The sequence below is a fragment of the Micromonospora sp. CPM1 genome (assembly GCF_023896895.1).
Classification (GTDB): Bacteria; Actinomycetota; Actinomycetes; order Mycobacteriales; family Micromonosporaceae; genus Micromonospora; species Micromonospora tulbaghiae.
The window spans coordinates 1-113,021 of record NZ_JAMHIU010000020.1 but is presented as its reverse complement, the minus strand read 5'-3'; the positions used below and the strand labels follow the sequence as shown (position 1 = coordinate 113,021).

At 73.0% G+C, this 113,021-nt stretch carries 108 protein-coding genes, 2 tRNA genes and 1 pseudogene; 60 read left to right on the top strand and 51 right to left on the bottom strand.

The genetic code is table 11. The features are described 5' to 3' along the window. Window positions 1–531: 531 nt before the first annotated feature. Both M8C11_RS23220 and M8C11_RS23215 read right to left on the bottom strand, forming a co-directional pair. The gene (locus M8C11_RS23220) at window positions 532–852 is read right to left on the bottom strand and encodes a hypothetical protein (RefSeq protein WP_252453066.1); all 321 of its coding nucleotides are present in this window, start codon (window positions 850–852) and stop codon (window positions 532–534) included. 224 nt (window positions 853–1,076) lie between these two features. Then, window positions 1,077–1,460 carry a hypothetical protein gene (locus tag M8C11_RS23215; protein WP_252453064.1) on the bottom strand — a complete coding sequence of 128 codons (384 nt, stop codon included), beginning with the start codon at window positions 1,458–1,460 and terminating at the stop codon, window positions 1,077–1,079. A 144-nt stretch (window positions 1,461–1,604) separates the two neighbouring features. Between M8C11_RS23215 and M8C11_RS23210 the strand changes: the two genes are divergently transcribed. Continuing rightward, on the top strand, window positions 1,605–2,168 hold the full coding sequence (locus tag M8C11_RS23210) for a dihydrofolate reductase family protein (protein ID WP_252453062.1): 564 nt from the start codon (window positions 1,605–1,607) through the stop codon (window positions 2,166–2,168). A gap of 25 nt (window positions 2,169–2,193) precedes the next feature. Here the strand turns inward: M8C11_RS23210 and M8C11_RS23205 are convergent, their stop codons facing one another. The 4 genes from M8C11_RS23205 to M8C11_RS23190 form a co-directional block, all read right to left on the bottom strand. Further along, window positions 2,194–2,913: a DinB family protein gene (locus M8C11_RS23205; RefSeq protein WP_252453060.1), complete on the bottom strand. Its 720-nt coding sequence runs from the start codon at window positions 2,911–2,913 to the stop codon at window positions 2,194–2,196. A gap of 156 nt (window positions 2,914–3,069) precedes the next feature. Next, the gene (locus M8C11_RS23200) at window positions 3,070–3,765 is read right to left on the bottom strand and encodes an ABC transporter permease (protein WP_121685307.1); all 696 of its coding nucleotides are present in this window, start codon (window positions 3,763–3,765) and stop codon (window positions 3,070–3,072) included. Further along, window positions 3,762–4,640: an ATP-binding cassette domain-containing protein gene (locus M8C11_RS23195; protein WP_252453058.1), complete on the bottom strand. Its 879-nt coding sequence runs from the start codon at window positions 4,638–4,640 to the stop codon at window positions 3,762–3,764. The genes M8C11_RS23200 and M8C11_RS23195 overlap by 4 nt, the downstream gene beginning before the upstream one ends. After that, the gene (locus tag M8C11_RS23190; RefSeq protein ID WP_252453055.1) at window positions 4,637–4,996 is read right to left on the bottom strand and encodes a GntR family transcriptional regulator; all 360 of its coding nucleotides are present in this window, start codon (window positions 4,994–4,996) and stop codon (window positions 4,637–4,639) included. The genes M8C11_RS23195 and M8C11_RS23190 overlap by 4 nt, the downstream gene beginning before the upstream one ends. 111 nt (window positions 4,997–5,107) lie before the next feature. On the opposite strand from M8C11_RS23190, the gene M8C11_RS23185 reads away from it, so the two are divergent. Continuing rightward, window positions 5,108–5,539, top strand: coding sequence for a hypothetical protein (locus M8C11_RS23185; RefSeq protein ID WP_120573210.1), 432 nt, complete (start codon window positions 5,108–5,110; stop codon window positions 5,537–5,539). A 20-nt stretch (window positions 5,540–5,559) separates the two neighbouring features. Here the strand turns inward: M8C11_RS23185 and M8C11_RS23180 are convergent, their stop codons facing one another. The 5 genes from M8C11_RS23180 to M8C11_RS23160 all read right to left on the bottom strand — a co-directional run bounded on the left by M8C11_RS23180 (window position 5,560) and on the right by M8C11_RS23160 (window position 8,516). Next, the gene (locus M8C11_RS23180; protein WP_252453052.1) at window positions 5,560–6,051 is read right to left on the bottom strand and encodes a GNAT family N-acetyltransferase; all 492 of its coding nucleotides are present in this window, start codon (window positions 6,049–6,051) and stop codon (window positions 5,560–5,562) included. 87 nt (window positions 6,052–6,138) lie between these two features. Further along, on the bottom strand, window positions 6,139–6,870 hold the full coding sequence (locus tag M8C11_RS23175) for a class I SAM-dependent methyltransferase (RefSeq protein WP_252453049.1): 732 nt from the start codon (window positions 6,868–6,870) through the stop codon (window positions 6,139–6,141). A 206-nt stretch (window positions 6,871–7,076) separates the two neighbouring features. Further along, window positions 7,077–7,790 carry a vancomycin high temperature exclusion protein gene (locus M8C11_RS23170; RefSeq protein WP_252453046.1) on the bottom strand — a complete coding sequence of 238 codons (714 nt, stop codon included), beginning with the start codon at window positions 7,788–7,790 and terminating at the stop codon, window positions 7,077–7,079. Between the two features lie 22 nt (window positions 7,791–7,812). After that, entirely contained in the window at window positions 7,813–8,175 is a 363-nt protein-coding gene (locus M8C11_RS23165; RefSeq protein ID WP_013288454.1) for a PH domain-containing protein, read from the bottom strand. A 32-nt stretch (window positions 8,176–8,207) separates the two neighbouring features. After that, window positions 8,208–8,516, bottom strand: coding sequence for a 4a-hydroxytetrahydrobiopterin dehydratase (locus tag M8C11_RS23160; RefSeq protein WP_120573214.1), 309 nt, complete (start codon window positions 8,514–8,516; stop codon window positions 8,208–8,210). 238 nt (window positions 8,517–8,754) lie between these two features. Here M8C11_RS23160 and M8C11_RS23155 point away from each other — a divergent pair, with 238 nt between their 5' ends. Beyond that, a complete protein-coding gene (locus tag M8C11_RS23155) occupies window positions 8,755–9,141 on the top strand; it encodes a (deoxy)nucleoside triphosphate pyrophosphohydrolase (protein ID WP_091428231.1) in 387 nt (128 codons plus the stop codon). A gap of 107 nt (window positions 9,142–9,248) precedes the next feature. On the opposite strand, the gene M8C11_RS23150 is transcribed toward M8C11_RS23155, so the two are convergent. From M8C11_RS23150 to M8C11_RS30740, 6 genes are all read right to left on the bottom strand, one after another. Next, window positions 9,249–10,355, bottom strand: coding sequence for a succinate dehydrogenase/fumarate reductase iron-sulfur subunit (locus M8C11_RS23150; protein ID WP_091428234.1), 1,107 nt, complete (start codon window positions 10,353–10,355; stop codon window positions 9,249–9,251). Further along, window positions 10,355–12,268, bottom strand: a complete 1,914-nt coding sequence (locus M8C11_RS23145) for a fumarate reductase/succinate dehydrogenase flavoprotein subunit (protein WP_252453043.1) — start codon at window positions 12,266–12,268, stop codon at window positions 10,355–10,357. The genes M8C11_RS23150 and M8C11_RS23145 overlap by 1 nt, the downstream gene beginning before the upstream one ends. A gap of 10 nt (window positions 12,269–12,278) precedes the next feature. Beyond that, on the bottom strand, window positions 12,279–13,100 hold the full coding sequence (locus tag M8C11_RS23140; protein WP_121685313.1) for a hypothetical protein: 822 nt from the start codon (window positions 13,098–13,100) through the stop codon (window positions 12,279–12,281). A gap of 227 nt (window positions 13,101–13,327) precedes the next feature. Then, a complete protein-coding gene (locus M8C11_RS23135; protein WP_252453040.1) occupies window positions 13,328–14,734 on the bottom strand; it encodes a TldD/PmbA family protein in 1,407 nt (468 codons plus the stop codon). A 14-nt stretch (window positions 14,735–14,748) separates the two neighbouring features. Next, entirely contained in the window at window positions 14,749–16,185 is a 1,437-nt protein-coding gene (locus M8C11_RS23130) for a TldD/PmbA family protein (RefSeq protein ID WP_252453037.1), read from the bottom strand. 113 nt (window positions 16,186–16,298) lie between these two features. Beyond that, window positions 16,299–16,442, bottom strand: coding sequence for a hypothetical protein (locus M8C11_RS30740; RefSeq protein WP_252453034.1), 144 nt, complete (start codon window positions 16,440–16,442; stop codon window positions 16,299–16,301). A 389-nt stretch (window positions 16,443–16,831) separates the two neighbouring features. Here M8C11_RS30740 and M8C11_RS23120 point away from each other — a divergent pair, with 389 nt between their 5' ends. The 5 genes from M8C11_RS23120 (at window position 16,832) to M8C11_RS23100 (ending at window position 22,808) form a co-directional block, all read left to right on the top strand. Next, window positions 16,832–17,935 carry an ABC transporter ATP-binding protein gene (locus tag M8C11_RS23120; RefSeq protein ID WP_252453031.1) on the top strand — a complete coding sequence of 368 codons (1,104 nt, stop codon included), beginning with the start codon at window positions 16,832–16,834 and terminating at the stop codon, window positions 17,933–17,935. Further along, entirely contained in the window at window positions 17,932–18,954 is a 1,023-nt protein-coding gene (locus M8C11_RS23115) for an ABC transporter ATP-binding protein (RefSeq protein WP_252453028.1), read from the top strand. The genes M8C11_RS23120 and M8C11_RS23115 overlap by 4 nt, the downstream gene beginning before the upstream one ends. Continuing rightward, window positions 18,951–19,955, top strand: coding sequence for an ABC transporter permease (locus M8C11_RS23110; protein ID WP_073828805.1), 1,005 nt, complete (start codon window positions 18,951–18,953; stop codon window positions 19,953–19,955). The genes M8C11_RS23115 and M8C11_RS23110 overlap by 4 nt, the downstream gene beginning before the upstream one ends. A gap of 13 nt (window positions 19,956–19,968) precedes the next feature. Then, window positions 19,969–20,955 carry an ABC transporter permease gene (locus M8C11_RS23105; protein WP_091422104.1) on the top strand — a complete coding sequence of 329 codons (987 nt, stop codon included), beginning with the start codon at window positions 19,969–19,971 and terminating at the stop codon, window positions 20,953–20,955. Between the two features lie 107 nt (window positions 20,956–21,062). Next, a complete protein-coding gene (locus M8C11_RS23100) occupies window positions 21,063–22,808 on the top strand; it encodes an ABC transporter substrate-binding protein (RefSeq protein WP_252453026.1) in 1,746 nt (581 codons plus the stop codon). Window positions 22,809–22,854: 46 nt separating this feature from the next. Here the strand turns inward: M8C11_RS23100 and M8C11_RS23095 are convergent, their stop codons facing one another. Further along, window positions 22,855–24,999 (bottom strand): prolyl oligopeptidase family serine peptidase, encoded by a 2,145-nt coding sequence (locus M8C11_RS23095; RefSeq protein WP_252453024.1) that lies wholly within the window; start codon window positions 24,997–24,999, stop codon window positions 22,855–22,857. 85 nt (window positions 25,000–25,084) lie between these two features. Here M8C11_RS23095 and mshB point away from each other — a divergent pair, with 85 nt between their 5' ends. The 3 genes from mshB (at window position 25,085) to M8C11_RS23080 (ending at window position 27,050) form a co-directional block, all read left to right on the top strand. After that, window positions 25,085–26,008, top strand: coding sequence for an N-acetyl-1-D-myo-inositol-2-amino-2-deoxy-alpha-D-glucopyranoside deacetylase (gene mshB / locus M8C11_RS23090; RefSeq protein WP_199733075.1), 924 nt, complete (start codon window positions 25,085–25,087; stop codon window positions 26,006–26,008). Then, window positions 26,005–26,499, top strand: coding sequence for a hypothetical protein (locus M8C11_RS23085; RefSeq protein WP_121683498.1), 495 nt, complete (start codon window positions 26,005–26,007; stop codon window positions 26,497–26,499). Before mshB ends, M8C11_RS23085 begins: the two co-directional genes overlap by 4 nt. Window positions 26,500–26,585: 86 nt before the next feature. After that, window positions 26,586–27,050: a hypothetical protein gene (locus M8C11_RS23080; protein ID WP_252453022.1), complete on the top strand. Its 465-nt coding sequence runs from the start codon at window positions 26,586–26,588 to the stop codon at window positions 27,048–27,050. A 12-nt stretch (window positions 27,051–27,062) separates the two neighbouring features. On the opposite strand, the gene M8C11_RS23075 is transcribed toward M8C11_RS23080, so the two are convergent. Continuing rightward, entirely contained in the window at window positions 27,063–28,049 is a 987-nt protein-coding gene (locus tag M8C11_RS23075; protein ID WP_252453020.1) for a GNAT family N-acetyltransferase, read from the bottom strand. A gap of 79 nt (window positions 28,050–28,128) precedes the next feature. On the opposite strand from M8C11_RS23075, the gene fdxA reads away from it, so the two are divergent. Genes fdxA through M8C11_RS23050 form a run of 5 tightly spaced genes read left to right on the top strand, consistent with a single transcriptional unit; the run spans window position 28,129 to window position 31,870 of the window. Then, entirely contained in the window at window positions 28,129–28,455 is a 327-nt protein-coding gene (gene fdxA / locus M8C11_RS23070; RefSeq protein ID WP_007464872.1) for a ferredoxin, read from the top strand. Then, complete coding sequence (gene dapC / locus M8C11_RS23065; protein WP_305884559.1) at window positions 28,452–29,561, top strand: succinyldiaminopimelate transaminase; 1,110 nt, start codon at window positions 28,452–28,454, stop codon at window positions 29,559–29,561. Before fdxA ends, dapC begins: the two co-directional genes overlap by 4 nt. A 1-nt stretch (window position 29,562) precedes the next feature. Next, window positions 29,563–30,579, top strand: a complete 1,017-nt coding sequence (locus tag M8C11_RS23060; protein ID WP_252453018.1) for a prephenate dehydrogenase — start codon at window positions 29,563–29,565, stop codon at window positions 30,577–30,579. A gap of 5 nt (window positions 30,580–30,584) precedes the next feature. Further along, entirely contained in the window at window positions 30,585–31,223 is a 639-nt protein-coding gene (locus M8C11_RS23055) for an SIMPL domain-containing protein (RefSeq protein WP_252453016.1), read from the top strand. Continuing rightward, complete coding sequence (locus M8C11_RS23050) at window positions 31,223–31,870, top strand: nucleoside/nucleotide kinase family protein (RefSeq protein WP_252453014.1); 648 nt, start codon at window positions 31,223–31,225, stop codon at window positions 31,868–31,870. Before M8C11_RS23055 ends, M8C11_RS23050 begins: the two co-directional genes overlap by 1 nt. Before the next feature lie 13 nt (window positions 31,871–31,883). On the opposite strand, the gene M8C11_RS23045 is transcribed toward M8C11_RS23050, so the two are convergent. Together M8C11_RS23045 and M8C11_RS23040 are read right to left on the bottom strand one after the other, a co-directional pair. Continuing rightward, a complete protein-coding gene (locus tag M8C11_RS23045; protein ID WP_252453012.1) occupies window positions 31,884–34,469 on the bottom strand; it encodes a hypothetical protein in 2,586 nt (861 codons plus the stop codon). 83 nt (window positions 34,470–34,552) lie between these two features. Continuing rightward, window positions 34,553–35,119, bottom strand: a complete 567-nt coding sequence (locus M8C11_RS23040) for a sugar O-acetyltransferase (protein WP_121683492.1) — start codon at window positions 35,117–35,119, stop codon at window positions 34,553–34,555. A 140-nt stretch (window positions 35,120–35,259) separates the two neighbouring features. On the opposite strand from M8C11_RS23040, the gene M8C11_RS23035 reads away from it, so the two are divergent. After that, window positions 35,260–38,610 carry a S8 family serine peptidase gene (locus tag M8C11_RS23035; RefSeq protein ID WP_252453011.1) on the top strand — a complete coding sequence of 1,117 codons (3,351 nt, stop codon included), beginning with the start codon at window positions 35,260–35,262 and terminating at the stop codon, window positions 38,608–38,610. Between the two features lie 51 nt (window positions 38,611–38,661). Here the strand turns inward: M8C11_RS23035 and dapD are convergent, their stop codons facing one another. After that, window positions 38,662–39,621: a 2,3,4,5-tetrahydropyridine-2,6-dicarboxylate N-succinyltransferase gene (dapD, locus tag M8C11_RS23030; RefSeq protein WP_120573234.1), complete on the bottom strand. Its 960-nt coding sequence runs from the start codon at window positions 39,619–39,621 to the stop codon at window positions 38,662–38,664. A gap of 103 nt (window positions 39,622–39,724) precedes the next feature. On the opposite strand from dapD, the gene dapE reads away from it, so the two are divergent. Continuing rightward, on the top strand, window positions 39,725–40,798 hold the full coding sequence (gene dapE, locus M8C11_RS23025) for a succinyl-diaminopimelate desuccinylase (RefSeq protein ID WP_252453008.1): 1,074 nt from the start codon (window positions 39,725–39,727) through the stop codon (window positions 40,796–40,798). Window positions 40,799–40,846: 48 nt separating this feature from the next. Here the strand turns inward: dapE and M8C11_RS23020 are convergent, their stop codons facing one another. Next, window positions 40,847–41,008 carry a hypothetical protein gene (locus M8C11_RS23020; RefSeq protein ID WP_162959305.1) on the bottom strand — a complete coding sequence of 54 codons (162 nt, stop codon included), beginning with the start codon at window positions 41,006–41,008 and terminating at the stop codon, window positions 40,847–40,849. A 173-nt stretch (window positions 41,009–41,181) separates the two neighbouring features. Between M8C11_RS23020 and M8C11_RS23015 the strand changes: the two genes are divergently transcribed. From M8C11_RS23015 to M8C11_RS22985, 7 genes are all read left to right on the top strand, one after another. Next, window positions 41,182–42,045: a TIGR00730 family Rossman fold protein gene (locus M8C11_RS23015; RefSeq protein ID WP_374668970.1), complete on the top strand. Its 864-nt coding sequence runs from the start codon at window positions 41,182–41,184 to the stop codon at window positions 42,043–42,045. Window positions 42,046–42,048: 3 nt separating this feature from the next. Further along, a complete protein-coding gene (locus M8C11_RS23010) occupies window positions 42,049–42,594 on the top strand; it encodes a TIGR00730 family Rossman fold protein (protein WP_252453002.1) in 546 nt (181 codons plus the stop codon). Window positions 42,595–42,797: 203 nt separating this feature from the next. After that, window positions 42,798–46,634, top strand: a complete 3,837-nt coding sequence (locus M8C11_RS23005) for an ATP-dependent helicase (protein ID WP_374668952.1) — start codon at window positions 42,798–42,800, stop codon at window positions 46,632–46,634. A 55-nt stretch (window positions 46,635–46,689) separates the two neighbouring features. Then, complete coding sequence (locus tag M8C11_RS23000; protein WP_252452999.1) at window positions 46,690–50,094, top strand: ATP-dependent DNA helicase; 3,405 nt, start codon at window positions 46,690–46,692, stop codon at window positions 50,092–50,094. Between the two features lie 204 nt (window positions 50,095–50,298). Next, window positions 50,299–50,502 (top strand): cold-shock protein, encoded by a 204-nt coding sequence (locus tag M8C11_RS22995; RefSeq protein WP_013288421.1) that lies wholly within the window; start codon window positions 50,299–50,301, stop codon window positions 50,500–50,502. Window positions 50,503–50,679: 177 nt separating this feature from the next. Next, window positions 50,680–51,933 carry a DEAD/DEAH box helicase gene (locus tag M8C11_RS22990; protein ID WP_252452997.1) on the top strand — a complete coding sequence of 418 codons (1,254 nt, stop codon included), beginning with the start codon at window positions 50,680–50,682 and terminating at the stop codon, window positions 51,931–51,933. A gap of 141 nt (window positions 51,934–52,074) precedes the next feature. Beyond that, window positions 52,075–52,260 carry a hypothetical protein gene (locus M8C11_RS22985; protein WP_252452995.1) on the top strand — a complete coding sequence of 62 codons (186 nt, stop codon included), beginning with the start codon at window positions 52,075–52,077 and terminating at the stop codon, window positions 52,258–52,260. A gap of 51 nt (window positions 52,261–52,311) precedes the next feature. On the opposite strand, the gene M8C11_RS22980 is transcribed toward M8C11_RS22985, so the two are convergent. The 4 genes from M8C11_RS22980 to M8C11_RS22965 are packed head-to-tail and all read right to left on the bottom strand — an operon-like array spanning window position 52,312 to window position 55,471. Then, window positions 52,312–52,755 carry an Rrf2 family transcriptional regulator gene (locus tag M8C11_RS22980; protein ID WP_252452993.1) on the bottom strand — a complete coding sequence of 148 codons (444 nt, stop codon included), beginning with the start codon at window positions 52,753–52,755 and terminating at the stop codon, window positions 52,312–52,314. A gap of 4 nt (window positions 52,756–52,759) precedes the next feature. Next, window positions 52,760–53,644 carry an ABC transporter permease gene (locus M8C11_RS22975; protein ID WP_120573242.1) on the bottom strand — a complete coding sequence of 295 codons (885 nt, stop codon included), beginning with the start codon at window positions 53,642–53,644 and terminating at the stop codon, window positions 52,760–52,762. After that, a complete protein-coding gene (locus M8C11_RS22970; protein WP_252452990.1) occupies window positions 53,634–54,413 on the bottom strand; it encodes an ABC transporter ATP-binding protein in 780 nt (259 codons plus the stop codon). Before M8C11_RS22970 ends, M8C11_RS22975 begins: the two co-directional genes overlap by 11 nt. After that, the gene (locus tag M8C11_RS22965; RefSeq protein WP_252452988.1) at window positions 54,410–55,471 is read right to left on the bottom strand and encodes an ABC transporter substrate-binding protein; all 1,062 of its coding nucleotides are present in this window, start codon (window positions 55,469–55,471) and stop codon (window positions 54,410–54,412) included. Before M8C11_RS22965 ends, M8C11_RS22970 begins: the two co-directional genes overlap by 4 nt. Before the next feature lie 229 nt (window positions 55,472–55,700). On the opposite strand from M8C11_RS22965, the gene M8C11_RS22960 reads away from it, so the two are divergent. Genes M8C11_RS22960 through nudC form a run of 3 tightly spaced genes read left to right on the top strand, consistent with a single transcriptional unit; the run spans window position 55,701 to window position 59,339 of the window. After that, window positions 55,701–57,011, top strand: a complete 1,311-nt coding sequence (locus tag M8C11_RS22960) for a pitrilysin family protein (protein WP_252452985.1) — start codon at window positions 55,701–55,703, stop codon at window positions 57,009–57,011. A gap of 55 nt (window positions 57,012–57,066) precedes the next feature. After that, window positions 57,067–58,395 (top strand): pitrilysin family protein, encoded by a 1,329-nt coding sequence (locus M8C11_RS22955; protein ID WP_252452983.1) that lies wholly within the window; start codon window positions 57,067–57,069, stop codon window positions 58,393–58,395. Continuing rightward, window positions 58,392–59,339: an NAD(+) diphosphatase gene (nudC, locus tag M8C11_RS22950; protein WP_121686384.1), complete on the top strand. Its 948-nt coding sequence runs from the start codon at window positions 58,392–58,394 to the stop codon at window positions 59,337–59,339. Before M8C11_RS22955 ends, nudC begins: the two co-directional genes overlap by 4 nt. Before the next feature lie 272 nt (window positions 59,340–59,611). Here nudC and M8C11_RS22945 read toward each other — a convergent pair whose 3' ends face one another. The 3 genes from M8C11_RS22945 to M8C11_RS22935 form a co-directional block, all read right to left on the bottom strand. Next, the gene (locus M8C11_RS22945; RefSeq protein ID WP_252452981.1) at window positions 59,612–59,881 is read right to left on the bottom strand and encodes a hypothetical protein; all 270 of its coding nucleotides are present in this window, start codon (window positions 59,879–59,881) and stop codon (window positions 59,612–59,614) included. Between the two features lie 196 nt (window positions 59,882–60,077). Beyond that, window positions 60,078–60,317: a DUF397 domain-containing protein gene (locus tag M8C11_RS22940; RefSeq protein WP_252452979.1), complete on the bottom strand. Its 240-nt coding sequence runs from the start codon at window positions 60,315–60,317 to the stop codon at window positions 60,078–60,080. 71 nt (window positions 60,318–60,388) lie between these two features. Further along, the gene (locus M8C11_RS22935; protein WP_252452978.1) at window positions 60,389–61,369 is read right to left on the bottom strand and encodes a helix-turn-helix transcriptional regulator; all 981 of its coding nucleotides are present in this window, start codon (window positions 61,367–61,369) and stop codon (window positions 60,389–60,391) included. Window positions 61,370–61,573: 204 nt separating this feature from the next. Between M8C11_RS22935 and M8C11_RS22930 the strand changes: the two genes are divergently transcribed. Next, window positions 61,574–62,827, top strand: a complete 1,254-nt coding sequence (locus tag M8C11_RS22930) for an MFS transporter (RefSeq protein WP_252452976.1) — start codon at window positions 61,574–61,576, stop codon at window positions 62,825–62,827. Window positions 62,828–62,885: 58 nt separating this feature from the next. On the opposite strand, the gene M8C11_RS22925 is transcribed toward M8C11_RS22930, so the two are convergent. After that, window positions 62,886–63,128 (bottom strand): mycoredoxin, encoded by a 243-nt coding sequence (locus M8C11_RS22925; RefSeq protein WP_018784736.1) that lies wholly within the window; start codon window positions 63,126–63,128, stop codon window positions 62,886–62,888. A gap of 91 nt (window positions 63,129–63,219) precedes the next feature. Between M8C11_RS22925 and M8C11_RS22920 the strand changes: the two genes are divergently transcribed. The 3 genes from M8C11_RS22920 to M8C11_RS22910 all read left to right on the top strand — a co-directional run bounded on the left by M8C11_RS22920 (window position 63,220) and on the right by M8C11_RS22910 (window position 66,225). Then, on the top strand, window positions 63,220–65,343 hold the full coding sequence (locus M8C11_RS22920; protein WP_252452974.1) for an ATP-dependent DNA helicase UvrD2: 2,124 nt from the start codon (window positions 63,220–63,222) through the stop codon (window positions 65,341–65,343). A gap of 129 nt (window positions 65,344–65,472) precedes the next feature. Then, window positions 65,473–65,727, top strand: coding sequence for a hypothetical protein (locus M8C11_RS22915; protein ID WP_120573254.1), 255 nt, complete (start codon window positions 65,473–65,475; stop codon window positions 65,725–65,727). A gap of 132 nt (window positions 65,728–65,859) precedes the next feature. Then, the gene (locus M8C11_RS22910; RefSeq protein ID WP_013288404.1) at window positions 65,860–66,225 is read left to right on the top strand and encodes a WhiB family transcriptional regulator; all 366 of its coding nucleotides are present in this window, start codon (window positions 65,860–65,862) and stop codon (window positions 66,223–66,225) included. Between the two features lie 352 nt (window positions 66,226–66,577). On the opposite strand, the gene M8C11_RS22905 is transcribed toward M8C11_RS22910, so the two are convergent. From M8C11_RS22905 to M8C11_RS22895, 3 genes are all read right to left on the bottom strand, one after another. Further along, entirely contained in the window at window positions 66,578–67,924 is a 1,347-nt protein-coding gene (locus M8C11_RS22905; protein WP_252452972.1) for an AarF/ABC1/UbiB kinase family protein, read from the bottom strand. 10 nt (window positions 67,925–67,934) lie between these two features. Then, a complete protein-coding gene (locus M8C11_RS22900) occupies window positions 67,935–69,047 on the bottom strand; it encodes a hypothetical protein (RefSeq protein ID WP_252452970.1) in 1,113 nt (370 codons plus the stop codon). A 178-nt stretch (window positions 69,048–69,225) separates the two neighbouring features. Beyond that, the gene (locus tag M8C11_RS22895) at window positions 69,226–69,393 is read right to left on the bottom strand and encodes a DUF5679 domain-containing protein (RefSeq protein WP_007464795.1); all 168 of its coding nucleotides are present in this window, start codon (window positions 69,391–69,393) and stop codon (window positions 69,226–69,228) included. Between the two features lie 474 nt (window positions 69,394–69,867). Here M8C11_RS22895 and M8C11_RS22890 point away from each other — a divergent pair, with 474 nt between their 5' ends. Both M8C11_RS22890 and M8C11_RS22885 read left to right on the top strand, forming a co-directional pair. Next, window positions 69,868–70,389, top strand: a complete 522-nt coding sequence (locus M8C11_RS22890) for a M48 family metallopeptidase (RefSeq protein ID WP_120573257.1) — start codon at window positions 69,868–69,870, stop codon at window positions 70,387–70,389. A gap of 112 nt (window positions 70,390–70,501) precedes the next feature. Next, the gene (locus M8C11_RS22885) at window positions 70,502–71,173 is read left to right on the top strand and encodes a hypothetical protein (RefSeq protein ID WP_252452967.1); all 672 of its coding nucleotides are present in this window, start codon (window positions 70,502–70,504) and stop codon (window positions 71,171–71,173) included. A gap of 217 nt (window positions 71,174–71,390) precedes the next feature. Here M8C11_RS22885 and M8C11_RS22880 read toward each other — a convergent pair whose 3' ends face one another. Continuing rightward, window positions 71,391–72,662, bottom strand: coding sequence for a zinc-dependent metalloprotease (locus M8C11_RS22880; RefSeq protein WP_252452964.1), 1,272 nt, complete (start codon window positions 72,660–72,662; stop codon window positions 71,391–71,393). 115 nt (window positions 72,663–72,777) lie between these two features. Between M8C11_RS22880 and M8C11_RS22875 the strand changes: the two genes are divergently transcribed. From M8C11_RS22875 to M8C11_RS22850, 6 genes are all read left to right on the top strand, one after another. Next, a complete protein-coding gene (locus tag M8C11_RS22875) occupies window positions 72,778–73,791 on the top strand; it encodes a PDZ domain-containing protein (protein WP_252452962.1) in 1,014 nt (337 codons plus the stop codon). Window positions 73,792–73,918: 127 nt separating this feature from the next. Continuing rightward, the gene (locus M8C11_RS22870; RefSeq protein WP_252452959.1) at window positions 73,919–76,918 is read left to right on the top strand and encodes a UPF0182 family protein; all 3,000 of its coding nucleotides are present in this window, start codon (window positions 73,919–73,921) and stop codon (window positions 76,916–76,918) included. Window positions 76,919–77,066: 148 nt separating this feature from the next. Beyond that, a complete protein-coding gene (locus M8C11_RS22865; RefSeq protein WP_252452956.1) occupies window positions 77,067–77,576 on the top strand; it encodes an RNA polymerase sigma factor in 510 nt (169 codons plus the stop codon). After that, window positions 77,566–78,492, top strand: coding sequence for a hypothetical protein (locus M8C11_RS22860; RefSeq protein WP_252452953.1), 927 nt, complete (start codon window positions 77,566–77,568; stop codon window positions 78,490–78,492). The genes M8C11_RS22865 and M8C11_RS22860 overlap by 11 nt, the downstream gene beginning before the upstream one ends. Before the next feature lie 50 nt (window positions 78,493–78,542). Beyond that, a tRNA-Met gene (locus M8C11_RS22855) sits at window positions 78,543–78,616 on the top strand. Window positions 78,617–78,752: 136 nt separating this feature from the next. Next, a tRNA-Met gene (locus M8C11_RS22850) sits at window positions 78,753–78,826 on the top strand. Window positions 78,827–78,867: 41 nt separating this feature from the next. Here the strand turns inward: M8C11_RS22850 and M8C11_RS22845 are convergent. Both M8C11_RS22845 and M8C11_RS22840 read right to left on the bottom strand, forming a co-directional pair. Then, window positions 78,868–79,443, bottom strand: coding sequence for a TetR/AcrR family transcriptional regulator (locus M8C11_RS22845; protein WP_252452950.1), 576 nt, complete (start codon window positions 79,441–79,443; stop codon window positions 78,868–78,870). Then, complete coding sequence (locus M8C11_RS22840) at window positions 79,430–80,962, bottom strand: MFS transporter (RefSeq protein ID WP_252452947.1); 1,533 nt, start codon at window positions 80,960–80,962, stop codon at window positions 79,430–79,432. The genes M8C11_RS22845 and M8C11_RS22840 overlap by 14 nt, the downstream gene beginning before the upstream one ends. A 138-nt stretch (window positions 80,963–81,100) precedes the next feature. Here M8C11_RS22840 and M8C11_RS22835 point away from each other — a divergent pair, with 138 nt between their 5' ends. Continuing rightward, the gene (locus M8C11_RS22835) at window positions 81,101–81,349 is read left to right on the top strand and encodes a hypothetical protein (RefSeq protein WP_091422247.1); all 249 of its coding nucleotides are present in this window, start codon (window positions 81,101–81,103) and stop codon (window positions 81,347–81,349) included. A gap of 41 nt (window positions 81,350–81,390) precedes the next feature. On the opposite strand, the gene M8C11_RS22830 is transcribed toward M8C11_RS22835, so the two are convergent. Further along, window positions 81,391–82,716 (bottom strand): extracellular solute-binding protein, encoded by a 1,326-nt coding sequence (locus M8C11_RS22830; RefSeq protein ID WP_252452944.1) that lies wholly within the window; start codon window positions 82,714–82,716, stop codon window positions 81,391–81,393. Window positions 82,717–82,839: 123 nt separating this feature from the next. On the opposite strand from M8C11_RS22830, the gene M8C11_RS22825 reads away from it, so the two are divergent. From M8C11_RS22825 to M8C11_RS22805, 5 genes are all read left to right on the top strand, one after another. Next, window positions 82,840–83,673, top strand: coding sequence for a phosphoribosylaminoimidazolesuccinocarboxamide synthase (locus tag M8C11_RS22825; RefSeq protein ID WP_252452941.1), 834 nt, complete (start codon window positions 82,840–82,842; stop codon window positions 83,671–83,673). A gap of 461 nt (window positions 83,674–84,134) precedes the next feature. Continuing rightward, a complete protein-coding gene (locus tag M8C11_RS22820; RefSeq protein WP_252452938.1) occupies window positions 84,135–84,533 on the top strand; it encodes a hypothetical protein in 399 nt (132 codons plus the stop codon). A 459-nt stretch (window positions 84,534–84,992) separates the two neighbouring features. After that, complete coding sequence (locus tag M8C11_RS22815) at window positions 84,993–85,574, top strand: MauE/DoxX family redox-associated membrane protein (protein WP_252452935.1); 582 nt, start codon at window positions 84,993–84,995, stop codon at window positions 85,572–85,574. 14 nt (window positions 85,575–85,588) lie between these two features. Continuing rightward, a complete protein-coding gene (locus M8C11_RS22810; RefSeq protein WP_252452933.1) occupies window positions 85,589–86,131 on the top strand; it encodes a hypothetical protein in 543 nt (180 codons plus the stop codon). Between the two features lie 98 nt (window positions 86,132–86,229). Then, window positions 86,230–86,889 carry a hypothetical protein gene (locus M8C11_RS22805; RefSeq protein WP_252452931.1) on the top strand — a complete coding sequence of 220 codons (660 nt, stop codon included), beginning with the start codon at window positions 86,230–86,232 and terminating at the stop codon, window positions 86,887–86,889. A gap of 105 nt (window positions 86,890–86,994) precedes the next feature. Here the strand turns inward: M8C11_RS22805 and glpK are convergent, their stop codons facing one another. Beyond that, the gene (gene glpK, locus M8C11_RS22800) at window positions 86,995–88,479 is read right to left on the bottom strand and encodes a glycerol kinase GlpK (RefSeq protein ID WP_252452929.1); all 1,485 of its coding nucleotides are present in this window, start codon (window positions 88,477–88,479) and stop codon (window positions 86,995–86,997) included. Window positions 88,480–88,543: 64 nt separating this feature from the next. On the opposite strand from glpK, the gene M8C11_RS22795 reads away from it, so the two are divergent. Continuing rightward, window positions 88,544–89,482 carry a ribose-phosphate pyrophosphokinase gene (locus M8C11_RS22795; RefSeq protein ID WP_121684795.1) on the top strand — a complete coding sequence of 313 codons (939 nt, stop codon included), beginning with the start codon at window positions 88,544–88,546 and terminating at the stop codon, window positions 89,480–89,482. Window positions 89,483–89,491: 9 nt separating this feature from the next. On the opposite strand, the gene M8C11_RS22790 is transcribed toward M8C11_RS22795, so the two are convergent. Beyond that, on the bottom strand, window positions 89,492–89,959 hold the full coding sequence (locus M8C11_RS22790) for an ATP-binding protein (protein WP_252452927.1): 468 nt from the start codon (window positions 89,957–89,959) through the stop codon (window positions 89,492–89,494). A gap of 115 nt (window positions 89,960–90,074) precedes the next feature. On the opposite strand from M8C11_RS22790, the gene macS reads away from it, so the two are divergent. Both macS and M8C11_RS22780 read left to right on the top strand, forming a co-directional pair. After that, entirely contained in the window at window positions 90,075–91,196 is a 1,122-nt protein-coding gene (gene macS / locus M8C11_RS22785) for a MacS family sensor histidine kinase (protein WP_252452925.1), read from the top strand. Window positions 91,197–91,207: 11 nt separating this feature from the next. Continuing rightward, entirely contained in the window at window positions 91,208–91,840 is a 633-nt protein-coding gene (locus tag M8C11_RS22780; protein WP_181726793.1) for a response regulator transcription factor, read from the top strand. A gap of 4 nt (window positions 91,841–91,844) precedes the next feature. Here the strand turns inward: M8C11_RS22780 and M8C11_RS22775 are convergent, their stop codons facing one another. The 3 genes from M8C11_RS22775 to M8C11_RS22765 all read right to left on the bottom strand — a co-directional run bounded on the left by M8C11_RS22775 (window position 91,845) and on the right by M8C11_RS22765 (window position 94,224). Further along, complete coding sequence (locus M8C11_RS22775) at window positions 91,845–92,417, bottom strand: DUF5709 domain-containing protein (protein WP_120573271.1); 573 nt, start codon at window positions 92,415–92,417, stop codon at window positions 91,845–91,847. A gap of 80 nt (window positions 92,418–92,497) precedes the next feature. Beyond that, on the bottom strand, window positions 92,498–93,169 hold the full coding sequence (locus tag M8C11_RS22770; RefSeq protein WP_252452923.1) for an ATP-binding protein: 672 nt from the start codon (window positions 93,167–93,169) through the stop codon (window positions 92,498–92,500). Between the two features lie 56 nt (window positions 93,170–93,225). Then, a complete protein-coding gene (locus tag M8C11_RS22765; RefSeq protein WP_252452921.1) occupies window positions 93,226–94,224 on the bottom strand; it encodes an SDR family oxidoreductase in 999 nt (332 codons plus the stop codon). Window positions 94,225–94,412: 188 nt separating this feature from the next. Between M8C11_RS22765 and M8C11_RS22760 the strand changes: the two genes are divergently transcribed. Continuing rightward, complete coding sequence (locus M8C11_RS22760) at window positions 94,413–95,681, top strand: glycosyltransferase (protein ID WP_252452919.1); 1,269 nt, start codon at window positions 94,413–94,415, stop codon at window positions 95,679–95,681. Here M8C11_RS22760 and M8C11_RS22755 read toward each other — a convergent pair. The 4 genes from M8C11_RS22755 to aroA are packed head-to-tail and all read right to left on the bottom strand — an operon-like array spanning window position 95,564 to window position 99,867. Further along, a complete protein-coding gene (locus M8C11_RS22755; RefSeq protein WP_199733186.1) occupies window positions 95,564–96,529 on the bottom strand; it encodes a hypothetical protein in 966 nt (321 codons plus the stop codon). The two genes, M8C11_RS22760 and M8C11_RS22755, sit on opposite strands and share 118 nt — an antisense overlap. A 60-nt stretch (window positions 96,530–96,589) precedes the next feature. Next, entirely contained in the window at window positions 96,590–97,408 is an 819-nt protein-coding gene (gene hisN, locus M8C11_RS22750; protein WP_252452916.1) for a histidinol-phosphatase, read from the bottom strand. 60 nt (window positions 97,409–97,468) lie between these two features. Further along, window positions 97,469–98,596, bottom strand: a complete 1,128-nt coding sequence (gene rsgA, locus M8C11_RS22745) for a ribosome small subunit-dependent GTPase A (protein ID WP_252452913.1) — start codon at window positions 98,594–98,596, stop codon at window positions 97,469–97,471. After that, the gene (gene aroA / locus M8C11_RS22740; protein WP_252452910.1) at window positions 98,566–99,867 is read right to left on the bottom strand and encodes a 3-phosphoshikimate 1-carboxyvinyltransferase; all 1,302 of its coding nucleotides are present in this window, start codon (window positions 99,865–99,867) and stop codon (window positions 98,566–98,568) included. Before aroA ends, rsgA begins: the two co-directional genes overlap by 31 nt. 102 nt (window positions 99,868–99,969) lie before the next feature. Here aroA and M8C11_RS22735 point away from each other — a divergent pair, with 102 nt between their 5' ends. From M8C11_RS22735 to rsrA, 5 genes are all read left to right on the top strand, one after another. Beyond that, complete coding sequence (locus tag M8C11_RS22735; protein ID WP_252452907.1) at window positions 99,970–100,677, top strand: SOS response-associated peptidase; 708 nt, start codon at window positions 99,970–99,972, stop codon at window positions 100,675–100,677. Window positions 100,678–100,890: 213 nt separating this feature from the next. Further along, on the top strand, window positions 100,891–101,283 hold the full coding sequence (locus M8C11_RS22730) for a WhiB family transcriptional regulator (protein ID WP_013288375.1): 393 nt from the start codon (window positions 100,891–100,893) through the stop codon (window positions 101,281–101,283). Window positions 101,284–101,381: 98 nt separating this feature from the next. Next, entirely contained in the window at window positions 101,382–101,993 is a 612-nt protein-coding gene (locus M8C11_RS22725; protein ID WP_252452904.1) for an alpha/beta family hydrolase, read from the top strand. A gap of 228 nt (window positions 101,994–102,221) precedes the next feature. Then, window positions 102,222–103,031 carry a sigma-70 family RNA polymerase sigma factor gene (locus M8C11_RS22720; protein WP_308212778.1) on the top strand — a complete coding sequence of 270 codons (810 nt, stop codon included), beginning with the start codon at window positions 102,222–102,224 and terminating at the stop codon, window positions 103,029–103,031. A gap of 2 nt (window positions 103,032–103,033) precedes the next feature. After that, a complete protein-coding gene (gene rsrA, locus M8C11_RS22715; RefSeq protein WP_252452901.1) occupies window positions 103,034–103,321 on the top strand; it encodes a mycothiol system anti-sigma-R factor in 288 nt (95 codons plus the stop codon). Window positions 103,322–103,401: 80 nt separating this feature from the next. Here rsrA and M8C11_RS30735 read toward each other — a convergent pair whose 3' ends face one another. Beyond that, a complete protein-coding gene (locus tag M8C11_RS30735; protein ID WP_369752275.1) occupies window positions 103,402–103,476 on the bottom strand; it encodes a 50S ribosomal protein bL37 in 75 nt (24 codons plus the stop codon). Window positions 103,477–103,713: 237 nt separating this feature from the next. Between M8C11_RS30735 and M8C11_RS22710 the strand changes: the two genes are divergently transcribed. Continuing rightward, window positions 103,714–103,929, top strand: a complete 216-nt coding sequence (locus M8C11_RS22710; RefSeq protein WP_013288370.1) for a biotin/lipoyl-binding carrier protein — start codon at window positions 103,714–103,716, stop codon at window positions 103,927–103,929. Next, window positions 103,926–104,438, top strand: a complete 513-nt coding sequence (locus M8C11_RS22705; RefSeq protein WP_252452898.1) for a GNAT family N-acetyltransferase — start codon at window positions 103,926–103,928, stop codon at window positions 104,436–104,438. The genes M8C11_RS22710 and M8C11_RS22705 overlap by 4 nt, the downstream gene beginning before the upstream one ends. A 14-nt stretch (window positions 104,439–104,452) precedes the next feature. Here the strand turns inward: M8C11_RS22705 and M8C11_RS22700 are convergent, their stop codons facing one another. Further along, window positions 104,453–105,028, bottom strand: a complete 576-nt coding sequence (locus M8C11_RS22700) for a TetR/AcrR family transcriptional regulator (protein WP_252452895.1) — start codon at window positions 105,026–105,028, stop codon at window positions 104,453–104,455. Between the two features lie 119 nt (window positions 105,029–105,147). Between M8C11_RS22700 and M8C11_RS22695 the strand changes: the two genes are divergently transcribed. After that, complete coding sequence (locus M8C11_RS22695) at window positions 105,148–106,740, top strand: MDR family MFS transporter (protein ID WP_252452892.1); 1,593 nt, start codon at window positions 105,148–105,150, stop codon at window positions 106,738–106,740. 613 nt (window positions 106,741–107,353) lie between these two features. Here the strand turns inward: M8C11_RS22695 and M8C11_RS22690 are convergent. Next, the gene (locus M8C11_RS22690) at window positions 107,354–108,955 is read right to left on the bottom strand and encodes a tetratricopeptide repeat protein (RefSeq protein WP_252452889.1); all 1,602 of its coding nucleotides are present in this window, start codon (window positions 108,953–108,955) and stop codon (window positions 107,354–107,356) included. Between the two features lie 183 nt (window positions 108,956–109,138). On the opposite strand from M8C11_RS22690, the gene M8C11_RS22685 reads away from it, so the two are divergent. Next, entirely contained in the window at window positions 109,139–110,167 is a 1,029-nt protein-coding gene (locus M8C11_RS22685) for an SIS domain-containing protein (RefSeq protein ID WP_252453079.1), read from the top strand. Between the two features lie 25 nt (window positions 110,168–110,192). After that, complete coding sequence (locus M8C11_RS22680; protein WP_252452886.1) at window positions 110,193–111,785, top strand: PAS domain-containing sensor histidine kinase; 1,593 nt, start codon at window positions 110,193–110,195, stop codon at window positions 111,783–111,785. Here M8C11_RS22680 and M8C11_RS22675 read toward each other — a convergent pair. Next, window positions 111,760–113,021: pseudogene (locus tag M8C11_RS22675) on the bottom strand (hypothetical protein); the annotation flags it as partial. The gene M8C11_RS22680 and the pseudogene M8C11_RS22675 sit on opposite strands and share 26 nt — an antisense overlap.

Genomic DNA, 113,021 nt, shown 5'->3' with positions numbered 1-113,021 from the left:
CGATCAAGGCGATTCCCAAGCTGAGGGTAAGCGCTGCCTACGATGATGTCCGTGCCTCACTGGTCTGAGACTGCGCGTGTCGCCGAGGAGCGGGGCGACTGGAACCGAGCAATCAAGGTGGTCAGTGCTGTTGCGGAGTGCTACAGCACCGACCATCAGCGGCATAACGCACACCTGTGGCATATGGATCTGCTTGCTCGCGCTGGCCGTCATGTCGAGCTGGCCGCTCTCGCTCAACATGATGCGCATGCCCGTAGACGATTGAACCGGCTGCTCTACGACGAAGGCCGGTTGGAGGATCTGCGGCAGCGGACGCGATCCGGAGATGGCGGAGCGCAGTACCTCCTTGGACGTCTAGCCGGAGATCGGGATGGTTCGGGTGCCGAGTAGGTGGGTGACTAGCTGAGTGACGACGGGCACGAGCAGCGGCGGACGTCGACGGACTCTGGCGGATGGTTGTCGCACCTAGACGCCCTCGGGGATGCAGGTCAGCGAGCCGTGTTGGTTGCCTGGGGGTCAAGGAGTCGAGGACTACTGCGATGCGCCGAGCGCAGTCGTGCGAAAGGCCGTTGCCAGCTGGCTGGGCCGCCATCCCTCAGTCAGCGCCTTGCGGATGACTGCCGCGACCTGCGATGGAAGAACAGGGATCGACGGACCTCCGAACCAGTTGCTCGGGTGGTCTTGGGGCATGCTGACTAGCAGTACGCTGCCCTTGCAATCGGCTTGCTCAACAGCGAGGGTGAGCGGTCGCTGACCGAGCGCCTGGGCATAGGTGGGTCGTCCGCGCACTCGCCATCTGTAGACCACGCCGTCGACCGTGATGAGCCGAGAGCCCTTCTTGGTCAACGCCATGTCGGTCCCCTCGCCATCGGATGCAGGTGCCGGCAGCTAACCACGCCGAGCCAATGGTCGGGGCACACAGGGGGCACAAGACGCCGTCAAGCGTCGTCAACCAGCAACCAACGATGGCAGCCGGAGACGGCGTGTGACCAAGGGTCGACCAGCCTTCCTGCTGGTGGCGAGACAGCGGCTCTGAGTTCCGCTTCAACGTCTGACGGCGGAAGCGCGGCCCTGACTCACCGGGGCCGCTTGTCCTCGACGTGCACGACGTCAAGCTCATGGCCGTCCTGGTGTCGCTTGCGGCGTCCGTACAGACCAACGGCCAGGTCGCTGCTGTCGGAGATCTCGTCCGGTCCCACGTAGGTCAGCACGTCGTTGTGGTGGCCGTAGACCACCCATCCGGGACCGGGATCGAGGGTGATGGTGCCGAAGTCGCCGGCAGGTGAACCGGCGTGGACGGGCCCGTACTCGCGCAGGATGTCGACGGCCTGAGCGGCGAGGTCGACGCCGGGTCCGGGATCTGGCAGCACGACGCACGTGCCGTGGGCGAACACGACCCAGGACTTGCTGTCCCCTCGGATGATGCGACGCCAGGTTCCGGCCAGATCCTCCTCCGACATGGGGTGATCATCCCCGAGTCGGTGGACCGGCGCTACCCGCGAAGCGAGCCCGAGGCAGTGAGCGGCCCTCGGTGTGGCCTGACCGATGGTTTCCCGCTGCCGTGTTGGTCTTACGTCGGGTACCGACTCACGGGAGGCTGACGCATGAGCAAACTGACCTTCGCGATGAACCTGAGCCTGGACGGCTACGTCGCCGCGCCCGGTGACGACCTCGGCTGGAGCACGCCGAGCGACGAGTGGTTCCAGTGGTGGTCCGACCGGGTGGGGACGACAGGCACGGCGCTGTACGGCCGGCGACTGTGGGAGGCGATGAGCTCCCACTGGCCGACCGCCGATCAGCAACCGGGCGTCACACCGGCGCACGCCGAGTTCGCCCGCCGCTGGCGGGACATGCCGAAGGTGGTGTTCTCCTCGACGACCAGGCCGGTCGACTGGAACACCCGACTGGTCACCGGCGACGCGGTCACCGAGATCGCCAGGCTCAAGGCCGAGCACGGCGGCCCGATGGACATCAGCGGCGCCACCCTCGCCGCGGCGGCCATGCGGGCCGGGTTGATCGACGAGTACGTGCTCGTCACCCATCCGGTCCTGGTCGGTCGCGGTATGCCGTTCTTCACGGCCCTGGACAACTGGGTGAACCTGGCCCTGCGGGAGACCCGGACGTTCCCGGGTGGCGTGCTCCTCACCAGGTACGAGTCCAGGCGCTGACTGCCCCCTCCACGGAGACGCGGCGTCACTCCTGCGCGTCGAGGTCGCGCACTGCGAAGCGGAGGTGCTCCCACTCCTCGTCGAAGATGACGTGGAGGCAGTGCAGGACCGGCTTCTCGTGTTCGGGTGACCACGCTGACGGCCGAGGCTCGGCGAGCAGCTCTGGAGTGACACCCGTGAGGAAGTCCCGCACCATGGCCTGCCGCTCGGCCCGCAGGTCGAGCACCTGGGCGAGAGTCGGTCGCGCCGCGGGGAAGATCGACATGTCGAGTCCGTCCGTCTCGTACTCGGCGTGTGGCTGCCCCAGTGGATGGAAGGGCTGCGGCAGGCGCAGGATCGCCTTGCCGAGCCACGCGTCGGTGGCGAACGCGAGATGGCGCAGGGTCTGCGCGAACGACCACTCGCCGTCGACCGAGACGTCGGCGGCTCCGTCGGGCATGGACCGGACCCGGTCGACCGCGGCCGTCCAGGCCCGTTCGAGCGCCACCCACGCCGCGCGCAGGCCATCGGGATCCTCGGCATGCCTCAGCTCGCGCCCGGGGAACCGCCGGTTGAGTTCGGCCTCGACGAGCGGCACGACGTCGACACCGTTGACCAGCAGCGCGCCGTCGGTGAGCCACGGCGCATCGACGTCGAGCCCGCGCACGTCGACGCCGCGCATCACCGCGCCGGCCAGCGTCGACCTGGTGAAGCGCGCGCCTTGCAGGTCCCTGTCCACGAACGTCGTGAGGTCGCTCTGGTCCACGGCGCACCCCTCCCGTCGGCGATCGCGGCAATGCTAGCGAGCGGGTCCGACAACGACCGCCGACGCGACCGGACGAAGTCGTCGGCCGCTGGAACGCGCCTGTGGCGGCCGACGACCCGCACCGCGCGGATCGTCGGCCGCCACCCGTGGCTGCCGTCAGGCGTTCGCCCGGCGGATGGCCGCCATTCCCCCGAGCGCGGCCACCGCGGCGATCAGGGCGGGCCACCCCACCAGCAGGCTGACCTGGTGCTGGCTGCTCAACCACTGCCAGATGTCGCCGAACCATCCCTGCCAGGTGATCAACGCGACGAGCAGGCCGGTCACCAGGATCAGGGCCGCGCCGGCCCCGAGCAGGCCGTTCATGCCGAACCGGACGTACCAGACGGCGGCGAAGACGGCGAGGAAGTTCAGGAACAGGAACGGCACCGCGTAGACGGCGATCTGCAGCAGCCCGTTGTCGACGTCGATGTACGGGATCCGGAAGAACCGTAGCTGGATCCCGAAGCCGCCGGTGGCGCCCTCGATCAGGTTGAGCAGGTAGAGCAGGATGCCGTAGACGACCGCCTGCACCACGTTGACCAGCACCGTGGCGAGGTAGAAGGTGCGCCGGGTGACGCCCATGCCGAGCGCGAACGGGAACACCTGGCTGATCGAGGCGGCGGCGACGATCGAGCAGACGATGTAGAGGCTGGCCAGACCGCCTGTGGTGTTCTTGCCCGGCGCGGCCTCGTCGATCGAGGCGAAGATCAGCAGGTTGACGCCGAGCGAGATGGCCATGATGCCCCATGGCCAGGCCAACTGGCCGATCCAGGCGATGGTGTGCATCCGGGCGACGTCGAGGATACGAGTCATCGCGTGTTCGTCCTTTCCGTCGTCAGGCGCACCACGGCCTGCTGGAGCGACACCGGCGCCAGGTCGATGCCGAGCTTCTTGGCGCGCGTCCGTTCGGCGTCGTCGAACGACCCGCGCAGCGTCGCGCGGGCCGCGCCGCCGAGCTGCTCGCGATGCAGCACCCGGTACCCGGCACCGAACTCGTCCACCGCGGCGGCCGGGCCGGACGCCTCCATCACCTCGCCGCGCAGCTCGTCGCTGGGCGCGTCGAGCAGCAGCTTTCCGCGGTCGAGCAGGAGTACGTGCTCGATCAGGTCGGCCACCTCGTCGATGAGGTGTGTGGAGAGCACGACGGTGCGCGGGTTCTCGGCGTAGTCGGCGAGCAGCCGGTCGTAGAAGAGCTGCCGGGCGACCGCGTCGAGACCGAGGTACGGCTCGTCGAAGAAGGTCAGCGGCGCGCGTGCGGCCAGGCCGATCGTCACGCCCAGCGCGGACAGCATGCCGCGGGACAGCTTGCGCACGTTGCGCTTGCGCGGCAGGTCGAAGTCGTCCAGGAGGGACTGCGCGAAGTCCTCGTCCCAGTTCGGGAACAGGCGCCTCGCCAGACTCATGACGTGCCGGACCTGATAGGCCGTCGGGTACGTCTGGCTCTCCTTGATGAAGACCACCCGCGACAGTGCCCGCTCGTTCTCGTACGGGCGCTCGCCGAAGAGCGTGAGGTCCCCGCTGATGCCGCTGTTCTGGCCGGTGACCAGCTGCATCAGCGTCGTCTTGCCGGCGCCGTTGCGGCCGAGCAGGCCGTAGATCTTGTCACCTGTCAACGTGAAGGTGACGTCGTCGAGAGCGGTCACCTCACCGAACCGTTTCGTGAGGCCGGCTGCCGCCACGACGCTCATCGCTCTTCCTCCCCTGTCTCGATGAGCTTCTTCAGCTCCTCGGTGCCGATGCCCAACTTGCGTGCCTCCTCGATGAGGGGCCGCACGTACTGGTCGGAGAACTCGCGCCGGCGGCGTTCCCGGAGTGTTTCGACGGCCCCCGTTGCCACGAACATTCCGATCCCCCTGCGTTTGTAGAGAATCCCGTCATCGACCAGGCGGTTGATCCCCTTGGCTGCGGTCGCCGGGTTGATCCGGTGGAATGTCGCCAGCTCGTTCGTCGACGGCACCTGGGTCTCCTCCGCGTACGTCCCGTCGATGATCGAGTTTTCGATCAGCTCCGCGATCTGGACGAAGATCGGCCGCCCGTCATCCATCCCGGTTCTTCGGTTCATTACTCATGTAACTAACCATGGCACCTCGCGGGCCGGGACGTCAAGCGTTCTTCGGGTACGCGCGGCCGCTCGCGGCTCGCTAAGGTTCGCGCCGTGACACTCAGGATCGACGAGAGCACCCGACAGGTACGCGAGTTCGTCTGCGGCTGCTGCGACACCGCCGCGGAGCGGACCTGGGCCGACATCCGCACCGATGGCGCGACGGCGGCCGTCTACTTCGCGAGCTGCTACCACCACGACGGCGTGCACGAGGTCTGGATCGACGCGATTCTGGGCAGCTGGGGCGGCGACAACACCGACGACCACGTCACCTTCGGCTGCCGGGTCGGGCCGGTGGCCGGCTCGCCGGGGCCGGCCGCGACGCTCGTCAACGGTGGTGAGGTCGCGGGGGACAGCCCGATCTTCGGCCGCAAGCTCAGCCGCGAGGAAGGCCTGAGCCATCCCCGGCTCGCCGAGTTCTGGCAGATGGTCGACCTGATCCTGGAGCGGGATGCCCTGGTACGCCGTCACCTGATCGGCGCCTGACCGACCCGGTGATCAAGGGGTCAGATCTCGGGGCTGCGGCGTTCGATCAGGGTCACGTCTCGCCAGGTGCCGTGATGGCGGCCCACCCGCTCGCGGGTGCCGACGACGCGGAAGCCGCACGCCGCGTGCAGCGCCAGGCTCGCGGTGTTCTCCGGGAACACACCGGACTGGATGGTCCAGATCCCGGCCGCCTCGGTGGAGGCGATCAGCGCGTCCAGCAGGGCCCGGCCGACCCCGCGCCCGCGCCCCCGCGGGTGCACGTAGACGGAGTGCTCCACCACGCCGGCGTAGACGCAGCGGTCGGAGACCGCCGAGCAGGCCACCCAGCCGAGCACGTCGCCGGCCTCGTCGAGCGCCACCCAGCGGTGGCCGGGCAGGCGGGTGGCGGTGAAGCGCGTCCAGTCCGGCGGCTCGGTCTCGAACGTGGCGTTGCCCTCGGCGATGCCGAGGCGGTAGATCTCCAGCACGGCGTCGGCGTGCGAGTCGTCCATGGCGGCGACTGTGACTGTCATCGGCTCTCCTGTCCGGACCCGGCGGTCGTCAGCGTAGTCGCGCGACCGAGGGGCCGGGACGGGATGCCCGGCCCCTCGGTCTGAGCGCTACCGCCGCCGGTAGACGGAGATGTGCGAGCGGCTGTCCGCGTCGAACGGCGACCGGTCCCAGTCGGCGTACCGCTCGGTGAGCCGCAACCCGGCCCGCTCCGCCAGCTCGTCGATCTGCTCCGGCCAGGCGTACCGCATGGCGAACGGCTTGAGGTGCACACCGTCGGCGTCGAACGTGACGGTCTGCCGCACGAACGTCTGCGCCGCCCGGTCGTACCGGTGCATGCGGATGGTGGCCGAGTCCTCGGTCACCTCCCGCACCTGGACCTGCTCGTCCCGGTCGAAGTCCGCCGGGTCGGGCACGAAGGTCTCGATGACGAACGCCCCGCCGGGCGCGAGCACCCGGGCGACGTTGCGGAAGCACGCCGCCTGGCGCTCCTCCGAGACCAGGTTGAACAGCGTGTTGAACACCAGGAAGACCAGACGGTACGGCCCGGCGACCGGGACGTCCGCCATGTCGCCGACGGTGACGGGCATGTCCGCGCCGCCCGGCTTGGCGCGCAGGTGCGCGACCATCTCCGGGGACGCCTCGACACCCTCCACGGCGATGCCGCGGGCGGCCAGCGGCAGGGCCACCCGGCCGGTGCCCACGGCCAGTTCGAGCACCGGGCCGCCCTCGGCCAGCGGCGCGAGGAAGTCGACGGCCGGGGCCGGGTCGGGATTGCCGGGGCCGTCGTAGGTGGCGGCCCAGAGCCGGCCGAAGAGGCCGGGATCGTCGAAGACGGACATCACGCGCCCTCCCGCCGGGCGGAAGGGACAGGACGCGGCGCGAGGTCAGTGACCTCCGCCGAAATGGGGTACGACAAGACGAAGCCTCGTTTCGGATGGGATGACGACGGGTCGGCTGGGCTTCGCAGCGTGTGGCATGGCGGTGCTCCCTCCGGTCGGCTTCGAGGCGTTCAGCAGACCAGCGGTCGCCCGGGGGGACAACCGGATTACGCCCGCAGCGCGTCGTCCACGCCGGTCTCCCGGCGGCCGAGGTGCACCGGGTCACGCCCGGTGAGGACGTCCACGGCGGCCTTCACGCACGCCCCGTACTCCCGGGTGGAGCTGATCCGCCACTGGTCGGCGTACCGGCGGGCGGTGTCGTCGCCGACGCCGACGGCCTCGATGCCGGCGTCCCGGCAGAGCGCCACCGCGCGCGGCAGGTGGAACGACTGGGTGACCACTGTGGCCCGCCGGACCCCGAAGACGCGGTGCGCGCGGACGCACGAGTCGTACGTGTCGAACCCGGCGTGGTCCAGCACCGTCTTCTCGGCCGGTACGCCCCGCTCGACGAGCCAGCGCCGCATCGCGTCAGGCTCGTCGTAGTCCCAGTCCATGTGGTCGCCGGAGAGCAGGAGCACCTCGACCTTGCCGGCGACGTACAACTGGCGGGCGATCTCCAGCCGGCCGGCGAGGAACGGCGCCGGCGTGCCGGCCGGCTCCACCTTGGTGCCCAGCACCAGGGCCACCGGCGTCTCGGGAACGTCCGCGGCGGCGAACACGCGGCCCTCGGCGGCGTCGCGGACCCAGGTCACGCTGGCGATCGTGGCGGCGCCCAGCAGCACCACGGCGGCCGTGGCGAGCACCAGGAGACGGCGGAGCAGGCGTACGGCCCGCCGATGGTCGCCCCGCCAGGCCCGCCACCGCGCCGTCAGCCCTCGCATGGCGGCGATTGTGCCAGGCGGGTCAGGAGATGTGGTGCAGGATCACGTTGTGCACGTGGTGGCTCTTCTGCGCGCCCCGAAACTCGACCTCGTAGGTGTGCGTGCCGACGTGCACGGCGATCGACCCGGTGGAGAAGAACGAGCCACCCCAGGACTTGTTGCTCACCACGCTCACGCTGGTGATCTTCGAGTACGGGATGCTGGTGATCGCGTACCGCTTGCCGACGAAGGAGCGGTCCTGGATGATCACCCGCCGGTCGGTCAGGCCGATGAAGCCGGTGCCGGTGCCCACCGCGTCGTAGACGGCGATGATCTGCTCACCGGGCAGCAACCCGCTCTGGATCTGCTGGAACTGTTCCTTGCGGTCGTACGTGGGGCCAGACATGCACCCGAGGGTAGGCGGGACGTGCCAGTGGATCAGGGTTCGGTGACCGCGCGGACCGCGTCCTCGATGCGAGCCGCGAGCAGCACCTCACCCTCGGTGAGTGGCTCGCCGTCGCCGTGCCCCAGCCTGATGTGGGTACGGTCGGCCCGGCGGCTGATCTCGGGGCGCAGCCGCAGCGCGTCGGCAACCACCGCCACCCGCTCGGTGAGCGCGGCGTGCTGGGTGTCGTCGAGGACGATGGTGCGGCGGATCTGTTCGCCCTCGCGCGTCCATCCGGACAGCAGGGCCAGTGCGTCGCTGAGGTAGTCGTGCTTCGCCCGGCCGCTGAACAGCACGCGCATCACCGCACCTCCCAGGCGTCGTTGCCGGCTTGTGGCCAAATCGTCGCCATCCCGTGTCCCAGTCGACGCCCTCTAGTCTCTCGCCACTCAGATGGTGTGTCCACGCCCACACTTCCGTGTTCTGCTGACCTGACGGCCGACGCAGCTACCCAAACCGCCGATTGATCTGGCACGCTGGTGGCCCGTGCGGACCGAACGGGTTAGCGGAAACGGGCAGGCCGACCGGCGGGAGCCGAGGGTGGTCGTCGGGGCGGCGATCATCGAGGGTGGCCGGGTGCTGGCATGCGAGCGCTCCGCGCCTCCCGAGGTGGCGGGGCGCTGGGAGTTCCCGGGCGGAAAGGTCGAGCCGGGCGAGGCCGAGACCGACGCGCTGGCCCGGGAGTGCGTCGAGGAACTGGGCGTACGGGTGGCGGTCGGCGCGCGCGTCGGCCGGGACGTACGGATGGCGCACGGCCGGTCCGTGCTGCGCGTCTACGCCGCCCGCCTGCTGCACGGCGACGAGCCCAAGGCGCTGGAGCACGCCGAGCTGCGCTGGCTGTCCGCCGCCGAGCTGGACAGCGTCGACTGGCTGCCGGCCGACGTGCCGATCGTGGCCGCGCTTCGCCCCCTGCTCGACACCCCCTGAACGACCGCGGCGCGAGCCGTGCCGTCCGGTGAACCGGACAGCACGGCAGAAAAGAGACGAGGGCCCGCGGCTCGTGCCGCCGGCCCCCGTCATCGTCGCGCTGCTGTTCAGTGCTTCGGCTCGTCCTGCTGCGGGTGAGCGAAGTTGAGGTGCTCCGGCGGCAGCGGGAACGTCACGTCGTCGCCGAACGGCGACGGCGCGGCGGCCTTGTTGAACGTCAGCTCGGTCAGCGGCAGCTTGCCGTTGGCGTCCACCGCCGGGGCGGTCGGGTGCGGCACCTCGCGGTGCCAGTTGACGCCCTGCTGGGCCTGACGCTCGGCGGCGCTGTCGTGCGAGCCGCCCGCGTGCGAGTGCACCCCGCCGGCGTGCGAGCCGCCGCCGTGCGCGTGCGCCCCGCCGTGCGCCCCTCCGGACGTGACGGCACCACTCGAATGCCCGCTGGTCGCGCTGGTCTGAGGCACCTGACCCCTCCGGAAGATCTTGTTACCGAGCCACACAAGGGGATCGTACCTGCGGTCGACGACCCGCTCCTTCATGGGGATGATCCCGTTGTCGGTGATCTTGATGTGCTCAGGGCAGACCTCGGTGCAGCACTTGGTGATGTTGCAGAATCCGAGTCCCATGTCCGACTGCGCGTACTCCCGGCGGTCGGTGCGCGCGTCGAGCGGGTGCATGTCCAGCTCGGCCGCCCGGATGAAGTACCGGGGACCGGAGAACGCCGGCTTGTTCTCGTCGTGGTCACGGATCACGTGGCAGACGTTCTGGCACAGGAAGCACTCGATGCACTTGCGGAACTCCTGCGAGCGCTCGACGTCGACCTGCTGCATCCGGTAGTCGCCGGGCGCCACGTCGGCCGGCGGCGCGAACGCCGGGGTCTCCCGGGCCTTCTCGTAGTTGAACGAGACGTCGGTGACCAGGTCCCGGATCACCGGGAAGGTGCGCAGCGGGGTGACAGTGACGGTCTCGGACTCCTCGAACGTCGACATCCGCGTCATGCAGCCCAGCCGCGGCTTGCCGTTGATCTCCATGGAGCAGGAGCCACACTTGCCGGCCTTGCAGTTCCACCGGCACGCCAGGTCCGGGGCCTCGGTGGCCTGGAGGCGGTGGATCACGTCGAGGACCACCTCGCCCTCGTTCACCTCGACCGTGTAGTCCTTCAGGTCGCCGCCGGTCTCGTCGCCCCGCCAGATGCGGAACTGGCGCTTACTTCCCATCAGTTGTTCGCCTCCTCGGTGAGGGCGTCGAACTCGGCGAGTTCCTCGTCGGTCAGGTACTTGGCCAGCTCGGCCCGGTCGAACAGCCCGATCAGCTCCGGCCGCATCTTCGGCAGCGGCTTGTGGGTCAGCCGGACCGTGTCCCCGTCCAGCGAGCAGACCAGGTTGACCCGCCGCCACTTCGGGTCCATCGCCGGGTAGTCCTCCCGGGTGTGCCCGCCGCGCGACTCCTGCCGCTCCAGCGCCGCCATCGCGGTGCACTCCGACACCACGAGCATGTTGCGCAGGTCCAGCGCCAGGTGCCAGCCCGGGTTGTAGCGCCGGCCGCCGGCCGCGCTCACCTTCGCCACCCGCTCCCGCAGCTCGGCCAGTCTGCGCATGGCGTCCGCGAGCTCACCCTCGCGCCGGATGATCCCGACCAGGTCGCCCATGACCGCCTGGAGGTCCTGCTGGAGCTGGTACGGGCTCTCCCCGGTGTCCCGCTGCAACGGCGCCAGCGCCGTCTCCACGGCGGCCTCCACCGCCGCCACCGACACCGCCGGGCGGGTGGTGAGCTGATCGGTGTACGTGGCGGCGTGCCCGCCCGCGCGCTTGCCGAAGACCAGCAGGTCGGACAGGGAGTTGCCGCCGAGCCGGTTGGAGCCGTGCATGCCGCCGGACACCTCACCGGCGGCGTAGAGCCCGCGCACCGTGCCGTACGCCGCGCCGGAGTCCGGGTCGACCTCGACGCCGCCCATCACGTAGTGACAGGTCGGGCCGACCTCCATCGGCTCCTTGGTGATGTCGACGTCGGCCAGTTCCTTGAACTGGTGGTACATCGACGGGAGGCGGCGGCGGATCTCGTCGGCCGACTTACGGGAGGCGATGTCCAGGTAGACGCCGCCGGCCGGCGTACCCCGGCCTTCCTTGACCTCGCTGTTGATGGCGCGGGCGACCTCGTCGCGGGGCAGCAGCTCCGGCGGGCGCCGGTTGTTGTCCGGGTCGGTGTACCAGCGGTCCGCCTCCTCCTCGGTCTCCGCGTACTGCTTGCGGAACACGTCCGGGACGTAGTCGAACATGAACCGCTTGCCCTCGGAGTTCTTCAGCACGCCGCCGTCGCCGCGTACCGACTCGGTGACCAGGATGCCCTTCACCGAGGGCGGCCAGACCATGCCGGTCGGGTGGAACTGGAGGAACTCCATGTTGATCAGCGTGGCCCCGGCGCGCAGCGCCAGCGCGTGGCCGTCGCCGGTGTACTCCCACGAGTTCGAGGTGACCTTGTAGGACCGTCCGACGCCGCCGGTGGCCAGCACCACCGCGGGCGCCTCGAACAGGACGAACTCGCCGGACTCGCGGTAGTAGCCGAACGCGCCGGCGACGCGGTCGCCGTCGAGCAGCAGCTCGGTGATCGTGGTCTCGGAGAAGACCCGGATCCGCGCGTCGTAGCTGCCGAACTCCTGCTTGTCCTCCTGCTGGAGCGAGACGATCTTCTGCTGGAGCGTGCGGATCAGTTCCAGGCCGGTCCGGTCGCCCACGTGCGCCAGGCGCGGGTACTCGTGGCCACCGAAGTTGCGCTGCGAGATCTTCCCGTCCTTGGTGCGGTCGAACAGCGCGCCGTACGTCTCCAGCTCCCAGATCCGCTGCGGCGCCTCCTTGGCGTGCAGCTCGGCCATCCGGAAGTTGTTGAGGAACTTGCCGCCGCGCATGGTGTCCCGGAAGTGCACCTGCCAGTTGTCGCGCGAGTTCACGTTGCCCATCGCGGCGGCGGCGCCGCCCTCGGCCATCACCGTGTGCGCCTTGCCGAACAGCGACTTCGAGATGATCGCGGTCTTCTTGCCGGCCAGCCGGGCCTCGATCGCCGCGCGCAGGCCGGCCCCACCGGCCCCGATCACGACGACGTCGTAGTGGTGTCGTTCGATTCGCGTCTCAGTCATGTCCAGGCTCTCAGTTGATGAACCGCAGGTCGTTGATCCAGCCGGCGGCGACCGCCATCACGTAGAAGTCGGTGAGCGCCAGGGTGCCCAGGGTGATCCAGGCGAGCTGCATGTGCCGGACGTTCAACCAGGACACCCCGGTCCACGCCTTGTAGCGCATCGGGTGCTTGGAGAAGTGCTTGAGCCGCCCGCCGATGATGTGCCGGCAGGAGTGGCAGGAGATCGTGTACGCCCACAGCATCACCACGTTGCCGATCAGGATGATGTTGCCCAGGCCGAAGCCGAAGCCCTCGGGGGAGTGGAAGGCCAGGACCGCGTCCCAGGTGTTGATCAGCGAGATGATCGCGGCGGCGTAGAAGAAGTAGCGGTGCAGGTTCTGCCCGAGCAGCGGGAACCGCGTCTCGCCGCTGTACGACTGGTGCCCGTCCGGCACCGCGCAGGCCGGCGGCGACAGCCAGAACGACCGGTAGTACGCCTTGCGGTAGTAGTAGCAGGTCAGGCGGAACAGAAGCAGGAACGGCAGGGTGAGCGCCGCGTCCGGGATGATCCACCAGCCGGGCAGGAACTGGCCGAAGTGCGAGGAGCCCTCGACACAGCGGTCGGTGACGCAGGGGGAGTAGAACGGCGTCAGGTAGTGGTACTGCTCCACCCAGTACCACTTGTGCATGAAGACCCGGACCGTCGCGTAGATGACCCACGCGCTGAGCCCCACCACTGTGATCAGCGGGGCGATCCACCATCTGTCGGTCCGCAACGTCTTCGCCGCGATTGCGGCGCGTGCCCGCCCTCCCCGCGGCTGCGGTCTCGGCGTCCTGGCCGACGTAGTTGTCATTCGAGTCATCTCCCTGACGTCACTGTCACGTCCTGCGCACGCGCGAGGCCACACCGGCGAACCGGTGCGGCTAAGTGACACACGTTACGCCGATCTTCACGGCCCGGCCGCGCAACGCAGTGTCCCGTGTGTCCCGCAGCTTGGAAAGAGTCAGTTCATGATCAATGTGGCGGGTCGGTCGAACGGTGCGCCGACCGGTGGCGTGGCGCGCCCGGCGGCGCACCGGGTCACCCGGAGGCGCCGCCGGTGAAGTGCCAGGAGGACAGCCGGAGCGCCGGACCCTCGCACCAGGACCCGTCGACGCGGCCCGGCTGGCGGACCGCCGTCCGGCCCAGGCCGAGCACCCGGCCCGGCCCCAGCGCCCGGGGGTACGACTCGGTGAACCGGAAGTCGCGTACCGCCCGGGTCGGCACGCCGTCCTCGACCAGCCACACCCCGTTGCGGGTCAGCCCGGTGATCACCAGTTGCTTCGGGTCCAGCACCCGCGTGTACCAGAAGTCGCTCACCAGCAGCCCGCGCCGCATCCCCGCCACCAGCGCGGCGGTGTCCGGGTCGCCCACCGCCCCGGTCTCGCCCGCGCTCACCGCTCCCGCGGCGACGCCGGCCACGCCCGCGTCGGTCGTGCCCGTCAGCAGGCGGATGTTGTGCGGGATCGGCCCGAACGTCGCGCTGTCCGGCATGCCGTGCCCGGTGGACCCGGCGCCCGCCTCGGCACCGGCACGCCTGTCGTACGCCACCGCGCCGGTGGTGCCGCGCTCGACCAGCGGCAACGCCCGCCTTGGCGTGCCCTCCAGGTCGAACGGCAGCGTGCTCGCGTGCAGCGGGTCGTCCACCAGCGTCACCGAAGGGTCGAACTGTGCCCTGCCCGGCTCGGCGAAGGACTGCCGTTCGGCGTACCGCTTGCCGTTGAAGCCGTACCAGGCCAGGTTGTGCAGCAGGTCGGCCACGGCAGCCGGTTCGAGCACCACCTCGTAGTGCCCGGGCGGCAGCTCGACCGGGTCGGCCGCGGCGCGCGCCTTCGCCGCCGCGCGGGCGCCGAGCGCCGCGCCGTCGAGATCGGCCAGCCGGTCCGCGCAGAGCCGCGCCACCCCGTCGGCGCCGCCGGCACGCGCGATGCCGTCCATCGCCGCCTCGGCCGCCCGGCCCACAGCCGTGTGCCCGGCGGAGTTGGCGAACGCCCCCGACCGGTACGCGGTGCGGCAGTAGCCGGCCGCCTCCAGCCCCTCCACCGCCTCGACGAACGCGCGTACCCGCTCGGCCCGCTCGTCCGGCGAGGCGAACGCGGTGGCCTCGTCCACGGCCGGGCCGGACGGCACGGGCACCGGCGCGGTGAGTCCCGGCCAGGCCGGGTCGGGCGGCGCGAGCCGGGCCGCGGCCCGGGTCCGCTCGACGAGCGCGGCCAGGCCGTCGGCGTCCACCCGGCTGCCGCTGCCGGTCACGGTCCGCCCGTCCACGTGCAACCGCAGGTGTACGGCGACGCCGGTCTCGGACACGTTCTGGTGGACGAACGAGTTGGCGAACCGGGTCAGCGCCAGGTCGGAGCGGGTCACCAGCACCTCGGCCTCGGCGGCCGGACCGGCCGTGCGCCGGACCAGGTCCACCACCCCGGCGGCGATCTCCAGTTCGGCACTCATGCCGGCACTCCGCTTCATGCCCGCACCCCCACCCGGACGCCGCGGAACCGGGCCGGTGCGGCCGGGTGACCGGTGTGCCCGACCTGCCCGGGCTGCCCCTTCCCGCAGTTGGGCGTGCCCCAGGCGACAGTCTCCGAGGAGAGCATGTCCATCGAGCGCCAGAAGACCGGGCCGATGCCGGTGTAGGTCGGGTTGCGCAGCATCCGCCCCCGGCGGCCCTTCTTCACCTCCCAGCCGACCTCGCAGCCGAACTGGAAGTTGAGCCGCTTGTCGTCGATCGACCAGGACCGGTTGATGTCCATCAGCACCCCGTCGTCGGTGGCCGCGATGATCTCGTCGAGCGTGTGCGGGCCGGGTTCCAGGCCCACGTTCGTCATCCGCACCATCGGCAGCCGCGCCCAGCCGTCCGCCCGTACGCTGCCGCCGTGGTCCAGGCCGGCGACGGCGGCCGAGTCACGGCCGGCGAGCACCCCGACCCACCGCCCCTCGCGGACCGCGTCCCGGGCGACCGCCGGGGAGCCCTCGTCGTCGAAGCCGAAGCTGCCCAGCGCACCCGGGATGGTCGGGTCGATCGTCACGTTCATCAGCTCGGAGCCGTAGCGCAGCGAGCCGAGCCGGGCCAGGTCGAGCCAGGACGTGCCGGCGAACGCCGCCTCCCAGCCGAGGATGCGGTCCAGCTCGATGGCGTGCCCGACCGACTCGTGGATCTGCAACGCGAGCTGCTCGCCGCCGAGGATCAGGTCGGTCTCGCCAGCCGGGCAGAGCGGCGCGGTGAGCAGCTCCCGGGACTCCTCGGCGATGCGGGCGGCGTGCGCGGCCAGGTCGAGCGAGGTGACCAGCTCCCACCCGGTGGTGCCGTACTGCCCCCGGTAGCTCGGGTAGGACCGCCGCTGCGTCTCGCCGTCACCGATGGAGGTGGCCGAGATGCCGCCACCGCACTCCCGGATGCGCTGGTCGATCCGGTGGCCCTCGCTGGAGACGAACCACTTCGAGGTGTCCCAGATCTGGTAGAGCCCCTCGGCCAGGTCGGCGCCGTGCTCGCGCATCGTCGTCGTGGCGCGGACCAGCAGGTCGCCCTTGTCCGACAGCGGCACGCCGAGCGGGTCGACCGCGCAGTCCGAGGCCCAGGTCGCCACCGTCGCCTCGACCGGCACCAGGTCGATCGGCGGACCGGGAACCCGCGCGCTCGCGGTGGCGATCGCCGCGGCGCGCCGGCCGGCGTCGCGGGCCGCGGCGTCGGACAGATCGGGTACGGCGTGGAAGCCCCATCCCGATCCGACGAGCGCGCGTACGCCCAGACCGATGCTCTCGTCCTGGCTCAGCTCCTCGATGTCGCCGTTGCGGGCCGACATCGACTCGTAGCGGCGGTGCATGACGCGGGCGTCGGCGTACCGGGCGCCCGCGTCGAGAGCGGCCTGGACGGCGGCGGTCGCCGCGTCGAACTCGCTCATGCCGGTGCTCCGCTGCGCTGCGTGCCGGCATGAGGCACCTTCGCGCCGCCCCGATGATTCGCTCGCTGACGCTCGCTCATGCGCCCGACCCTAGGCGAGCGCGCCGACATCCGTCAGGGGACGAGATCCTCCGGCCGGATCGTGGCCCGGACGGGCTCGGCCAGCTCCAGCACGGAACCGGGCTTGGTCACCGACACCTCCCGGTAGTGCCGACCCTGCCGCCGGTGGAGGTGCGGCGTGCCGGTCTCCTGCTCCACCAGCAGGTACCACTCGATGCCCGCGGAGTCGGTGCCGGTGTCACGTGCAGGCTCCCGTCGAAGAGTTCGACGCGTTGCCGCGTCTCGCCGAGGGCGAGGTACTCCTCTTCGGTCCACGGGCCGTCGTGGCCGAACACCGCCGCGGTCATGGTCGCCTCCACCTCGTGCCGACAGGAATCGTCCCTTCGTCACCGGGACCATGGTCGCACCCCGGGTGCGACGACGAGGCCGAGATGCCCAATCGCGGCCGTGAATGTCCCAGGTGAGGGGCGTGCGGACGGGAGACCGAGTCGTTACGCTCTCACCGCTGACAGACCGCTCGATGTAGCTTATTTTCGCCTCCAAGGGTTTGCTGTAGGTTCTCTTCATCACCGAAGGGGAGGCGGTCAATGGGCAGGTCGGAGGCGGTGCCGTCCGGGGAGCCGGACCGCCCGGAGGTGCCGGAGCAGCGATCCGGCGACGGGCCCTATCTCCAGGTCAGGGATCTGCGGGTGCGGTTCGACACCGAGGACGGTGTGGTCAGGGCCGTGGACGGGGTGTCGTTCGCGGTGGAGCGGGGTCGCACGCTCGGGATCGTGGGGGAGTCCGGGTCGGGTAAGAGTGTGACGTCGCTGGCGATCCTGGGTCTGCACAACGCGAAGCGCACGACCATCTCCGGGGAGATCTGGGTGGGTGGGCGTCAGGTTGTGGGGTTGGGTGAGGAGGAGGTGCGGCGGCTGCGGGGCCGGGACATGGCGATGGTCTTCCAGGATCCGTTGTCGGCGTTGCATCCGTACTACTCGGTGGGCCGGCAGATCGCGGAGGCGTATCGGGTGCATCACCCGAGGGCGGGTCGGCGGGAGGCGCGGACGCGGGCGGTGGAGATGCTGGGCCGGGTGGGGATTCCGCAGCCGGGGAAGCGGTTCGATCAGTATCCGCATGAGTTCTCGGGTGGGATGCGGCAGCGGGCGATGATCGCGATGGCGTTGGTGAACGATCCGGATCTGTTGATCGCGGATGAGCCGACGACGGCGTTGGACGTGACGGTGCAGGCGCAGATCCTGGATCTGCTCAGTGGTCTGCAGGAGGAGTTCCGGTCGGCGATCGTGTTGATCACGCACGACCTGGGTGTGGTCAGCCAGGTGGCTGATGACGTGTTGGTGATGTATGCGGGTCGGGCGGTGGAGCACGGGAGTGTGGAGCGGGTGTTGCGGGCGCCGCAGCATCCGTACACGTGGGGGTTGTTGTCGAGCGTGCCGTCGTTGCACGGCGACGCGGACGCGGACCTGGTGCCGATCCCCGGCAACCCGCCGTCGCTGATCAACCTGCCGCCGGGGTGTGCGTTCCACCCGCGCTGCCGGTACGCCGACGTCAACGGCGACCGCTCCCGCACCGACGTGCCCGAGCTGGGGCCGGCGGGGGCGCCCGGTCACCTGGTGGCCTGCCACCTGTCGGCGGCCGACCGGGAGCGGATCTACCGCGACGACATCGCCCAGGTGGGAGTGGCCCGATGAGCACCGAGACCGAGCCGCTGCTGTCGGTGCGGGGGCTGACGAAGCACTTCCCGGTGCGGCAGGGTCTGCGTGCCCGGGGTGCGGTGCGGGCGGTCGACGGCCTGGACTTCGACGTGCGTCCCGGCGAGACGCTCGGGTTGGTGGGGGAGTCGGGGTGTGGGAAGACCACGACCGGGCGGATGCTGGTGCGTCTGTTGGAACCCACCGCCGGGTCGATCACCTTCGCGGGGCGGGACATCACCCACGGTGGGCGTCGTGAGTTGCGGGCGTTGCGGCAGGACCTGCAGATCATCTTCCAGGACCCGTACGCGTCGTTGAACCCGCGCCACACGGTGGGGCGGATCGTGGCGATGCCGTTGCAGGTCAACCGGATCACCCCGCCCGGCGGCGTCAAACACCGCGTCCAGGAACTGCTGGAACTGGTCGGCCTGAACCCGGAGCACTACAACAGGTATCCGCACGAGTTCTCCGGCGGGCAACGTCAGCGCATCGGCATCGCCCGCGCCCTCGCCCTGAAACCGAAACTCATCGTCGCCGACGAACCGGTCTCGGCGCTGGACGTGTCGATCCAGGCGCAGGTCATCAACCTGCTACGCGACCTGCAACGCGACCTCGACCTGGCGTTCGTGTTCATCGCCCACGACCTCGCCGTCGTGCGGCACTTCTGCCACCGCGTCGCCGTCATGTACCTCGGCAAGATCGTCGAGATCGGCGACCGCGACACCATCTACACCCGCCCCCAGCACCCCTACACCCGAGCCCTGCTGTCCGCGATCCCCGACGTCACCGCCCTCGGACCCGCCGGACGCATCCGCCTCACCGGCGACGTACCCACCCCACTCAACCCACCGTCGGGCTGCCGCTTCCGTACCCGCTGCTGGAAAGCCACCGACCACTGCGCCACCGAGGAACCGGCGCTGGTCACCCGGGACGGCGGCGGGCAGCTCACCGCCTGCCACTACCCGGAGAGCGGACCGGTCGGCGTGCCGACCGGCGAACCCGTGGAGGTGTCGAAATGAGCCTGTCGCCGGTCGAGGGTGTCGCGCTCGCCGAGATCGAGTCCCCCGGGCAGGAGCCGGACGAGAAGAAGCGGCTCGTCGGCCGCTCACCCGGCCAGCTCGTCTGGGCCCGGTTGCGGCGCGACCGCACCGCCATGGTCAGCGGCATCGTGCTGGCCCTGTTCATCCTGGTGGCGGTGGCCGCGCCGCTGATCCAGCGGCTCTACGGCGTGTCGCCGAACCAGCAGTTCGGTGAGCTGCTGGACGCCACCGGCATGCCGCTGGGCTACGTGGGCGGCGTCAGCGGCGACCACTGGTTCGGGCTGGAACCGGGCCTGGGCCGGGACATCTTCATCCGGATGATCTACGGCATCCGGACGTCGCTGCTGATCGCGCTCGGCGCCGCGCTCGTCACCACGACGATCGGCGTGGTGCTCGGGATCGTCGCCGGCTTCCTGGGCGGGGTGGTCGACTCGGTGATCAGCTGGATCACCGACGTCGCGCTGGCGTTGCCGTTCCTCATCTTCGCGCTCGCCGTGGTGCCGACGTTCTCGCTGCGCTTCTACGGCCCCCGGGACGCGGTGCCGACATGGTTCGCGGTGACCACGCTGATCGTGGTCTTCGCCGCGTTCGGCTGGACCGGCACGGCCCGGCTCGTCCGCGGGCAGGTGGTCTCGCTGCGCGAGCGGGAGTTCGTGGAGGCGGCGCGGGCCAGCGGCGCCGGGCTCGGGCACATGCTGTTCCGGCAGTTGCTGCCGAACATCTGGGCCCCGATCCTGGTGGCGTTCTCGCTCGCCGTGCCGTCGTACGTCACGGGGGAGGCGGCGCTGTCCTTCCTCGGCGTCGGCCTGCCCGAGTCGGTGCCGAGCTTCGGCCGGATGATCTACCGGAGCATCGACTACCTGCAGACCGACCCGGCGTACGTCTTCTTCCCCGGCATCACCATCTTCGCGCTCGTGCTGGCGTTCAACCTCTTCGGCGACGCGCTGCGCGACGCGCTCGACCCGAAGTCGTCACGGTAAGGGGTTCGACGACATGGTGCGGTTCCTGCTGAAGCGGCTGCTGCTCGCCGTCTCGGTGCTGCTGGCGGTGAGCATCGTCAGCTTCCTCATGTTCTTCGCGCTGCCCCGCGACCCGGTGACCGGCATGTGCCCGAAGAACTGCAACGCCGAGCGGCTGGAGCGGGTGCGTACGGAGCTGGGGCTCAACGACCCGAAGCCGACGCAGTACGTCAACTACATGAAGGGCATCTTCGTCGGCCGCGACCTGGGCAGCGCGCAGGGCGGCAAGTGCGAGGCGCCCTGTCTCGGCTACTCCTACGTGAACAGCGAGTCGGTGACCGACACGTTCGCCCGGGTGCTGCCGGTGACGCTGAACATCGTGCTTCCGGCGGCGGTGCTCTGGCTGGCGCTCGGGGTGGGACTCGGGATGATCTCCGCACTACGGCGGGGGTCGCTGCTCGACCGCATCTCGATCGGGCTGACGCTCACGTTCGCGTCGCTGCAGCTCTACTTCGTCGGCGCCGTGCTGCTGCTGATCTTCGTGTACTCGCTGAAGATCCTGCCGACACCCCGGTACGTGCCGTTCCTGGAGAACCCGGTGGAGTGGGCGCGCGGCCTGGTGCTGGCGTGGGTGACGCTCGCGTTGCTCTTCTCCGCGATCTACGCCCGGCTGTCCCGGGCGCAGATGCTGGAGACGCTCTCCGAGGACTTCGTCCGGACCGCGCGGGCCAAGGGCGTGGCGAAACGCAAGGTGTACGGACGGCACGCGCTGCGCGCGGCGATCACGCCGATCGTGACGATCGCCGGTATCGACGTCGGCGCGGCGCTGGGCGGCACTGTCATCACCGAGACGACGTTCGGCATCCAGGGGCTGGGGCGTACGGCGGTGGAGGCGGTGCGCCAGGGCGACCTGCCGACCATCATGGCCACGGTCCTGGTGTCGGCGTTGTTCGTGGTGGTGGCGAACATCATCGTCGATCTGCTCTACGCGTTCATCGATCCCCGGGTGCGTCTCGGCTGACCTCGGCGTCGCCGGTGGTCGATCGTTGTGCCCCCGTTATCTGCTCGAAATTTACCGCGAGTGAAAGCTAGGCGAAGCTTTCCTTCATCGGACCCGAGGAGTTGAGTATGCGAGCAAGACTCGCCACCGCCATGGGCGGCGCGATGGCACTGGTGGTCGCCCTCAGTGCGTGCAGCAAGAACACCGGCGACAGCGGCGACAGCGTGGACACGAACAAGCCCCGCAGCGGCGCCATCGCGACCGACCCGAAGGACTCGCTCGGCCCCGCGGCCGAGGTGCCGGGCGCGGCCAAGGGTGGGACCTTCTACATCCTGCGGGAGAGCAAGATCTCCCACCTGGACCCGCAGCGGGTCTACTCGTTCGCCGGCCTGATGGGCAGCCAGCTCTACGCCCGCTTCCTCACCACCTTCAAGGACGACGGCAAGGGCAACGTCACCCTGGTCGGCGACCTGGCCGAGACGCCCGGCAAGAACGTGAACAACGACTGCAAGGTCTGGGAGTTCACGATCAAGGAGGGCGTCAAGTTCGAGGACGGCCGCCCGATCACCTCCAAGGAGATCGCGTACGGCATCGCCCGCTCGTTCGACCCGGACCTGACCGGCGGCCCCACCTACCTGCAGGAGTGGCTGGCCGACACCCCGCAGTACGACACCAAGTGGGACTTCAAGAAGAACAAGACCTCGCTGCCGCCGGGCCTGACCACGCCGGACCCGCGCACGCTGCGCTTCGAGTTCAACAAGCCCCGCTGCGACCTGCCGTTCGCGGTGTCGCTCCCGGCCACCGCGCCGCTGCCGCCGGACAAGGACACCGGCGTCAACCTGGACAACATGCCGTTCTCGTCCGGGCCGTACCGGTTCACCAAGATCCAGCCCGGCGTGGAGATGGTGCTGGAGCGCAACCCGAACTGGGACCCGGCCACCGACGCGGTGCGGCACGCGTACCCGGACAAGTTCGTCTGGACCCTCGGCGCGGACCAGAACACCCAGACCAACCGGGTCCTCGCCGGCACCGGCAACGACGCGGCGGCGGTGGCCAGCGGCGGCGTGCCGTCCGAACTGCTCGCGAAGATCACCGGTGACCCGGCGCTGAAGGCGCGGATGATCGTCGCCGCGACGCCGAACGTGTTCCGGCTGACCATCAACACCACCCGCGTCACCGACCTGTCCGTGCGGCAGGCGATCAACTACGCGATCGACCGCAGCAGCATCACCAAGAACCTCGGCGGCCCGTACGGCGCCATGCCGCTGACCACGCTGCTGCCCCCGACCACGCTCGGGTACAAGAAGTTCGACGCGTACCCGGCCGGTGAGAGCGGCGACCCGGCGAAGGCGAAGGAGGCGCTGGGCGGCAAGTCGGTCAACCTGGTGCTCGGCACCGGGGACGAGACCTGGCAGCAGGAGACCGCCACCCAGGTCAAGAACGCGCTGGAGAAGGCCGGCTTCACGGTCACGGTCAAGCCGATCCCCGCCGACGGCTACCTCGACTTCGTGAAGAAGAAGGACAACCCGTGGGACATCTGGGTCGACTCGTGGGCGGCCGACTGGCCCAGCGGCGCCTCCGTCCTGCCGGTGCTCTTCGACGGTCGCGGCCTCAAGGCCGAGGGCAACAGCAACACCTCCCAGCTCAACAGCGAGGCGATCAACGCCGAGTTCGACCGGGTGCTCGCCCTCGACCCGGCCAAGCAGGCCGACGAGTGGAGCAAGCTGGACGAGAAGCTGATGAAGGAGTCGGCGCCCGCGGTGCCGCTCTACAACGAGGTGGTCTCCGTGGCCCACGGTGAGAAGGCCGGCGGCCTCTTCATCGGCAGCATCTTCGGCTGGCCCAGCTTCGTCAACGCGTACGTCAAGCAGTAGCCACACCTGTGGTTGACGGAAGGGCCCCTCGTCGAGGGGCCCTTCCTCACAGGTAGCGGCGCAGGAAGTCCAGCTCCAGCCGGAGCAGGCGCTCCGACACCCCGCCGGCGGCCAGGTGACTCGCGCCGGTCAGCGGCAGCACCGCGTGCGGGCGGCCCGTCGCCAGCAGCGCCGCCGACAGCCGCAGCGTGTGCGCGGCGAGCACGTTGTCGTCGGCCAGGCCGTGCACCAGCAGCATCGGCCGGGCCTGCGCCGGGTCGCCGAGCGGCTCGGCCGCCAGCTCGACCAGCGAGTGGTGGGCGTAGACGTCCATCCCGTCGTCCGGCATGCCGAGGTAGCGCTCGCTGTACGCGGTGTCGTACAGCGCCCAGTCGGTGACCGGCGCGCCCACGATCGCGCACTTGAACAACTCCGGGTGGCGCAGCACCGCCAGCCCGGCCAGCCAGCCGCCGAACGACCAGCCGCGCACCGCCACCCGCTCCAGATCCAGATCCGGGTGCTTGTCGGCGAGCGCCGTGAGCGCGTCCACCTGGTCGGTCAGGATCACGTCCGCGACCCGGCGGTGGATCGCCTTCTCGAACGACGGCGCGATGCCCGGGGTGCCCCGGTTGTCGATGGTGACCACCGCGAAGCCCTGCTCGGCCCACCACTGCCGTTCCAGCCAGACGCTGCGGGCCGCCACCACCTCCTGGTGGCCGGGCCCGCCGTAGATGTCCAGCAGCACCGGCAGCCGGGTGCCCTTGACGTGCTCGGCCGGGTAGAGCACCGCGCTGGGCAGCCGCCGGTCGGTCACCCGGACCATCGTCGGCCGCGGCGCGTACGAGCAGGTGGCGGCGAACGAGCGCAGCTCACCCACCTCGCGGTCGCCGTGCCACACCCGCCAGCGGACCCCGGCGTGCTCCAGCGACGCGATGCCGACGGCCAGTGTGGATCCGCCGATCGAGGCCGTGTGCCAGCCCGGGTCGCTACCCATCCGGCGGGCGTCCATGCCGCCACCGATGGTGGTCCGCACCCGGTAGAGGTGGCGCTGGCTCGGCTCGCCCTCGCTCGCCTCCACCAGCAGGTCCGCCGCCGCGTTCGGGCCGTTCGGCAGCCGCCCGACGACCCGCCGCACGTACAGCGAGGGTGGGGTGAGCAGCGTGCCGTCGGCGAACAGGCAGCGCGCGTCGTACCCGTCGTGGGCCAGCTCGCCACCGACCAGCACCCGCCCGTCGGGCAGGTGCGCCGGGGTGCCGGGGATCGGCTCCACCCAGCGCGGATCGGCCAGCTCGGCGTGCACCTGCGTCTCCCCGGTGCGCGGGTCCACCGCGAGTACCAGGCCGTGCTGCTGCGAGCGGCGCAGCACTGTGATCAGCGGCCCGCCCTCGGTCCAGTCCACCGAACTCAGGTACGGATAGGTCTCCCGGTCCCAGTGCACGTCGACCCAGCCGCCGTCGAGGTCGAGCAGGTGCAGGCTGACCTCCGCGTTCGGCCCGCCGGCCACGGGGTACGCGAGCGACGTCGGCGGGCTCGCCGGGTCGGCCGGGTCGTGCAGGTACCAGCGTTCCAGGCGGGACTCGTCGACCCGGGCGGCCAGCACGCTGCGGCCGTCCGGCGCCCACCAGTAGCCCCGGTAGCGGTGGAACTCCTCGGCCGCGATGTGCTCGGCCAGCCCCCAGGTGACGCCGCTGTCCTCACCGGCGAGCAGGTTGTCCGTACCGTCCGGCTCCACCACCCGCAACTGGCCCCGGCGCACCCCCTCGGCGGCGTCGGTGACGTAAGCCAGCCGCTCACCGGCCGGGTCGGGCCGCGGGTCGATCACCGGCCCGACGGCCGCCACCTCGACCACGTCGCCGTGCACCAGGTCGGCCCGGAACAGCCGCCCGGCCAGCGCGAACGCGGCGACCCGGCCGGCCGAGTCCAGCGCGTACGAGCCGATGCCGCCGGAGCTGAGCCGCAGCCGCTCGCGCAGCGCCCGCTCACCGGGGGCGAGGCGGGCCGGCTCGGCGTCGGTGCCCAGCAGCACCGCCGGGTCCGCGACCAGTCGTTCCTCGCCGCTGTCGACGTCGAGCAGCCAGAGCGCGTCGGCCGGGTCCTCCGGTCCCGCGGAACGCAGGAAGATCACCCGGGCACCGTCACCCGCGACGGCGACGGCGCGCGGCGCCCCGTGGCTGAACCGACGGGTACGGGCGGCCAGCTCGGGAAAGTCCACGCCTGCAGAGTAGGCGGGCGCCGGGGGTGATGTGGCCGACCTGGGCGGACGCATCACCGTCGAGCGGGCAGGACCGCCGGTTAGAGTGACGGGCGTGACGACCCTGCCCGACCGACGCCTCCTGCTGGTCCACGCGCATCCCGACGACGAGTCGATCGGCACCGGCGCGACGATGGCGCACTACGCCGCCACCGGCGCCCACGTCACGCTCGTCACCTGCACGCTGGGCGAGGAGGGCGAGATCCACGTCCCGGCCCTGGCCCAGCTCTGCGCGGCCGAGGCGGACCAGCTCGGCGGCTACCGGATCGGCGAGCTGGCCGCGGCGTGCGCCGCGCTCGGCGTCACCGACCACCGGTTCCTCGGTGGCGCGGGCCGCTACCGTGACTCCGGGATGATGGGCCTGACCACCAACGAGCACCCGCGGGCGTTCTGGCAGGCCGACCTGGACGTCGCCGCCGGTTACCTGGTGGAGGTCATCCGCGAGGTCCGCCCGCAGGTGCTCGTCACGTACGACCCGGACGGCTTCTACGGCCACCCCGACCACATCCAGGCGCACCGGGTGGCGATGCGGGCGGTGGAGCTGGCCGCGGCCGAGGGGATCGCCCCGGCGAAGGTCTACTGGACGGCCATGCCGCGCAGCGTGCTCGACGCGGGCCTGGAGACGTTCACCGAGTCCTCGGACAACCCGTTCGCCGGCATCGAGAGCGCCGACGAGCTGCCGTTCGGCACGCCGGACGCGGAGATCGCCGCCCGGATCGACGGCACCGACCAGCACGCCGCCAAGGAGGCGGCGATGCGCGCCCACGCCACCCAGATCCCGGCCAACTCCTGGCTCTACTCGATCGCCGGCAACTTCGGCGGCGAGTTCATGGGCGTGGAGTACTTCACGCTCGCGGTCGGCGAGAAGGGCCCGGGCGCCGGCCCGTACGGCTGGGAGGACGACCTCTTCGCCGGGATCGCCCTGGACGGCACGCAGCGGTCCCCGGTCGCGGCGGCCGGTCTCCGGTGACGCTGCCGGCCGTACCCGTGTCGACCCTTCCCGAGCAGCCGCCGACGCCCGCGACGCCGAGCCCGGCGGAGCGGGTGCTCGACCGCGCCCTGCGGGTGGCCGGCGGCGTCGTCACGGTCTGGGCCGGCGTCCTGCTGGCGCTGCTCGACCTGATCTTCGCGACCTGGGCCTGGGAGACGGTGCAGGGCCGCTCCGGCGGGCTGCGGGCCCTTCTCGGGGTCGGCCTGGTGGCCGCCGGCGTCGTCGCCGTGGTGGCCACGACGGTGCTGCTGGGCCGGTTCGCCCACCGGTCGACGGGTACGCGCTGGGCGGTGGCGCTCGGCGCGCTGCCGTGGTTCCTGGTGATCGTGGTGGGGGGTTTCCGGACCGTCGAGGGCGACCTGGCGCTCGCCGGTGACAACGTGCTCGGCCTCGCGTTGATCGTGGCCGGCGCGGTCACGTTCGCGGTACTGGGCTTCCGGCACCTGGTGACACCACCGGACGCACGGTGAGGTGCTGACGCCGCACAGCTCGCGGTGGTAGACATTCCTGCCAAGAGGCCCGCCGAGGGAGCGGGCGGTACGGCGGGAGGCGTGCGATGACTCAGCGGTGGCGTGCGGTAGGCGTGCTGGCGGCCGCGTTGTTCGGCGTGAACGTGGTGGCCCGGCTGGTCATCAGATTCGCGTTCCCGGACGACGACACCGCCTCCGGCCGCGTCTCGCTCGCCATGTTCCTGGTCATCGGGCTGATCCTGGCCGGCACCGCGTTCCGGTGGGGCGCCGACCGGCCGCTGGGCCGCTGGGCCGGCGACCTGGCCGCCGCCGTCGCGGTCGCGCTGGCGCTCACCGTGTTCGTCGGCCCGCTGCTGGTCGGGGAGAACCCGTTCGGCGGCGGTGCGGGCCTCTTCTTCGCCCAGATCTGGCTCTATCTCGCGGCCACCGCGGCGGGCGTGCTGGTCGGCTACCTGATCCTGACCGCGCTGGGCCGGGACTACCGGTCCCGTCAGCTCAAGCGGTACGCCGAGATGAAGCGCACCCGCCCTCGCAAGATCGTCCGGCGCTGACCGGAGCGCCGCTCAGGCCGCCGGGGCGACCCGGGTCAGGTAGGTGTGGTGGGTGGTGAAACCGAGCCCTCGGTAGAGCGCCACAGCGCCGGTGTTGCTCTGTTCCACCTGGAGGAACGCGTGGGAGGCGCCCTCGGCGGCGCCCCAGCCGGCCAGCGCGCGTACGACAGCGGCGGCGAGCCCTCGGCGGCGTGCCTGCGGCACCGTCTCCAGCAGGCTGACGCCGAGCCAGCGACCCCCGCCGGTCACGGTGCCCCGCCCGACCGCGAGCAGCCGGCCGTCCTCGCGCAGCTCGGCGAAGCGGACCCGGGGCGTCCCGTTGAGCACCTGCCGGGCGGCGTCCGGCAACCCGCCCTTGCGGCCGGCGGCGATCACCAGCCAGTCGTCGGCGGGCGCGTCCGCGAGCCTCACCGGCGGCACGTCGGCGGCCGGCGGCGCGGTGGCCGACAGGGGTGCGGCCGGCGACGCCGTCAGGGTGCGCAGCGGGACGGTCTGCACCAGCACCGGGGGCCGGGACGTCCAGCCGCGCGCGTCCAGCTCCGCGCCGACCGGGGCGGCCAGCGGCAGCGGGGTGTTCACCAGCGCGGGCCCGCCGCGCTCGGCGTACCAGCGCTGCACCGCGTCCAGCGCGGCGGGCAGCGGGCGGTCCGGGTCGCCCACCGGCAGCGCGCTGTTCGCCCGCCCGGTCCAGCCGTCGGCCCAGCGCAGCCGCCAGTCGCCGAGCCGTCCGCGTACCGGTGCGGGCCACGCCTCGTCGGCGGCCAGCTCCAGCGCGACCACGGCGGCGGCGGTGGGCCGGCGGGCCGGCGGCACCCGCTTGGCCCGGTGCACCTCGGCCACCGGTACGCGCAGCGGCCCGGCGTCGGTGGAGAGCGTGATGTGGGTCTCGCTCAGCTCCACGAGCTCGCCGAGCGCGTCGGAGAACAGCGTGCGGCCCTCGCGAATCCCCACAATCCGGCGGACCACGATCCGGTGTCCCACGTCCTGCTGTCGGAGCACGATCGACCCCCTCCCCGGCGAGATACTAGGCTCTTACCGTTGCGGTTGATCGCGACGAGTCTTGCGGAGGAGAAGACCGGTGACCTACATCATCGCCGAGCCGTGCGTGGATGTGCTCGACAAGGCATGCATCGAGGAGTGCCCGGTCGACTGCATCTACGAGGGCAACCGGATGCTCTACATCCACCCCGACGAGTGCGTCGACTGTGGTGCCTGTGAGCCGGTCTGCCCGGTCGAAGCGATCTTCTACGAGGACGACGTCCCGGAGCAGTGGAAGGACTACACCGGGGCCAACTACGAGTTCTTCGAGGACCTGGGCTCGCCCGGTGGCGCCTCGAAGATCGGCAAGGTGGAGAAGGACGCCACCTTCGTCGCCGCGCAGCCGCCGCGCGGCGAGGGCCACTGAACCGGCGCACGCCGGTCTCGGCACGGCTGCCCGACTTCACCTGGGACACCCTGGACGCCGCGGCCGCCACGGCCGCGGCGCACCCGGACGGTCTCATCAACCTGTCGATGGGCACGCCGGTCGACCCGGTGCCGGAGCTGATCCGCCAGGCCCTGGCCGACGCGTCGAACGCGCCGGGCTACCCGCTCACCGCCGGTACGCCCGCCCTGCGGAACGCGATCGCGGCCTGGGTCGCGCGGGCCTGCGGCGCGGGCGTCGACGGCCTGGGCGTGCTGCCGACGATCGGCTCCAAGGAGCTGGTGGCCTGGCTGCCGACGCTGCTCGGGCTCGGCCCCGGTGACGTGGTCGTGGTGCCGTCGGTCGCCTACCCGACGTACGAGGACGGGGCCCGGCTCGCCGGTGCGACGACGGTACGCACCGACTCGCTGACCGCGCTGGGCCCGGATCCCCGGGTCCGCCTGGTCTGGGTCAACTCGCCGGGCAACCCGACCGGCCGCGTGCTGCCCGCCGCCCACCTGCGCAAGGTGGTCGAGTGGGCGCGCGAGCGCGGAGCGGTGGTCGCCAGCGACGAGTGCTACCTGCCGCTGGGCTGGGACGCCGAGCCCGTCTCGGTGCTCTCGCCGCAGGTGTGCGGCGGCTCGTACGACGGCGTGCTGGCGGTGCACTCGCTGTCCAAGCGCTCCAACCTGGCCGGCTACCGGGCCGGGTTCGTCGCCGGTGACCCGGCGCTGGTGGCCGAGCTGCTGAAGATCCGCAAGCACGCGGGCCTGATCGTGCCGGCCCCGGTGCAGGCCGCCATGGTGGCCGCGCTCGGCGACCAGGAGCACGCCGACGCCCAGCGGGAGCGCTACCGCGTCCGGCGGGAGAAGCTGCGCGCGGCGTTCACCGGCGCCGGCTTCACAGTCGAGCACTCGGAGGCCGGGCTCTACCTGTGGCTCACCCGGGACGAGGACTGCTGGGAGACGGTGGACCGGCTCGCCCGCCGGGGCATCCTGGTGGCCGCCGGTGTCTTCTACGGCCCGGCCGGCGCCCGGCACGTCCGGGTGGCGCTCACCGAGTCCGACGAGCACGTGGACGCGGTGGCCGGGCGGCTCGCCGGGTTCTGACGTGGCGGGCGGGCTGGCGCGGGCGGCGGTGGTCGGCACCGGGCTGATCGGCGGTTCGGTGCTGCTGCGGCTGCGCGACGCCGGGTTCGACGTCGCCGGCTGGGATCCGGATCCGGCCGCCCGCCGGCAGGTACGCGACCGGGGCGTCGACGCGCCCGACACGGTCGAGGAGGCGGTCACCGGGCGGGACGTGGTGTTCCTCTGCGGCCCGCTGCCCACGCTGCCGACGACGCTGGCCCGGGTCGCCGCCGTGACCGACGACGGCTGCGTGCTCACCGACGTGGGCAGCGTCAAGGCCGAGGTGAGCACCGCGGCCACCGTCCAGGGGCTCGGGCACCGCTTCGTGCCGGGCCACCCGATGGCCGGCGCCGACCGGGCCGGAGCGGGCGCGGCCAGCCCGGACCTGCTCGACGGCGCCGCCTGGGTGCTCTGCCCGGGGCCGACCGGCCTGGGCGCGTTCCGGCGGCTGGCGGTGCTGCTGGTGGACGTCTTCCACGCCCGGGTGGTGCCCATGTCCGCCCCGGAGCACGACGGCGCCGCCGCGCTCGCCTCGCACGTACCGCACGTGCTGGCCGGCGCGCTGGCCGGCACCGTGCACCGGTCGGCGCTGCGGGACGCGGTGCTGACGCTCGCCGCCGGCAGCTTCTCCGACGGCACCCGGGTCGCCGGTGGGCCGCCCGAGCGGACCGCGAACATGCTGCTCGGCAACCGGGACCGCGTGCTCGCCGAGCTGGACGCGCTCGGCGCGTTCCTGGACGAGCTGACCGAGGCGCTGCGCGGTGGCGACGCCGGCGCGCTGGCCGACCGGTTCGCCGAGGGACGGGACGTCCGCTCCACGCTGCGGGCTCGTACGTTCACCGCACACCGGCGGGAGTTCCCGGCCGCCGCCGACCACGCGGGCGAGCTGGCGTACCTGCGGGAGCTGGGCGCGGCGGGCGGCCACCTGAGCGAGGTCCGGGAGACGGCCGGCGCGGTCACCTACATGGGGCACCTGCCGGCCACACCGCCGTTAGGCTGAGCGGCATGGCGGACGCACCGGTCGTGGCGGTACGCGGTGAGGCGTACCGGGAGGTGGCTCCCGAGCTGGCCCGGTTCACCGTGACGGCGACGGTGCGGGACCGGGACCGGGAGGCCACGCTGACCCGGCTGGCCGAACGGGCCGCCGCGGTGCGGGCGCTGCTCGACGCGGCCGAGCCGGCGGTGGAGCGCCGGGAGACCGGCCAGGTCCACGTGTGGCCGGTGACGAAGCGCTCCGGCGACCGGGTGGTGGCCTACCAGGGCAGCGTGAGCACCACTGTGACGACCACCGACTTCACGGTGCTCGGTGACCTGATGCTCCGCCTGGCCGACCAGGAGCAGGTCGAGGTGGCCGGGCCCGTGTGGTCGCTGCGGCCGGACAGTCCGGCCTACCGCGAGGCGCGGCAGGCCGCGATCGCCGACGCGCTGGTCCGGGCCCGGGAGTACGCCGAGGCGCTCGGCGCCCGGGTGATCGCGTTGCGGGAGCTGTCCGACACCGGGATGAGCGCCGGCCCGCCGATGATGGTCAAGGCGGCGTACACGCGCTCCGGCGAGCAACCGGAGCTGGAGCTGGACCCGGCACCGCAGCCGGTGCACGCGGCGGTCGAGGCGCGGTTCACCATCAGCGAGCCGGTGCTGGGCTGATGCCGGCGGCGGAGACGCTCCCGCTCGACGAGCTGGTCGCCCGGGCCCGCGCGCTGGCCGAGGACGGCCCGCGCCAGTTGCTCGGCATCGCCGGGGCACCCGGGGCGGGCAAGTCCACGCTGGCGGAACGGATCGTGGCCGCGCTCGGCCCGGCCGCCCGGCTGGTCCCGATGGACGGCTTCCACCTGGCCGGGTCGGCGCTGGCGCGGCTCGGCCGGGCCGACCGCAAGGGCGCACCGGACACGTTCGACGTCAACGGCTTCGTCTCCACGCTGCGCCGGTTGCGCCGGCTGGAACCGACGTCGGTGTGGGCGCCGGAGTTCCGCCGCGACCTGGAGGAACCGGTCGCCGGGGCGATCGAGGTGCCGCCCGAGGTGCGCCTGGTGGTCACCGAGGGCAACTACCTGCTGCTGCGGGACGACCCGTGGGAGGAGGTGCGCACGCTCGTACACCAGATCTGGTTCCTCGACCTGGACGCGGAGCTGCGGCTGCGCCGGCTCACCGCGCGGCACGAGGCGTACGGGAAGTCGCCGGAGCAGGCCCGTGCCTGGGCACTCGGCAGCGACGAGGAGAACGCGCGGCGGGTCGTCGGCACGGCCGGGCACGCCGACCTGGTGGTACGCCTGGCCGACCCGCCGCAGGCGTGACGCCGGGGCCGGGTCAGCCGGTCCGCTGCCGCGGTGACGGCACGGTACGGCGCAGCAGCCGGGCCACCACCGCCCGCTCCCGGGTGAACTCCACCGCCTCGGGGTAGCCGCTGTGGCTACGGATGGGCGGGTCGGCCACCTCGCCGCCGGACGGGTGCAGCGCCTCCGGGTCGGTCACCGGCACGTCCCGCTGACCGGCGCTGACCTGCCAGCCCAGCGGGTCGGTGTCCCGCCAGAAGTTCGTCCAGGCCACGTGCCCGCCGGGCCAGGTGAGCGCGCCGGCCAGCGCCCGCAGCCGTTCCGGCCCGAAGTAGGACGGGAAGATCCGCCCGTAGAGCCGGGTGAGCTGGCAGCCGTAGGAGAAGAACCAGGTCCGCAGCCGCCACCGGCGGGGCAGTTGCAGCAGCACCGCGGCACAGATGACGGTGCCCTGGCTGTGCCCGGAGAGGATGACGCCGTCCATCCGGTCGCCGTGGTGCGGCGGCAGCGCCAGCAGCCCCGCCACCCGGGTCTGGAGTTCCGGTACGGCGCGTTCGGCGTAGCTGGGCGGCGCGAGCGGATGCGCGGCCCGGGGCCAGAACGTGCACACGTCCCAGATCACGCCGACCGAGCGGCGGACCGAGTCGGTCCGGTAGACGAGCAGCCCGAGCGCCGCCATCACCACCGGCAGCCAGCCGAGGATGGCGTCGCCCCGTTCGGCGGTCCAGTGGATGGCGGTCTGCCAGCCGGAGGGGGACAGCGGGCTGGGCCGTTCGCCGGAGAGCGCGGCGGCGCAGCAGAGGGTGACCAGGACCGCGCAGAACGCGGCGTAGCCGCCCATCAGCCGTACCGCGTGCTCGCCGACCAGCCGGTGCAGCGCCCGGTAGGTGCTGACGTCGCGGCAGCGCCGCAGGTCGTGCGCGGACAGGCCGGGTGTGGCGGCCAGCCGGGCGTACTCGACCCGGCGCAGGCGCTGCAGCAGGACGACCGCCCGGATCAGCAGCCCGATCAGCGCGGCCAGGCCGATCGCGCAGGCCAGCCCGGCCCAGAAGACGGCCAGTGGCGGCACGACGCGGCTCGGGCCGCTCGGTTCGGCGGACGCGTCGAGCCGGTCGCTGACCCAGTAGAGCAGCCCGGCGCAGTAGGCCACCGCCATCATCCAGCCGAACCCGGCGATGACCGCCGGGGCGCAGCCCCGCCAGGCCAGATCCGTGTACGCGCCGAGCGGCTGGGTCGGCACCGCCGGCCGCAGGCGGGGCAGGAACAGTCCGGCGGTGGCCAGCGCGACGGCCGGGCCGACGAGCATCCAGGTACGCAGTTGGTCCGGCGCGGCGGGCAGCGCGGGCAGGCCGCGTTCGATCCAGGCCGCACCGAGCGGCAGCAGCAGCATCCCCGCGCCGGGTCCGGCCAGCGCCCGGCGGCCGGAGCGGTTCGCCGCGGCGATGGCGAGCAGCAACAGCACCTGGTACGCGATGAGCCAGGCGATCGCGGTGTCGTACCCGGGCAGGGACCGGTCGGCGTGACAGCCGGCGGTGTCCGGCTGCGCGGCGCATCCGCCCGGCGGCCGGTACGTCGACAGCGGCTGCCCGGCCGCCCCGTCGGGGAGCAGCAGCAGGACGAACGAGCCGATCAGTCCGAGCGCGGTGAGCGTCGCGACCGCCGCGCTCCACCGGCCGAGCGGGGTGGCGCCCTGGCGCCGGCTCAGCCACGGCCGGGCGACCGCCACCACGGCGATCACCACCACGGCGGCGAGCAGCGCCACGGTGGGCCAGGCGACGGCGGCCCGCACACCGCGCGGCGGGTCCATGATCAGCACCGCGACGACCGGTACGGCGGCGGCGCTGACCGCCCCCGTGCACAGGTGCAGCACGGCGGCCCGGCGCAGTTGCCCCTCCCCGTTCCAGAACGTCGGGTCCTGGAGCGGGTTCTGCGGGGGCTCACGCGGGTCCGGTCGCTCGACCGGCTCCCCGCCCTCCCGGGCCGGTGCGTGGTGGTGCGGGTCGGCGGGCATCTGCGCCTCGTACTGGTAGGTGCGGAAGGCGACGAGCCCGATCGCGGCCAGCACGAGCAGTGGCAGCAGCAGCCCGAGCGCGAGTGCCCGGGTGTCCGCGCGCCACCAGGAGTCGCCGAGGACCTCCCACGGGCCGGGGAGCCGGCCGAGGCAGTCCGCCTCCACGCACTGCCAGCCGATCAGATCCACTCCGACGCCGGTCAGGGTGAGAACGAGCGTGCAGGTCAGGCTCAGGCAGAACAGGCGGATGAGCCAGGCGGTGATGCCGGACCGGCTGGCCCAGCGTTCCTGGTCCGGGTCGGGCGGGATGCCGGCGCGGGCGTGCAGCGCGACGTTCGCCAGCGCGAAAGGGAGCATCAGCGTCCACAGCGCCCGTTCCACGTCCCGCCGGGTCCGCGCGCCGGAGGTCAACTGCCCCCAGCTGTACGCCTCGACCGTGATCGGGTCGTCCCGGCCCGCGGTGCTCGACCGGTAGAAGCCGGTCACCTGACCACCGGCGACCAGCGTTGGTTGCGCACCGTCACCGTTGACGCCGGCGGTCAGGCCGAGCAGCTGATCCGGCGGGGTGTTGGAGACCCCGTGCACCCGCAGTTCGAGGACCCGTTCCATCGTGCCTCCCGGTAAACGCCCTACTACCCAGAGTGCGCGACGGGTCGGGAGTCCGCATCCGCTGGAACGGTGGTTCCCGCAGCTCAGGACGGTTGAGTGAGGCTCCTGATCGGGCGAGCGGGGTTACCCACCGCCACCACGTTGGCCGGCAGGTCGCGCGTGACCACCGCACCGGCGCCGACCACCGTGTTCTCGCCGATGGTCACTCCGGCCAGCACGATCACGCCCCCGCCGAGCCAGACGTTGTCACTGATGGTGATCGGCTGGGCCGACTCCCACTTCGCCCGGCGCGCCTCCGGCTCCACCGGGTGGGTGGCGGTGAGCAGCTGCACGTTCGGTCCGATCTGGACGTCCGCGCCGATGGTGATGCGGGCGACGTCGAGGAAGACCGCGTTGAAGTTGACGAAGGTGCGCGGGCCGATGTGCGTCCGGTGTCCGTAGTCGCAGTACAGCGGCGGCCGGACCCAGGCGTCCTCGCCGAGTGAGCCGAGCAGTTCGCGTAGGGCGGCGAGGCGGCCCGGCGGGTCGTCGGCGGAGCTGCGGTTGAAGCGTTCGCCGAGCCGGGCCGCGCGCTCCAGGTCGGCGATGATCGCGGGGTCGTCGGCGATGTACTGCTCGCCGGCCAGCATCCGGTCCTTCATGGAGGTCATCGCTCGATCGTCCCGGCCGGGCCGGGAACGGGGTGGTGGTTCCGTCGGATCGGCGACTTCCCGTTGCATACCCGGTATGCAATTCTTATACCCGCGTCGATGTGTCTCTCATCGATGAAACGTCCGACGAAGGAGGAAGGTTGCTCCGGAACCGCAGAAAGCTGACGGCGCTCGGCCTCGGCCTGGCGCTGGCGCTCGGCCTGCCGGTGCCCGCGCTGGCCGCCGCGCCCACGGCGCCGACCGGCCCGTCCGCCCGTACCGGGCCGTCCGCCCAGCCCGGCGCCCACCCGGTCACCGTCACCCTGATCACCGGCGACCGGGTCAGCGTCGCCCCCGGCGGCCGTGCCGCGGTACGCCCCGGCGCCGGCCGCGCCGGCATCCAGTTCGTGGTCGGGCGGGAGCGCGACCGGCTCACCGTGCTGCCACAGGACGCGCTCCCGCTGATCCGCGCGGGCAAGCTCGACCGGCGGCTGTTCGACGTGACCGGGCTGATCGAGGCCGGCTACGACGACGCGCGCCGCGGCACCGTACCGCTGCTCGTGTCGTACCGGCCGGGGGTGGCCCGGCGGACGGCGGCCCCGCTCGCCGGCGCCCGGGTGATCCGCGACCTGCCGGCGATCGACGGCGCGGCCGTCGTCGCCGACAAGGGCGACACCGGCGCGCTCTGGAAGGCGGTGAGCGCGGACCGCTCCGGCGCCCGGCTCGACGCGGCGGGGGGTGTCGACCGGATCTGGCTCGACGGCCGGCGGCGGGTGACGCTCGACCACAGCGTGCCGCAGATCGGCGCGCCGACCGCCTGGGCGGCCGGCTGGACCGGGAAGGGCGTGCGGGTCGCGGTGCTCGACACCGGCGTCGACCTCACCCACCCGGACCTGGCCGGCAAGGTCGCCGAGTCGCGCAACTTCACCGAGGAGGCGGACCCGGACGACATCGTCGGGCACGGCACGCACGTGGCCTCCACCATCGCCGGCAGCGGCGCCGCCTCGGGCGGGAAGTACCGTGGCGTGGCGCCGGACGCCACGCTGCTGTCCGGGAAGGTCTGCGAGGTCTACGGCTGCACCGAGTCGGCCATCCTGGCCGGCATGCAGTGGGCCGCGGCCGAGCAGCACGCCACGGTGGTCAACATGAGCCTCAGCGGCGGCGACTCCCCGGAGGTGGACCCGCTGGAGGAGGCGGTCGGGACGCTCACCGAGCAGCACGGGACGCTCTTTGTGATCGCGGCCGGCAACGACGGCGCCGACGGATCGGTCGGCTCGCCGGCCACCGCCGACGCCGCGCTCGCGGTCGGCGCGGTGGACCGGGACGACGCGCTCGCCGACTTCTCCAGCCGCGGTCCCCGCGTCGGCGACGGGGCGATCAAGCCCGACATCACCGCGCCCGGCGTGGAGATCGTGGCCGCACGGGCCGCGAACGGCCAGATCGGCGACCCGGTGGGGGACCGGTACGCCTCGCTGTCCGGCACGTCGATGGCCACCCCGCATGTGGCCGGCGCGGTCGCGCTGCTCGCCCAGCAGCACCCCGGCTGGACGCCCGGCCGCTACAAGGCGACGCTGATGGCCTCGGCGAAGCCGCACCCGGAGCAGACCGCGTTCCAGCAGGGCGCGGGCCGGGTCGACCTCGCCCGTGCGATCACCCAGCAGGTGACGAGCGAACCGGCGTCCGTCTCGTTCGGCGTGGCGACCTGGCCGCACACCGACGACCAGCCGATCAGCCGGACCGTCACCTACCGCAACGGCGGGAACGCCCCGCTCACGCTGGATCTCAGCACCGAGTTCACCGGGCCGGGCGGGCGGGCCGCACCGGCCGGCATGCTCACGCTCAGCACCTCCCGGCTCACCGTCCCCGCGGGCGGCACCGCCCAGGTGACGGTCGTGGTGGACACCCGGCTCGGCGGCGCCGACGGCTACTGGACGGGCCGCCTGCTCGCCCGCGCCGGCGACGCCGTGGCGGTGACCCCGCTCGCGGTCGACCGCGAGGTGGAGAGCTACGACCTGACCGTCACGCACCGCGACCGCTCCGGCGCCCTGACCGACGGCTACTACACGAGCCTGCTCGGGCTCGACGACGGCAGCTACCGCGACGTGTACGACGCCGACGGCGAGGCCCGGCTCCGGGTGCCCAAGGGCCGGTACGGCGTGCAGAGCCTGATCATCGTGGACGGCGACCAGGGCTGGTCGGAGGTCTCCTTCCTCGCCCAGCCGGAACTGGTGGTGACCGGGAACCAGCGGCTCGTGCTGGACGCCCGGCGGGCGAAGCCGGTGCGCACCACGGTGCCGCAGCGCGGCGCGGCGCCGCTGCTGATCGACTTCACAGCGGCCTGGGGATTCGACGACTACTACGCCAGCTTCGGGCTCTGGACCGACAAGTTCGAGGGCCTCTACTCGGCCCAGGTCGGCCGCAGCGTCTCCGACAAGGTGTTCGTCGGCTCGCTCGCCAGCCAGTGGGCCGAGCCGACCGCGCCCGAGCGCAGCCCGTACTTCTACGGACTGAACGAGCTGTTCCCGGGCCGCTTCCCGACCGGCTTCGTCCGGAACTACCGGCCCGCCGACCTGGCCACCGTCGCCAACCGGTTCGCCGCCGGATACACCGGGATGGACAACGAACTGGTCGTGTACCCGGAGCCCGACTACAACATGGGCGGCTCGGCGGTCATCCTGCCCGTCCAGGTGCCAGGCAAGCGGATCGACCACCTCACCACCAACCGGACCCGCTGGAGCGTCGAACTGGCCTTCGGTGAGCGGGACGAGGACGGCTGGTTGCAGCCGCGGGCGGTGCTGGAGTCCGGGCCGACCCGGTACCGGGCCGGTCACACCTACCGCGACGAGTGGAACAAGGCCCCGTTCGGCCCGTCGTTCCCGCAGCCGCGGTGGCCGGAGCAGGGCATCACCCGTACCGGCGACACCCTCGTGGTCTCGCTGCCGGTGCACAGCGACGCGGCCGGGCACCCGGGCGGCTCGCTGAACGACACCGAGCAGACGCGGCTCTACCGCAACGGCAAGCTGCTCGCCGAGTCGCCCTACCCGGGTTACGGCGAGTTCACGCTGCCGCCGGGAACGGCGAACTACCGGTTGGAGACCAGTGCGACGCGCGGCTTCACCGACCTGAGCACCGAGGTCTCGGCGAGCTGGACGTTCCGATCCAAGCGGGTTCCGGGTGACGTGCCGGCCCGTCTCCCCGCCATGGCGGTCCGGTTCACCCCGCCGCTGGCGGTGGACAGCTCCGCCCCGGCGGGCCGGACGTTCACCGTGCCGGTGACGGTGCAGCGCCAGCCCGGCGCGCCGTCCGGCCGGGTCGTGGCGCTCACCGTCGACGTCTCGTACGACGGCGGGAAGACCTGGCGCAAGGCGGCGCTGAAGAAGCAGGGCGGGGCGTGGACGGCCACCGTCCGGCACCCGGCCGGCCCGGGGTACGCGTCACTGCGGGCCACCGCCCGTGACGACGCCGGCAACACCGTGACCCAGCGGATCATCCAGGCGTACCGCCTGCGGTGAGCCGGCCGTCCGGGTCCGCGCGGTGAGCGCGGACCCGGACGGGGGTACGACTCAGTCGTTGGCGTGCAGCGCGGCGTTGAGCGTGATGCCCTGGCCGGTGCGGGGCTTCGCCTCCAGCGCGCCGGTCACCGAGTTGCGCCAGAACAGCAGCCCGTCGACGCCGGACAGCTCGCGGGCCTTGACCACCCGGCCGTCCGGCAGCGTGACCTTGGAACCGGCGGTGACGTAGCAGCCGGCCTCCACCACGCAGTCGTCGCCGAGCGAGATGCCGATGCCCGCGTTCGCGCCGACCAGGCTGCGCTCGCCGATGCGCACCTTGTCGGTGCCGCCGCCGGAGAGCGTGCCCATGATCGAGGCGCCCGCGCCGACGTCGGAGCCGTCGCCGACCACCACGCCCTGCACGATGCGGCCCTCGACCATCGAGGTGCCCAGCGTGCCGGCGTTGAAGTTGCAGAAGCCCTCGTGCATCACGGTGGTGCCGGCGGCCAGGTGCGCGCCGAGCCGGACCCGGTCCGCGTCGGCGATCCGCACCCCCGACGGCACCACGTAGTCGGTCATCCGGGGGAACTTGTCCACCCCGTAGACGGCCAGGTGACGGCCGGCCGCCCGCTCGATGACGCGCAGCTCGTCCACCCGCTCCGGCGGGCACGGCCCGGCCGACGTCCAGGCCACGTTCGCCAGCTTGCCGAAGATGCCGTCGAGGTTCAGCTCGTTGGGCCGCACCAGGCGGTGGGAGAGCAGGTGCAACCGCAGGTACGCGTCGGCGGCGTCCTTGATCGGGTCGTCGAGCGAGCCGATCACCGTGGTCACCTCGACCGTGCGCAACCCGGGCAGCGCCCGCTCGCCGATCGCGCCCGGAGGCAGGTCGAGCACGTCGGCACGGTCCTCGCCGGGCACCAGCGGCAGCTCGCCCAGGCCCAGCTTGCCGGTCGGGTACCAGGTGTCGAGCACCTGGTCCTGTGCGGTGACGGTGGCCAGGCCGATGCCCCAGGCGGATGGTGCGGACGTCACTGTGTCACCTCTCTGCTCCGGCGGCGGCGTCCGCCGCTGCTCGCGGCCGGGGGCGCGGCACGTGTCCCTCGCGCCCACCGAGGATGACGGTACCGTGCGAGACATGCAGAACCCGTTGACCCCCGAGGTCCTGGCCGATCCGGTGGCGCTCACCCGCGCCCTGGTCGACATCGAGTCGGTGTCCCTCAACGAGAAGGCGATCGCCGACTGCGTCGAGGAGGTGCTGCGCGGTGTGCCGCACCTGACCACCTACCGGCACTCGAACACCGTCATGGCCCGTACCGACCTGGGCCGGTCGCAGCGCGTGGTGCTCGCCGGCCACCTGGACACCGTCCCGCTCAACGGCAACTTCCCCTCGACCATGCGCGGCGACCTGATGTACGGCTGCGGCACCTCCGACATGAAGTCCGGGGTCGCGTTCGCGCTGCACCTGGCGGTGACGCTGCCCGACCCGCGTTACGACGTCACGTACTTCTTCTACGAGGCCGAGGAGATCGAGTCGAAGTACAACGGCCTCACCCTGGTCGCGCAGAGCCACCCCGAGTGGCTGGAGGCCGACTTCGCGGTGCTGCTGGAGCCGACGTACGGGATCGTCGAGGCGGGGTGCCAGGGCACCATGCGGGCGGTGGTCACCACGCACGGGGAGCGGGCCCACGCGGCGCGCTCCTGGCACGGGGTGAACGCCATCCACGGCGCGAGCGAGGTGCTGCGGCGGCTGACCACGTACGAGGCCCGCCGGGTGACGATCGAGGGCTGCGACTACCGCGAGGGCCTCAACGCGGTGCGGATCACCGGCGGGGTGGCCGGCAACGTCATCCCGGACCGCTGCGAGATCGAGATCAACTACCGGTACGCCCCGGACCGCGACCCGGCGGGCGCCGAGGCGCACCTGCGCGAGGTCTTCGCCGGCTTCGACCTGGAGGTCACCGACGCGGCGGCCGGTGCGCCGCCCGGACTGGAGAGCCCGGCGGCACAGGAGTTCCTGGCGGCGGTCGGCGCCGCGCCGATCGGCAAGCTGGGCTGGACGGACGTGGCGCGGTTCGCGGCCATGGGCATCCCGGCGCTGAACTTCGGCCCCGGCGACCCGAACCTGGCGCACCACAAGGACGAGCACGTCGAACTGACCAAGATCCGGGACGGCGCGGCGACGCTGCACCGCTGGCTGGCCCCGGCCTGACGCGCTGCGATCACGGGGCCCGCGCCCGCCTCGCGGGCCCCGTGATCGTCAGACGGTCGTCGTCAGGGGTGCTTCCGCCTCGCCGGTCTCGCCGGTCAGGTCGGACCGGTGGCTCTCCATCATCCGGGCGCGGCGGCGCTCGGCCACCACGTCACGGATCCGCCGCTGCATCTGACGGCGGATCCGGATCATCTCGCTGTTACTGATCAACGCTGGCTCCTCCCCCGAAGGCGCGTCGCCCGGGGTATACCGGGTATGTGAATAGTAAGACGTACGTGCGACCGAATTAGTTGCCCGGATCCCAAAGATTTCTCCGGCTCCCGGGCCTGCGCGCCGGGCCGGAGCCGCTCTACTACGGTGACCCCATGGGCGAGAGCAGGGGAATGTCGGCCGGGGACGGCCAGCGGGAGGAGCGGAACCGGGGAGAACGGCACCGCGGCGCGGTTACTCTGCGCAATCGGGCGATTCCGACGAGTACAGCTGATCAGCGGCTGCTCGACTCCCGGGGCCGCAGCGACTGGAAGACCAAGGACGCCTGGCGCGCGCTGCGGATCCTCTCCGAGTTCGTCGAGGGGTTCGACACCCTCGCCGACCTGCCCCCGGCGGTGAGCGTCTTCGGCTCCGCCCGCAGCAAGCCGGACAGCCCGGAGTGCCGGATGGCCGAGGAACTGGGCGGCGCACTCGCCCGGGCCGGGTACGCGGTGATCACCGGCGGCGGTCCCGGCGTGATGGAGGCCGCCAACCGGGGCGCCGGTGAGGCCGGCGGCCTCTCCGTCGGGCTCGGCATCGAGCTGCCGTTCGAGCAGGGCCTCAACGACTGGGTCGACCTGGCCATCGACTTCCGCTACTTCTTCGCCCGCAAGACGATGTTCGTCAAGTACGCCCAGGCGTTCGTGGTGCTGCCCGGCGGCTTCGGCACCCTGGACGAGCTGTTCGAGGCGCTCACGCTGGTGCAGACCGGCAAGGTGACCCGCTTCCCGGTCGTGCTCATGGGCACCGACTACTGGCGCGGGCTGCTCGACTGGCTGGGCGGCACCATGGCCGCCGAGGGCAAGATCGGCCCGTCCGACCTCGACCTGATCCGCCTCACCGACGACGTCAACGAGGCGGTCCGGCACATCGTGGAGGCCGAGGCGGTGCTCTCCGCCGAGCAGGAGGCGGTCCGCGAGGAGGCGGTCGCCCGGGTGGCCGCCGACCAGCGCGCCGCCGCCGAGGCCGCCCCCGAGGGCCCGGCGGGACGGAGCTGACCCGTGGCGAACGTCTGTGTCTTCTGCGCCTCCTCCCGTACCCTCGACACCCGCTGGCTGGCGCTCGCCACCGAGACCGGTGAGGAACTGGCCCGGCGCGGCCACACGCTGGTCAGCGGCGGCGGCTGCGTCGGGATGATGGGCGCCGTGGTGCAGGGCGCGCGGGCGGCCGGCGGTCGCACCGTCGGCGTCATCCCGCAGTCCCTGGTCGACCTGGAGGTCGCCGACCTGGACTCCGACGAGCTGCTGGTCACCGACAGCCTGGCCAGCCGCAAGACGCTGATGGACGAGAAGTCCGACGCGTTCGTCGCGCTGCCCGGCGGCCTCGGCACGCTCGACGAGCTGTTCGAGGTCTGGACCACCGCCACCCTGGCCCTGCACGCCAAGCCGATGGTGATCGTCGACGTGGACGGCTTCTACCGGCCGCTGCTCGACTGGATCCGCGGGCTCGGCGAGCAGCGGTTCCTCAAGCCGGCCGCGCTGGACCTGCTGATGGTCGCCGACAGCGTCCCCGCCGCCCTGGACCTGATCGACGCCCGCCTCACGTGACGCGCGCCCGGTCGGCCGCCCGTGCGTGATCGACACCAGTACGGGGAGCTGGTGGTCTCGGGGCCGGTGTGATGTGGCCGTTTCCCCGTGGTGGTGTTGATCTAGGAGTGTGATGCCGCCACTTCGCCGAAGTGGCGTGGACGTCGGGGGCCGGACGTGAGGGCGGAGCCCGGCAACGGTGCACGCTGCATGCGGGTGAGCTGGTGACGGGCGGGACGGCGGCCGGTTTCCGGGTGTCGTACCGGCGTGGTGGGATGTCGGTGATGCAGGCGTACCGGTTGGTGCGCCGGCCCGGCGGCGCGGGGGCGGGGGTCACCCACGACGCCGGGGCGGGGCAGGGGGTGGGTCGGCCCGGCGGGCCGGCCGAGGCGGAGCCGCGATCCGGGGGGTCAGCGGGCGATGCCGCGCACCCGCAGACCGCCACGCCACCCGGGAACGCCCTGTCGCACCCGGAGACCGCCGCGTCGCCCGGGAACGCCCTGTCGCAGACGGCGACCGGCGCGCCCTCACCCGGCAGCGCCTCGCCGCCGAGCGCGGCCGGGCAGGGCACGAACATCGGGCGCTGGGCCGATCCGGTGCAGGCCGAGGTGGTCGCGCACACCGACGGGCCGATGCTCGTCGTGGGCGGTCCCGGCACCGGCAAGACGACGACGCTCGTCGAGGCGGTCGGGGCCCGCGTGGCCGAGGGTGTCGACCCGGAGCGGATCCTCGTGCTCACCTTCGGCCGGCGCGGCGCCACCGAGCTGCGCCACCGGATCGAGGCGCGGATCGCCGGCGACGGACACCGGGTGGTCCGCGAGCCGCTGGTGCGCACGTTCCCGGCGTACGCCTTCGGTCTGCTGCGCCGCGCGGCGGCCGAACGCGGCGAGCCCTCGCCCCGGCTGCTCACCGGCCCGGAGCAGGATCTGATCATCCGCGAGCTGCTCGACGTGGTGGGGGATGAACCCGGCGACGACCCGGTCGGCTGGCCGGAGGATCTGCGCCCGGCGCTGCGTACCCGGGCGTTCGCCCAGCAGCTCCGCGACCTGCTGATGCGTGCCGCGGAGCGCGGCGTCGGCCCGGTCGAACTGGCCCGGCTGGGCGAGAAGCTGGGCCGCGCCGACTGGCCGGCCGCCGCGCGCTTCCTGCGGGAGTACGTCGCCGTGCTCGCCCTGCGCGACGTGAGCAACCGGGGCTCGGTCGCGTACGACCCGGCGGAGCTGGTGCGCGCCGCCACCGGCATGCTGCTCGACGATCCCGAGCTGCTCGCCGCCGAGCGCCGTCGGCTGGCCCACGTGTACGTCGACGAGCTGGCCGACACCGACCCGGCCCAGCTCGACCTGCTCGCCGTGGTGGCCGGTGGCGGGCGGTCCCTGGTGGCGTTCGCCGACCCGGACTCGTCCACGTACGCGTTCCGCGGCGCCGACCCGGCGGGCGTCACCACGTTCCCGCACCGCTTCCGCACCGCCTCCGGTGCACCGGCCGCGCAGGTCACGCTGACCACCTCGTACCGGGCCGGGCCGGAACTGCTCGCGGCCACCGCCCGGCTGGCCCGTCGGCTGCGCGGCCCGGCGGCGCACCGGCGGCTGCGCCCGCTTCCCGGCGCGCCCGCCGGATCGGTGGAGGTACGGACGTTCCGGTCCGCCACCAGCGAGTCGGCGTGGCTGGCGCACGCGCTGCGCGAGGCGCACCTGCTCGACGGCGTGCCGTGGTCCCGGATGGCGGTGCTGGTCCGCTCCACCGGCCGGCAACTGCCGTCGCTGCGGCGCGCGCTCCACACGGCCGGTGTGCCGACCGTCGTGCACGGCGAGGACCTGCCGCTGCACCTCCAGCCGGCGGTCGCGCCGCTGCTGCTCCTGCTGCGTTGCGCGCTCGAACCCGACCGGCTGGACGAGGAGTCGGCGGTCGCGTTGCTGCACTCGCCGCTGGGCGGCGCCGACCCGCTTGCCGAACGGCGACTGCGCCAGGGGCTGCGGGCGCTGGCGCTGGCCGGCGGCGACCGCCGTCCCTCCGGCGAGCTGCTGGTGGAGGCGCTGCGCGACCCGGCGGAACTGGCCACCATCGAGCGTCGCTGGGCCGCTCCCGCGCAGGCCGTGGCGCACCTGCTCGCGACCGCCCGGGAGACGGCCGGCCGGCCCGGCGCCACGGTCGAGGACGTGCTCTGGGCGGTGTGGCGGGAGAGCGGGCTGGCCGAACGCTGGGCCGGTGCGATCACCCGGGGACGCGCGGCCACCGGCGAGCACGAGACCGCCCAGCGCTGGCGGGCCGAGGCCGCCGACCGTGACCTGGACGCGGTACTCGTCCTCTTCGACGCGGCGGCCCGGTTCACCGACCGGCTGCCCGGCGCGCGTACCGAGGTGTTCCTCGACCACGTCCTCGGGCAGGAGCTGCCCGCCGACACGCTCGCCGCCGCCGCCGACCGGGGTGACGCGGTACGCCTGCTCACCGCGCACGCCGCCAAGGGCCTGGAGTGGGATCTGGTCGCGGTGGCCGGGGTGCAGGAGGGCGTCTGGCCGGACCTGCGCCTGCGCGGCAGCCTGCTCGGCTCGGAGCGGCTCGTCGACGTGCTCGCCGGTCGCGCCGACGGCGCCGGGCTGCGGGCCAGCCTGGTCGGGCAGACGTCGGCGCTGCTGGACGAGGAGCGGCGGCTGTTCCACGTGGCGATCAGCCGGGCGCGACGGCGGCTGCTGGTCACCGCTGTCGCGTCCGCGGCGGTCGGCGGGGACGACCACGAGGAGCAGCCGAGCCGCTTCCTGCACGAACTCGCCGCCGCCGACCCACCCGCCACCGGCGGAACCGGCCCGGCTCCGACCGGCCCGAACCCGAACGGTCCGGCTCCGAACGGAAACAGCCCGACCGGCCCGGCTGACCGGGCTGGGAACGCCGCGAACGGTCCGAACCCGACCGGCCCGGAGCACGCCGCGCCGGACGGCCCGGCCCCGGCCGGCTCCGGCCCGGCCGGGAACGGTCCGGCGGGCCAGGTCACGCGCGGGCGAGCCGCGGACGGGCCGGTGCCGCACGGGGACGACCATCCGCAGGACGGGCCGCCCGCGGCGCTTCCGGTCACCCTGCCGCCGCGTGGGCTCACCCTGTCCGCGCTGGTGGCGGAGCTGCGTACCGCCGTCACCGACCCGGCCACGCCGATCACCCGGCGGCACGCGGCGGCGGGTGAGCTGGCGCGGCTGGCCGCCGCCGGGGTGCCCGGCGCGCACCCGGACGACTGGTGGGGGTTGCGCGGCCTCTCCGACGACCGGCCGCTGGTCGACGAGGGCGAGCCGGTGCGGGTCACCCCGTCGGCCATGGAGAGCGCGTTGCGGTGCAGCCTGCGCTGGCTGCTCGAACGGCACGGCGGCAGCGGGCCGGCGAGCGCCGCGCAGGGCGTCGGCAACCTGGTGCACGCCGCGGCGATGCTGGCCGAGGACGCCAGCGTCGACCGGGAGGCGTTGCTGGAGTACGTGGCGGCCCGGTTCGACGCGATCGAGCTGGCCGCGCGGTGGATGGCCGGCCCGGAGCGGCAGCGCGCCGAGGCGATGGTGGACAAGCTGCTGCGCTGGCTGGCCGGCAACCCCCGCCGGCTGCTCGCGATCGAGCACGAGTTCGCGGTCCGCCTCGACGACCCGTCCCGCCCGATCCAGCTGACCGGCCGGGTCGACCGGCTGGAGGTCGACGACGAGGGGCGGCTCGTCGTGATCGACCTGAAGACCGGCAAGTCGACGGCGGTCACCGAGCGGGAGGTGGCCGAGCATCCGCAGCTCGGGGCGTACCAGGCGGCGGTGGAGGCGGGCGGGTTCGCCGAGTTCGGCGAGGAACCGGGCGGGGCCGCGCTGGTGCAGCTCGGCACCGGCGCGCGGGACGCCAAGGAGCAGACCCAGGCCGCGGCCGGGGAGGGCCCGGAGGCCGGGTGGGCCACCGCGCTGGTGCGCCGTACCGCGGACACGATGGCCGCGTCGACGTTCGCCGCCGTGGCGAACTCCAAGTGCCGGGTCTGCCCGGTACGCACCAGCTGCCCGGTGTCCGGCCAGGGCCGCCAGGTCGTCGAGCCGCCCCCGGAGGGCTCGTGAGCGCGAGGAGTGAGCCGGTTTTGCGAGCCCCGCAGTCGCGAACAAGGACCGAGCCGTGAGTGTTCAGCCGGCGCTGTTCGGCGCCTCCGCCACGCCCGCGCCGCGTACCGCCGACGCCGGGCCCCGCTACACGCCGGTCGAGCTGGCCCGGCTGCTGCGGCTGCCCGCGCCCACCCGGGAACAGGCCGCGATCATCGCCGCGCCGGTGGAACCGCTGCTGGTGGTCGCGGGCGCCGGCTCGGGCAAGACCGAGACGATGGCCGCGCGGGTGATGTGGCTGGTCGCCAACTCCTACGTACGCCCCGAGCACATTCTCGGCCTCACCTTCACCCGTAAGGCGGCAGGCGAGCTGGCACACCGGGTCCGGACCCGCCTCGACCAGCTCATCCGGCGGCTCGGCCGGCAGGGGCGGGATCCGCACGACGACCCGCTGGCGGGCGAGCCGACCGTGTCCACGTACCACTCGTACGCCGGGCGGATCGTCACCGAGCACGGCTTGCGCGCCGGGTACGAGCCGACCACCCGGCTGCTCACCGAGGCGTCCCGCTGGCAGCTGGTCGACCTGCTGGTGCGCAACTACGACGGCGACATGTCCGAGGTGGACCGGATGCCGTCGACCATCACCGACGCCGTGCTGGCGCTCGCCGGTGAGCTGGACGAGCACCTGGTCGACCCGGACGAGCTGGCCGCCTGGACCGGCCGGTTCTTCGCCGACGTGCAGTCCCGGCCCGGCCGGGTCTACGCCGACGTGCGCAAGGCGCTCCAGCTCCAGCGGACCCGGCTGAAGCTGCTGCCGCTGGTGCGCGCGTACGCCCGGCGCAAGGACGACTTCGAGGCGATGGACTTCGCCGACCAGCTCGCCCGCGCGGCCCGGGTGGCCCGCGACCACCCCGGCGTGGGCGTGATCGAGCGGGACCGGTTCCGGGTGGTGCTGCTCGACGAGTACCAGGACACCAGCCACGCCCAGGTGGTGCTGCTCAACGCGCTGTTCGGCGGCGGCCACCCGGTCACCGCGGTGGGCGACCCGTGCCAGTCCATCTACGGCTGGCGCGGGGCCAGCGCCGGCACGCTCGACCGGTTCCCGGCCGAGTTCGCCCGCACCGACGGCAGCCCTGCCGACGTGCTCAGCCTGACCACGAGCTGGCGCAACCGGCCGGAGATCCTCGGCGTCGCCAACACGCTCTCGGTGCCGCTGCGGGCGGCCGGCGCGCGGGTGCCGGAACTGCACGCCGCGCTCAGCGTCCGCGACCCGATCCCGCACCGCACGCCGGGCGGGCAGGCGGGCGGCACCGTGCACTGCGCGCTGCTGGAGACGTACGCCGACGAGGCCGACTGGATCGCGGACAGCGTGCTGGCGGCCTGGCGGGGCGCGGCCGGGATGCCCGGCGCGCTGCCCGAGCACATCCCGGCCGACCGCCGCCCGACCACGGCGGTGCTGGTGCGGCTGCGCAGCCAGATCCCGGCGATCGAGGCGGCGATGCGCGCCCGCGGGCTGCCGGTCGACGTGGTCGGCCTGGGCGGGCTGCTGGACACCCCGGAGGTACGGGACGTGGTGTGCACGCTGCGCGTGCTCGCCGACCCGACCGACGGGGCGGCGCTGCTGCGGCTGCTCACCGGCGCGCGCTGGCGGATCGGCCCGCGTGACCTGGTCGCCCTGCACCGCCGCGCCCGCGCGATCGCCCGCAGCCGCCGGGAGCTGACCGGCGACGAGGGCCCGGAGATCACCGTGGACACGCTGGACGAGGCCACGCTCGTCGAGGCGCTGGCCGATCTGGGGCCGGCGCAGGCGTACTCGGCCGAGGGCTACGCGCGGCTGCGCTCGTACGGGATGGAGCTGGCGCTGCTGCGCTACCGGCTGGACCAGTCGCTGCCGGAGCTGATCGCGGACATCGAGCGGACCATCGGGCTCGACGTCGAGGTGGCGGTCCGGGCCGGCCGGGACGGCGCGGGCGACGCCGGGCTGGCCCGCGCCCACCTGGACGCGCTCGGCGACGTGGCGGCCCGGTTCAGCGGCGAGACGCCCGGCGCGACGCTCGCCGGTTTCCTCGCCTACCTGGCCGCCGCGGAGGACGAGGAGCGCGGGCTGGCGCCCGGCGAGGTCGAGGTGGTGGCCGGTGCGGTGCAGGTGCTCACCGCGCACGCCGCGAAGGGCCTGGAGTGGGACGTGGTGGCGGTGGCCGGGATGACCCGGGGCGTCTGGCCGGGGCCGGTCCGCAACTCCGACCACTGGCTGGGCGGGCTGGGTGTGCTGCCGTTCCCGTTGCGCGGCGACGCGGACGGGCTGCCCGAGCTGGCTCTGCCGGAGGCGGAGGACCAGCGCGGGGTGGCGCGGGCGCTCTCCGACTTCACCGACGCCTGGCGGGCGCACGACGAGCGGGAGGAGCGCCGGCTGGCGTACGTGGCGGTGACCCGCCCCCGCCGGCTGCTGCTCTGCTCCGGCTACTGGTGGGGGGAGGGGACCAAGAGGTTCCGCGGCCCGTCGGTGTTCCTGCGGGAGGTGCACGACGCCTGCCTGGCCGGCGCGGACGGGCACGTGGTGGACGCCTGGACGCCCGAGCCGGCCGGAGACGCGGTGAACCCGACCACCGAGACGGTGCTGCGGGCCGAGTGGCCGGCCGACCCGCTCGGCACCCGCCGGCCCGCGCTGACCGAGGCGGCGGCGCTGGTCCGCCGGTACCTGGCCGACCCGGAGACGGCCCGCCGCGAGGCGGCAGTGCTCGCCACCACCGCAGCGGCGGAGGACGCCGAGGTGGCCCGCTGGCGGCGCGAGGCCGATCTCCTGCTCGCCGAGCGGGCGGAGCTGGCCCGGCAGGCCGAGGCGGTCGAGGTCGAGCTGCCCGGCCAGCTCTCGGTGACCCAGCTCGTGGCGTTGCGCCGCGACCCGGAGGCGCTGGCCCGGACGCTGCGCCGCCCGATGCCGACCGAGCCGAACCCGTACGCCCGGCGCGGCACCGCGTTCCACGCCTGGCTGGAGCAGCGCTTCGGCGCCGACCGGCTGCTGGACGTGGACGAGCTGCCCGGCGCGGCGGACGAGGACGCGGCCCCGGACGAGGCGCTCGTCGAGTTGCAGGAGCGCTTCCTGGCCGGCGAGTGGGCCGACCGGGTGCCGGTGGAGGTGGAGGTGCCGTTCGCCACCGTCATCGCCGGGGTGGTGGTCAGGGGGCGGATGGACGCCGTGTTCGCCCGCCCGGGCGGGCGCTACGACGTGGTCGACTGGAAGACCGGGCGGCAGCCGGCCAGCCGGGAGGCCGACGCGGCGGCGGTGCAGCTGGCGGTCTACCGGCTGGCCTGGGCGGAGCTGGCCGGGGTGCCGGTGGACCGGGTCGGCGCCGCGTTCCACTACGTGCGGGACTCCGCGACGGTCCGCCCGGCCGACCTGCTCGACGCGGAGGGGCTGACCGCGTTGGTGGCCGCCGTGCCGGAAATCCCGGGGGATCTCCCCGAGCGCGCGAATCCGTGATACGTTGGCTGGGTTGCAGTTTTGGTTTCCAGAGACTCTGTGTGCGCCTGGCGGATTGTGGCCCCAGGCGCTCTTTGTTGTGTCCGGAGTTCTCCGGGCGGGGCGACCAGCAGCGACAGGCACGCCGCGTATTCCACGCGCGGGGTGCTCCTCTCCGGCCCGCAACACGTGCGGGCCGACCGTTCCGTCAAGGAGACGAAACACATGGCAATTGGCACCGTCAAGTGGTTCAACGCTGACAAGGGCTTCGGCTTCATCACCCCGGACGACGGCGGCGCCGACGTCTTCGCCCACTTCTCGGCGATCCAGACCTCCGGCTACCGGAGCCTGGACGAGAACCAGCGGGTCGAGTTCGAGGTGACCCAGGGCCAGAAGGGCCCGCAGGCGGAGAACATCCGCCCGCTCTGATCTTCGGATCAACCGGTACCACCACCGCGTCCTCTCGGGCGTGGTGCACGGGCCGGCCCGCCTCTGCCGGGCCGGCCCGTCCCTTCGGTTCGTGCTTGTGACCACCGGTGACGCCGGTGACGCGCCGCTTCTCGGCGCCCTTCCTCGACACGTGCCGCCTCGAGGAAGGCTTTCCGCATGACCACGACCCTGCCCACGTTCGCCGCCACCGGCCTGGCTCCGGCGCTCGTCTCCGAGCTGGCCGCGCAGGGCATCTCCGCGCCGTTCCCGATCCAGGCGGCCACGATCCCGGATTCGCTGGCCGGCCGGGACGTGCTCGGCCGGGGCCGTACCGGCTCCGGCAAGACGCTCGCGTTCGGGCTGCCGCTGCTGCACCGTACGGCCGGACGCCGGGCCCGTCCGGGCCGCCCGCTCGCGCTGGTGCTCGTACCGACCCGTGAACTGGCCGCGCAGGTGACCGACGCGCTCGCCCCGTACGCCGCCACGCTCGGCCTGCGCTGCGCCACGGTGGTCGGCGGGCTCTCGCTGGGCCGCCAGGCGGCCGCGCTGCGTGCCGGCGCCGAGGTGCTGGTGGCCACGCCGGGCCGGCTGCACGACCTGATCGACAGGGGGGACGCCCGGCTCGACCAGGTGGCCATCACCGTGCTGGACGAGGCCGACCAGATGGCCGACATGGGCTTCCTGCCGCAGGTGACGAAGCTGCTGGAGCAGGTCGCACCGGGCGGGCAGCGGATGCTGTTCTCGGCCACCCTGGACCGGGGCGTGGACCGGCTGGTCCGCCGGTTCCTGACCGACCCGGTGACGCACTCCGTCGACCCGGGCACCGCCACCGTCACCGCGATGACGCACCACGTGCTGCACCTGGAGGCGGAGGACAAGCCGGCCGCGCTGGCGCACATCGCCGCCCGCGAGGGCCGCACCATCGTCTTCATCGCCACCAAGCACCGCGCCGACCGGGTGGCCCGCCAGTTGCTCTCCAAGGGCGTACGCGCGGCGGCGCTGCACGGCGGCAAGTCGCAGCCGCAGCGCACCCGCATCCTGGAGCAGTTCCGCGCCGGCCAGGTCACCGCGCTGGTGGCGACCGACGTGGCGGCCCGGGGCATCCACGTCGACGGGCTGGACCTGGTCGTCAACGCCGACCCGCCCACCGAGGCCAAGGACTACCTGCACCGGGGCGGCCGGACCGCGCGGGCCGGGGAGTCGGGCACCGTGGTCACGCTCGTCCTGCCGGACCAGCGCCGCGACGTCGCCCGGCTGATGAGCACCGCGGGCATCAACCCCAAGACCACGCGGGTACGCCCCGGCGACGGCGAGCTGACTCGGCTCACCGGTGCCCGGGAGCCGTCCGGCGTCCCGGTGACCATCACCGCGCCCGCCGCCGCGCACCCCGCCCCGGCGACCCGTCCCCGCCGGCGCCCGCGCCGCCGCTGACCGCAGCCCGCGTCCGACCGGCCTGAGTCGGGAATCAGCCGATGTTCGGTCGGCTGCCCGACTGTCCGACCGGAACCCGACGGCGATGCTGTCGGTCGGGGGACCGGTCGGGGGGTCGGCCGGACGCGGAGGGAGCGGTTCATGGCGGGGGACGCCGGCTCAGGCGGAGCACGGGAAGTGCTGCTGGTGCTCGCGGTGGCGGGCGCCGGACTGGCGCTCGCCGCGGTGGCCGCGTTCGGGCCGTGGCAACCGTCCGACGACGGCCGGCAGGACCGTGGTGCCGCCCGCAGCTTCACCCCGGGGATGAGCGCCCCGCACGTCCCGTAGCCGCCCCGCAAGGGGGCCAGCTAGGCCGCCGGCGCCGTGACCGGACGCGCGTCAGGGTGCCGTGGCCCGGTCGCTCAGCAGGTCGGCGAGCGTGGTCCGGTCCACCACCAGGGCGATCGCGCCGTCCACCGCCAGCCACACGTCCCGCAGGCCGGTGGCCACGCCGTGGTAGCCGGCCCGGTCGGCGGGAATGCCCCGCACGCTCGTGATCGCGCCACCCACCGCGCGCAGCACGTCGCCCACGCTGATCTCGTCCGGCGGGCGGGTCAGCGCGTACCCGCCCTCGGTGCCGCGATGGCTGTGCAGCAGTCCGGCCCGCCGCAGGTCGAGCAGGATCCCCTGGAGGAAACTGAGCGGGATGTCCTGGCTCTCGGCCAGGCTCGCCGCCTTGACCAGCTCGCCGCCGCCGGCCGCCGGGTCGCCGGTGGTCCCGGCGACGTCGGCGGCGGCGAGCATGGCCCGGAGCGCGTAGTCGGCGCGCGCGGAGATGTACACGACGTCAGTTGCCGGCCTGGTCCAGCACGCCCCAGCGGCGGCGGATCGCCTTGTCGGCGGCCCCGAACGCGGTGTCCACGAGCAGGCCCACCACCAGGATGACGATCATGATGGCCATCAGGCGTGGCGCCTCGCTCAGCTCGCGCGCGTACGTGAGCTGCGCGCCGATCGAGGTGCGGGTGGCGATGACCACCAGCAGCTCACCGGCCATCAGGCTGCGCCAGGCGAACGCCCAGCCCTGCTTGAGCCCGGCCACGATGGCGGGGAGCGCGGCCGGCGCGATCACGTACCGGTAGAGGTTGAGCCCGCGCGCGCCGAGGTTGCGGCCGGCGCGGACCAGCAGCGGCGGCACGTAGTCGACGCCGTGGATGACGCCGTTGGCGACCGACGGCGCGGCGCCGAGCACCACCACGAAGAAGATCGCCTGCTCGCTGAGCTGGAACAGCAGGATGGCCAGCGGGAACCAGGCGATCGACGGCATGGTCTGCAACGCGGTGATCATCGAGCCGAGCGCGGCCCGGAGCACCTTGACCCGGGCGACGCCCAGGCCGAGCAGCAGGCCGACGGCGACGGCCGCGGCGAAGCCGACAGCCGCCCGCCGGGCGGTCGTGGCCAGGCCCTCCCAGAGCGCCGAGCTGAGCAGGTACTCCCCGAGGTCACCGAAGACCACTGCCGGGCCGGGCAGCGCCCACGGCTCCTTCCACCCGGACCAGACAACCGCCTGCCAGATCGCCACGGCGAGCGCGAGCGCGGCGAACTTGGGCCAGGTGGCCGACCACAGGCGGCGTACCCGGGACGGGCCCTTCTCCCGGCCGGCGATCTCCAGCGCGTCGAGGCCGGAGATCTCCGCGTCGGCCCGGGCCGACGCGGACAGGGTGTCACTGGCCATGCCGGCCCACCTCCTTGCGCAGCCGGTCGGTGACCTCGGCGGCGATGGCCGAGACCTCCGGCGAGTCGATCCGCCGGGGGCGCGGCACGGCGACCTCGGTGGAGTAGATGATCCGGCCGGGCCGGCTGGAGAGCAGCACGATGCGGTCGGCGAGCCGGGCCGCCTCGCGGACGTTGTGCGTGACGAACAGGACGGTGAGCTTGCGCTCGGACCAGATCCGCTCCAGCTCGTCGTGCAGGATGTCGCGGGTCATCGCGTCCAGCGCGCCGAACGGCTCGTCCATCAGCAGCACCGGCGTCTCCAGCGCGAGCGTGCGGGCCAGCGCGACCCGCTGCCGCATGCCGCCGGAGAGCTGGTGCGGCCGCTTACGGCCGAACTCGGACAGGTGGACCGTGCGCAGCAGTTCGGCCACCCGCTCCTTGCGCTGGTCGCGGGCCAGCCCGCGCAGCTTCAGCGGCACCTCGACGTTGCCCTCGACGGTCAGCCACGGGAACAGCGCCGGCTCCTGGAACATGAGTCCCGGGTTGACGCCCTCGCCCAGCTCGATCGCGCCGCCGCTGGCCCGGTCGAGCCCGGCGACCAGGTTGAGCAGCGTGCTCTTGCCGCAGCCGGACGCGCCGACCATGCAGACGAACTCACCCGGAGCGACGTCCAGCGACAGCCCGTCCAGCGCCAGGACCGCCTGCTCGCCCTGGCCGTACACCTTGGTCACGCCGCGCAGCGCGACCGAGCCGGTCGCGCTGCGCGGGGTCGTGCTGGTCGACGTCACGGCTGGCTGACCTCGGCCTTGCCCTGCGCCTTGAGCACCTCGTTGAGGTACTTCAGGTCGTAGAGGCCGTTCAGGTCGACCGGCTGGGTGAGCCCGACCGCGACCGCGTGGTCCAGGCCGGTCTTCAGCGACGACGGGATCGGGTCGTTGGTGAACTCCAGCGTCGGCCAGGCCTGCTTGATCAGCTTGAGGTCCAGCGGCTTGCCGGTGATCTTGCCGATGTGGTCGGAGATGGCCTGCTGCGCCTCGTCCGGCTTGGTGTTGACGAACTCGTTCGCCGCGACCTGGCCCTCGACCAGCTTCTTCACCACGTCCGGGTGCGCCTTGAGGAACTTGGTGCTGACCAGCAGGTTGGTGATGACGAACTTCTTGTCCGGCCAGAGGTCGCGCTCGTCGACGAGCACCTTGCCGCCGGCGTTGATCAGCCGGGAGACGAAGGGCTCGGGCACCCAGGCGCCGTCGATGGCGCCGCTGCCGAACGTCTCGATCGTCTGCGCGTTCTCCTGCGGCACGATCTTGACGTCGCCGCCGCCCTCCTTGGTGGTCTCCAGGCCCTTCTCCTTGAGCCAGAAGCGCAGCGCCACGTCCTGGGTGTTGCCGAGCTGCGGGGTGGCGATCTTCTTGCCGCGCAGCTGCTCCACCGAGGTGATGCCGGGCTTCACCACGAGCGCGACGCCGCCGGACGCGGCGCCGGAGACGACCCGGACCGCCTCGCCCTTGGACTTGGAGAAGGCGTTCACGGTCGGGTTCGGGCCGATGTACGTGGCGTCGAGCGCGCCGGAGAAGACGGCCTCGATGGCGGCCGGGCCGGCGTTGAACGTCTTGGTGTCCAGCTCGACGTCGCTGCCGAGCTTCTCCTTGAAGATCCCCTTCTCCACGCCGACCACGGCCGGGGCGTGCGTGATGTTGGGGAAGTAGCCCAGGCGCAGCGTCACCGGGCCGGACGCGGCGCCGGCGTCGCTGTCGTCGCCGCAGGCGGCGGTGGTGCCGAGCGTGGCCGCGCCGACAGCGGCCAGGGCCGCGAGGGTGGCCAGGCGGCGCAGGGGAAGCCCTCTCATCGAATGTCCAATCCGCAGTATTCCTATTTAGTTGGTAGGAAGAGTGGGCCAGCGGCCTGGCGGCGTCAAGCCCCGTCTCAGGGCCGCGCTCCGCGACCTGGGATTTCCCGATAATTCCCACCTGTTCGGTGGAGAAGGCGTGACCGGTCGGCCAGCCGCCGGGACCGCCGTCCGGTGGGCCGCGGCACACCGGCGGTAGAGCCGGTACCGAGGCGCTAATGTCGATCTCGTGCCGACGCGGAGAGCGAAGATCCCAGCGACGAAGTACCCGGTCGAACGGTTCACCCTCGACAACGGCCTGCGTGTGGTGCTCACGCCGGACCGCAGCGCCCCGGTCATCGGGGTGGCTGTGGTCTACGACGTCGGCATCCGCTCCGAGCCCGAGGGCCGCACCGGGTTCGCCCACCTCTTCGAGCACCTGATGTTCCAGGGCTCGGAGAACCTGGAGAAGCTGGCCCACTTCCGGCACGTCCAGGGCGCGGGCGGGACGTTCAACGGCTCCACCCACCTGGACTACACCGACTACTTCGAGACGCTCCCCGCCAACGCGCTGGAACGCGCGCTGTTCCTGGAGGCCGACCGGATGCGCGGCCCCCGGCTGACCGAGGAGAACCTGCGCAACCAGGTCGACGTGGTCAAGGAGGAGATCCGGGTCAACGTGCTGAACCGGCCGTACGGCGGGTTCCCCTGGCTGACGCTGCCGCCGGTGATGTTCGACACCTTCCCCAACGCGCACGACGGCTACGGCTCCTTCGTCGACCTGGAGTCGGCCACCGTGGCCGACGCCGCCGACTTCTTCCGCCGCTACTACGCCAGCGGCAACGCGGTGCTCGCGGTCAGCGGCGACATCGACGTGGCCGAGGCGACCACGCTCATCGAGCGGCACTTCGGGGACGTGCCGGCCCGGCCCGCCCCGCAGCGGCCCGACTTCGCCGAGCCCGACCTGACCGCCGAGCGGCGCAACACGTACACCGACGCGCTGGCCCCGCTTCCGGCGGTGGCCGGCGCCTGGCGGGTGCCCGACCCGGTCAGCGACTTCGCCGGTTACCTGCCGTACGTGGTGCTGGCGGAGGTGCTCACCGACGGCGACGCCTCCCGGCTGGTCGAGCGGCTGGTGCAGCGCGACCGGTCGGTCACCAGCCTCGGCGGGTACCTCGGCTTCATGGGCGACCCGTTCGACGTGCGCGACCCCACCGCGCTGCTGCTCCAGGCGCACCTGCCGCCCGGCGGCGACGTGGACAAGGTGCTGCGCACCATCGACGAGGAACTGGACCGGCTGGCGACCGACGGGCTGACCGAGGGTGAGCTGGCGCGTACCCAGGCCCGGATGGCCACCCACCTGCTGCGCGACACGGACGCGGTGCTCGGCCGCGCGTTGCGGATGGCGGTGCTGGAACAGCAGCGGGGCGAACCCGGCCTGCTCAACGACCTGCCCCGGCTCGTCGGCGAGGTGACCGAGGAGCAGGTCCGCGCCGCCGCCGCCACCCTGCGGCCCGAGCGCCGCGCATCAGTCGAGGTCGTCGCCGGAGGTGGGCGGTGAGCGCGAGGAGTGAGCCGGTTTTGCGAGCCCCGCAGTCGCGAACGGAGATGGCCCAGTGACTACGACTACCGTCCGGCCGCTGCCGGCGCTGCGCCCGAACCGCCGCCTCAAGGTGCCCAAGCAGGCCGAGCGCACGCTCGGCAACGGCCTCACCGTGATCGCGGTACGCCGCTCCTCCGTACCGCTCGTCGAGCTGCGACTGTGGATGCCGTTCGGGCGCACCCACCTGGCCCGCGGCGGGATGCTGGCGCAGACCATGCTCTCCGGCACCGAGGCGCACAGCGCCACCGAGCTGGCGGCCGAACTGCAGAAGGTCGGCGGCGGGCTGACCGCCGGTCTCGACCCGGACCGGCTGATGCTCTCCGGCGCGGGCCTGGTCACCGGCCTGGACCGGATGCTGGAACTGCTCGCCGAAGTGCTCACCGGGGCCACCTACCCGGCCGACTGGGTGGAGACCGAGCGGGACCGCCTGGTCGACCGCATCCAGGTCGCCCAGAGCCAGCCGTCGCACCTGGCCCGCACCGCGCTGCTCAAGCGGGTGTACGGCCGGCACCCGTACGCGGTGCAGACGCCCGACCCGGACCAGGTCCGGGCGGTCCGCCCGGCCGCGTTGCGCCGGCTGCACGCCGAGCGGGTGCACCCGGCCGGCGCGGTGCTGGTGCTCGTCGGCGACGTGGCGCCGGAGCGGGCGCTGGACGCGGCCGAGCAGGCGCTGGCCGGGTGGCGCGGTGACGGCCACGTCGCCGAGCTGCCCCCGGCGCCGCCGCTGGAACCCGGTCCGCTGCTGCTGGTCGACCGGCCCGGCTCGGTGCAGTCCTCGGTACGCCTCGCGCTCCCCGCGGTGCCGCGTACCCACCCGGACCACGCCGCGTTGCAGCTCGCCAACCTGATCTTCGGCGGCTACTTCTCCTCCCGCTGGGTGGAGAACATCCGCGAGGACAAGGGCTACACGTACGGGCCGCACTCGCTCGTCGAGCACTCGGTGGCCGGTTCGCTGCTCGTCGCCGGCGCCGAGGTGGCCACCGAGGTCACCGCGGCGGCGCTGGTGGAGACGAACTACGAGCTGGGCCGCCTGGCGACTGTGCCGCCGAAGGCCGACGAACTGGAGCAGGCCCGCCAGTACGCGCTCGGCACGCTCCAGCTCGGCATGTCCACCCAGGCCGGCCTCGCGTCGCTGACCAGCGCGTACGCCGGCAACGGGCTGCGGCTGGACTTCCTCGCCGAGCACGCCGCCCGGCTGGCCGCCGCGACTGTGGACGACGTGGCCGAGGTGGCCGCCCGCTACCTGGCCCCGGCCCGCGCGGTCACCGTCGTGCTCGGCGACGCCGAGCGGGTGGCCGACTCGCTCGCCGCGCTGACACCGGTGCGTACGGAATCCGCATGAGCGGCGAATCCGCCCCGCCGCTGGCCCGGTCGACGCTCGACCGGGCCGCGCACCGGCGTACCGATCCGGGCTGGCTGACCGAGGCGTGGGAACGGGCCCGGGTGCTGGTGCTGGACTCCACCGCCGAGGGGCGGGCGCTGGTCCGGGGCGCGTCGACCCCGCCGGAGCTGGTCCTGGTCGGTCCCGGCGAACTGCCCGAGGTGCCCCGGTCGGTGCCCATGTTCCTCGGCGTCGAGCCGGACGGCGTACCCGTGTTCGCGGTGGACGGGCCGCTGCCGGCGCTGCCGGACACCCGTCCGGCCCACCTGCGCGAGGTCGGCCACCTGATGACCGACCGGGACGCGGGCCTGTTCACCACCGCGCTGGCACTGCTCAACTGGCACCTGCGGCACGGCTACTCGTCGACCACCGGCAAGGCGACGAGCGCCGACGAGGCCGGCTGGTCGCGGATCGATCCGGACGGCGACCGGGTCTGGCCGCGTACCGACCCGGCCATGATCGTGCTGGTGCACGACGGGGTGGACGGCCCGGACGGCCGCTGCCTGCTCGGCAACAACGCGGCCTGGCCGCGCACCCCGGGACAGCGCCGCTACTCCTGCCTGGCCGGATACGTCGAGCCCGGCGAGTCGGCCGAGGCCGCCGTGCTGCGCGAGGTCCGCGAGGAGGTGGGCGTCCCGGTCGAGGAGATCGCGTACGTGGGCAGCCAGTCCTGGCCGTTCCCCGGCTCGCTGATGCTCGGCTTCCTGGCCCGCGCCGACGCGGACGCGCCGATCCGGGTCGACCTGGCCGAGATCGCGCACGCGCGCTGGTTCACCCGCCGGGAGATCGGCGCGGCGCTCGCGGACGAGCCGGTGCCGGTGGGCGGGGGAGACCGGCTGGTCCTGCCGCCGCCGTCCTCGATCGCGTTGTTCCTGGTGCACCGCTGGCTCGACGGCCACTGCTGACCCGCCCGACCCCGTCGGGTTGGCGGGTTCCGGCTGGGGTCGCGCCAGTTCGGGGAAGTGGCGTGGTCGGGGCGGTGGGATGCAGCCACCTCCCCGAGCTGGCGAGGCTGGGAGGACACAGGCCGGGCGGACACAGGCCGGGAGGACGCGGCCCCGACCCGGACCGTCGTTGCCGCGACGGTCGCGGGCCGGGAACACGTGCCGTCGGGGCCGGGTGAGGCAGGAAAGCGGCGGGGGAGGCCGGTCCGGCCACGACGGACGTCAGCGTCCGGTCATCCACCGTCCCAGCGGTACGGGTGCCCGGGGGCGGGTTCCTCGATCGGCAGCACCTTGACCCGGTGCCGGCCCGCGCGCACGGCGCCGACCGCGGACAGCGCGCGGGCGAGCAGGAGTGCGGCGTCCCGGTCCTCGGCGTGGACGACCTGGCGGCGGGGTTCCGGCGTGCTCGTCTCGTCCCGCAGGCGACCCCCGCCCGCCCAGGCGGCGGCGATGTCGGCGTCGGCGACGGTACGGATCTCGGTGCGGACGATCAGGAACCGCATGGTGTCCCCCGGACAATCGGCGGTTACACGCTGGAACTTCCACGTCACTCCCGCGTCATGTTACGCCGATGTGTCCGCCCGGCAAGGGGAACGCGCCAGCTCGACCGATCGGGGGATCCCAGGTCAGCACCGTTGTCGGGGATGGACGCGCGAGGGGCCGCCGGCTCGCGCCGACGGCCCCTCGTGGTTCGCCGGATCAGTCCAGATCGAACTGACCGCTCTTCGTGCCGGCGAGGAAGCCGAGCCAGCCGGCCCGGTCGAACAGCAGGACCGGTCCGCTCGGGTCCTTGCTGTCCCGCAGCGCCACTGTGGCCGGCCCGGAGTCGAGCGGCGCGACCTCCACGCAGTTGGAGGTCTGGCTGCGGGTGCTCTTGCGCCAGGCTGCGCCGGTGAGCCGTCCCGACAGTGCGGTCGTGCTGGTGTGGATCTCGTTCATGGTGCTTGCTCCTGGTGAGGTGCTCCGATGGGACCGAGCGACGCCGGAGCGCGGACGGTGCCCGTACCGGATCACCGTTCCGTGGTGAGGCGCCCCGAGTCCCGGCGTCGCTGGGTCGGCGCCGTTGCCGACCCGTACGCCACCGTGGACTCGACTGCCGTGCCGGTCAGCCGTCCCGTCGCCTCGATCAACCAGGAGAGGGTGTCCGATGCGGAGAGTGCCGACGAGCATAGCCACTCGAACACCACTTTATAGCGATTTAGGGTGTTTACCTCGGTCGACATGACGTCGGTGAACCCACCTTCGATGGCGAGTGTCTCCGGATCGAGGGGATCGGCGAACCGGTAGACCGAGAAAGCGGTCGGCGGAAGGTACCAGTCACCGACCCGCGTGTCCCGCAGCAGCAGGCGCAGCGTCACGTTCGGCAGCAGCGCCATCTCGCACAGGTGGACGAGCTGCTCGTGCAGCACCTCCGGCGGCCCGGCCCGCCGGCCGAGCGCCGCCTCCTCCAGCACCGCCGTGTAGCGGGGCACCTCGGGGGAGCGGGTCAGCAGCGACTGGCGGGCCTGCCGCGCGCGTACCTCGGTCTCCGGATCCTCGCTCTCCGGGTCGCCGGCCTCGGCGGCGACCTGCGCGGCGGACATGATCCGGTGCCGGGCGTACCCGGGCGTCTGCAACAGCCCCGGCACCAGCACCGGGTTGTACTCGGAGATCTCCGCGCAGCCGGCCTCCAGCTCGGCGAAGGCGCGCTGCTGCTGCGTCATCACCGGGAAGTTGCGCAGCCAGCCGCGCATGTCGCCGGCCTCGTGGGTGATCCCGGTCAGTTCCGCGCGCTGCTCCTCGTCGGCGCCGTAGAGCGTCAGCAACACGTCCACGTCGTCCGGGTCGGGACGGCTGCGGCCGTTCTCCAGACGGGACAACTTGGATGCGGAGGCCCAGCCGATCCGCTCGATGACCTGGTCACCGGTCAGACCGGCCTGTTCGCGGAGCCGACGCAGCTCGGTGCCGAGTCGACGACGGCGCAGAATCGGGCCTGGTACGGCAGGAGGCACGGCGTCCTCTTTCCCGTCGACCGTCGCTTGACGCGACGGTAACTGTATGAAATTCGCCCCCCACGGTCAGTATGGACGGCGCGACCGGCGCCGGAGGTTCCGGCACGGGCGTGTCACGAGACAAAAAGAGGACTGTGGAGGGCGCCTTCACCGGCGCCCGCCCCCGACGCGCCCCTGGTGGCGCACCCCCGCCGGAGGGAACCGATGCGCACCGTCCTGCGCCGCCCCGACTTCCGCCTGCTGTTCGCCGCGCTCGTCGCGAGCATGGCTGCGGAGTCGGTCCTGCTGCTCGCCCTGGCCGTCTGGGTCAAGGATCTGACCGGTTCGGACAGCATGGCCGGGGCGACCATCTTCGCGGTCATCGCGCCGATGGCGCTCGCCCCGCTGGTCGGCTGGGTGGTCGACCGCTACCGCAGGCGACCCTTCTTCATCGCCGCCAACCTGGTCGCGGCAGTGCTGCTCGGCCCGCTGCTCACGGTCCGGGACCGCTCCGACGTCTGGGTGATCTACGTGGTCGCCGCGCTCTACGGACTCTCGTACATCACCCTCACCGCCGTGCTCAACGGACTGATCCGGCATCTGGTTCCGGCCGAGCTGCTGGCCGACGCGAACGGGCTGCTCCAGACCGTCCGGCAGGGCCTGCGGCTGATCGGGCCGCTGGCCGGGGCCGGTGTGTACGCCGCGGTGGGCGGCTGGCTGCTGGTCCTGCTGGCCATGACCGGCTTCCTGACCGCGGCGGCGGTGGTCGCGCGGCTGCGTGTGGAGGAGGGCACACCGGCGCGGTCCGGTCGCCGCGGGCCGTCCGAGCTGGGCGCCGGGCTGCGCCACCTGACCGGGGAGCCGGCGCTGCGCCGGGCGCTGCTCGGGTACGGGCTCGGCTCGCTGGTGATGGGCTTCACCGAGTCGCTGATCTTCGCGTACGTCGATCTGGGCCTGCACCGCGACGCCGCGTTCGTCGGCGTGCTGGTCATGGTGCAGGGCGTCGGCGGGCTGGTCGGCGGCCTGTTCTCGGCCGCCGTGGTCCGCCGGTTCGGCGAGGTCGGCGCGCTCGCCGCGGGCGTGACGTTCTTCGGGCCGGCCGCGCTGGCGCTGGCGTACCCCCGGTTGTGGCTCGGGGTGGTGGCGCTGCTGCTGGCCGGCCTCTCGCTGCCGCTGACCATGGTGGGGTTGAACACGCTGATCCAGCGGCGGACGCCGCCGCGGCTGCTCGGCCGGGTGACCGCCGCGTCGGAGGCGCTGGTCAGCGGGCCGCAGGCGCTCTCCATCGGCACCGGCGCGCTGCTCGTCGGCGTGTTCGACTACCAGCTGCTGTTCGCCCTGGTGGGGGCCGTCACCACGGCGGCCGGCCTCTACCTGTGGCGGGGCCGCGGGCTGACCACGCCGGTCGCCGGACCGGTCCGGATCCCGGCGCCCCGCAAACCCGCCGACGACGGCGTGCTCAGCCGGGGCGGGTCCTGAACGACGGCGAGCGGCCGCACCCGGATCGGGTACGGCCGCTCGTGGCGTCGCGGGCGGATCAGCCGGGCAGCGCGGCCAGGTGCTGCTTGACCTGCGTGATCGAGGGGTTGGTCAGGGCGCTGCCGTCGGCGAAGCGCAGCGTCGGGACGGTCTGGTTGCCGCCGTTGACGCTCATCACGAAGTCCGCGGCCGTCGGGTCCTGCTCGATGTCGACCACCTCGTACGCGATGCCCTCCCGGTCGAGCTGCGACTTCAGCCGGTGGCAGTAGCCGCACCACGGGGTGGAATACATCGTCAGCATGGTCTGGTCCTCCAAGGGGTGGCTCGCGCCCGGTCCGATCAGGCCAGGCTAATCGCTGCAACGTCACACGATGCTGGGATGATTCCCTGCTGTGGGCGTTCACTCAGCGGCGGAACGGGTGCTGGCCGGGCTGGATCCGGAGCAGCGCTCCGCGGTGACCGCCCCGGCCGGCCCGGTCTGCGTCCTGGCCGGCGCCGGCACCGGCAAGACCCGGGCGGTGACGTCGCGGATCGCGTACCGGGCGCTGACCGGCGACATCGCCGGCCGGCACGTGCTGGCGGTCACGTTCACCGCCCGCGCCGCAGCCGAGATGCGCAGCCGCCTCGGCGTGCTCGGGGTGCAGGGCGTGCAGGCACGCACGTTCCACGCGGCGGCGCTGCGGCAGGTCCGTTACTTCGCGCCCCGGCTGCTGGCCGGGCGGGCCATGCCGGAGCTGCTGGACAGCAAGGTGCGGGTGGTCACACTCGCCGCCGCCAAGGTCGGCCTGCGCGCCGACCGGGCCGCCGCGCGGGACCTGGCCGCCGAGATCGAGTGGGCCAAGTCGTCGCTGGTCGAGCCCGGGGAGTACGTCGTGGCCGCGGCCAAGGCGCTGCGCGAGACGCCGTACGAGCCGGCCCGGGTGGCGGACGTGTTCGACGCGTACGAGCGGCTCAAGCGCGGCAACGGGGTGATCGACTTCGAGGACATGCTGCGCGCCGCGGTCTGGGGCATCGAGGAGCACCCGGACGTGGCCGAGCAGGTGCGCAACCAGTACCGGCACTTCGTGGTCGACGAGTACCAGGACGTCAACCCGCTCCAGCAGCGGCTGCTGGAGGCGTGGCTGGGCGGCCGGGACGACCTGACGGTGGTCGGCGACGCCAGCCAGACGATCTACTCGTTCACCGGCGCCACCTCGTCGTACCTGGTCGACTTCCCCCGCCTGCATCGGGGCGCGACTGTGGTCCGGCTGGTCCGCGACTACCGCTCCACCCCGCAGGTGGTCGGGCTCGCCAACGCGGTGATCTCGCAGGCCCGGGGCGCCGAGGCGCGGCTTCGGCTGGAGCTGCACGGCCAGCGCCGGCCCGGCCCGGAGCCGGAACTGCGGATCTTCACCGACGAGCCGGCCGAGGCGAACGCGGTAGCCGCGCGCTGCCGGGCGCTGGTGGCGGGCGGCACCCCGGCGCGGGAGATCGCGGTGCTGTTCCGCACCAACGCGCAGTCCGAGGCGTACGAGAAGGCGCTCTCCGAGGCCGGCGTGCCGTACGTGCTCCAGGGCGCGGAGCGGTTCTTCGAGCGGCCCGAGGTGCGCCAGGCGATGATCGCGTTGCGCGCCGCCACCCGGTCGGCCGACCCGGGCACCCCGTTGCCGGCCGCCGTGGTCGAGGCGCTCACCGCCGTCGGTTGGGCGCCCGACTCGCCCCCGCCGGGTGGCGCCGCCCGCGAGCGGTGGGAGGCGCTCGCCGCGCTGGTCCAGCTCGCCGAGGAGTACGCGGCGGAAGCCGAGGACGATCCCGGCCTGACCGGGTTCACCGAGGAACTCGCCCGGCGGGCCGCCCAGCAGCACGTGCCCACCGTCGAGGGCGTCACGCTCGCGTCGTTGCACTCGGCGAAGGGGCTGGAGTGGGACGCGGTGTTCCTGGTCGGGCTGGCCGAGGGCACGCTGCCCACCACGTACGCGAAGACCATGGAGCAGGTCGAGGAGGAACGGCGGCTGCTCTACGTCGGGATCACCCGTGCCCGGGAGTGGCTCTGGCTGTCGTACGCCACCGCGCGCTCGCCGGGCGGGCGGGCCCGGCGTCCCTCCCGGTTCCTGCCCCAGCTCGACCGGTCCGGCGGCGGTGAGCGGGCCGGCGGCGCCGGGCCGGCGCGGCGGGCCGAGCGGCGCCGGCCGCAGGTGGTCTCGTGCCGGATCTGCGGCGCCACGCTGCTCGCCGGCGCGGACCGGAAACTGGGTCGCTGCCCGACCTGCCCGTCGGACATCGACGAGGAGCTGTACGAGCGGCTGCGCGACTGGCGGCAGCGGGTGGCGGGCGCGCAGAAGGTGCCGGCGTACGTGGTCTTCACCGACGCCACGCTCACCGCGCTGGCCGAGCGGAAGCCCGGCCGCACGGAGGAACTGGTGGCGATCGCCGGGATCGGGCCCCGAAAAGTCGGTCTTTATGGGGATACGGTGCTCGCCCTGGTGGCGGGCGCCACGGTGGACGCCGTCTGCCCACAGAAAACTTCTGAAAAGTAGCCGTAAATCGTTTGCCCTCGCCCGAGGGCGAGGAATAGCCTCATGACACACCTCGCGAGCGGCGCCGTTCTGGCTGCTCAAAGGGGATGAGTCCACGGTCGGCACGAGGAGAGTAGGGAGGTGGCACCAATGAAGATCTTCACTTATGAGCGTCTTGCGGCGATGCCGTCTGCCGTCGCTCCGCTGTCGGCTGTCCGGGTGGCCCTCGCCGCTCGACCGTCGGCTCCGCAGGTGCACCAGGTTCAGGTTCAGGCCGAGCTGACCCTGACCGTTGCGCCGATCGCCGGAGTCGAGGGGACCAGTGGCTTCGCGGGCAAGGGCATCGATGGCGCCAAGAAGCGCACGGATGTCCGCGGCGTTCCACCTCGAGGTAGACCGGTCTGATCCATCAGACCACCGGCTCACCTCGAGGCCGCGGAACCCGCATACCGGGATCCGCGGCCTCAGTTTTTTGTCCCGCCGAAGTACGTCGGAATGCGATCCACGAGATCGAAGTGAGAGAGAGGTGACCGGAGGATGAGTCTGGCGTTGGCCCCGCTCGACGTGAGCGTCGACGTGGAGGCGAACCTGCCCTGCCGGAAGTTCGACCCCGACCTGTGGTTCTCCGACTCGCCTGCCGAGCTCGAGCTGGCCAAGTCGCTCTGCGGGGACTGCCCGCTGCGCGTCGAGTGCCTGGCCGGGGCGGTGGAGCGAGCCGAGCCCTGGGGCGTCTGGGGCGGCGAGATCTTCGAGCGTGGCGCGGTCGTCCCGCGCAAGCGGCCCCGTGGCCGTCCGCGCAAGGAGGACCTCGCCCGTGACGCGCAGCTCCGGGTCGAGGCGGAGGCGCGACTGGCGGCCAGCGGGCTGTCCGAGTCGCGAAGCTCCGTCCGGCTGGCAGCCTGACACACCTACGTTCCGAGCCCGAACCGATGCCGGTGTCCCTCCACCGGCCGACCTGAGAGAGAAACCCTGATGCTGAACCTGCCGAACGGATTCGAGATGCAACTACTCCACGAAGCGTTGTCCAGGGCCCGAATGCGCCGGCCTCAGGCCGGTCGCACCAACACGAGCACTGAGGCAACCCGTTCCGCCCGTACCGTCGCCATGCGGAGTCGCAGCCAGTCGGCCCGCGACCTGGGCGTCCTGTAGAACGATCGAGTGAGAGAGGGGCGGTGACCGACAGGTCACCGCCCCTTCGCCGTGCTCACTCGTCGGCCCGTGCGCGCTCGCCGGGCCGCTCGTGGCCGGCCTGCGCTCAGGCCACCGGCGCGAAGCCGGGTAGCCAGCGTTCCAGGATCGACCGGTAGGACGCCTTCGCCTCCAACTGGCAGAGCACCCCGATCGACCCCAGCGTGACCCGGTGGATCATCAGGTACGACGGGGGCAGGTTGAGCTGCCGGCTGAGCTGGTAGGCGGGGGAGCGAGGGCTGGCCAGCCGGGTCGCCTCGCCGCGCAGCCAGGCCCGGGTGAAGCGGAACTCGTCCGCGGCGATCGGCTCCAGCATCGGACGCAGGAAGTCCAGCACCGCCGGGGCGTCGATCGACTCGGTGCGGCTGACGAAGCCCTCGGCACGCAACCCCTCCACCACCGCGTCGGCGTCCCCGCGCAGCGCCAGCGCCGCGATCCGGCCGATCGGCTCGGGCGTGCCCTGCGGCATCCGGGCCACCGCCCCGAAGTCGATCACGCCGAGCCGGCCGTCCGGCAGCAGCCGGAAGTTGCCCGGGTGCGGGTCGGCGTGCAGCAGCCCGGCCCGCTCCGGCGCGGACAGGTGCAGCTCGGCCATCAGCCGGCCGGCCTCGTCGCGCTGTTCCTCGGTGCCCTCCCGGATGATCTGGGACAGCGGGATGCCCTCCACCCACTCGGTGATCAGCACCCGCGGCGCGGCGTCGAGCACCTCCGGGATGAAGATGTCCGGGTCGTCGGCGTACGCGGCGGCGAACGCCCGCTGCGACTCCGCCTCCAGCTCGTAGTCCAGCTCCTCGGTGATGCGCTCGCGCAGCTCGGCCAGGAGCGGCTTCACGTCCAGCCCCGGCTGGATGGCCCGGAACATGCCGCCGAGCCGGGAGAGCTGCTTGAGGTCGGCCAGCAGGGCGTCACCGGCGCCCGGGTACTGGATCTTCACGGCCACGTCCCGGTGCTGTGGGCCGCCGTTCGGCCCGTACCCGGGGTCGCGCCAGATCGCCCGGTGCACCTGGCCGATGCTCGCCGCGGCGGCCGGGGTGTCGTCGAACTCGACGAACCGGTCGCGCCAGTCCGGGCCGAGCTGCTCGGCGAGCACCTTGTGCACAGTCGCCGCCGGCAGCGGCGGGGCGGCCTCCTGGAGCTTGGTCAGCGCCTGCCGGTACGGCGCGGCGACCTCCTCGGGCAGCGCCGCCTCGAACACCGACAGGGCCTGGCCGAACTTCATCGCCCCGCCCTTGAGCTGCCCGAGGACGCTGAACAACTGCTCGGCGGTGCGCTGCTGGATCTCGGCGGAGATGACGTCGGACGCGAGGCCGGTCACCCGCTTGCCCATGCCGAGGACGGTTCGACCGGCGAACCCGAGCGGCAGGGCGGCGAGTTTGGCGGTGCGGGACACGGCCCGGCGCGGGATGTCGGTCACCCGGCCATTGTTACCGACTCGGGGCCTCCGCTGCTGCCGTGCGGCCGGTAGCGGTCGGGGCCGACCGGATCGGGCGACGCCGGCAGCAACCGCAGGAGGGGTGCGGCGGCCACCGTCGGTAGCGGACCCGGCCCGGACCGCGGATCTCCACCGCGCCGCCGAGCGTCTCCGGCTGGGCGCCGTCGAGCTGGGCCAGCACCTCGGCCGTCGCGAAGGCCGCCGCGGCGAGCCCGGTGGCGGCGGCGCAGGCCCGCTCGCCCCGGTCGGCGGCGAGCTGGGCGGCGAGCGCGGGCCAGTCCGGATCCCGGTCGCCGCGGTGGAGGTCGAGGCAGCGCAGGCAGGGACCGACGGGCGGGCGGACCAGCGGACCGACCACCGGTACGCCGCCGCGCAGGTCGAGCAGCAGGTGGGGCTGACGCCGGCGGGCGTACCCGGTGGCGAGCAGTTCGGCCGGGCGGTCGACGCCGAGCTGCACCACCAGATCCGGTCGGGTCGGTCGGGACGGGCCGGTGACCGTTCCGGGCGCGCACCGCGCAAGCGCCGCGCGTACCGCCGGGGCCAGCGGCCGGCCCAGCTCCGCAGCGGTCAGGCCGGTCCCGACCAGGTCACCGGCGCCGACCGGGCCGGCCAGATCGGGTACGACGTGCCCGACCCCGGCCTGGGCCAGCGCGACGGCGACCGCCGAGCCGAGCCGTCCCGTGCCGGTGACCAGCACCCGGGCGGCACGGCGGCGGCGCAGCAGCCGGGCCGGTGTGCCGGGCAGGTCGGGCGACGCGAGCGCCAGCGCGGCGGCCTCGGCGGCCAGCCGGGCCCGGGCCGGGCCGGTGAGGTCACGGGGGAGCAGGGCCTGCGCCGGCACCACCAGCCCGGCGCCCCGGAGCGTGTCGAGCAGGGCGCGTGCCTCGTCGGGCGGAACCCGGGCGGCGCCCGCCCCGGCCAGCACGGCGCGTTCGCTGCGGGTGCCGTCGAGCAGGTCGAGCAGGCGGGCCGTCCCGGGCGAGGACATCTCCAGCAGCACCGCGCGGCCGGGTGGCTCGCCGAGCTGGAGCGTGTGCCGGTCGCGCCAGAGCCGGGTCAGGCCGGGCAGCAGGACGGGACGGACGAGCGGCGTCGGATCGGTCACGCCACTGATCGTGACCGTCTCCACGCGCTCCGTGGCTCGTTGTCCACAGGTGCGGCGAGCCGTGGCCAGCGTTGTCCACAGGATCTCGCCGGTTTTCCACAACTAGCCGGTAACTCTGTCGGCTACACGACGGGGGAGGACGGCCACCGGCCGTCCTCCCCCGTGTCTGCCGTACGGGTCAGACCTTGGCCTTACCCAGGATGCGGTTCACTGTTGTGCCGCACACCGGGCACTTGCCCTTGGCCATGTTCATGCCGGTCTTCGAGACCTCCACGTGCCCCTCGAAGTCCCGCTTCTCCTTGCACTTCACGCAGTAACCGTTGTAGGTCTGGGCCTGGTCGGCCACGGTAGCCTCCTCGTCTCGTCCGCCGGAGGTGTCCCGGCGGGTCTCCCTGCGGCGGTCCACGCGTGGCCCGGCGCCGGGGGGTTCTCCGCGGTCAGTCACCTGACCGTGGTTGGCGGACCCTACCCAGGTCTGGGCGGTTCCATGTCAGCTGTGCGCCGACTCTGTGAGCAAGTCGACGTCGAGAGTGTGCATGCCGAGTAACGTCGGATAAGTCAGTTTCGCGCGGACACGCCGGATGAATGCACCCAGATCCGCTTCGCGTGGCCCCGCCGACTGTCACTCGTCGTAGATCACTTAACGTGAACAGGGCCGGTCAGGTGATGGTCAGCTACCGTCGCAAAGAATTTTTTCCGGACTCCTGACAACCAACCGCCACTTTCCGGGCGCGTGTCGTCGTGTTGACTCTTGCGGAGTCCTGGTCAGTACGCATTAGCTTTCCATCGTGACAGTCAACCGAGGCTGCGCGGACCGGTAATGGCCGTGACGCGGAAGCCCGTCGTCGAGGTGCGGCGCAGCCAGCGTCGGCGGCGCACGGTGTCCGCGTACCGGGACGGGGAGCGCGTCGTCGTGCTCATCCCCGACCAGTTCTCCCGGGCCGAGGAGAGCGAGTGGGTCGACCGGATGCTCGCCCGGCTCGCCGCCCGCGAGGGCAGGCTGGCCCGCTCGGATGCCGAACTGCTCGCCCGAGCCGCCCGCCTGATCGACCTCTACCTGACCGAATACGGGTCGGCCGCCGCGCCGGCCAGCGTCCGCTGGGTGACCAACCAGAACGGCCGCTGGGGCTCCTGCACGCCCGCCGACCGCACCATCCGGATCTCGCACCGGGTCCAGGACATGCCCGACTGGGTGATCGACTACGTGCTGCTGCACGAGCTGGCACACCTCATCGTGCCCAGCCACAACGCCGAGTTCTGGGCGCTGGTGGCCCGCTACCCCAGGTCGGAACGCGCCCGCGGCTACCTGGAGGGCGTAGCCGCCACCGCCGCCATCCCGTGACCCCCGCCCGTCGCGGTCGATCATGAAGTTGGACCGGCGTTCCGTCCGCTTCGTCGCCGCCAACTTCATGATCGCGCGCGGGCCCGCGCGGGGGTGGGGTTAAGGTCGGCGAATGTCGCGACGTGTGGTGGTGGCGCTGCTCGGCCCGGTGACCTGGTCGCCGCCCGGAATCGACCCGGCGCGATGGCGTACCGCGCTCGCCGAGGACGTGGTCGACCTGCTCGCCACGCTGAACGAGGTGGAGACCGCCGTGGCGGTCACCGCCGGGGACCGATGGCTGGCCGACGCCGTGGTCTGGCCCGGCACCCAGGTGTACGAGGTGCCCGAGCCGACCCCGAACGCGGTGTTCGCGGCGCTGGCCGGGAAGGCGTCAGGACAGGAGCTCGCGGCCACTGCGGGCGAGGCGGCGGTCACCGGCGACCGGGCGGCCCGCTACGACCAGGTGGCGGTGGTGGTGGCGGACGCGCCGGACCTGCCGGGGCTGACGCTCGGCAAGCTGCTGCGCCCGCTCACCACCCGGCCGGTGGCGGTGGCCCCGGTCGAGGGGAGCGGAACCGGGCTGCTGGGGGTGGCGGCGCGGCTGCCCGTACCGGCGTGGCTGCCGGCGCTGGACCTGGACACGACCGAGCCGGCCGAGGTGCGGCGGGCGGCACCGAGCCCCGGGGACGTGGCGGTCACCGCCGGCTGGCACCGCATGCGCGGCCCGGCCGACCTGGCCGCGCTCGATCCCGCCGTCGAGGGCTGGGAGGCCACCCGAGCCCTGCTCTCCGGCCGCCCCGTCTGACCCCCCCCGCACGCCCGCACTGCCCGCGCGCTATGCCGCCCAGCTCGCCGATCTTGGAGTTGTGGCGCCCAGGATGTCCCGAGTGCGGCTTCTGCGCGGTGCCACAACCCCAAGATCGACGGGTGAGGCGGGGCGGCGTGGCGGGGTGGGGCGGGGTGGGGGCGCGGATGCGGACGGGCCCGCACGGTGAACCGTGCGGGCCCGTCCGGCGTGGCTGTCAGCGCTTGTCGTCGTCCTCGCCCGGGGACTTCTCCTCGGGAGCGCCCGGGGCGGAGAAGTCGAAGTTCGCCAGCTCGTCGTCGAGATCGGCGCTCGTCGTGGCGAACGCCTCCGGCGCGGCGAAGTCGTCGTCGGAGGGCAGCAGGTCCGGGTGACCCCAGACCGCGTCCCGGCCGGCGATGCCGCGGTGCTCGGTCAGCGCCGCCCACAGCACCGTCGCCTCACGCAGGCGGCGGGGCCGCAGTTCGAGGCCGACGAGCGCGGCGAACGTCTGCTCCGCCGGGCCACCCGCGGCGCGGCGGCGGCGGAACGCCTCGCCGAGGCGTACGACGTTGGGCAGGCGGTCACCGGCGGCGCTGTCGACGACGTGGCAGACCCAGCCCTCGACCAGGGCGAGCACGGTCTCCAGCCGGGCCAGCGACGCCTTCTGCGCGGGCGTGTCCTCGGGCGTGAAGATGCCCTCCAGCGCGATCGCCTGCATCGACTCCGGGTCGGTCGGGTCGACCCGGCCCATCGCCTCCTCGATCGCCTCCCGGTTGACCCGGATGCCCGCGGCGTAGTTCTCCACAGCGGTCAGCACGTGCCCGCGCAGCCACGGCACGTGCTGGAACAACCGCTGGTGGGCGGCCTCGCGCAGGGCCACGTAGAGGCGTACCTCGTCCTCGGGCAGCTCCAGGCCCTCGCCGTACACCTTGATGTTGGCGGGGACGAGCGCGGCGGTGCCGGCGGGGCCGAGCGGCAGGCCGATGTCACCGGCGGAGAGCACCTCGGCGGCGAGCGAGCCGAGCGCCTGGCCGAGCTGGCCGCCGAAGAGGGCGCCGCCGAGCGTGGCGACCATCGACTGCATCGGGCCGAGCTGGGCGCGGGCCTCCGGCGGCACCAGGTCGCCCATCGCGCCGACCATCCGGCTGGCCACCGGGTCGCAGAGCTTGCGCCACACGTCGAGTGTCTTGAAGATCCACTCGTTGCGGTTCCAGGCGACCGAGGTGCGGATGCCGGAGGGCCACGAGGTCGCCGGCTCCAGCCAGAGGTCGGCGATGCGCAGCGCCTCCTCGACCGCGTTGCGTTCGAACGGCGACACCGCCGGGTCGCCGGCGGCGGCGAGCTGGCTGGCGGCTACCTGCCGGGCGAGGTCCCAGTTGACCGGCCCGCTGCCCGGCGCCGAGAGCAGGTGCTGCAACTGCGACATGAACTGCTGCATCGCCGCGGGATCGTTGGGGTCTGGTGGTTGACCACCCGGGAGCGCGAAGCCGAACGGAATATCAGGCACGACCTCTACGGTACGCGGGCCCCGCCGCAGGTCGCGCCACTCGGCGTTGCGCTGAGGGCGAAGTCCGCCGGTCACCGCGCCGGACGGCCGGGTGCGGATCGGTACGCTCTGGCGCATGAGACGTCGCGGCGTGACCGTCCTGCTCGGTGCCCTGCTCACCGCCCTGCTCAGCGTCGGCGTGCTGAGCGTCCCGCTGCCGTACGTGGTTCTCGGCCCCGGTCCGACGGTGAACACGCTGGGCAGCGAGGACGGCAAGGAGGTCATCCAGGTGACCGGCCGCGCGACGTCCACCTCCGCCGGTCAGCTCCGGCTCACCACTGTCGGTGTGCAGCCGACGGTGCGGCTGCGGTCGGCGCTGGCCGGCTGGTTCTCCTCGGACGAGGCGGTGGTGCCGCGGGAGCTGGTCTACCCGCCGGGGGAGTCGCAGGAGGAGGTCGAGAAGCGCAACGCGGAGGACTTCCAGAACTCGCAGACCAGCGCCGAGACGGCGGCGCTGCGCGAGCTGGGCTACCCGATCAAGGTGCTGGTCAAGGCGGTCACGCCGGGCGGCCCGTCGGTCGGCGTGCTGCGACCCGACGACGTGGTCACCTCGGTCGACGGAGCGCCGGTGACGAGCGCGGCCAAGCTCACCGAGCTGATCCGGGCGAAGCCGGCGGGCACCGCGCTGAAGATCGGCTACACCCGGGGCGACACCCCGGGGACGGCCACCGTGACCAGCCGCGAACAGGACGGCCGGCCGCGGATCGGTGTGGAGATCGACCAGCAGCAGCCGCACCCGTTCACCCTCAAGATCGACCTGGGTGACATCGGCGGGCCGAGCGCCGGGCTGATGTTCTCGCTCGGCATCATCGACAAGCTGGAGTCGGCCGACCTCACCGGTGGGAAGATCATCGCCGGTACCGGCACCATCGACGACGAGGGTCGCGTCGGCCCGATCGGCGGCATCGCGCAGAAGCTGGTCGGCGCCAAGGACGCGGGCGCGAAGGTCTTCCTGGTGCCCGCCGACAACTGCGCCGAGGCGGTGCGCAATCCGCAGCCGGGCCTGCCGCTGCTGAAGGTCGCCACGCTGGGTGAGGCATTGAAGGCACTCGAGACGCTGCGCGCCGGGGGACAGCCGACGCGCTGCTGAGGCGGGGCGGGCGGCGGCCGGCGGGCGGATCGTGACGTGACCTTGACCCGACGTGCTCAGGAACACCCCGTACTCTTGGTGCCTGGTCGGAGCCGATCACATCGAGCGTGCGGAGCCAACAGTGGTCATGCGTAGCAGTCCCTTACCGAGGATGAGCCGGCGCGGACGCGTCACCATCGGTGTCCTGATCGGGGTGTTCATCTTGTTCACCCTCCTCGGGTGGGGCGTCAACGCCTGGACCGACTGGCTCTGGTTCGACGAGGTCCGCTACACCCAGGTCTTCACCGGCGTGCTCGCCACCCGCCTGCTGCTGTTCCTGGTGGTCGGCGCCGGCATGGCGCTGCTCGTCGGCGGCAACCTCTGGCTGGCCCACCGGCTGCGGCCCAAGATGCGTCCGCACTCGGCCGAGCAGGCCACGCTGGAGCGCTACCGGATGCTGCTGAGCCCGCGGCTCGGCACCTGGATCGCGCTCGCCGCCGCCGTCGTCGGGCTGTTCGCCGGTCTCTCCGCGCAGAGCCGCTGGGGCCAGTGGCTGCTGTTCCGCAACGGCGGCGACTTCGGCGTGAAGGACCCGGAGTTCGGCGTCGACGTCGGCTTCTACGTCTTCCAGCTCCCGTTCTGGCGCTACGTGCTCGGCGTCGGCTTCACCGCCGTGGTGCTGTCGCTGCTCGGCGCGCTCGCGGTGCACTACATCTTCGGCGGCGTGCGCCTCCAGGGCGTCGGCGACCGGATGACGAACGCCGCCCGCGCCCACCTCAGCTCGCTGGTCGCCGTGTTCGTGCTGCTCAAGGCCGTCGCCTACGTGCTCGACCGGCGGGCCATGCTGCTGGAGTACAACGAGGGCGCCAAGCTCTACGGCGCCGGCTACGCCGACGTGAACGCGCTGCTCCCGGCGAAGGAGATCCTCGCCTGGATCTCCGTCCTGGTGGCGCTGGCGATCATCGTGTTCTCCAACGCGGTGATGCGGAACCTGGTCTGGCCGGGCATCTCGCTCGCCCTGCTGGGCGTCTCCGCGGTGGCGATCGGCGGCATCTACCCGTGGGCTGTGCAGACCTTCGAGGTCAAGCCGAGCGCCCGGGACAAGGAGGCGCCGTACATCGAACGCAGCATCAAGGCCACCAGGTCCGCGTTCGGTCTCGACAGCACGAAGACCACGCCGTACGCGGCCAGCAACCTCGTTCCACCCGCCAGCCTCGCCACCGACACCTCCGTGGTGTCGAACATCCGGCTGCTCGACCCGCAGCTCGTCTCCGAGACGTACACGCAGCTCCAGCAGGTCCGCGGCTTCTACGACTTCGGTTCGAAGCTGGACATCGACAGGTACTCGGTCAAGGACAAGACCTCCGACTACGTGGTCGGCGTCCGTGAGATCAACTACGGCGAGCTGACCGACCAGCAGAGCAACTGGATCAACCGCCACACCGTCTACACCCACGGGTACGGCCTGGTGGCCGCCCCGGCGAACCAGGTGGTCTGCGGCGGCCAGCCGTACTTCGTCTCCGGCTACCTCGGCGAGAAGGCACAGGAGGCGTGTTCCTCGCCGACCGAGGAGATCCCGGCCCAGCAGCCGCGGATCTACTACGGCGAGCGGATGGAGGCGAGTGACTACGCGATCGTCGGGCAGAACGGCGACCGCAACGTCGAGTTCGACCGCCCCACCTCTACCGGTGGCGAGCAGTACTACACGTACACCGGTGAGGGCGGCGTCAAGATCGGCTCGTTCCCGCGCCGGCTGCTCTACGCGATCAAGGAGCAGGAGTCGAACTTCCTGCTCTCCGAGGCGGTCAACGAGAACTCGAAGCTGCTGTACGTGCGTAACCCGCGCGACCGGGTGGAGAAGGTCGCGCCGTTCCTCACGCTCGACGGCGACCCGTACCCGGCGGTGGTCAACGGGCGCGTGCTGTGGATCATCGACGGCTACACCACGGCGGCGACCTACCCGTACGCCGAGCGGGTCAACCTCCAGGCCGAGACGACCGACGAGCTGACCGGCCGGGGCACGTTCCAGCTCGCCCGGGAGAACGTCAACTACATCCGCAACTCGGTGAAGGCGACTGTCGACGCGTACGACGGCACGGTCAAGCTCTACTCGTACGACGACACCGACCCGGTGCTCAAGGCGTGGAACAAGGCGTTCGGCGGTGACCTGGTGCTGCCCAAGGGCGACATCCCGGCCGAACTGGCCGAGCACTTCCGCTACCCGGCCGACCTGTTCAAGGTGCAGCGCAACCTGCTGACCAAGTTCCACGTCACCGACCCGGGCGACTTCTACTCCGGCCAGGACTTCTGGCAGGTCCCGAACGTGCCGGACGCGCCGGACAGCGGGCAGAAGCAACCGCCGTACTACCTGTTCACCCAGTTCCCCGGGCAGGACGGGCCACGCTTCCAGCTGACCTCCGCGGTCACCCCGAACGGGCGGCAGAACCTCGCCGCGCTGGTCTCCGGGTCGTACGTCGACGGGCAGCCGAAGCTGGAGGTGCTGGAACTGCCGGACCAGACCCGGATCTCCGGGCCGACGCAGGTGCACCAGCAGATGACCAACAACGGCGACATCCGGCAGCAGCTCAACCTGCTCTCCTCCAACCAGGCGCAGGTGCAGTACGGCAACCTGCTCTCGCTGCCGTTCGCCGACGGCATGCTCTACGTCGAGCCGGTGTACGTGAAGAGCAGCAGCCAGGACGCGTACCCGCTGTTGCAGAAGGTGCTGCTCTCCTACGGTGACGGCGGCTCGTACGTGGTGCTCGCCAACAACCTCAACGACGGCATCAAGCAGCTCGTCGAGCAGGGCAAGCGGGCGCCGAACAACAACCCGCCGCCCGCCACCGACGACAACCCCACGCCGGACAACCCCACGCCGTCGCCGACCGCGGGCGACAACAACACGCCGCCGGTGAGTGGAGAGCTGGCCCAGGCGGCCGCCCGGGTGCAGACCGCGATCGCCGAGGTCAAGGCCGCGCAGACGTCCGGCGACTTCGAGCGGTACGGGCGTGCGCTGAAGGCGCTGGACGAGGCGATGAGCGCGTTCCAGCAGGCGCAGGCCGCGGCCGGCGGCTCGGGCAACCCGGCGCCGTCGGGCAGCGTCTCGCCACCGGCGCCGACGTCGCCCGCGCCGACACCGGGCGGCTGACGCCGAGCTGACACCACGAGCCCGTGGTCCGGGACCGCAACGGTCACCCGGACCACGGGCTCGTGTCGTCAAACGGACTCCCCGGCCGCAACCCCGGACCCCGCCGCGCCGTCAACAGTGCAGGTGAACGTGTGGGGCGGGAGGGCACATGCGGGACGCGGACAGCTTCGACGACTTCTACCGCAGCACGTCGGGGCGGGCCGTCCGGTACGGGTACGCGGTGGCGGGCGACCCGGCCGAGGCCCAGGATCTCGTGCAGGAGGCGTACGCCCGGGCCTGGCGGCAGTGGGCGAGACTCGCCGGCCATCCCGCGCCGGAGGCGTGGCTGCGGCTGGTGATCAGCCGGCTGGCGACCGACCGGTTCCGGCGGCTGCGCGGGTGGCGCCTCGCGGCCAGCCGCACCGGCCCGCCACCCGACGTCGGGCCGCCGGGCGAGGACACCGTGCTGCTGGTCGCGGCACTGCGGCAGCTCCCGCCCCGGCACCGGCAGGCGCTCGCCCTGCACTACCTGTTCGACCTGCCGGTGGAGGAGATCGCCCGGGAGGCCGGCGTGCCCGCCGGCACGGTGAAGTCCTGGTTGTCCCGGGGACGGGCCCGGCTGGCCGAGCTGCTGCCCGGCGTCGCCGCCGAGGAGCTGGAGGTCAACGATGTCGCGTGAACTGCACCGCTACTACCGGTCCCTCGCCGCCGACACCGACGAGCGGGTGCTGCCGGCGCCGGACCGGCTGCGCCGCAGCGCCGACCGCTGGGCCCGGCGCCGCGCCGCGATCACCGTCCTGGCCGCCGCCGGGCTGGTCGCGGGCACTGTGGCGGGGAGCCAGCTGGTGTTCGCCGCCGGGCCGGGTCCGGACCCGGTTCCACCCCCCGCGGGTACGCCCACGCCGCGGCCGTCGTCCGCCGCGCCCTCGGTCGCGCCGTCGACCGCCACGCCGTCGCCGTCCGTCGGCCGTACCTCCGGCTCGCGCGGTCCGGCCGTGACCACCACGCCTCCGGCCGCGGCGACCCCGACCACCATCCCGGACCGGGCGTTCTTCGTCCTGCCGGCCGCGAACGACGCCGGTACCGGCAACTACTTCGGCCCGGGACCGGTGCTGCCGGCGCTGTGCGGCGCGACGCCCGGCGACGAGCGGGTGGTGGCGCAGCGGGCCCGGTCGCTGCCGTACCGCCGGGCCGGCGCGCCGGCCGACGAGGTGCCGTCCGGCAACTACCGGCACAGCATCACGATCTACCGGCCCGGGGGCGCCGGCGCCGCGCTGGCCGAGCTGCGCGCGGCGGTCCGGGCCTGCCCCGAGCAGCCCGCCCGGGGTACGCCGCCGGCGACGGTGCGGCAGCGTCTGCTGCCCGACAGCGGGTACGGCGACGAGTCGGTGCTGTTCGAGACGCGGACGCCGTACCGGGACGCCAACGGCGATCCGAGCGGCGGCGACGAGGTGCACCTGGTGCGCGCGGTGCGCTCCGGCGACGTGGTGACGGTGCTGTGGGAGCAGGGCTGGGAGAGCACCTCGACCCAGCGCGCCCAGTTCGACGCGGACAGCCGCCGGGCGGCCGAGGCGATCCGGCGGTGGCTGGACTGAGTACCCGTTTTGCGCCTCCCCGGGTCGGTGCGCTACGGTTGTCGAGCCGACGCGGGGTGGAGCAGCTCGGTAGCTCGCTGGGCTCATAACCCAGAGGTCGCAGGTTCAAATCCTGTCCCCGCTACTCGTGACGAAGGGCCCCGGAGTTCTCTCCGGGGCCCTTCGCCGTTCCGGCCCGAGGCGCCCCGGGAACGGCCGGCGCCGGGATCGGGTACCCGGCTGATCTCCAGGATCGGGGTGCGATAAGCTGTATGAGCCGACGCGGGGTGGAGCAGCTCGGTAGCTCGCTGGGCTCATAACCCAGAGGTCGCAGGTTCAAATCCTGTCCCCGCTACAAAGGTTCAGGCCCGGAATCCACGGATTCCGGGCCTGAACTCATTCCGGCGCCGTCTCGGTGAGGGCGAGCAGTTCCGCGCGGGCCAGCCGGAGCTGCTCGTCCGTGACGTAGGCGGTGCCGATGCCGATGGCGATTCCCTCCGCGGCGTACCGGACGGCCCAGACGCGGCCCGGCGGCAGGCCGTCGGCCTCGAAGGCACGGTTCCAGCGTGCCGGGTCCTCGGGATCCACAGCGAGCACGTGCTCCATGCTGTCGACCCCGAGTTGCGCGAGCAGGCCGGTGGCGCTGTTCAGTTCCGCCAGGTACGCGCTGTCTCCGGTGAGGGCGCGCACGTACCCGCGGGTGAAGGCTCCGGGCCGGTCGTCGGCGGGGTCGACGTGGGCGTTCACCTCCGCCCAGAACCGGGTGATCACCTGCTCGACCAGGGCGGCGAACAGGTCCTCGCGGGAGGGGAAATGGTGCATCAGGCCGCTCTTGGTGACACCCGCCTCCTGGGCGATGGCGGCCAGGCTGACGTTGGCGCCGTGCCGGGTGACCACCCGTTCGGCGGCGTCCAGCACTGCTCGCCGGGTGCGTGCACGATCGCGGATCGGACGACGTTCAGTGGTCGACACGGACACCTCCACGGGACACGGGCTCGGAGGGAATGATCTTCCAGGCCACCACCGCGGCGCCGACCAGGATCACGGCGGCCACGAAGGTGGCGGACTGCATCGCCTGGGCGAAGGCGTCCTGCGCCGCGGCCACGACGCCGGGCGTCGGTGACCCGTACACGGCTGCGGCCAGGGAGTCCTCCGCCAGCGCCCGATCGGTGGCACTGACCCCGGCCGGGAGCGTCAGCGACGAGCGATAGAGCAGCCCGTGCAGCGAGCCGAGGACGGCGATGCCGAGCGCGCCGCCCAGCTCGTACGCCGTCTCGGCCACCGCCGACGCGGCACCCGCGCGCCGCTCCGGGACGGCGCCGACGACGGCGTCCGTGGAGAGCGTCATGGCGACACCGATGCCGAGCCCGATGACGGCGAGGCCGACGCCCAGGCCCCAGTAGCTCCGCAGGTCGACGCTCATCCCCATGACGGCGAGCCCGACGGCGGCGGCCATCAGTCCCAGCCCGATCGCGCGGCCCGCGCCCAGCCGCGCCAGCAGGACGCCGATCAGCGCCACCACGAGCACCGCGGCGAGTGTCCCGGGCAGCTCGGCGGCGCCTGCCTTCAGAGGGCCGAAGCCCCGGACCAGCTGGAGGTACTGGGAGAAGAAGAACAGCAGCCCCAGGAACCCGAAGATGGCCAGCACGTTGGCGGCCAGCGCGCCCGAGAACGCCGGCACCTTGAACAGCGAGACGTCGAGCAGCGGCACCGCCAGCCGGTTCTGCCGCCGTACGAACCACCATCCGGCCAGCAGCCCGGCCGCGGCTGCGGCCACGGTGAGGGCGTCGACCCCGTCACTGAACAGACGCTTGAGGGCGAAGACCAGCGGGACGATCGTGACGATGGACAGCGCCGAGGAGCCCACGTCGATCCGCGCCGGCGCCTCGCCCTTCGACTCCGGCAGCAGCAGCCACCCCGCCACCAGCGCCAGCACCATCACCGGCACGTTGATCAGGAAGACCGATCCCCACCAGAAGCGCTCCAGCAGCGCGCCGCCCACCAGCGGGCCGAGCGCGGCCCCGGCGGTCGCCCCGGCGGACCAGAGCGCGATGGCCCGGGCCCGCTGAGCGCGATCGGCGAACATCGAGCGGACGATCGAGAGCGTCGACGGCATCAACGTGGCGCCGGCCAGGCCGAGAAGGGCGCGGGCCGCGATCAGCACCTCCGGCGTGGAGGCGAAGGCCGCCAGCACGGACGCCGAGCCGAACCCCACAGTGCCGATCATCAGCAGCCGTTTCCGGCCGATCCGGTCGGCCAGGTTGCCCATCGTGATCAGGAGCCCGGCGAGCACGAAGGCGTAGATGTCCCCGATCCACAGGATCTGCGTGGCACTGGGCCCGATGTCCTCCGTCAGGGACGGGACCGCGAGGTAGAGGACCGTCCCGTCGATGGCGAGGAGAAGGACCACGAGGACGAGGACCACGAGGGCCGCCCATTCCCGCTTTCCGGCACGGGCCGGCGCGGGGTTGGAGCGCAGGGAGGAGGTCACCGGCCAACCGTAACAGTCCAAATGGACGGCTAATCGTGAGTAAAGCCACCCGGGCTGTGGCAGCGGCCCTTCGCCGCGTCCGGCGACATCCTTTCCGTCCGCCGTGCCCCGGTTGCGGGTCTCGGCGAGGATGGGGGCATGTCTGCATGGAACAAGTGGTGGGGCCGCCTGGGCGCGGTCCTCGGTACGGTCGTGCTCTCGGTGTTCGTGCCGGTCGCGGCCTGGGCGTCGTCGGGCACCGGCGAGATCGTGGTGGAGGCCGCGCGCCGGCGCTCCCGCGGCGGGTTCGGCTTCCTCGGCCTGCTCTGCTGCCTCGTGGTGGTCGGCGGCATCGTGCTGCTGGTGGTGCTGCTCACCCGTAACCGCCGCAACCGCCCTCCGCGCTGACCCCCTGCCCACCCCGCCCACGCCGGGCGGGGTGGGGCGGGTCACTCGGCGAGGGCGGCGTTCGCCTGGGCCATGAAGCGGGAGGTGGCGGTGCGGGCGCCGGCCCGCTTGCCGCGGATGCTCTCGGCCGCCTCGATCAGCAGCGTGCGCACCGCCGCGTGCCCCTTGGGCGGCGGCGCGGGCGACGGGCCGGCCAGGTCGTCCAGCTCGGTGCCGAGCGCGGCCATGCGCTTCTCGGCCCGGCCGGTCACCTCCGTGGCCACGAACGAGCGCACCTGCTTGCTGGCGTTCAGGCCGCGCTCGACGCCGAGGAGCCGGCCGGCCGCCACGTTCGTGGTCAGGAAGTCGAGCACGTCCACCACCGCGTCCGGGTGGCGGGTGCCCCGGAAACCGGCCCAGTACATCGACGCGCGCGGCCACTGGGCGGCGGGCGTGCCCGGGAAGGCGACCGCGCCCAGCTCGTCGTCGGTCAGGCTCTGCAACTCGGGCAACTGGTGCGACCAGGCGAAGGAGGCCGCGGTGTGCCCGGTGACCACGAGCTGGCGGGCCAGCTCGCCGCTGTCGGCCTGCTCGACCAGCGCGGCGCTCGGTGTGGCCCGGTCGAAGCGCGCCACCTCCCAGAACTCGAACCAGGCGAGCAGTTCGGCGGAGCTGAAGCCGAGCTGCCGCCCCTGGTACAGCTCGCTGCCCTGGCCGCGCAGCCAGAGCCAGAACGCCCGGTAGTCGCCGGAGGCGTCCATGGTGCCCGCGACCCGGTTGCCGGAGGCGCGCGTGACGCGGGCGGCCCAGGTCACGTACTCCTTCCAGGACATCCCGGTACGCGGCTCGGGCTGGCCCAGCCCGCGCAGCAGCCGGCGGTTGAACACCAGCGCGGCGCTCGTCTGCGCGGCCGGCACGCCCACCGTGCGCTCGTCCACCCGGCCGTAGCGGGCCAGCTGCTCCGGCACCTCGCGCAGGTCGAGCCGCTCGTCGGCGACGTACCGGGTGAGGTCGAGCAGGATGTCCCGGCCGGCGTACTCGGCGAGCAGGGTGTCGTCGATCTGGAACAGGTCCGGCGCGTTCCCGCCGGTGGCCTGGGTGGCGATCCGGTCGTAGTAGCCGCCCAGCCCCTGCCAGGTGACCCGGAAGCTGACCCGGGGGTTCTGCTGCGAGTACAGCCGCAGCGCCTGTTCGGTGGCCGCGGCCCGGCGGGCGCCGCCCCACCAGAACACGGACAGCTCGATCGGGCCGTCGTCCGCGGCCACCTCCTCCGGGCTGCACCCGGTGAGCAGCGGCAGCGCGCCGGCGGCGAGCGGCAGCCCGGTGAGCGCGCCGAGGAACCGTCGCCGGTCGAGCCCGGGACGGGGTACGGACTGCGGAGCGCGCACGGGTCTCTCTCCGAAGGTGGGGTGGACGGATCATTTCACCGGCCCCCGGCCGGGTGTCAACGCCGGGCGGGACGGCTGGTGGGCGCGCCCGGCGGCGCGCGCCCGTCATGGTGTACTAGCGCCGTGGAACTTCTGCACTCGGGCAAGGTCCGGGACGTCTACGCCGACGGCGAGGACCTGATCCTGGTCGCCACGGACCGCGTCTCCATCTACGACGTGGTGCTGCCGACCCCGATCCCGGACAAGGGCCGCCTGCTCACCGCGCTGTCGCTGTGGTGGTTCGAGCAGCTGTCCGACCTGGTGCCGAACCATGTGATCTCCGCGACCGACGTGCCGGCGGAGTTCGCCGGCCGGGCGATCCGCTGCCGGCGGCTGGACATGGTGCCGGTCGAGTGCGTGGCCCGGGGCTACCTGACCGGCGGCGGCTTCGCGGAGTACCAGCGCACCGGCTCCGTCTCCGGGGTGCCGCTGCCCCGCGGCCTGGTCGAGGCGTCGATCCTGCCCGAGCCGATCTTCACCCCGTCGACCAAGGCGCCGAAGGGCGAGCACGACGAGCCGATCACGTACGAGCAGGTGGTCGACAAGGTCGGGCCGGAGGTCGCGGAGCGGCTGCGGCAGATCACCGTCGACGTCTACCGGCGCGGCGCGGAGATCGCCGCCGAGCGGGGCATCCTGATCGCGGACACGAAGCTGGAGCTGGGCTGGGCTGCGGACGGCACGCTGGTCCTCGGCGACGAGGTGCTCACCTCCGACTCGTCCCGGTTCTGGCCGGCCGAGTCGTACCAGCCGGGCCGCGCGCAGTTCTCCTACGACAAGCAGTACGTGCGGGACTGGGCCACGTCGAGCGGCTGGGACAAGCAGCCGCCCGCGCCGGAGGTGCCGGCCGAGGTGATCGAGGCGACCCGGGCCCGTTACGTCGAGGTGTACGAGAAGCTCACCGGCAACAGCTGGGACTGACCTCGCGCGCGACCACCCGCTTCCGGGCCCCGCTGCTGCTGGCGCCGCAGCGGAGTGGGAGCCCAGCAGGTGCCGAATCCGTTGCCTCGTTCACGGTGCAGGTCGAACCGCGACCCGGGTCCGTGCCGTGCCGAGAGGCGCAGCACGGTGATTCGAATGGTCGCATCTGTCAAACCCATTCTGACGATTCCCCGAACCGCGACGGAAGGGCTTGCCGATCCGATGCGCAGCGTAATGAGACATTGACACCCCGCCATGTCCATGGCAGGCTTCGTGTCGGATGGCATCTCCACAAAAGACGGGGGAGGCAGATGGCCGGCCATGGCAGGTTGTCACGACGTTCATTGATCTCTGGATCGGCGGCTCTGGTGGCGGGTGCCGCCGGCGCGGCGGCTGTCGGTGCGGGTACCGCCAATGCCGCAGCTTCGACAAGCTCACCTGGCCGAGCCCGCATCGCCAGGGTGATCAGCAGCTCCGGCGGCGCGGCCGAGGTGGAGGTGTTGTCGTCCTCGGGGTCCGTGGTTGCCCGACACGTGGCGCCGGTGACCGGCTTCCCTGCCGGCTGGCAGCTCCAGCCGGGCGACCGGGTGATTCTCGCCGGCATGCTGGACGAGTCCAGCTCGGGAGCCGTCATGCCGCTCGTCGAGCCGATCCGTGGCCACCTCGAGGGCTCATCGGGGTCATCCGCTCGAATCGCCGGGCAAACGGTCAGGTTGCAGAATCCGGGAACGACGGTCTCGCGAAGCGCGACGTCCGAGGAATCGATCGCGTTCTGCGTCAAGAACGATGTGAACGGCGAACTCTCATGCGTGAGCGTGAAGCCGGTGTCTGCATTCGCGACGCTTCCGAAGAATTCCTAGACCGCCTCACCCAAGGACTTGTCAATGGATACGTTGGTTCCGCCTGCCCAAAACACAAGGGCGTCCGTCCAATCATCTGACTCTGGTCGGCTCGAACCGATGACTGACGGGCGCCGCGGCGTCCTCAAGTTCTTCGGCCGCGGAGGGCTCGCTATCGTCGCCGGACTGTCCGGCGTGTTCGCGGCCTCAAGACCCGCCGCAGCCGGCCTCGCGTCGCCTTGCTGCTCACTTGCCAGCAACACGAGGTGCAGTGGGTGCGACGAGAGGTTCTCCTGCAGTAAGGGTTACAAGAGGTACTGGTGGTGCCAGGCGGGCATGCGCATCATCGGTTGCGGAGAATGCCAGAGGGACAGCGGTACTTGCTGGCAGGGCGGTGTCTACTACTGCTCCATCTGGTGGGACGACGGCGCCGGGTGCGGATGACGGCATCGGCTGCTGATCGAGGCAAGAGGTAACAGCGTGGTTCTACTTTCGGCACTTGTTGCCTTTGCACTGACTGCCGTGTTCGTTGTCGGTGGGGTGGAGAAGCTCAGAGCGCAGTCCTCGTTCGGCTCGACATTGGCCGGCCTGGGAGTGCCGGACGTTCTGATTCCACCCCTCCGTGTCCTGGTGCCGGTCGCAGAACTCGGCGCGGCCGTCGGCCTGATGCTGTTTCCTGCGATGGCATGGCCCTCGGTTGCCGTGGCCGCTCTCGGCTTGGCTTTCGCCGCAGCCGGCATGCTGAGTCTGCGTGCCGAACAGCCCGTCGCCTGTTCGTGTCTGGGCGCTGCCACGGACGGACTGCTCGGCCGGAGGCAGATCATCCTTCTTCCGCTGTGGCTGGCGGCGGCTGCTGTGCTCGCCTTGTCCCCGCCGCAGTGGTCCGTCTCGCAGGGTCTGAATCTCCTGGCGTTGGCCGTCGTCGCCTCGTCCGGGCTGCACGCCGTCAAGGTCGTTCGAGCCTGGCGGAACGACGCGGCCTATCGGGCGGCCATCGAGGAGGCCGCGGAGTCTCGGGCTGACATTGTCGTCGGCCTCCACACGATTGAAGGGGTTCGATGACAATAGCCTTGTCGGTGGCCGTCGTGCTGCTGGGAGCGCTTCTCCTGCTGCTTCTCGGCTCGCAGGTCGAGATGTACCGGACCATCGAGCAACTTCGGGAGTACAGCGGTCTGGTCGACCGGCCGATCCCGCTCGATCTGCCGGCCGACCGCACGCCGAGCCGAGCCGGCCTGCCGACGGCTTTGGACACCGCGGTCCGGGGTGTCGTGCTTCTGCTTTCCGACCGATGCGGCACATGCCGCTCAATCGCCGCCTCGCTGGACGGCAGCGTCCACCCCGACCTCTTCCTGGTCGTCGAGCCCGGCCAGGGAGCAGACGGCGCCGGCGAGCTCGCGCTGAGCTACCGGCTGGATCCCGATCGGACTCTGATCGACCGCGATGGCAAGATCGCCGCCGGACTGGGGCTCAAGCTGACGCCTGCTGCAGTCGTCATCGAGCATGGGCGGATGACTCGCGCCAGTAGCATTCCTTCGATCCGGCAACTCGAACTCGTTCGCGCCTCAGTACGTGACGTCGGTGGCTCTCGGCAGGCTGCGGTGGCGCCGGAGAATGTATGACCGCTCCGCCTGATTTCGTCGTTCCGGCCATGGTGGTCTTGGCCATGACCGCGGGCTTCGCCCAGTTGTTCAGTCCTTGAGGCGTTTCATTCGTGGGGATGTTGCGTCCGCTGGCCCTCGGCGGCATCCCCCGAACCCCTCTGGTCCAGGGGGGGAACTCACTCGCTCACCGGTTCCGCGACGCAGGACTGCCGACGGCGGCGCTCTGCGCGGGATTCCTGGTCTCAGCGACCGCACTCTTCGGCATCGCGAACTTCGTCGGCATGGCCCTTGGCACGTACCTGCTTCCGGAGAAGGCACGCCTGGCAACAGCGCTGGTGTGCATCGGCGCGCTGATCGTGCTGGACGTCCTGGCGTTTCGCCGCCGCACGATGTGCCCGATCACCTTCCGCCGTCAGACCCCGAAGAACCTGGTCTTCCGCTACGGCAACACCAGGGGGGCGCTGATCTGGGGGCTGGACACCGGACTGGCCGTCACGACGTTCCGGATCTCCGCGGCGACATGGGCCTTGATCGTTCTCGGTCTGCTCAATGTCGCGCCCTGGTGGCAGGGCATCGCGTACGGTGTGGGATTCGGCCTGCCGATCGCAGCGGCCATTCTTTTGATGCCGCCCCGGCCCGACCGCGAGGACGGCACGTCGCGGGAGCCGCACTGGATCTCGGGGATATTGAACCGGCACCGTCGGTTCGCGCAGGTCGTCATGCTGCTCACCGCCGTCGCCGGGTTCGCGGCCGCTGCCCAGGCCGTCGCATCCTGAACCGCTGCGGGGCCGGCGCCTCCGGTGGGGCCTGGCGAGGCGGGCCACGTTCGGCGACCGAGCATGCGGGCAGCGACGCGGACCGACCCGGGGCGGAGGATTGGGCTAGTCGACCCAGTCGAGAGTGCGCCGGACGGCCTTGTGCCACTGGCGCAGCTCGCGCTCCCGGTGCGCCGGGTCCATCGTCGACTCCCACTGCGCGTCCGAGCGCCACTTCTCCCGCAGCGTGGCCAGGTCGGGCCAGAACCCGACGGCCAGGCCGGCGGCGTACGCGGCGCCGAGGCACGTCGTCTCGGTGATCCGGGACCGCACGACCGGCACGTCCAGCACGTCGGCGAGGAACTGCATGAGCAGCTCGTTGCCGGTCATCCCGCCGTCCACCCGCAGCCGGCGCAGCGCCACGTCGGAGTCGGCGTTCATCGCGTCCACCACCTCGCGGGTCTGGAACGCGGACGCCTCCAGCACCGCGCGGGCCAGGTGCCCCTTGGTGATGTAGCCGGTCAGCCCGGCGATCACGCCCCGGGCGTCGCTGCGCCAGTGCGGGGCGAACAGGCCGGAGAAGGCCGGCACCACGTAGCAGCCGCCGTTGTCGTCGACGGTGCGGGCCAGCTCCTCGACCTCGGGGGCGGTGGAGATCAGGCCCAGGTTGTCGCGCAGCCACTGCACAAGCGAGCCGGTGACCGCGATGGCGCCCTCCAGCGCGTACACGGCGGGCTGGCCCTCGATCCGGTACGCCACAGTGGTGAGCAGGCCGTGCCGCGACGGCACCGGGCTGGCGCCGGTGTTGAGCAGCAGGAAGCTGCCGGTGCCGTAGGTGCACTTGGCCTCGCCGGGCTGGAAGCAGGTCTGCCCGAACAGCGCCGCCTGCTGGTCGCCGAGCGCGCTCGCCACCGGCACTCCGGCCAGCACCCCCTGCGCGGTGCCGTACACCTCGGCCGAGCTGCGGATCTCGGGCAGCACGGCGGCCGGGATCCGCAGCGCGTCGAGCAGCTCCGGGGCCCAGTCGAGCGTCTCCAGGTCCATCAGCATGGTGCGGCTGGCGTTCGTCACGTCGGTGACGTGCCGGCCGGTCAGCTTCCAGATCAGCCAGCTGTCCATGGTGCCGAACAGCACCTCGCCGCGCTCGGCCCGCTCGCGCAGCCCGTCGACGTGGTCGAGCAGCCAGCGCAGCTTCGGGCCGGCGAAGTAGGTGGCCGGGGTCAGGCCGGTGCGGGCCCGCAGCCGCTCCTCGTCGTACGTCCCGGTCAGCTCGCGCAGCAGCGGGCCGGTGCGGGTGTCCTGCCAGACGATCGCGTTCGCCACCGGGCGGCCGGTCTCCCGGTCCCACACCACTGTGGTCTCCCGCTGGTTGGTGATGCCCACCGCGGCCAGCGACTCGGTGCCGATGTCGGCGCTCGCCAGCGCCTCGCGCACCACGTGCTCGACGTTCGTCCAGATCTCCTCGGCGTCGTGCTCCACCCAGCCGGGCCGGGGGAAGATCTGCCGGTGCTCGCGCTGGGCCACGGCGACGATCTCACCGGCCCGGTCGAAGACGATGCAGCGCGAGGACGTGGTGCCCTGGTCGATCGCGGCGACGAACTCTGCGGTCACGGCAGCACCGTACCCGCCGCGAGCGTCCACCGTCTCCCTCCGGCGGCCCGTACGATCATCAGACGTGCGTGACATTGCCGTGTTCAGCGGGTCGGCCCATCCCGACCTCGCCGCCGAGATCTGCGCCCACCTCCACGTCCCGCTGCACCCGGTCCGGGTGTCCCGGTTCGCCAACGACTGCCTGGAGGTGCAGTTGCAGGCGAACTGCCGGGAGCGCGACGTCTTCCTCATCCAGCCGCTGGTGCCGCCGGTGCAGGAGCACCTGGTCGAGCTGCTGCTCATGATCGACGCGGCGCGGGGCGCGTCGGCCGCGCGGATCACAGTGGTGCTGCCGCACTACGCGTACGCGCGGTCGGACAAGAAGGACGCGCCGCGCATCTCCATCGGCGGCCGGCTCGTCGCCGACCTGCTCACCTCCGCGGGCGCGGACCGGGTGCTGGCCATGACGCTGCACTCGCCGCAGGTGCACGGCTTCTTCAGCGTCCCGGTGGACCACCTGCACGCGCTGCGCGAGCTGGCCGCCCACTTCAAGGGGTACGACCTGAGCAACGCGGTGGTGGTCTCGCCGGACCTGGGCAACGCCAAGGAGGCCGCCGCGTTCGCCCGGATGCTCGGCACGCCGGTGGCGGCCGGCGCGAAGCAGCGCTACAGCGACGACCGGGTGCAGATCAGCACGATCATCGGCGACGTGGCGGACCGGGACGTGATCGTGCTGGACGACGAGATCGCCAAGGGCAGCACCGTGATCGAGCTGATCTCGCACCTGCGCGAGCGGCGGGTCCGCTCGATCCGGCTGGCCTGTACGCACGGCCTGTTCTCCAGCGGGGCGCTGGAGCGGCTGAGCGCGCAGGAGGGCGTCCTGGAGATCGTCTGCACCAACACGGTGCCGATCCCGGCGGAGAAGCGGGTGCCGACGCTGGAGGTGCTGTCGGTGGCGCCGGCGCTGGCCGAGGCGATGCGGCGGATCCACAACGGGGAGTCGGTGAGCGCCCTGTTCGCCTGACCGGGCGGGTCAGCCGTCCAGCGGGCCGGTGACGGGCTGGCGGGTGGCGAGCGCGGCGGTGATCCGGACGACTGTGCCGGCGTCGCCGCTCTCCACCTCCATCGCGTCGCTCAGCTCCCGGGCCAGCCAGAGGCCCCAGCCGCCGGCGGTGTCCGGCGCGGGCCGGTCGCGGTCGCGCAGCCGCCGTTCGCTGATGCCGGGCCCGTGGTCGGCGACCTCGCAGACCAGTTCGCCGTTCCGCTCCCAGAGCCGCAGCCAGCCCTGCCCGCCGCCGTGCCGGACCGCGTTGGTGATCAGCTCGTTGACCGCCAGCACGAAGTCGTCCAGCCGTTGGCCGGACAGGCCGGACCCGCGCGCGCAGGAGGTGACCGAGTGCCGCAGCCCGGTCACCTGCGCCTGGTCGAAGGCCGTGGCGAGAAGGAGGGAAGGTTCGATGGGCACAACCGTACGCGGTGCGGGGAGTTCTGCGTCTGTCATGACCCCGTCCCGACGATGCTTCTCGACGACTTTCGCGGCATTTCCACCGTACGTCAGGGTTTCTCGAGCCGCACCGCCCGGGGTGCCCTGGACCGGCTGTGACAGGGTGACGCACATGCCGTCGTCCTCCGGCCTCGAGGGCCCCTTCTGGCGATCGATAGCGGTGTTCCGCTTCGCCGCGCTCGCGTACGTCGGACTGGTCGTCCTGCGCGACGCGGACCGCTACGCGCACCCGGTCGCCGCGGGCGGCGTCCTGCTGGCGATGCTGGCGTGGAGCGGCGTGACGGCGGCCGGCTACGGCCGTCCGGCCGGGCGGCGCTGGCCGCTGCTCCTGGCCGACCTCGGCGTGGTGCTGGCGATCATCCTGGTCACGCCCTGGGTGGTGGGCCGCGCGGCGCTCGCCGCCGGAGTGCCGATGCTGACCGCCGCCTGGCTGGCCGGGCCGGTGCTCGCCTGGGCGGTCTCCGGCGGGCGGCGGCGCGGCGCGGTGGCCGCGCTGGTGCTCGGCGGCGCCGACCTCGCCACCCGGGACCGGATCAGCCCGTCCGCGCTGACCGGGGCGATCCTGATGCTGCTCGCCGGTGTGGTGGTCGGGCACGTGGCGCGGCTGGCGGTGGAGGCGGAGGAGCGGTTGCAGCGGGCGGTGGAGCTGGAGGCGGCCACCCGGGAACGGGAGCGTCTGGCCCGCGACATCCACGACTCGGTGCTCCAGGTGCTCGCGCTGGTCCGGCGGCGCGGCGCGGACCTGGACGGCGAGGCGGCCGAGCTGGCCCGGCTGGCCGGCGAGCAGGAGGTGGCGCTGCGGGCGCTGATCGGCCGGGCGGGCGCGCCGCCGGACCCGGCCGGGGACGAGCAGGACCTGCGGGACCTGCTCGACAGGTACGCCTCGGCCACGGTCGTGGTGTCCGCGCCCGCCACACCGGTGCCGCTGCCGGCGCGGGCCGCCGGTGAGCTGGGCGCGGCGGTCGGCGCGGCGCTCGACAACGTGGCCCGGCACGCCGGCGGGCGGGCCTGGGTGCTGATCGAGGACGAGGAGGAGACGGTGACCGTCTCGGTACGCGACGAGGGACCGGGCATCCCGGAGGGGCGGCTGGCGGAGGCCGCCGCGCAGGGGCGGCTCGGGGTGGCGCAGTCCATCCGGGGCCGGGTGACGGACCTGGGCGGCGAGGTGCGGATCGTGTCCGCGCCCGGCGCCGGCACCGAGATCGAGCTGGTCGTGCCGAGGAGCCGCGGGTGAGCATCCGGGTGATGGTGGTCGACGACCACCCGATGTGGCGCGAGGGTGTGGCCCGCGACCTCACCGAGGCCGGTCACCAGGTGGTGGCGACCAGCGGGGAGGGACGGCAGGCGGTACGGGTGGCCGCGGCGGCCCGCCCCGACCTGGTCGTGCTCGACCTCCAGCTGCCGGACATCTCCGGCGTCGAGGTGATCCGGGGGCTGCGCGCCGCGCTGCCCGACGTGCGGGTGCTCATGCTCTCGGCCAGCGGCGAGCCGCAGGGCGTGCTCGACGCGGTCAAGGCCGGCGCCACAGGCTACCTGACCAAGTCGGCCGCACCGGCGGAGTTCCTGGACGCGGTGCGCCGCACGGCGGCCGGCGAGCCGGTGTTCACGCCCGGCCTGGCCGGGCTGGTGCTGGGGGAGTACCGGCGGCTGGCCGCGACGCCGCCCGCCCCGCACGACGAAGCACCCCGGCTCACCGAACGGGAGACCGAGGTGCTTCGTCTGGTCGCCAAGGGGCTGTCCTACAAGCAGATCGCCGACCGGCTGGGTCTGTCCCACCGGACCGTGCAGAACCACGTGCAGAACACCCTGGGCAAGCTCCAGTTGCACAACCGGGTCGAGCTGACCCGGTACGCCATCGAGCGGGGCCTGGACGACTGAGCGGTCAGCGCGCGTCCGGCGGCCGGGTCTCGTGCACCGCCAGTTCCTCCGCGCTGGCCCCGCCACCGGCCGCGCCGGCGTCGTAGGCGACGTTGTCGGTCTCCTGGTCGGTGTGCGCGCCCTCGTCCGGCTCGACCAGCCGGCCCACCTGGTGGTCGGCGACGGTGCCGAGCTGGCCGTGGTCGTACACCGACACCGGGGAGTCCGGGTCCGAGACCGGGCCCGGGTCGATCACGTCGGCGTCGAGCTGGGCCTGCGCGGCGGCCTCCTCGCTGTCCGCCTCGGCGGCGATGTCCGGGTCGACCGGGCCGGCGAGCGGATCGTCGGCGGGACGCTCGTACTGCTCGCGCTGGAGCTTGTAGTCCAGCGACTCGCCGTCGAGCTGCTCCTCCGCCGTGGTGCCGAACTGGTCCACGGCGACCGGCGTGCGGTCACCGGGGAGCTGGGCCGGCTCGGGGCCGTCCGCCTCGCGCCCGGTCAGCACGTCGTCGTTGGCGGTGGAGTCGTCGTCGGCGGTGTCGGGCAGACCCTCCGCCTCGGGATCGGACACGGGGGTGGGGTACTCGTCGTCGCGCATGCTCGGGAACTACCCACTGCGCTCCCCGCCCTAACCGCGACCGGCCGGGTGGATCGGGAGCAACGGGGCGAAAGGGTACCTCAGTTGTGGAACGGTGCCTCGTCCTCGGCGTACAGCACGCACCACACCACCTTGCCGTCGGGCAGCGCCGTGCTGCCCCAGCGCCGGGCCACCGTGTCGATGAGCAGCAGCCCTCGCCCGCCCACCGAGTCCACCGGCACCGGACCGCCGTACGCGGGCCGCCCGGCCGAGTGGTCCCGGACGGCCAGGTGCAGCGCGCCGCCGCGCGGGGCCAGCCGGAGCGTCATCGGCGTGACGGCGTGTGCGACCACGTTGTTGACCATCTCGGTGACCGCGAGGCAGGCCGGCTCGGTCAGCTCCGGCAGCCCCCACCTGGCGCACCCGGCGGCGACCAGCACCCGCGCCTCGCGGGCCGCCTCGACCACCGGGGACAGCTCGGCGTCGAGCGGCTCGGGTGGCGCGTCCGGCGGCGGCCCGTCCGGATCGAGCAGCAGTTCGGCGGCGGGCCAGTCGGCGACCGCCCGGCAGACCTCGTCCAGCGCGTCGCGTGCCAGCGGATCGGGGATCCGCACCCCGGACAGGTCCACCAGCAGCAACCCCGGGCGCTGCCACAGCCGGGCGAGCAGCGCGTCCCGTACGGCCTCCACCTCGGCGGGGTCGAGGATCCCGGTCAGCCGGACCGTCGGGGAGGAATCGTCGGCCTCCACCAGGCAACGCGCATCCGTCGGCATGATCGCCCCATTGTGCACGTCGGTCCGCGCCCGCGCACCGGTCCGGTCGACGGGACTCACGGCCGACCACCCCGGGACCGGCGGCTGATCGCCGCCACCGTGCCGACAGCGGTGCCGGCGGCCAGCCCGACCGCCGCCGTCAGCCGCAGCACCTGACCGCGCCGGCCGGACCACCCGTCGGTCCGCTCCGCCGCCGAGTCCGGCGTGAAGACGGCGCCGGTGGAGTCGGCGCGTACGCCGGGGCCGAACTGGGTGCGCGCGGTGTACCAGCCCAGCACGCGCTCGGCCAGCGCCGGGGCGAGCCGCCACTGGAGCCCGATCAGCCGGGCCGCGCCGCCCGCGTACGCCTCCCGCCGGGGCCGGCGCAGCAGCTTGACGATGGTCTCGGCGACCATCTCCGGCGGGTACACCGGCGGCGGCGGGGTCAGTTCCCGGCCGGAGTGGTTCGCCGCGTGCCGGAAGAACGGCGTGTCGATGGTGGCGGGCAGCACGGTGCAGATCGAGATGTTCCCCCGGCCGGTCACCCGCAGCTCCTGCCGGACCGTGTCGGCCAGCCCGCGGATCGCGTGCTTGGTCGCGTTGTACGCCGACTGGTACGGCATCGCCACCTCGGCCAGCACCGAGGCGTTGTTGACCAGCACCCCGCCGCCGGCCGCGCCCAGCCAGGGCAGCGCGGCGCGCGTGCCGTACACGGCGCCGAGCAGGTTCACGTCCACCACCCGGCGGAACTCGGACACCGGGATCTCGTCGAACAGCCCCACGGTGCCCACTGCCGCGTTGTTGATCCAGGCGTCGATCCGGCCGAACTCGGCCACCGCCTGCCCCGCCAGCCGCTCGACCGCCTCCGGGTCCGTCACGTCGGTGGGTACCACCAGGGCCCGCCCGCCCAGTTCCCGGCAGAACGCCGCGACCCGGCGCAGCGCGGACTCGGTCCGGGCGGCCAGCACCACGTCGGCGCCCCGGCGGGCCAGCGCGTAGGCGGTGGCCGCCCCGATTCCGCTGGAGGCACCGGTGATGACCACTGTTGCGTCGGAGAGGCTGCGGGTCAGGGGCATTCTCAGGCGGTACCCCAGGGCGGGCCGGTCATGCCGATGTTCCGGTCGCGATCGGCGCCGGCGGGTGTACCGTCCGCGGGACGCCGCGGCCGGGCGACCCCGATCTGTCAGGTTTGGGCGCACCGGAGCTGGGTTAATGGGACGCTCTGACCGGAGACCCCGCTCGCGAGAACGCATGGAGGTGCACCATGCGCGTCGGCCTTGTTTGCGCGCACGCCGGCTCGTCCACCGACGGTCCCACCGTCGGGACGCAGGAGCACATTGCGCGTGTGGCGGCGGAACTCGCCGCCCGGGGCCATGACGTCCGCGTCTACGAGCGCCGTGCCGCGTCCGCCCAGCCCGCCCTGACCGAACTCGACGGCTACCGGGTGGAACGTGTCCCGGTCGGCCCGCCCGACGTGCTCTCCACCGCCGAGCTGGTGCCCTTCGTCGCCGAGTACGGCCGCTGGCTGGCCGGGCAGTGGGCCGGTGACTGGACCCCCGACGTGGTGCACGGGCACTACTGGGTCGGCGGGCTGGCCGCCGCCCACGCGGTCCGCGCCACCGACATCCCGGTGGTGCAGACGTTCCACTCGCTCGGCGTGGAGCAGTTGCGTCACCTCGGCCGTGAGTACGGCGGGCCGGGGGAGCGCATCCCGCTGGAGCGTGCACTGACCCGGGCGGTGGACGTCGCGGTGGCCCAGTCCAACGACGAGGTCGACGAGCTGACCCGGATGGGCCTGCAACGCACGTCCGTGGCGATGGTGCCGACCGGGGTGGACACCGGCCAGTTCCACCCGGACGGCGAGGCGGCGCCCCGGGATCAGCGGCCGCGGATCCTCTCCGTCGGCGGGCTCGCGCCCGGGCACGGCCAGGACGACCTGATCCGGGCGATGCGGCTGGTCGGTGACGCGGAGCTGGTGATCGCCGGCGGCCCGCCGGCCGAGCGGCTGGACGGGCACGCGGAGGCGCGCCGGCTGCGCGAGCTGGCCGAACGCGCGGGCGTGGCGGAGCAGGTGAAGCTGGTCGGCGCGGTGCCGCACGACCAGATGGCCACCTGGTACCGCTCCGCCGACGTGGTGGCCTGCACGCCGCACTACGCATCGGCCGGGCGGGTGTCGCTGGAGGCGATGGCCTGCGGTGTGCCGGTGGTCGGCTACGCCATGGGCGGCATCGCCGACGCGGTGGTGGACGAGGTGACCGGCAAGCTGGTGCCGCCGGGCGACGTGCGCACGCTCGGGGTCACGCTGCGCCGGCTGCTGTCGGACAACGCCGGTCGGTTCGCGTACGGCCACGCCGCGGTGGACCGGGTCCGGTGCAGCTACACCTGGGAACGTACCGCCGCCGCGCTGGAGCGCCTCTACGAGCGGGTGATCGGGCGGCGCCGCCCGGCCACCCCGATCGAGCCGACGCCGGTCGAGGTGACACCGCCGGTCGAGGTGGTCGTCTCCGAACGGGGGCCGGTCGAGGCGGCCTGAACCGGCACCATCGGGGCGCCCACGATCGCCTTCTGGCGGGCGCCGGCATGGTGGTGCTGCGGTTCGGCGTACCGGGTCAGGCCGACCACAGCCGCGAGCGTCACCAGGAAGCCGAGCCCGGCCAGCCACTCCCGGCCGGGCCAGATCTTGTCGTTGAGCAGCAGCAGGCCGACGATCGCCGCGGGGACCGCGCCGGCGGCGTCCATCGCGGCCACCGCCGCCGTGGTCGACCCGCGCTGCATGGCCAGCCCGAGCAGCAGCTGACCGATCACCGAGTGGACGATCAACAGGTAGAGCAGCGGGTCGCGGACGAACGCCTCCACCGACCCGGCCGAGGCGAGCGGCCGGGCCGCCACTGCCGCGGCGGAGAACGCCATCCCGGCCAGTGAGCCGAGCACCACCGACCCGAGCGCGCCGTGCAGCCGGGCGGCGAAGAAGCCGGAAACGGCGATCGCGACCACCGCCACCGCCAGGCCGACCAGCCCGGCGGTGCCGAGCTGCCGCGACGGCGCCGGCTGGGCGGAGAGCACGAGCGCGGTGATGCCGGCGAACAGCAGCACCAGCAGGGCCACCTCGGCGGCCGGCAGCCGCCACTTGAGCACCAGTACGCCGAGCACTGCGGTCACCCCGAGCCCGGCCGCCACGCTGGCCTGGACCAGGAACAACGGCAGGTCGCGGCGGGCCAGGAAGGCCAGCACGAAGCCGACGACCTGGCAGGTCAGGCCGATCAGGTACGTCCGGTGCCCGGCGAGGCGCAGCAGCAGCCCGGGATCGAACGTGTGGTGCACGGTGGTCCGCGCGGCCGCGACCGACTGGAGGAGGTTGGCGAAGCCGTACGCGATGATCATCGCCGCCAGGAAGCACCAACCGGAGGAAACCACCTGGCGAGGATAGAGGCTCTGCCCGGGTCAGCGCTCGGCTGGACGGCCGAGCCGGGCCAGGATGTCGTCGTGCAGCGCCCCGTTGCTGGCCACGGCGCTGATGTCGGCGGAGCCGGCGCCGCCCGGGGCGGGCCGTCCGGCCAGGTCGGTGATCGTTCCGCCCGCCTCGGTGACGATCGGGACCAGCGCGGCGATGTCCCACAGCGACAGTTCCGGCTCCACCATCACGTCCAGTGCCCCCTCGGCCAGCAGCATGTAGCCGTAGAAGTCGCCGTACGCGCGGCTGCGCCAGGTGTCGCGCATGAGCTGGAGCACCGCGTCCAGCCGGCCGGCCTGTTCCCATCCGGTCAGCGACGAGTAGCAGAAGCTCGCGTCGCCGAGCGCCGTCACACCGGAGACCCGGATCGGCGTGCCGTCCGCCGGGCCGGTGCCGGCGAACGCGCCCGCGCCGAGCGCGCCCCACCAGCGGCGGCCCAGCGCCGGGGCGGAGACCAGGCCGAGCACCGGCCGGTCGTGCTCCAGCAGCGCGATCAGCGTGGCCCAGACCGGTACGCCCCGGACGAAGTTCTTCGTGCCGTCGATCGGGTCGATCACCCAGCGCCGCCCGTCCGGGCCGGCGGGCGGCTGCTCGCCGTACTCCTCACCGAGCAGGCCGTCACCGGGGCGGTGGGCGGCCAGCAGCGCGCGGATCTCCCGCTCCACGGCGGTGTCCGCGTCGGAGACCGGGGTCAGGTCCGGCTTCGACTCGACGCGCAGGTCCAGCGCGCGGAACCGGGCCGCGGAGACGGCGTCCGCGGCGTCGGCGAGCAGGTGGGCGAGGGCGAGGTCGTCGGCGTACCCGGTCATGACGGACACGCTAGTGGCGGCGGGCCGGCCGGCGACGGCGGGTCGCCGCCGGTCCGCCGGTCAGGAACCGGCGAGCGGGTCGCCGGGGTTGCGCTCCGGCTCGCGCGGGTCGCCCTCGCCGCTGCGCGAGGCCAGCAGCCGGCGGTACGAGGCGAGCCGGCGCGCGTCCGCCTTCCCGGCGGCCACCCAGGCGTCGAGCGCGCAGTCCGCCTCGTCGGCCGTGTGCGGGCAGTTGGCCGGGCAGTCGACCGTCGCCTCGACCAGGTCGGGGAAGCCGTGCAGCAGGCTCTCGGCGGACACGTGCGCCAGCCCGAAGCTGCGTACCCCCGGAGTGTCGACGATCCAGCCGGTGTCGCCGTCGGCGCCGGGCTCGGCGGGCAGCCGCAGCGCCACCGCGCTGGTCGAGGTGTGCCGGCCCCGGCCGATCGCGCTGACCGTGCCGACCGCCCGTTCGGCGTCCGGGACGAGGCGGTTGACCAGCGTCGACTTGCCCACCCCGGAGTGACCCACCATCACCGACACCCGGCCGGCGAGCAGCGCCCGCAGCGCGGCCAGGTCGGAGTCCGGGCGGATCAGCACGTACGGCAGCTCCAGCTCGGTGTAGTAGCCGAGCACCGCCTCCGGGCCGGCCAGGTCCGCCTTGGTGAGGCAGAGCAGCGGCTCGATGCCGGCGTCGTACGCGGCCACCAGGCAGCGGTCGATGAACCCGGTACGCGGCGGCGGGTCGGCGAGCGCGCTGACGATCACCAGCTGGTCGGCGTTCGCCACCACGACCCGTTCCAGCCGCCCTTCGGCGGTGGTGTCGTCGTCGTCGGCGGTGCGCCGCAGCACCGAGGTCCGCTCGGCGATGCGCACGATGCGGGCCAGCGCGCCCGCCGCGCCGGAGGTGTCCCCGACCAGCCCCACCCGGTCACCCACCACCACCGACTTGCGCCCCAGCTCGCGGGCGCGCATGGCGGTCACGAGCGGCGCGTCCGGCCCGGCACCGGGGATCACACAGGTGTAGCGGCCCCGGTCGACGGCGATGACGAAGCCCTCGACGGCGTCCGCGTGGCGGGGCCGGGTGCGCGTTCGTGGGCGCGACGACCGGCCCGGCCGGACCCGGACGTCGTCCTCGTCGTACTCGCGCCGCTTCGTCGCCAGGACGTCCCCCGCTCTCAGTTCTTGCCGGTCACCATCCCCGACCATAGTGCCGGGAACTCCGGCATGGTCTTGGAGGTGCACGCCACGTCGTCGACCTCGATGCCGGGGACGGCCAGCCCGGCCACCGCCGCCGCGTGCGCCATCCGGTGGTCGGCGTACGTGCGGAACGTCCCGCCGCGCAGCGGGCGGGGCCGGATGTCCAGCCCGTCACGGGTCTCGGTGATGTCCGCGCCGAGCGCGGTGAACTCCTTGGCGAGCGCGGTGACCCGGTCGGTCTCGTGGCCGCGGATGTGGCCGATGCCGGTGAGCCGGGACGGCCCGTCGGCGAGCAGCGTGAGCGCGGTCAGCACCGGGGTCAGCTCGCCGACGTCGGAGAGGTCGGCGTCGAGCCCGCGCACGGTGCCGGTGCCCCGCACGGTCAGGCCGTCGGTGCCGAGGCTCACCTCGCCGCCCATCCGGTGCAGCAGCTCCCGGAGCCGCTCGACCGGCTGGAGGCTGCTGCGCGGCCAGCCCTGCAACGTCACCTCACCGCCGGTGACCAGGGCGGCGGCGAAGAACGGCGCGGCACCGGACAGGTCCGGCTCGATCTCCCAGCCGCGCCCGGACAGCGGGCCCGGCTCGACCGTCCACACGTCCGGCGTGGTGTCGTCGACGGCGGCGCCGGCCGCGCGGAGCATCTGCACCGTCATCCGCAGGTGCGGCGCGGACGGCACCGGCGGCCCCTCGTGCCGGACCACGACACCCCGGTCGAAGCGGGGTGCGGCGAGCAGCAGCCCGGAGACGAGCTGGCTGGACGCGGAGGCGTCGATCACCACGTCGCCGCCGGCCACCCGGCCCGCGCCGAGCACGACGAGCGGCAGGCTTCCGGCCGGGGGCGCGTCGATGCGGACGCCGAGCGTGCGCAGCGCGCCGATCAGCGGCCCGAGCGGGCGGGTCCGGGCGTGCGGGTCGCCGTCGAACGTGACCCGTCCGGCGGCCAGCCCGGCCACCGGAGGCAGGAAGCGCATCACGGTGCCGGCCAGGCCGACGTCGATGTGCGCCGGGCCGGCCAGCGGATAGGGACGGACCAGCCAGCGGTCGTCGTCCGAGACGGACATGTGGGCACCGAGGGCGCGCAGGCCACCGGCCATCAGTTCGGTGTCCCGGGCGCGCAGCGGACGGGCGAGTGTCGACGGCCCGCCGGCGAGCGCGCCGAGCACCAGGGCCCGGGCGGTCATCGACTTGGAGCCGGGCAGGCGCAGCGTCGCGGCGACCGGGTCGCTCGCGGTCGGCGCGGTCCACGGCTGCGGTGGACGCGTCGCGGTCGGATTGCTCACGGTCACATTCTGCCAAGCTCGCGGGCCGGTGGAACCGTTCGTCGCCGCTGCTCCCGTTGGGCGGGACAGCCGGAACGTCCGGATGCGGCTAGCGTGGGCGCCATGTGCGGGAGGTACGCCACGACCCGGAGCGCCGCCGACCTGAGCGGGCTGTTCGAGTCGGCCGACGAGACCGGTGGGGTGACGCCGGACTACAACGTCGCGCCGACCGACCCGGTGCCGCTGGTCCGGCTCGCCCCGGAGGGGCACCGGCTGCTCTCCCTCGGCCGCTGGGGCCTGCTCCCGCAGTGGTCGCGCAGCGCCGCCGGGGCCGCCCGCATGATCAACGCGCGGGCCGAGACGGTCGCCACCAGCCGGGCGTACGCGCCGTCCTTCGCCCGCCGCCGCTGCCTGGTCCCCGCCGACGGGTGGTACGAGTGGGTCCGCCTCGCCGACGGCGGGCGCCAGCCCTACTTCATGACCCCGCGGGACGGCTCGGTCCTGGCCTTCGCCGGCATCTGGTCGGTGTGGGAGTCGGCCGGCACGGCCCGGCTCACGTTCAGCGTGCTCACCACCGCTGCGGTCGGCGAGCTGGCCGAGGTGCACGACCGGATGCCGCTGCTGCTGTCGCCGGAGCGCTGGGCGGGCTGGCTCGGCCCGGCCGAGGAGCCGGCGGAGCTGCTCACGCCGCCGGACGCCGGCCTGCTCGCCGGGCTGGAGATCCGGCCCGTCTCCCGGGCCGTGGGGGACGTCCGCAACGACGGCCCGGAGCTGATCGCCGCGGTGGCTCCGGCGGGTGCCGAGACGGCCGCCGGACCGACGCTGTTCTGATCACGCTCCGCCACATTTGCGTGTACCCCTTTGCCGGGGTTGGGCCGGAAAAGTCGCCCGGACGTTCAGTCAGTTTCATTGAAGACTCTTGTCCTTACGTACGCGAATGCGATAGAACACAGCGCCGGTGATGGGCGTCTGTTCGCACGGGGCGGATGACACTCATCGATCTTGTAAAGATCTACGCCGGTTCCCACGGGGGAGGTGGGTGTATTGACACGGGCACGTATGCCGCGTCCGCACGAGGTAGCCGCCGCGCGGCGCGATCCGCGACTGCTGCGGGCGTTGAGCGAACGACGCCAGGACGACGCCTGGCGCACCAGGGGCACCTGTCAGAACGTCGATCCGGAGACGTTCTTTCCGGCACCGAACGAACCGGCCGACGCGGCGGTGGCGCTCTGCCGCACCTGCGACGTCCAGGGCTCCTGCCTGGCATGGGCACTGGAGGTGGGCGACTGCCACGGCGTCTGGGGCGGCACCACGCCGCGTGAGCGGCGCGCCATGCTGGTGGCCTGGCGCAGCGAGGTGCAGCCGGATCCGGACGCGCTCGACGACGCCGGTCCGCCGGTGCGCGACCGGCTGCTCACGCTGGTCCCGCTGAGCTGATCCCGACGTCGCCCGTGGCCCGCTCCGGCAGGCCGCGGGCGACGTCCGTTTCCGCGCCCGAGCACCGGCGGGCCGGCCGGCCCGCGCAGAATGGGCCGGTGCGGCACGACGACGACATCGACACACCACGGGGGCCGGCCCGGCTCCGGTTCGACCCACCCGCAGACGGCGCGGCGGTGCTGGTGCTCGGGCACGGCGCCGGCGGTGACGTGGACGCGCCCGACCTGACCGCCGTGCGGGACGCGGTGCTCGCCGCCGGGGCCGGGGTGGCCCTGGTGACCCAGCCCTACCGGGTCGCCGGGCGGCGCACGCCCGCTCCCGCCGGGCACCTCGACGAGGCGTGGACGGCGGTGCTGGCCGAGCTGCGCCGGCGCGCCCCTCGGGTGCGTCACTGGGTGGTCGGGGGCCGGTCCAGCGGCGCGCGGGTGGCCTGCCGCACCGCCGCCGCCGTCGGAGCCACCGGAGTGGTGGCGCTGGCGTTCCCGCTGCACCCGCCGGGACGACCGGAACGCTCCCGGGCCGGCGAACTGCTCACCGGGCTGCCCACGCTCGTCGTCAACGGCGACCGGGACCCGTTCGGCATACCCGAGCCCGGCCCCGGCATCGAGGTGGTGGTCCGGCCGGGGGAGCGCCACGACCTGCGCGGCGATCCGCCCGGCACGGCCGCCGTGGTGCGGGACTGGCTGCGCGTACACGGGTGGTCGTCCTGACCGGACGCTGTGCGCCGTGACCGTCCGGCGCGGCGGGTCGTTGCACCGGTTGGTGCCGGCCGCCCGGTTCGGGCGCGCCGGGGCCACCCTCCCAGGCCCTTCCTGGTCCCAGCGTCGGTCGCGGCCGAGGCCGGGACCAGGATCGGGTGGGGCCGGAGGAATGCCACGCCCCACAACTCGCGTTATCCCCCTTGGACGACGACAGAGCCAGCGCGAGGGGGGTGACCGGTGCCGATCGAGACACGGAGCCGGGAACGGGACGAACGGGACGAGCGCCAGCTCCGGCGGCTGCTCGACGCGCCGGAGTGGCCCGCGGCGGCGTCGGTCGTGAGCACCGGCACACACTCCGGAAGTGAATCTGCCGGCAAGTCGGTACGCGTATCCTCGGCGGGAAAGCATCCGACGCGAGGGGATGTGCGGTTGACCACCGAGAAGACGGACGAGCGCAGGGCCCGCTTCGAGCGGGACGCGATGCCCTTCGTCGACCAGCTCTACGCTGCCGGACTGCGGATGACCCGCAACCCGGCGGATGCGGAGGACCTGGTTCAGGAGACGTACCTGAAGGCCTACGCCGCCTTCCACCAGTTCGAGCAGGGCACGAACCTGAAGGCCTGGCTCTACCGGATCCTGACCAACACCTACATCAACACCTACCGCAAGCGGCAGCGCCAGCCCATCCAGGCGCCGACCGAGGAGATCACCGACTGGCAGCTCGCCGAGGCGGAGTCGCACACGTCCAGCGGCCTGCGCTCGGCCGAGACGGAGGCGCTCGACCGGCTGCCGGACAGCGACGTCAAGGAGGCCCTCCAGCAGTTGCCGGAGGAGTTCCGCCTGGCCGTCTACCTGACCGACGTCGAGGGCTTCTCCTACAAGGAGGTCGCCGACATCATGGGCACGCCGATCGGCACCGTGATGTCCCGTCTGCACCGTGGCCGACGTAATCTGCGGAAGCTGCTCGAGCAGTACGCGGCGGAGCGGGGTTTCAGCGCCGCCTCGTCGAAGAAGGGTTCGACCGCCGCCGCCGGCCGGGAGGTGTGACCGTGAGCTGTGGACAACCGCACGAGACGGACTGCCGCGAGGTGCTCGCCGAGGTCTACCTCTACCTCGACCTGGAGTGCGCCGAGGAGCGCCGGGTGCTGATCCGGCACCACCTGGACGAGTGCGGGCCGTGCGTGCGCGAGTACGGCATCGAGCAGGAGGTCAAGGCGCTCGTGGCCCGATGCTGCGGCAACGAGGCGGCCCCGGACAAGCTGCGCGAGCGGCTGCGCCTGCGGCTGACCGAACTGGTGGTCTTCGAGAGCACCGAGTCGCGCGAACTGGCCGACTGACAAGCGACGTAACGGCCCGGATCCGATGACGGACCCGGGCCGTTACGCTGTCCGGCGCCTGCGCCGCGCTGATCGGATGATCAGGAGTTGGGGCGCTTGCCGTGGTTGGCGCTGCTCTTCTTACGGGCCTTCTTCTTGCGGGCCTTCTTCGCCATGCTCTGCCTCCTTGTGCTGGTCACGGTTCCGTCCGCGGCTGGGCGCGGCGGAGGTCGCGGTGTGGCTCCCCGGCTCGCCGGTGGCCGACCCGCACGATGCTAGTGCCGTCACCGCACGCCGGGGCGCGGCGGGGCGGATCGCGCGGCGGTGGTGCGCGGTCCGGCGTGACCGGCGTCATGATTGGATACCGTTCGCAGGATTGTCGGGGGAACTGTCGGGGAGAGGGAGGGCCGGAGATGGCCGAGGAGATCCGCGCCGAGATGGTGGCGAACGTCTGGAAGGTCGTCGTGTCGGCCGGCGACACGGTGTCGGAGGGCGACACCCTCGTCATCCTGGAGTCGATGAAGATGGAGATCCCGGTGGTCGCCGAGTCCGACGGCGTGGTGCAGAAGCTGGCGGTCAACGAGGGTGACGTGGTGCAGGACGGCGACCTGATCGCGGAGATCGGTTGACCGGCCTGCGGGTACGCCGCGCCGAGCCGACGGACTTCCCGGCCGTGGCCCGGCTGACCGTCGCCGCGTACGAGGCGGACGGCCAGCTCAAGGACGAGAGCGGGTACGCGCCGGTGCTCGCCGACGTGGCCGGCCGTGCCGAGACCGGCGAGGTGCTGGTGGCCGTCGACGACGCCACCGGCCAGGTGCTCGGCGCGGTGACGTTCGTGCTGCCCGGCACCCCGTACGCCGAACTGGCCGGCCCGGGCGAGGCCGAGTTCCGGATGCTCGCGGTGGATCCGGCCGCGCAGGGCCGGGGCGCGGGCGCCGCGCTCGCGTCCGCGTGCGTGGCGCGCGCCGCGGAGCTGGGCTGCTCGGCTGTGGTGATCTGCGTACGCGCCGGGATGGCGGTGAACGCGCACCGCCTCTACGAGCGGCTCGGCTTCGTCAGGTACCCGGAGAAGGACTGGACGCCGGTGCCCGGGATCGATCTGCGCGGCCTGCGGCTGGACCTGCCCTCGACAGGCTGAAACCGGCCCGCGGCTCAGCCCTGGCCGGTCTCGCCGATCTTGGCGAGCAGCTCGTCGGCCACCTGGAGCGCGATCCGCTTGCGCTCGTCGTCGGTGATGCCCGGCGCGCGCACCGCGAACCAGCTGCTGTGCACCGCGAACAGCGTGAGCGCGGCGCGGAGCTGGGCGGCGGGTGAATCGTCGCCCCGGCACAGCTCGTGGGCCAGCCGCATCATGCGGTCCCGCATCTGCTGGCCGGCGACCAGGCTCTTGAGCACCGTCTGGTTCTGCTCGAAGAAGCGCATCACCTGGGGCAGGTCGCCGGCGAACATGCTGTCGGCGTACCGGCCGATCAGGGTGCGCCGGGTCGCCAGCGTGGGCGGCTGGTCGGCGGCCCAGGCGATCAGCTCGTCCATCCGGCGCAGCCGGTCGTCGACCAGGCTGGTGACGATCTCGTCCTTGCTCTTGAAGTGGTAGTAGAGCGCCGCCTTGGTCACGCCCAGCCGCTCGGCGATCTCGCGCAGCGACGTCTTCTCGTAGCCCTGCTCGGTGAAGAGTTCCAAGGCGACGGCCTGGATCCGCTCCCGCGTGCCACCTGTGGTCTCCCTCACCGGCCGACATCCTTCCAATCCGCTTGACGTGCGCCCGCCATCAGCTTACCGTCCGGCTAGTAAGCAAACTAGCCGGGCGGCAAGTAAGTCGATCATCCGATCCGCGGGGGAGCCTACCGATGAGTCAACCAGCCCAGGTGACCACCAGACCCAATGTCCGGGTCGTCCTGTTCGGTCTGATGATCGCGATGATGCTCGCGATGCTCGACAACATGATCGTCAGCACCGCGCTGCCGCGGATCGTCTTCGAGTTCGGCGGCGCCGACCACTTCACCTGGGTGGTCACCGCGTACGTGCTCGGTACGACCGTCTCCACGCCGATCTGGGGCAAGCTCGGCGACCTCTACGGCCGCAAGACGGTCTTCCTCACCGCTGTGGTCGTCTTCCTGGTCGGCTCCGCGCTCTGCGGCATGTCCGGCTCCGGCGTCTTCGGCGGCGCCGACACCGGCATGACCGAGCTGATCGCGTTCCGGGCCGTCCAGGGCCTCGGCGCGGGTGGCCTGATGGTCGGCGTCATGGCGATCATCGGTGACCTGGTCCCGCCGCGGGAGCGGGGCCGCTACCAGGGCATGATCGCCGGCATCATGGCCATCGCCATGGTCGCCGGGCCGCTCGTCGGCGGCTTCATCACCGACCACCTCTCCTGGCGCTGGGCGTTCTACGTCAACCTGCCGCTGGGCGGCGCGGCGCTGCTGATCCTCGCCACCACCATGCACCTGCCGAAGTACCGCACCGAGCACAAGATCGACTGGCTGGGCGCGGCCCTGCTGTCCGTCGGCATCACCGCGATCGTGCTGGTGACCACGTGGGGCGGCAACGAGTACGACTGGGTCTCGCCGCAGATCCTCGGCCTGGCCGTGCTGGCGGTGCTCGCGCTCGCCGCGTTCGCGCTGGTCGAGCGCCGCGCGCCGGAGCCCATCCTGCCGCTGAGCCTGTTCACCAACCGCAACTTCGCGCTGATCTCGGTGATCGGTTTCCTGCTCGGCTTCGCCATGTTCGGCGCGATGAACTTCCTGCCGCTCTACCAGCAGACCGTCCAGGGCGCGTCGGCCACCAACAGCGGACTGCTGTTGCTCCCACTGATGTTCGGCATGCTCGTGGTGTCGCTCGTGGTCGGCCGGACCATCACCAAGACCGGCCGCTACCGGGCCTTCCCGATCATCGGCGGCGTGGTGATGGCCGCCGGGATGGGCCTGCTCAGCCTGCTGGACGTCGACACCAGCAAGACGCAGTCCTCGCTCTACATGATCGTGCTCGGCGTCGGCATGGGCTTCCTCATGCAGACCTCGATGCTGATCGCGCAGAACAGCGTGGAACAGAAGGACCTCGGCGCGGCCAGCGGCGCGGCCACCTTCTTCCGGTCCATCGGCGGCTCGTTCGGCGTCTCCCTCTTCGGCGCGATCTTCGCCAACCGTCTCGCCGACTCGGCGGCCGGTCCCGCGTTCGCGGGCTCGGGCGGCGGCGAGGGCGGCGCGATGAACCTGGAGGCCCTCAAGAAGCTCACCGGCCCGATGCGCGAGGCGGTGCTCGGCGGCCTGTCCGACGCCATCTCGCACGTCTTCTTCTGGGCCGTCCTGTTCACGGTGGCCGTACCGGTGCTCGCCTGGTTCATCAAGGAGGTGCCGCTGCGCGCGACCAACGACGTGCCGCCGGCCGGCGCCACACCGGAGGACCAGGCCGAGGCCGCGCTCGGCAAGGCCCCCGTCGCCTGACGCACCGTCGCGGCCCCGCGCCCCCACCCAGGGGTACGCGGGGCCGCCGCGTATCCGTTTCCATGAGGTGTCCTTGTGCCCGCTGCTCGCCAGTTCGGGGGAGTGGTGGTGTCCGAGGGGAGTTGATCCCGCCATTTCGGGGAGGTGGCGGGGCTTCAGCCCTGGAGTCGGTGCGAGGGGTGGGGCTCGGGCCGTGGGCGCCGCCAGTTCGGGTGAGTGGTGGGGTCCAGGGCGGGTTGATCGCGCCATGTCGGGGAGGTGGCAGGGCTCACGCCCTGGGAGCCCGTGTCCGGGTGGGGCTGAGCCGTGGTCGCCGCGCGGTGCTCGCCAGTTCGGGGAGGTGGCGGGGTCGGAGGGGAGTTGATCGCGCTACGTCGGCGAGGTGGCGGGCCTGCGGGTGTTCGAGTCCTCGGCGTGGCCGCTCCGGGCGGGCGTGCTCGCCAGTTCGGGGAAGTGGCGGGGTCCGGCGCGGACTGATCGCACCGCTTCGGCGAAGTGGCGGCGCTGGGCGGGCTGGTGCGGACCGGGGCGGGCAACCTCGGGGGCCAGCGGGGCAGCCTGGCAGGGACGGCCCGCAGGGAAAGCAGGGGTTCCCACGGGACGGATTCGGGGCTCAGCCTCTGCGGAACAAGGCGGTGAGGCGGCGCCAGAGACGGCGCAGCGGACCGCCGCTTGCACCGGCGATGAGGGAGTCGGCGGTGGCGCGGGCGGCCGGGTCGAGGGCCGGGGTGGCCCGCGCCAGGTACGCGAGCGACACCGCCACCGGGGTACGCCGGATCGGCCCGGACGCCACCTCGGCGACCCGCCCGGCCACCAGCGCGGCCACGTCGGCGCGGGTGTCGGGGTGCACCCAGGCGGCGGTGACCAGGGCGAACAGTGCCGCCTCGGCGGCCGGGCCGAGATCGCCGGCGGCCAGTTCCCCCAGCACCCGCCGCCGGGTCGACCGCTCCCACGGCTCGTCGGTGCGGTGGTGCAGCAGGCCGAGGCAGGCCCAGACCTGCGCGCACCGAGTCCACAGTGCCGGATCCTGCCCGCCGAGCACCCGGCCCAGGGCGGTCTCCGGCGCCTCCGGCGGGTGTGCCAGCAGGGCGAGCAGGTCGGCGAGGTCCAGTGTGGCCAGCCCGACCGCGGCGTCGTACGCGGCCGGCGGGTGCGCCCAGGCGGGGTGCGCGAGCTGCTGGAGCCGCCGTACCGCCTCGGCCGAGGGGGCGGGACCGTCCGGGGCCGGTGCGTCGTCGCCCGCCGGGGTCACCTGCCCGAGCCAGGGGCGGCCCCGGCAGCACTCGGCGAGGTCGCCGTGCTCGTGCGTGTCGTCCGGGTGGTCGCGGACGAAGTCGGCCAGCGCCACCAGGTGGTCCACGTCCCCGTCGCGCAGGTAGCGCAGCCGGTGCGCGGTGTGCACGGCGCAGTCGAACGCCGGATCCCTCGCCAGCGCCCGGTCGATCCAGCCCAGCGCCGCGTCGAGCCGGCCGTGGTCGGCCAGCGTGCCGGCGATGTCCGCGTAGACAGCGAGGTCGTCGGGGTCGAGCGCGACAGCGCGTTCCAGTGCGGCGAGCGCCTCGGCGGTCCGGCCGGCGCTGCGGTACGCGTACCCGAGCCACACCTCGCCGAGTTTGGTGGGCTGTGCGCGTACCCCCCGGGTGGCCCAGGTGACGGCGAGGGTGACCTCGCCGAGGCGCCGGGCCAGTGCGGACGCCGCGCCCAGCAGCAGCGGATGGGCCGGATGGACGGTGATCGCGTTGTGGGCCAGCGTGAGGTACGGCGCGAGCGGCTCGCGCAGCCGGCGCGGCGCGGGGTCCGGCGCCGCCGCGCAGACCTGCATGAGGATCCGGGCGGTGCGCTCGGCATCGAGGCGTTCCGGCAGGTCGGCGGCGGTCACCCAGGGTACGGCGGCCCAGGGCGCGGCGGGCGCGTAGCCGGTGGCGGCGGCGAGCAGGTCGAGTCCCTCGGCGGGGCGGCCGGCGGCGGCGAGCAGGTGCGCGCGGGCCACCACGGCGCCGACGAACGCCTGCTGGCCGAGCGGGAAGAGGTCCAGGTCGCCGCCGCTCGCCGCGTTCAGCCGGGCGAGCGTCTCGTGCGCCTCGGGCAGCGTGGGGGAGCGGACCAGCGCGGCGGCCACGTGGTCGGCGGCGTGCCGCAGGTCGCCCTCGCCCAGTGCCAGCCGGGCCAGCGCGAGTTCCTCCTCCGCGGAGAGCGCGGCGTCGTCCTCGGGCACGTCGTCCTCTCGCCGGGGGGTCGGTCAGCCGGGCAAGCCTAGGGGATCTTCCGTCGATTAGTGATCCACTGCGCACTCCTGCTCGTTGCGTTGATTAAGGCCGCTCAAACGTGCAAGACTGAGCATCGAACGCGCGGGAAACGCGCAGAAGGAGGTTCTGGAGTGACGCGTCCAGGGGCCGGTATGGCCGCCGACATCGACGAGCAGCCGGCCGGTTACGAGCGTCTGCTCTCCACCGAGCACGCGGCGGCCATCGCCGAGGTGGCGGCCGTCGTCGCCGAACGCCGCCCCCGGCACGTGGTCTTCACCGCCCGGGGCACCTCCGACCACGCCGCGCTCTACGCGGCCTACCTGACCGAGATCCGCCTCGGCCTGCCCGCCGGGCTGGCCTCACCCAGCGCGATCACCGTCTTCGGCGCCCGGCCCGACCTCTCCGACGCGCTCGTCGTCGGTGTCAGCCAGAGCGGCGGCTCGCCCGACCTGGCCGAGGTGCTGCGGGTCGCCCGCGCCTCCGGCGCGCTCACCCTCGCCGTCACCAACAACCCCGGCTCGCCGCTGGTGGAGACCGCCGAGCTGAGCGTCGACATCGCCGCCGGCCACGAGCGCGCGGTCGCCGCCACCAAGACCTACACCGCCGAGCTGCTCGCGCTGCTCATGCTCGTCGAGGGCGTACGCGCCGGCGACGGCGTGCTGCCCGCCGAGGAGCGCGCCGCCCTGAGCCGTCTGCCCGAGCTGGCCGCGCAGACGCTCGCCGACGACACCCCGGCCCGGCTGGCCCCGCGTTACCGGTTCGCCGCCCAGCTCGTCACCACCGGCCGGGGCTACGCGTACCCGACCGCCCGGGAGGCGGCGCTGAAGCTGATGGAGACGTCGTACCTCCCGGCGCTCGCCTTCTCCGGCGCCGACCTGCTGCACGGCCCGCTCGCCATGACCGACCCGGACGTCCCGGTGCTCGCCGTGGTCGGCTCCGGCCCCGGCGGCACGTCCATGCGCGAGGTGCTGCCCCGGCTCGGCGAGCGCCGCGCCGACGTGGTGGTGGTCGGCTCCGCCGAGGTCGGCGAGACCCGGATGGCGGTGCCCGAGGTCGACGAGCGGTACGCGCCGCTGCTCGACATCCTGCCGCTGCAACGGCTCGCGCTGTCCCTGGCGCTGGCCCGGGGCGAGGACCCGGACGCGCCGCGCGGCTTGAAGAAGGTCACGGCGACGATGTGAGGTCCGGCGTGGCACGCTGTGTGGCGTGTCCACCCTCCGTGACCTCGCCGAGGAGCACACCGCGCTCCGCCCGGCCGACATCGACCACCTGCACCGGATCGCCGGCGACTGGCAGCTGCTGTCCGACCTGTCCTTCGCCGACCTGCTGCTCTGGGTGCCGGTGGACGGTGACGGCACGTTCCTCTGCGTGGCCCAGGTCCGTCCCACCACCGCGCCGACCGCCTACCTGGACGACCAGGTCGGGCGCATCGTCGGCGGGGCCGAGGTGGCCCACCTGGAGGTGGCCCACCGGCAGGGACGGATCTGGCGCGAGGGCGACCCGGTCTGGTACGGCGACGTCCCGGCCCGCCACGAGGCGATCCCGGTCCGGCTGCGCACCGGCGACGGTGAAGCCGGCGAGGTGATCGCCGTGGTGGGCCGGGACACCAACCTGTCCACCGCGCGCACGCCGAGCCAGCTCGAACTGAACTACCTGACCACCGCCGACGACCTCGCCCAGATGATCGCCGACGGCACGTTCCCGCCGCCCCGGCACCCGGGCGAGACCACGTCGGCGCCCCGGGTCGGCGACGGTCTGGTGCGGCTCGACGCCAACGGCAAGGTCACCTACGCGAGCCCGAACGCGCAGTCCGCGTACCGCCGCCTCGGCTACGCCTCCCACCTCGTCGGCGAGGACCTGGCCAAGCTGCACCGCCGGCTCGCCGGCGACCCCCTCGAAGGCACCGACGCGGGCAACGCCGTGCTCGCCGCGCTGCGCGGCGAGGCGCCACCCCGCCGGGAGATCGACGCCCGTGGCGCCACCATGCTCACCCGGGCGCTGCCGCTGATGCCCGCCGGAGTGCCGATCGGCGCGCTGGTGCTGGTCCGCGACATCACCGAGGTACGCCGTCGCGACCGCGCCCTGATCACCAAGGACGCCACCATCCGGGAGATCCACCACCGGGTGAAGAACAACCTCCAGACCGTCGCCGCGCTGCTGCGCCTCCAGGCCCGGCGCGTCACCATGCCCGAGGCGCGGGTGGCGCTCGAAGAATCGGTACGCCGGGTCGCCTCGATCGCGCTCGTGCACGAGACGCTCTCCATGTCCAGCGACGAGGCGGTCGAGTTCGACGGCATCGTGGACCGCGTCGCCAGCGCCGCCACCGAGGTCGCCGCCACCGAGGTGAGCGTGGGCATGCGCCGCCGCGGCACCTTCGGCATCCTGCCCGCCGAGATCGCCACCTCGCTGGTGATGGTGCTCAACGAGCTGCTGCTCAACGCCGTGGAACACGGCTTCCCGCCCGCCGACGAGGACGCCGCTGCCCCCGCGCCCGCGGACGCGCTCCGCCCCGAGGCCGAGGTCACCGCGCCCCGGCCCGAGGTGGTGGTCACCGCGCACCGGGCCCGCAAACAGCTGCACGTCTCGGTCACCGACAACGGCCGAGGGCTGCCCGAGCAGTTCGACGCCGAACGCGGCGGCAACCTCGGCCTCCAGATCGTCCGGGCGCTCGTCACCGGCGAGCTGCGCGGCACCATCGACCTGCGTAATTGCGCCGACGGCGGCACCGAGGCCGCAATCGTCGTACCGCTGGCCCGCGGCACCACCGACCGCCTCACCGGACGAGCAGGGCCACCGTGATGCCCGGCCGCGGCCACACCTGCCGCACCGTGTAGCCCGCCCGCAGCGCGTCACCCTTCGCGCCCGGCACCGCCGCCGGCGGGTCCGCGCGCCGCCCGGTGACCACCAGCCAGACCCGGTCCACCCCGGCCAGGCACCGCGCCGGGTCCTCGCACTCCACGGCCCAGAGGCTCGCGTCCTGACGCTGGTCGCGCACCACGAGCACGTCGCGCGGCAGCCTCGACCCCAGGTGGTACGCCATGCCGAGATCCGGGAACAGCCACCCGTCCCGGGGCGAGTAGACGATCGCGTCGTCGGGCCGCTGCTCGGCGCCGATGATCCCGGCCGCGCCCGCGTAGTCGACCGGTGCGCTGCGCGGCCACTCGTGGGTACGGCGCAGCGCCGCCTGATCGGGCAGCCCGAGCAGACCCGCCAGCACCACCACCGCGATTCCCGCCGCCATCCGTCCGCGCGGCGACGTCGGTCCTTGCTCTGCTTCCGCGGGCGCGGCAGTGCGGCCGGCTGCGGCGGGTGTCGCCGTGCGCTCTGGTTCGGCGAGCGTTGCTGTGCCCGGCGTCCGGGTCGGCGCGGGAGTGACCCGCGCGGCAGCCAGGGCGGCGCCGGCCAGTACGCAGGCGAACGGCACGGTGAAGACGAGGTAGCGGGTCACCCACAGCGGCACCATCGTTCCGGCGGCGAAGACCAGCACCACCGGCAGCAGTATCGCGGCGGCGGGCAGCAGCGCCCGGCGACCCAGCCGGGCCGCGCCGAGCGCCGCGAGCGCGAGCACGAACCCGCCGACGACGCCGCTCTGCGCCAGCGCGCCCGGCAACGCCGCCAGGTCGGGCAGGCGCGCCGGGTCCACCCAGTCGAGTTGCCGTCCACGCTGTCCCCGGGCCACGAGCGCCAGGGGAGTGACCAGCAGAAGCGCAGGCAGTAGCGCCAACAGCCACCACGCGAGCACGGCCGGCGTCCGCCGTGTGCCGGCCGAGTCCCGGCGGGAGCTCGTGCTCTCCGGGCCGGCTGCACGCGGGTGGGCCGGGTCGGAGTCGCCCGCGCGGTCCGGGCAGGTTCCGCTGGTGTGGACCGGTCGGGCGTGGCCCGGATCCTCGGTGCATTGCTGCTCGGCGGCGTCCGCCGGTGGCGGGCCGAGTCCCGCGGCGGACGGGCCGCGTGCGGCGACCAGCAGCACCACCACTGCGTGCGCGGCGAGCAGCGTGAGCGCGAGCAGGTGGAACAGACCGAACGCGGCGACCG

Coding starts and splice junctions, on each gene's coding strand:
- M8C11_RS23220 (WP_252453066.1), bottom strand. CDS start 852: ATGGCGTTGACCAAGAAGGGCTCTCGGCTCATCACGGTCGACGGCGTG.
- M8C11_RS23215 (WP_252453064.1), bottom strand. CDS start 1,460: ATGTCGGAGGAGGATCTGGCCGGAACCTGGCGTCGCATCATCCGAGGG.
- M8C11_RS23210 (WP_252453062.1), top strand. CDS start 1,605: ATGAGCAAACTGACCTTCGCGATGAACCTGAGCCTGGACGGCTACGTC.
- M8C11_RS23200 (WP_121685307.1), bottom strand. CDS start 3,765: ATGACTCGTATCCTCGACGTCGCCCGGATGCACACCATCGCCTGGATC.
- M8C11_RS23195 (WP_252453058.1), bottom strand. CDS start 4,640: ATGAGCGTCGTGGCGGCAGCCGGCCTCACGAAACGGTTCGGTGAGGTG.
- M8C11_RS23190 (WP_252453055.1), bottom strand. CDS start 4,996: ATGGATGACGGGCGGCCGATCTTCGTCCAGATCGCGGAGCTGATCGAA.
- M8C11_RS23180 (WP_252453052.1), bottom strand. CDS start 6,051: ATGACAGTCACAGTCGCCGCCATGGACGACTCGCACGCCGACGCCGTG.
- M8C11_RS23175 (WP_252453049.1), bottom strand. CDS start 6,870: ATGTCCGTCTTCGACGATCCCGGCCTCTTCGGCCGGCTCTGGGCCGCC.
- M8C11_RS23170 (WP_252453046.1), bottom strand. CDS start 7,790: ATGCGAGGGCTGACGGCGCGGTGGCGGGCCTGGCGGGGCGACCATCGG.
- M8C11_RS23165 (WP_013288454.1), bottom strand. CDS start 8,175: ATGTCTGGCCCCACGTACGACCGCAAGGAACAGTTCCAGCAGATCCAG.
- M8C11_RS23160 (WP_120573214.1), bottom strand. CDS start 8,516: ATGCGCGTGCTGTTCAGCGGCCGGGCGAAGCACGACTACCTCAGCGAC.
- M8C11_RS23150 (WP_091428234.1), bottom strand. CDS start 10,355: ATGGGAAGTAAGCGCCAGTTCCGCATCTGGCGGGGCGACGAGACCGGC.
- M8C11_RS23145 (WP_252453043.1), bottom strand. CDS start 12,268: ATGACTGAGACGCGAATCGAACGACACCACTACGACGTCGTCGTGATC.
- M8C11_RS23140 (WP_121685313.1), bottom strand. CDS start 13,100: ATGACAACTACGTCGGCCAGGACGCCGAGACCGCAGCCGCGGGGAGGG.
- M8C11_RS23135 (WP_252453040.1), bottom strand. CDS start 14,734: ATGAGTGCCGAACTGGAGATCGCCGCCGGGGTGGTGGACCTGGTCCGG.
- M8C11_RS23130 (WP_252453037.1), bottom strand. CDS start 16,185: ATGAGCGAGTTCGACGCGGCGACCGCCGCCGTCCAGGCCGCTCTCGAC.
- M8C11_RS23120 (WP_252453031.1), top strand. CDS start 16,832: ATGGGCAGGTCGGAGGCGGTGCCGTCCGGGGAGCCGGACCGCCCGGAG.
- M8C11_RS23115 (WP_252453028.1), top strand. CDS start 17,932: ATGAGCACCGAGACCGAGCCGCTGCTGTCGGTGCGGGGGCTGACGAAG.
- M8C11_RS23110 (WP_073828805.1), top strand. CDS start 18,951: ATGAGCCTGTCGCCGGTCGAGGGTGTCGCGCTCGCCGAGATCGAGTCC.
- M8C11_RS23105 (WP_091422104.1), top strand. CDS start 19,969: ATGGTGCGGTTCCTGCTGAAGCGGCTGCTGCTCGCCGTCTCGGTGCTG.
- M8C11_RS23100 (WP_252453026.1), top strand. CDS start 21,063: ATGCGAGCAAGACTCGCCACCGCCATGGGCGGCGCGATGGCACTGGTG.
- M8C11_RS23080 (WP_252453022.1), top strand. CDS start 26,586: ATGACTCAGCGGTGGCGTGCGGTAGGCGTGCTGGCGGCCGCGTTGTTC.
- M8C11_RS23055 (WP_252453016.1), top strand. CDS start 30,585: ATGGCGGACGCACCGGTCGTGGCGGTACGCGGTGAGGCGTACCGGGAG.
- M8C11_RS23050 (WP_252453014.1), top strand. CDS start 31,223: ATGCCGGCGGCGGAGACGCTCCCGCTCGACGAGCTGGTCGCCCGGGCC.
- M8C11_RS23045 (WP_252453012.1), bottom strand. CDS start 34,469: ATGGAACGGGTCCTCGAACTGCGGGTGCACGGGGTCTCCAACACCCCG.
- M8C11_RS23040 (WP_121683492.1), bottom strand. CDS start 35,119: ATGACCTCCATGAAGGACCGGATGCTGGCCGGCGAGCAGTACATCGCC.
- dapE (WP_252453008.1), top strand. CDS start 39,725: ATGCAGAACCCGTTGACCCCCGAGGTCCTGGCCGATCCGGTGGCGCTC.
- M8C11_RS23015 (WP_374668970.1), top strand. CDS start 41,182: ATGTCGGCCGGGGACGGCCAGCGGGAGGAGCGGAACCGGGGAGAACGG.
- M8C11_RS22995 (WP_013288421.1), top strand. CDS start 50,299: ATGGCAATTGGCACCGTCAAGTGGTTCAACGCTGACAAGGGCTTCGGC.
- M8C11_RS22990 (WP_252452997.1), top strand. CDS start 50,680: ATGACCACGACCCTGCCCACGTTCGCCGCCACCGGCCTGGCTCCGGCG.
- M8C11_RS22985 (WP_252452995.1), top strand. CDS start 52,075: ATGGCGGGGGACGCCGGCTCAGGCGGAGCACGGGAAGTGCTGCTGGTG.
- M8C11_RS22975 (WP_120573242.1), bottom strand. CDS start 53,644: ATGGCCAGTGACACCCTGTCCGCGTCGGCCCGGGCCGACGCGGAGATC.
- M8C11_RS22965 (WP_252452988.1), bottom strand. CDS start 55,471: ATGAGAGGGCTTCCCCTGCGCCGCCTGGCCACCCTCGCGGCCCTGGCC.
- nudC (WP_121686384.1), top strand. CDS start 58,392: ATGAGCGGCGAATCCGCCCCGCCGCTGGCCCGGTCGACGCTCGACCGG.
- M8C11_RS22945 (WP_252452981.1), bottom strand. CDS start 59,881: ATGCGGTTCCTGATCGTCCGCACCGAGATCCGTACCGTCGCCGACGCC.
- M8C11_RS22940 (WP_252452979.1), bottom strand. CDS start 60,317: ATGAACGAGATCCACACCAGCACGACCGCACTGTCGGGACGGCTCACC.
- M8C11_RS22930 (WP_252452976.1), top strand. CDS start 61,574: ATGCGCACCGTCCTGCGCCGCCCCGACTTCCGCCTGCTGTTCGCCGCG.
- M8C11_RS22925 (WP_018784736.1), bottom strand. CDS start 63,128: ATGCTGACGATGTATTCCACCCCGTGGTGCGGCTACTGCCACCGGCTG.
- M8C11_RS22915 (WP_120573254.1), top strand. CDS start 65,473: ATGAAGATCTTCACTTATGAGCGTCTTGCGGCGATGCCGTCTGCCGTC.
- M8C11_RS22910 (WP_013288404.1), top strand. CDS start 65,860: ATGAGTCTGGCGTTGGCCCCGCTCGACGTGAGCGTCGACGTGGAGGCG.
- M8C11_RS22890 (WP_120573257.1), top strand. CDS start 69,868: ATGGCCGTGACGCGGAAGCCCGTCGTCGAGGTGCGGCGCAGCCAGCGT.
- M8C11_RS22885 (WP_252452967.1), top strand. CDS start 70,502: ATGTCGCGACGTGTGGTGGTGGCGCTGCTCGGCCCGGTGACCTGGTCG.
- M8C11_RS22875 (WP_252452962.1), top strand. CDS start 72,778: ATGAGACGTCGCGGCGTGACCGTCCTGCTCGGTGCCCTGCTCACCGCC.
- M8C11_RS22870 (WP_252452959.1), top strand. CDS start 73,919: ATGCGTAGCAGTCCCTTACCGAGGATGAGCCGGCGCGGACGCGTCACC.
- M8C11_RS22865 (WP_252452956.1), top strand. CDS start 77,067: ATGCGGGACGCGGACAGCTTCGACGACTTCTACCGCAGCACGTCGGGG.
- M8C11_RS22860 (WP_252452953.1), top strand. CDS start 77,566: ATGTCGCGTGAACTGCACCGCTACTACCGGTCCCTCGCCGCCGACACC.
- M8C11_RS22835 (WP_091422247.1), top strand. CDS start 81,101: ATGTCTGCATGGAACAAGTGGTGGGGCCGCCTGGGCGCGGTCCTCGGT.
- M8C11_RS22805 (WP_252452931.1), top strand. CDS start 86,230: ATGTTGCGTCCGCTGGCCCTCGGCGGCATCCCCCGAACCCCTCTGGTC.
- M8C11_RS22790 (WP_252452927.1), bottom strand. CDS start 89,959: ATGACAGACGCAGAACTCCCCGCACCGCGTACGGTTGTGCCCATCGAA.
- macS (WP_252452925.1), top strand. CDS start 90,075: ATGCCGTCGTCCTCCGGCCTCGAGGGCCCCTTCTGGCGATCGATAGCG.
- M8C11_RS22780 (WP_181726793.1), top strand. CDS start 91,208: ATGGTGGTCGACGACCACCCGATGTGGCGCGAGGGTGTGGCCCGCGAC.
- M8C11_RS22775 (WP_120573271.1), bottom strand. CDS start 92,417: ATGCGCGACGACGAGTACCCCACCCCCGTGTCCGATCCCGAGGCGGAG.
- M8C11_RS22770 (WP_252452923.1), bottom strand. CDS start 93,169: ATGCCGACGGATGCGCGTTGCCTGGTGGAGGCCGACGATTCCTCCCCG.
- M8C11_RS22765 (WP_252452921.1), bottom strand. CDS start 94,224: ATGCCCCTGACCCGCAGCCTCTCCGACGCAACAGTGGTCATCACCGGT.
- M8C11_RS22760 (WP_252452919.1), top strand. CDS start 94,413: ATGCGCGTCGGCCTTGTTTGCGCGCACGCCGGCTCGTCCACCGACGGT.
- M8C11_RS22755 (WP_199733186.1), bottom strand. CDS start 96,529: ATGATCATCGCGTACGGCTTCGCCAACCTCCTCCAGTCGGTCGCGGCC.
- hisN (WP_252452916.1), bottom strand. CDS start 97,408: ATGACCGGGTACGCCGACGACCTCGCCCTCGCCCACCTGCTCGCCGAC.
- rsgA (WP_252452913.1), bottom strand. CDS start 98,596: ATGGTCGGGGATGGTGACCGGCAAGAACTGAGAGCGGGGGACGTCCTG.
- M8C11_RS22735 (WP_252452907.1), top strand. CDS start 99,970: ATGTGCGGGAGGTACGCCACGACCCGGAGCGCCGCCGACCTGAGCGGG.
- M8C11_RS22710 (WP_013288370.1), top strand. CDS start 103,714: ATGGCCGAGGAGATCCGCGCCGAGATGGTGGCGAACGTCTGGAAGGTC.
- M8C11_RS22695 (WP_252452892.1), top strand. CDS start 105,148: ATGAGTCAACCAGCCCAGGTGACCACCAGACCCAATGTCCGGGTCGTC.
- M8C11_RS22685 (WP_252453079.1), top strand. CDS start 109,139: ATGGCCGCCGACATCGACGAGCAGCCGGCCGGTTACGAGCGTCTGCTC.